Origin of the sequence: Acetobacter orleanensis (genome assembly GCF_001581005.1) — a bacterium.
Taxonomy (GTDB): domain Bacteria; phylum Pseudomonadota; class Alphaproteobacteria; order Acetobacterales; family Acetobacteraceae; genus Acetobacter; species Acetobacter orleanensis.
This window is the reverse complement of record NZ_LHZV01000061.1, coordinates 1-115343: the sequence shown is the minus strand read 5'-3', so window position 1 is coordinate 115343 and position 115343 is coordinate 1. Positions and strand designations below refer to the sequence as shown.

The 115343-nt window shown below is 56.0% G+C and carries 109 protein-coding genes, 2 tRNA genes and 1 riboswitch; of the genes, 78 read left to right on the top strand and 33 right to left on the bottom strand.

The features are described 5' to 3' along the window. Positions 1-141: 141 nt before the first annotated feature. From AD949_RS07810 to AD949_RS07780, 7 genes are all read left to right on the top strand, one after another. On the top strand, positions 142-1053 hold the full coding sequence (locus tag AD949_RS07810; RefSeq protein WP_048836158.1) for a glucosamine inositolphosphorylceramide transferase family protein: 912 nt from the start codon (positions 142-144) through the stop codon (positions 1051-1053). After that, entirely contained in the window at positions 1044-2171 is a 1128-nt protein-coding gene (locus tag AD949_RS07805; protein WP_048836157.1) for a glycosyltransferase, read from the top strand. The genes AD949_RS07810 and AD949_RS07805 overlap by 10 nt, the downstream gene beginning before the upstream one ends. A 47-nt stretch (positions 2172-2218) precedes the next feature. Further along, on the top strand, positions 2219-3280 hold the full coding sequence (locus AD949_RS07800; RefSeq protein WP_048836197.1) for a glycosyltransferase family 4 protein: 1062 nt from the start codon (positions 2219-2221) through the stop codon (positions 3278-3280). 225 nt (positions 3281-3505) lie between these two features. After that, positions 3506-3886 (top strand): hypothetical protein, encoded by a 381-nt coding sequence (locus AD949_RS07795; RefSeq protein WP_048836156.1) that lies wholly within the window; start codon positions 3506-3508, stop codon positions 3884-3886. A gap of 20 nt (positions 3887-3906) precedes the next feature. After that, a riboswitch (cobalamin riboswitch) is annotated at positions 3907-4125 on the top strand. Between the two features lie 165 nt (positions 4126-4290). Next, positions 4291-5127 (top strand): ABC transporter substrate-binding protein, encoded by an 837-nt coding sequence (locus AD949_RS07790; RefSeq protein WP_061504649.1) that lies wholly within the window; start codon positions 4291-4293, stop codon positions 5125-5127. Next, positions 5124-6131 (top strand): FecCD family ABC transporter permease, encoded by a 1008-nt coding sequence (locus AD949_RS07785; protein WP_048836155.1) that lies wholly within the window; start codon positions 5124-5126, stop codon positions 6129-6131. Before AD949_RS07790 ends, AD949_RS07785 begins: the two co-directional genes overlap by 4 nt. Continuing rightward, positions 6128-6889 carry an ABC transporter ATP-binding protein gene (locus AD949_RS07780; RefSeq protein ID WP_048836154.1) on the top strand — a complete coding sequence of 254 codons (762 nt, stop codon included), beginning with the start codon at positions 6128-6130 and terminating at the stop codon, positions 6887-6889. The genes AD949_RS07785 and AD949_RS07780 overlap by 4 nt, the downstream gene beginning before the upstream one ends. Positions 6890-6898: 9 nt before the next feature. Here the strand turns inward: AD949_RS07780 and AD949_RS07775 are convergent, their stop codons facing one another. From AD949_RS07775 to AD949_RS07765, 3 genes are all read right to left on the bottom strand, one after another. Further along, positions 6899-7300 (bottom strand): response regulator, encoded by a 402-nt coding sequence (locus AD949_RS07775; protein WP_048836153.1) that lies wholly within the window; start codon positions 7298-7300, stop codon positions 6899-6901. Positions 7301-7522: 222 nt separating this feature from the next. Next, on the bottom strand, positions 7523-9811 hold the full coding sequence (locus tag AD949_RS07770; RefSeq protein WP_156475923.1) for a TonB-dependent receptor: 2289 nt from the start codon (positions 9809-9811) through the stop codon (positions 7523-7525). Positions 9812-9907: 96 nt separating this feature from the next. Further along, the gene (locus tag AD949_RS07765) at positions 9908-11263 is read right to left on the bottom strand and encodes an Nramp family divalent metal transporter (RefSeq protein WP_048836152.1); all 1356 of its coding nucleotides are present in this window, start codon (positions 11261-11263) and stop codon (positions 9908-9910) included. Positions 11264-11427: 164 nt separating this feature from the next. Here AD949_RS07765 and mntR point away from each other — a divergent pair, with 164 nt between their 5' ends. The 4 genes from mntR (at position 11428) to AD949_RS07745 (ending at position 16789) form a co-directional block, all read left to right on the top strand. Further along, on the top strand, positions 11428-11907 hold the full coding sequence (gene mntR / locus AD949_RS07760) for a manganese-binding transcriptional regulator MntR (protein WP_048836151.1): 480 nt from the start codon (positions 11428-11430) through the stop codon (positions 11905-11907). Positions 11908-12045: 138 nt separating this feature from the next. Then, positions 12046-13524, top strand: coding sequence for an IMP dehydrogenase (gene guaB / locus AD949_RS07755; protein WP_048836195.1), 1479 nt, complete (start codon positions 12046-12048; stop codon positions 13522-13524). A gap of 9 nt (positions 13525-13533) precedes the next feature. After that, a complete protein-coding gene (locus AD949_RS07750) occupies positions 13534-14850 on the top strand; it encodes an RsmB/NOP family class I SAM-dependent RNA methyltransferase (RefSeq protein ID WP_048836150.1) in 1317 nt (438 codons plus the stop codon). Between the two features lie 112 nt (positions 14851-14962). Further along, on the top strand, positions 14963-16789 hold the full coding sequence (locus AD949_RS07745) for a cation:proton antiporter (RefSeq protein WP_048836149.1): 1827 nt from the start codon (positions 14963-14965) through the stop codon (positions 16787-16789). Between the two features lie 18 nt (positions 16790-16807). Here AD949_RS07745 and AD949_RS07740 read toward each other — a convergent pair whose 3' ends face one another. Then, positions 16808-17323 (bottom strand): L,D-transpeptidase family protein, encoded by a 516-nt coding sequence (locus tag AD949_RS07740; protein ID WP_096430221.1) that lies wholly within the window; start codon positions 17321-17323, stop codon positions 16808-16810. A gap of 149 nt (positions 17324-17472) precedes the next feature. Here AD949_RS07740 and AD949_RS07735 point away from each other — a divergent pair, with 149 nt between their 5' ends. Then, entirely contained in the window at positions 17473-18192 is a 720-nt protein-coding gene (locus tag AD949_RS07735) for a response regulator transcription factor (protein WP_048836148.1), read from the top strand. 88 nt (positions 18193-18280) lie between these two features. On the opposite strand, the gene AD949_RS07730 is transcribed toward AD949_RS07735, so the two are convergent. From AD949_RS07730 to AD949_RS07715, 4 genes are all read right to left on the bottom strand, one after another. Next, the gene (locus tag AD949_RS07730; protein ID WP_048836147.1) at positions 18281-18889 is read right to left on the bottom strand and encodes a glutathione S-transferase N-terminal domain-containing protein; all 609 of its coding nucleotides are present in this window, start codon (positions 18887-18889) and stop codon (positions 18281-18283) included. A gap of 265 nt (positions 18890-19154) precedes the next feature. Next, positions 19155-19229 (bottom strand) — tRNA-Val (locus AD949_RS07725). A 56-nt stretch (positions 19230-19285) separates the two neighbouring features. Continuing rightward, positions 19286-21109 (bottom strand): ABC-F family ATP-binding cassette domain-containing protein, encoded by a 1824-nt coding sequence (locus tag AD949_RS07720; RefSeq protein WP_048836146.1) that lies wholly within the window; start codon positions 21107-21109, stop codon positions 19286-19288. Between the two features lie 44 nt (positions 21110-21153). Then, positions 21154-21915 (bottom strand): response regulator, encoded by a 762-nt coding sequence (locus AD949_RS07715; RefSeq protein WP_048836145.1) that lies wholly within the window; start codon positions 21913-21915, stop codon positions 21154-21156. A 149-nt stretch (positions 21916-22064) separates the two neighbouring features. Here AD949_RS07715 and AD949_RS07710 point away from each other — a divergent pair, with 149 nt between their 5' ends. The 12 genes from AD949_RS07710 to glpK all read left to right on the top strand — a co-directional run bounded on the left by AD949_RS07710 (position 22065) and on the right by glpK (position 36080). Further along, positions 22065-22562, top strand: a complete 498-nt coding sequence (locus AD949_RS07710) for a sigma-70 family RNA polymerase sigma factor (RefSeq protein WP_048836193.1) — start codon at positions 22065-22067, stop codon at positions 22560-22562. 95 nt (positions 22563-22657) lie between these two features. Next, positions 22658-23239, top strand: a complete 582-nt coding sequence (locus tag AD949_RS07705; RefSeq protein WP_048836192.1) for a sigma-70 family RNA polymerase sigma factor — start codon at positions 22658-22660, stop codon at positions 23237-23239. A gap of 139 nt (positions 23240-23378) precedes the next feature. Then, a complete protein-coding gene (locus tag AD949_RS14105) occupies positions 23379-23534 on the top strand; it encodes a NepR family anti-sigma factor (protein ID WP_169795429.1) in 156 nt (51 codons plus the stop codon). Then, complete coding sequence (locus AD949_RS07700; RefSeq protein WP_244463385.1) at positions 23512-25311, top strand: sensor histidine kinase; 1800 nt, start codon at positions 23512-23514, stop codon at positions 25309-25311. Before AD949_RS14105 ends, AD949_RS07700 begins: the two co-directional genes overlap by 23 nt. Before the next feature lie 133 nt (positions 25312-25444). Then, positions 25445-27166 (top strand): thiol reductant ABC exporter subunit CydD, encoded by a 1722-nt coding sequence (gene cydD / locus AD949_RS07695; protein WP_048836143.1) that lies wholly within the window; start codon positions 25445-25447, stop codon positions 27164-27166. A 1-nt stretch (position 27167) separates the two neighbouring features. Continuing rightward, positions 27168-28859: a thiol reductant ABC exporter subunit CydC gene (cydC, locus tag AD949_RS07690; protein ID WP_048836142.1), complete on the top strand. Its 1692-nt coding sequence runs from the start codon at positions 27168-27170 to the stop codon at positions 28857-28859. A gap of 119 nt (positions 28860-28978) precedes the next feature. Next, entirely contained in the window at positions 28979-29356 is a 378-nt protein-coding gene (locus AD949_RS07685; protein ID WP_048836141.1) for an OmpA family protein, read from the top strand. A gap of 6 nt (positions 29357-29362) precedes the next feature. Further along, on the top strand, positions 29363-31255 hold the full coding sequence (recQ, locus tag AD949_RS07680) for a DNA helicase RecQ (protein WP_082064750.1): 1893 nt from the start codon (positions 29363-29365) through the stop codon (positions 31253-31255). Position 31256: 1 nt separating this feature from the next. After that, positions 31257-32048, top strand: a complete 792-nt coding sequence (locus tag AD949_RS07675; protein WP_048836140.1) for a DeoR/GlpR family DNA-binding transcription regulator — start codon at positions 31257-31259, stop codon at positions 32046-32048. A gap of 107 nt (positions 32049-32155) precedes the next feature. Continuing rightward, positions 32156-33676: a glycerol-3-phosphate dehydrogenase gene (gene glpD / locus AD949_RS07670; RefSeq protein WP_048836139.1), complete on the top strand. Its 1521-nt coding sequence runs from the start codon at positions 32156-32158 to the stop codon at positions 33674-33676. Between the two features lie 52 nt (positions 33677-33728). Then, on the top strand, positions 33729-34553 hold the full coding sequence (locus tag AD949_RS07665) for an MIP/aquaporin family protein (RefSeq protein WP_048836138.1): 825 nt from the start codon (positions 33729-33731) through the stop codon (positions 34551-34553). Between the two features lie 27 nt (positions 34554-34580). After that, positions 34581-36080, top strand: coding sequence for a glycerol kinase GlpK (glpK, locus tag AD949_RS07660; protein ID WP_048836137.1), 1500 nt, complete (start codon positions 34581-34583; stop codon positions 36078-36080). A gap of 75 nt (positions 36081-36155) precedes the next feature. Here glpK and AD949_RS07655 read toward each other — a convergent pair whose 3' ends face one another. Next, the gene (locus tag AD949_RS07655; protein ID WP_048836136.1) at positions 36156-36653 is read right to left on the bottom strand and encodes a copper chaperone PCu(A)C; all 498 of its coding nucleotides are present in this window, start codon (positions 36651-36653) and stop codon (positions 36156-36158) included. Positions 36654-36805: 152 nt separating this feature from the next. On the opposite strand from AD949_RS07655, the gene nrdR reads away from it, so the two are divergent. Genes nrdR through thiL form a run of 3 tightly spaced genes read left to right on the top strand, consistent with a single transcriptional unit; the run spans position 36806 to position 38838 of the window. Next, positions 36806-37306 (top strand): transcriptional regulator NrdR, encoded by a 501-nt coding sequence (gene nrdR / locus AD949_RS07650; protein WP_048836135.1) that lies wholly within the window; start codon positions 36806-36808, stop codon positions 37304-37306. A gap of 37 nt (positions 37307-37343) precedes the next feature. Next, entirely contained in the window at positions 37344-37880 is a 537-nt protein-coding gene (gene nusB, locus AD949_RS07645) for a transcription antitermination factor NusB (RefSeq protein WP_048836134.1), read from the top strand. After that, on the top strand, positions 37864-38838 hold the full coding sequence (thiL, locus tag AD949_RS07640; protein ID WP_048836133.1) for a thiamine-phosphate kinase: 975 nt from the start codon (positions 37864-37866) through the stop codon (positions 38836-38838). The genes nusB and thiL overlap by 17 nt, the downstream gene beginning before the upstream one ends. Before the next feature lie 89 nt (positions 38839-38927). Here thiL and AD949_RS07635 read toward each other — a convergent pair whose 3' ends face one another. Further along, entirely contained in the window at positions 38928-40073 is a 1146-nt protein-coding gene (locus AD949_RS07635; protein WP_048836132.1) for an N-acetyltransferase, read from the bottom strand. A gap of 75 nt (positions 40074-40148) precedes the next feature. On the opposite strand from AD949_RS07635, the gene AD949_RS07630 reads away from it, so the two are divergent. The 5 genes from AD949_RS07630 (at position 40149) to msrA (ending at position 46540) form a co-directional block, all read left to right on the top strand. Continuing rightward, positions 40149-40955, top strand: coding sequence for an SDR family NAD(P)-dependent oxidoreductase (locus AD949_RS07630; protein ID WP_244463384.1), 807 nt, complete (start codon positions 40149-40151; stop codon positions 40953-40955). A gap of 239 nt (positions 40956-41194) precedes the next feature. Beyond that, a tRNA-Cys gene (locus tag AD949_RS07625) sits at positions 41195-41268 on the top strand. 296 nt (positions 41269-41564) lie between these two features. Then, a complete protein-coding gene (locus tag AD949_RS07620; protein ID WP_048836130.1) occupies positions 41565-42998 on the top strand; it encodes a TolC family outer membrane protein in 1434 nt (477 codons plus the stop codon). Between the two features lie 181 nt (positions 42999-43179). Next, positions 43180-45873, top strand: coding sequence for a valine--tRNA ligase (locus AD949_RS07615; RefSeq protein ID WP_048836129.1), 2694 nt, complete (start codon positions 43180-43182; stop codon positions 45871-45873). Positions 45874-46003: 130 nt separating this feature from the next. After that, positions 46004-46540 carry a peptide-methionine (S)-S-oxide reductase MsrA gene (gene msrA, locus AD949_RS07610; RefSeq protein WP_048836128.1) on the top strand — a complete coding sequence of 179 codons (537 nt, stop codon included), beginning with the start codon at positions 46004-46006 and terminating at the stop codon, positions 46538-46540. A 15-nt stretch (positions 46541-46555) separates the two neighbouring features. On the opposite strand, the gene AD949_RS07605 is transcribed toward msrA, so the two are convergent. From AD949_RS07605 to AD949_RS07585, 5 genes are all read right to left on the bottom strand, one after another. Continuing rightward, positions 46556-47914, bottom strand: coding sequence for an ABC transporter ATP-binding protein (locus tag AD949_RS07605; RefSeq protein ID WP_048836127.1), 1359 nt, complete (start codon positions 47912-47914; stop codon positions 46556-46558). Positions 47915-47928: 14 nt separating this feature from the next. After that, positions 47929-49617, bottom strand: a complete 1689-nt coding sequence (locus AD949_RS07600) for an ABC transporter permease (protein WP_048836190.1) — start codon at positions 49615-49617, stop codon at positions 47929-47931. Positions 49618-49685: 68 nt separating this feature from the next. Next, positions 49686-50165 (bottom strand): dUTP diphosphatase, encoded by a 480-nt coding sequence (dut, locus tag AD949_RS07595; protein WP_048836126.1) that lies wholly within the window; start codon positions 50163-50165, stop codon positions 49686-49688. Between the two features lie 27 nt (positions 50166-50192). After that, complete coding sequence (gene coaBC, locus AD949_RS07590; RefSeq protein WP_048836125.1) at positions 50193-51440, bottom strand: bifunctional phosphopantothenoylcysteine decarboxylase/phosphopantothenate--cysteine ligase CoaBC; 1248 nt, start codon at positions 51438-51440, stop codon at positions 50193-50195. A 6-nt stretch (positions 51441-51446) separates the two neighbouring features. Next, a complete protein-coding gene (locus AD949_RS07585; protein WP_048836124.1) occupies positions 51447-52232 on the bottom strand; it encodes a class I SAM-dependent methyltransferase in 786 nt (261 codons plus the stop codon). 29 nt (positions 52233-52261) lie between these two features. Between AD949_RS07585 and mutM the strand changes: the two genes are divergently transcribed. From mutM to gyrB, 6 genes are all read left to right on the top strand, one after another. Further along, positions 52262-53101 carry a bifunctional DNA-formamidopyrimidine glycosylase/DNA-(apurinic or apyrimidinic site) lyase gene (gene mutM, locus AD949_RS07580; protein WP_048836123.1) on the top strand — a complete coding sequence of 280 codons (840 nt, stop codon included), beginning with the start codon at positions 52262-52264 and terminating at the stop codon, positions 53099-53101. Between the two features lie 132 nt (positions 53102-53233). Then, positions 53234-53503, top strand: a complete 270-nt coding sequence (gene rpsT, locus AD949_RS07575; RefSeq protein ID WP_025826906.1) for a 30S ribosomal protein S20 — start codon at positions 53234-53236, stop codon at positions 53501-53503. A gap of 329 nt (positions 53504-53832) precedes the next feature. Beyond that, the gene (gene dnaA / locus AD949_RS07570) at positions 53833-55269 is read left to right on the top strand and encodes a chromosomal replication initiator protein DnaA (RefSeq protein WP_096430232.1); all 1437 of its coding nucleotides are present in this window, start codon (positions 53833-53835) and stop codon (positions 55267-55269) included. A gap of 140 nt (positions 55270-55409) precedes the next feature. Continuing rightward, on the top strand, positions 55410-56534 hold the full coding sequence (gene dnaN / locus AD949_RS07565) for a DNA polymerase III subunit beta (RefSeq protein ID WP_048836122.1): 1125 nt from the start codon (positions 55410-55412) through the stop codon (positions 56532-56534). A gap of 113 nt (positions 56535-56647) precedes the next feature. Further along, a complete protein-coding gene (recF, locus tag AD949_RS07560; RefSeq protein WP_048836121.1) occupies positions 56648-57757 on the top strand; it encodes a DNA replication/repair protein RecF in 1110 nt (369 codons plus the stop codon). Positions 57758-57866: 109 nt separating this feature from the next. Further along, positions 57867-60308: a DNA topoisomerase (ATP-hydrolyzing) subunit B gene (gene gyrB, locus AD949_RS07555; protein WP_048836120.1), complete on the top strand. Its 2442-nt coding sequence runs from the start codon at positions 57867-57869 to the stop codon at positions 60306-60308. A 358-nt stretch (positions 60309-60666) separates the two neighbouring features. Here gyrB and kdsA read toward each other — a convergent pair whose 3' ends face one another. The 4 genes from kdsA to tpiA all read right to left on the bottom strand — a co-directional run bounded on the left by kdsA (position 60667) and on the right by tpiA (position 64378). After that, a complete protein-coding gene (gene kdsA / locus AD949_RS07550) occupies positions 60667-61506 on the bottom strand; it encodes a 3-deoxy-8-phosphooctulonate synthase (protein WP_048836119.1) in 840 nt (279 codons plus the stop codon). Then, positions 61503-63134, bottom strand: a complete 1632-nt coding sequence (locus tag AD949_RS07545; protein ID WP_048836118.1) for a CTP synthase — start codon at positions 63132-63134, stop codon at positions 61503-61505. Before AD949_RS07545 ends, kdsA begins: the two co-directional genes overlap by 4 nt. A 138-nt stretch (positions 63135-63272) precedes the next feature. Continuing rightward, positions 63273-63611 carry a preprotein translocase subunit SecG gene (secG, locus tag AD949_RS07540; protein ID WP_048836117.1) on the bottom strand — a complete coding sequence of 113 codons (339 nt, stop codon included), beginning with the start codon at positions 63609-63611 and terminating at the stop codon, positions 63273-63275. Between the two features lie 26 nt (positions 63612-63637). Then, positions 63638-64378, bottom strand: a complete 741-nt coding sequence (tpiA, locus tag AD949_RS07535) for a triose-phosphate isomerase (RefSeq protein WP_048836116.1) — start codon at positions 64376-64378, stop codon at positions 63638-63640. Positions 64379-64492: 114 nt separating this feature from the next. Between tpiA and AD949_RS07530 the strand changes: the two genes are divergently transcribed. The 13 genes from AD949_RS07530 (at position 64493) to AD949_RS07470 (ending at position 78504) form a co-directional block, all read left to right on the top strand. Then, positions 64493-66532, top strand: coding sequence for a SurA N-terminal domain-containing protein (locus AD949_RS07530; protein ID WP_244463383.1), 2040 nt, complete (start codon positions 64493-64495; stop codon positions 66530-66532). Further along, positions 66529-68067, top strand: a complete 1539-nt coding sequence (trpE, locus tag AD949_RS07525) for an anthranilate synthase component I (protein ID WP_048836115.1) — start codon at positions 66529-66531, stop codon at positions 68065-68067. The genes AD949_RS07530 and trpE overlap by 4 nt, the downstream gene beginning before the upstream one ends. A gap of 54 nt (positions 68068-68121) precedes the next feature. Continuing rightward, a complete protein-coding gene (locus AD949_RS07520; RefSeq protein ID WP_048836114.1) occupies positions 68122-68718 on the top strand; it encodes an anthranilate synthase component II in 597 nt (198 codons plus the stop codon). Between the two features lies 1 nt (position 68719). Next, complete coding sequence (gene trpD, locus AD949_RS07515; RefSeq protein WP_048836113.1) at positions 68720-69841, top strand: anthranilate phosphoribosyltransferase; 1122 nt, start codon at positions 68720-68722, stop codon at positions 69839-69841. 2 nt (positions 69842-69843) lie between these two features. After that, on the top strand, positions 69844-70710 hold the full coding sequence (gene trpC, locus AD949_RS07510) for an indole-3-glycerol phosphate synthase TrpC (protein ID WP_048836187.1): 867 nt from the start codon (positions 69844-69846) through the stop codon (positions 70708-70710). Between the two features lies 1 nt (position 70711). Further along, a complete protein-coding gene (gene moaC / locus AD949_RS07505) occupies positions 70712-71188 on the top strand; it encodes a cyclic pyranopterin monophosphate synthase MoaC (RefSeq protein ID WP_048836112.1) in 477 nt (158 codons plus the stop codon). A gap of 165 nt (positions 71189-71353) precedes the next feature. Continuing rightward, a complete protein-coding gene (pdhA, locus tag AD949_RS07500) occupies positions 71354-72295 on the top strand; it encodes a pyruvate dehydrogenase (acetyl-transferring) E1 component subunit alpha (protein ID WP_371277348.1) in 942 nt (313 codons plus the stop codon). Positions 72296-72301: 6 nt separating this feature from the next. Beyond that, complete coding sequence (locus AD949_RS07495; protein ID WP_048836110.1) at positions 72302-73687, top strand: pyruvate dehydrogenase complex E1 component subunit beta; 1386 nt, start codon at positions 72302-72304, stop codon at positions 73685-73687. 10 nt (positions 73688-73697) lie between these two features. Beyond that, positions 73698-74957 carry a pyruvate dehydrogenase complex dihydrolipoamide acetyltransferase gene (locus tag AD949_RS07490; protein WP_048836109.1) on the top strand — a complete coding sequence of 420 codons (1260 nt, stop codon included), beginning with the start codon at positions 73698-73700 and terminating at the stop codon, positions 74955-74957. A gap of 23 nt (positions 74958-74980) precedes the next feature. Continuing rightward, positions 74981-76390: a dihydrolipoyl dehydrogenase gene (gene lpdA, locus AD949_RS07485; RefSeq protein WP_048836108.1), complete on the top strand. Its 1410-nt coding sequence runs from the start codon at positions 74981-74983 to the stop codon at positions 76388-76390. Between the two features lie 131 nt (positions 76391-76521). Then, complete coding sequence (gene lipA, locus AD949_RS07480; protein WP_048836186.1) at positions 76522-77496, top strand: lipoyl synthase; 975 nt, start codon at positions 76522-76524, stop codon at positions 77494-77496. Further along, positions 77496-77972 (top strand): type II toxin-antitoxin system RatA family toxin, encoded by a 477-nt coding sequence (locus tag AD949_RS07475; RefSeq protein ID WP_048836107.1) that lies wholly within the window; start codon positions 77496-77498, stop codon positions 77970-77972. Before lipA ends, AD949_RS07475 begins: the two co-directional genes overlap by 1 nt. A 142-nt stretch (positions 77973-78114) precedes the next feature. Continuing rightward, positions 78115-78504: a hypothetical protein gene (locus tag AD949_RS07470; protein WP_048836106.1), complete on the top strand. Its 390-nt coding sequence runs from the start codon at positions 78115-78117 to the stop codon at positions 78502-78504. Positions 78505-78603: 99 nt separating this feature from the next. On the opposite strand, the gene AD949_RS07465 is transcribed toward AD949_RS07470, so the two are convergent. The 4 genes from AD949_RS07465 to AD949_RS07450 all read right to left on the bottom strand — a co-directional run bounded on the left by AD949_RS07465 (position 78604) and on the right by AD949_RS07450 (position 82271). Next, complete coding sequence (locus AD949_RS07465) at positions 78604-79119, bottom strand: CinA family protein (RefSeq protein ID WP_082064746.1); 516 nt, start codon at positions 79117-79119, stop codon at positions 78604-78606. A 5-nt stretch (positions 79120-79124) separates the two neighbouring features. Next, positions 79125-79613 carry a phosphatidylglycerophosphatase A family protein gene (locus AD949_RS07460; RefSeq protein WP_048836105.1) on the bottom strand — a complete coding sequence of 163 codons (489 nt, stop codon included), beginning with the start codon at positions 79611-79613 and terminating at the stop codon, positions 79125-79127. Positions 79614-79615: 2 nt separating this feature from the next. Next, the gene (locus tag AD949_RS07455; protein ID WP_048836104.1) at positions 79616-81583 is read right to left on the bottom strand and encodes a lytic transglycosylase domain-containing protein; all 1968 of its coding nucleotides are present in this window, start codon (positions 81581-81583) and stop codon (positions 79616-79618) included. A 70-nt stretch (positions 81584-81653) separates the two neighbouring features. Further along, positions 81654-82271, bottom strand: coding sequence for a YjbE family putative metal transport protein (locus tag AD949_RS07450; RefSeq protein WP_048836103.1), 618 nt, complete (start codon positions 82269-82271; stop codon positions 81654-81656). A gap of 158 nt (positions 82272-82429) precedes the next feature. Here AD949_RS07450 and purB point away from each other — a divergent pair, with 158 nt between their 5' ends. From purB to AD949_RS07405, 9 genes are all read left to right on the top strand, one after another. Continuing rightward, the gene (gene purB / locus AD949_RS07445) at positions 82430-83779 is read left to right on the top strand and encodes an adenylosuccinate lyase (RefSeq protein ID WP_048836102.1); all 1350 of its coding nucleotides are present in this window, start codon (positions 82430-82432) and stop codon (positions 83777-83779) included. A gap of 133 nt (positions 83780-83912) precedes the next feature. Further along, positions 83913-84680, top strand: coding sequence for a phosphoribosylaminoimidazolesuccinocarboxamide synthase (purC, locus tag AD949_RS07440; protein ID WP_048836184.1), 768 nt, complete (start codon positions 83913-83915; stop codon positions 84678-84680). 28 nt (positions 84681-84708) lie between these two features. Beyond that, positions 84709-84951 (top strand): phosphoribosylformylglycinamidine synthase subunit PurS, encoded by a 243-nt coding sequence (gene purS / locus AD949_RS07435; RefSeq protein WP_048836101.1) that lies wholly within the window; start codon positions 84709-84711, stop codon positions 84949-84951. After that, on the top strand, positions 84948-85331 hold the full coding sequence (locus AD949_RS07430; RefSeq protein WP_048836100.1) for a Rap1a/Tai family immunity protein: 384 nt from the start codon (positions 84948-84950) through the stop codon (positions 85329-85331). The genes purS and AD949_RS07430 overlap by 4 nt, the downstream gene beginning before the upstream one ends. Next, entirely contained in the window at positions 85328-86029 is a 702-nt protein-coding gene (gene purQ / locus AD949_RS07425; RefSeq protein ID WP_048836099.1) for a phosphoribosylformylglycinamidine synthase subunit PurQ, read from the top strand. The genes AD949_RS07430 and purQ overlap by 4 nt, the downstream gene beginning before the upstream one ends. Next, on the top strand, positions 86026-88224 hold the full coding sequence (gene purL, locus AD949_RS07420) for a phosphoribosylformylglycinamidine synthase subunit PurL (protein ID WP_048836098.1): 2199 nt from the start codon (positions 86026-86028) through the stop codon (positions 88222-88224). The genes purQ and purL overlap by 4 nt, the downstream gene beginning before the upstream one ends. A gap of 24 nt (positions 88225-88248) precedes the next feature. After that, complete coding sequence (locus AD949_RS07415; RefSeq protein WP_048836097.1) at positions 88249-88479, top strand: BolA/IbaG family iron-sulfur metabolism protein; 231 nt, start codon at positions 88249-88251, stop codon at positions 88477-88479. Between the two features lie 40 nt (positions 88480-88519). After that, a complete protein-coding gene (grxD, locus tag AD949_RS07410) occupies positions 88520-88858 on the top strand; it encodes a Grx4 family monothiol glutaredoxin (RefSeq protein WP_048836096.1) in 339 nt (112 codons plus the stop codon). 72 nt (positions 88859-88930) lie between these two features. Further along, positions 88931-89233 (top strand): hypothetical protein, encoded by a 303-nt coding sequence (locus AD949_RS07405; RefSeq protein ID WP_048836095.1) that lies wholly within the window; start codon positions 88931-88933, stop codon positions 89231-89233. A gap of 60 nt (positions 89234-89293) precedes the next feature. Here the strand turns inward: AD949_RS07405 and AD949_RS13800 are convergent, their stop codons facing one another. Further along, a complete protein-coding gene (locus AD949_RS13800; RefSeq protein WP_048836094.1) occupies positions 89294-89710 on the bottom strand; it encodes a YraN family protein in 417 nt (138 codons plus the stop codon). Between the two features lie 32 nt (positions 89711-89742). Here AD949_RS13800 and cls point away from each other — a divergent pair, with 32 nt between their 5' ends. Then, positions 89743-91170, top strand: a complete 1428-nt coding sequence (gene cls, locus AD949_RS07395; RefSeq protein ID WP_096430235.1) for a cardiolipin synthase — start codon at positions 89743-89745, stop codon at positions 91168-91170. Here the strand turns inward: cls and AD949_RS07390 are convergent. Both AD949_RS07390 and AD949_RS07385 read right to left on the bottom strand, forming a co-directional pair. Continuing rightward, positions 91165-91869: an endonuclease/exonuclease/phosphatase family protein gene (locus AD949_RS07390; RefSeq protein ID WP_048836093.1), complete on the bottom strand. Its 705-nt coding sequence runs from the start codon at positions 91867-91869 to the stop codon at positions 91165-91167. The genes cls and AD949_RS07390 overlap by 6 nt on opposite strands. Further along, on the bottom strand, positions 91866-92957 hold the full coding sequence (locus tag AD949_RS07385; protein WP_048836092.1) for an AI-2E family transporter: 1092 nt from the start codon (positions 92955-92957) through the stop codon (positions 91866-91868). Before AD949_RS07385 ends, AD949_RS07390 begins: the two co-directional genes overlap by 4 nt. Positions 92958-93165: 208 nt before the next feature. On the opposite strand from AD949_RS07385, the gene AD949_RS07380 reads away from it, so the two are divergent. The 3 genes from AD949_RS07380 (at position 93166) to metC (ending at position 96197) form a co-directional block, all read left to right on the top strand. Then, positions 93166-94047, top strand: coding sequence for a helix-turn-helix domain-containing protein (locus tag AD949_RS07380; RefSeq protein WP_048836091.1), 882 nt, complete (start codon positions 93166-93168; stop codon positions 94045-94047). A gap of 92 nt (positions 94048-94139) precedes the next feature. Continuing rightward, a complete protein-coding gene (locus tag AD949_RS07375) occupies positions 94140-94982 on the top strand; it encodes a sulfurtransferase (RefSeq protein WP_048836090.1) in 843 nt (280 codons plus the stop codon). A gap of 3 nt (positions 94983-94985) precedes the next feature. Next, positions 94986-96197, top strand: coding sequence for a cystathionine beta-lyase (gene metC, locus AD949_RS07370; RefSeq protein ID WP_048836089.1), 1212 nt, complete (start codon positions 94986-94988; stop codon positions 96195-96197). A 15-nt stretch (positions 96198-96212) separates the two neighbouring features. Here metC and AD949_RS07365 read toward each other — a convergent pair whose 3' ends face one another. From AD949_RS07365 to AD949_RS07350, 4 genes are all read right to left on the bottom strand, one after another. Continuing rightward, positions 96213-97712, bottom strand: a complete 1500-nt coding sequence (locus AD949_RS07365; RefSeq protein ID WP_048836088.1) for a YifB family Mg chelatase-like AAA ATPase — start codon at positions 97710-97712, stop codon at positions 96213-96215. Positions 97713-97736: 24 nt separating this feature from the next. After that, the gene (gene serA, locus AD949_RS07360; RefSeq protein WP_048836087.1) at positions 97737-98990 is read right to left on the bottom strand and encodes a phosphoglycerate dehydrogenase; all 1254 of its coding nucleotides are present in this window, start codon (positions 98988-98990) and stop codon (positions 97737-97739) included. Positions 98991-99090: 100 nt separating this feature from the next. Continuing rightward, positions 99091-99885, bottom strand: coding sequence for an inositol monophosphatase family protein (locus tag AD949_RS07355; RefSeq protein WP_048836086.1), 795 nt, complete (start codon positions 99883-99885; stop codon positions 99091-99093). After that, positions 99882-100409, bottom strand: coding sequence for a c-type cytochrome (locus AD949_RS07350; protein WP_048836085.1), 528 nt, complete (start codon positions 100407-100409; stop codon positions 99882-99884). Before AD949_RS07350 ends, AD949_RS07355 begins: the two co-directional genes overlap by 4 nt. Before the next feature lie 148 nt (positions 100410-100557). Here AD949_RS07350 and AD949_RS07345 point away from each other — a divergent pair, with 148 nt between their 5' ends. Genes AD949_RS07345 through smpB form a run of 4 tightly spaced genes read left to right on the top strand, consistent with a single transcriptional unit; the run spans position 100558 to position 103599 of the window. Next, on the top strand, positions 100558-101292 hold the full coding sequence (locus tag AD949_RS07345; RefSeq protein WP_048836084.1) for a 3-deoxy-manno-octulosonate cytidylyltransferase: 735 nt from the start codon (positions 100558-100560) through the stop codon (positions 101290-101292). 8 nt (positions 101293-101300) lie between these two features. Beyond that, a complete protein-coding gene (locus AD949_RS07340; RefSeq protein WP_048836182.1) occupies positions 101301-102197 on the top strand; it encodes a prephenate dehydratase in 897 nt (298 codons plus the stop codon). 10 nt (positions 102198-102207) lie between these two features. Further along, positions 102208-103098 (top strand): 4-hydroxy-tetrahydrodipicolinate synthase, encoded by an 891-nt coding sequence (dapA, locus tag AD949_RS07335; RefSeq protein ID WP_048836083.1) that lies wholly within the window; start codon positions 102208-102210, stop codon positions 103096-103098. A gap of 3 nt (positions 103099-103101) precedes the next feature. Next, a complete protein-coding gene (gene smpB, locus AD949_RS07330; protein WP_048836082.1) occupies positions 103102-103599 on the top strand; it encodes an SsrA-binding protein SmpB in 498 nt (165 codons plus the stop codon). Between the two features lie 102 nt (positions 103600-103701). Here smpB and AD949_RS14630 read toward each other — a convergent pair whose 3' ends face one another. Further along, positions 103702-104430, bottom strand: a complete 729-nt coding sequence (locus AD949_RS14630; RefSeq protein WP_082064745.1) for a cold-shock protein — start codon at positions 104428-104430, stop codon at positions 103702-103704. Between the two features lie 309 nt (positions 104431-104739). On the opposite strand from AD949_RS14630, the gene AD949_RS07320 reads away from it, so the two are divergent. The 10 genes from AD949_RS07320 (at position 104740) to mltG (ending at position 113891) form a co-directional block, all read left to right on the top strand. Beyond that, positions 104740-105801, top strand: coding sequence for a lipid A deacylase LpxR family protein (locus AD949_RS07320; protein ID WP_048836080.1), 1062 nt, complete (start codon positions 104740-104742; stop codon positions 105799-105801). A gap of 210 nt (positions 105802-106011) precedes the next feature. Continuing rightward, positions 106012-106368, top strand: a complete 357-nt coding sequence (locus tag AD949_RS07315) for a hypothetical protein (RefSeq protein WP_048836181.1) — start codon at positions 106012-106014, stop codon at positions 106366-106368. Positions 106369-106610: 242 nt separating this feature from the next. Next, positions 106611-107360: a glycine betaine ABC transporter substrate-binding protein gene (locus tag AD949_RS07310; protein ID WP_048836079.1), complete on the top strand. Its 750-nt coding sequence runs from the start codon at positions 106611-106613 to the stop codon at positions 107358-107360. Positions 107361-107374: 14 nt separating this feature from the next. Further along, on the top strand, positions 107375-108634 hold the full coding sequence (locus AD949_RS07305; RefSeq protein ID WP_174766739.1) for a class I SAM-dependent methyltransferase: 1260 nt from the start codon (positions 107375-107377) through the stop codon (positions 108632-108634). Beyond that, on the top strand, positions 108631-109182 hold the full coding sequence (locus tag AD949_RS07300) for a YdcF family protein (RefSeq protein ID WP_244463380.1): 552 nt from the start codon (positions 108631-108633) through the stop codon (positions 109180-109182). Before AD949_RS07305 ends, AD949_RS07300 begins: the two co-directional genes overlap by 4 nt. 111 nt (positions 109183-109293) lie before the next feature. Further along, on the top strand, positions 109294-110238 hold the full coding sequence (gene fabD / locus AD949_RS07295) for an ACP S-malonyltransferase (RefSeq protein ID WP_048836077.1): 945 nt from the start codon (positions 109294-109296) through the stop codon (positions 110236-110238). Between the two features lie 19 nt (positions 110239-110257). Then, positions 110258-111001 carry a 3-oxoacyl-[acyl-carrier-protein] reductase gene (gene fabG, locus AD949_RS07290; RefSeq protein ID WP_048836076.1) on the top strand — a complete coding sequence of 248 codons (744 nt, stop codon included), beginning with the start codon at positions 110258-110260 and terminating at the stop codon, positions 110999-111001. Positions 111002-111272: 271 nt separating this feature from the next. Beyond that, on the top strand, positions 111273-111512 hold the full coding sequence (locus AD949_RS07285) for an acyl carrier protein (RefSeq protein ID WP_006557907.1): 240 nt from the start codon (positions 111273-111275) through the stop codon (positions 111510-111512). An 85-nt stretch (positions 111513-111597) separates the two neighbouring features. Beyond that, positions 111598-112884 carry a beta-ketoacyl-ACP synthase II gene (gene fabF / locus AD949_RS07280; RefSeq protein ID WP_082064743.1) on the top strand — a complete coding sequence of 429 codons (1287 nt, stop codon included), beginning with the start codon at positions 111598-111600 and terminating at the stop codon, positions 112882-112884. 11 nt (positions 112885-112895) lie between these two features. Then, entirely contained in the window at positions 112896-113891 is a 996-nt protein-coding gene (gene mltG / locus AD949_RS07275) for an endolytic transglycosylase MltG (RefSeq protein ID WP_048836074.1), read from the top strand. Positions 113892-113942: 51 nt separating this feature from the next. Here the strand turns inward: mltG and AD949_RS07270 are convergent, their stop codons facing one another. Next, the gene (locus AD949_RS07270; protein WP_082064741.1) at positions 113943-114800 is read right to left on the bottom strand and encodes a lipid-binding SYLF domain-containing protein; all 858 of its coding nucleotides are present in this window, start codon (positions 114798-114800) and stop codon (positions 113943-113945) included. Positions 114801-114893: 93 nt separating this feature from the next. Beyond that, positions 114894-115343, bottom strand: a 450-nt coding sequence (locus AD949_RS07265) for an inositol monophosphatase family protein (RefSeq protein ID WP_282955670.1), incomplete at its 5' end; no start/stop codon positions are given.

Here is a 115343-nt window from a genome sequence, read left to right as displayed (position 1 = left end):
TCTGAGAGACATGCTTGAGGATACCTCTCCCACATAGGGAGCGTGCTCTTTTCAACGCTGATCTTGATAAAAAGACAGGCTGCCATTATAAATTGTTCGAGAAAAAATCCTTTCAGCCCCTTCAATGTAAAAGGTTTTTAATTGGGCCTACGTAAAGATATATGGCGTGTTGGGATTGCTGATAAGCCTTTGGATGCCATTATTGAAGAGGGGCATGTAAAGGCGGAGACTGTCACATGGCTTCCCGGTATGAAGTCTTTCCAGTTTCTGGCAGACCCCTTTGGGTTCTGGAAAAATGACGTTCTTTACGTTTTTGTTGAGACCTATGACTACCGTACTCGGCACGGTATTATAGAAGTTCTACTGTATGATAAGTTTTTCAAATTTTTAGAGCGTCGTATCGCGCTTTCCGAGCCGTGGCACCTGTCATACCCTTATGTGTTTGAAGCTGAAGGCGAAATCTGGATGCTGCCGGAAGCCTATCACTCAGGCAAATTGACCCTGTATCGTGCAGTGTCCTTCCCCGATGTATGGGAAGCTGCATATGTTCCTGATCTCGGGCCAGATATTGCCGTCGATGCGACCCCGTTCTTTCACGAGGGTTTATGGTGGCTTTTTTATACACCGGCCTGCAAGCCGCCTAAACCCGTGGGCGAGTTGCATCTGGCGTTTGCTCCGGGGTTAAGCGGCCCTTGGACACGCCACCCCAATAACCCGGTGCGTCTGGACTCTGCGAGCACCCGGCCCGGAGGCACCCCACAGCTTATCAATGGGCAGGTTATGCTGCCTGTGCAGGATTGTTCATGGACTTATGGGGGGGCTGTCAGGCCTTTATGGTTTGAAGTGCTGACGCCGGATCGGGTTGTAACGCATGCAGGAGCCAAAATCGGAATTTCCAACGAGTTTACACCGTACACAGAAGGCATGCATACGCTTGCCGCTGTTGGACCTGTGACGCTGTTTGATGTCAAACGGACAGAACTGTCTGCTCATGGACTGTCCATTGAACTCATACGGGAAACCAGAAAAATTTTACGAAAAAAATGCTTATAAACAAAAATACCTTTTCGATTGGTATTGTTATCCATGATTTCGTATTTGGTGGGTCCGAACGTATTGCCATTCGCCTTGCCAACTACTGGGCTCACCAAGGCCATCCGGTTGTTATTTTTGCCGGGGCAGGTGAGGGTGAAATGCGGAATTTGCTGGAGCCGACAGTCAGGCTGGTGATTGCGCCAGACCCTGTTTGTCGTTCCGCATCTTCCATGCGGCATCTAGCTAGACTGGCCGCTCATTATTTTCAGCAAAACCCAGTGAACGCCTGTTTTGTGCCGGGGAATTATCACTGGCCTGTCGCCTACCAACTCGGCAAGCTTCCTGCGAGAATACGTCCGGTTATTCTGACACAGATCAGCTCACCAATTTATAAGCCCGGCCGTTCCGCATGGGCTCAGAAAATATTTAACGCGCGTATGCGCTTCCTGCTGCGCAAATCAGACAAACTTATTGCTCTTGATTGCACAACGGCAGCGGAGGCTAACAGTCTGTTCCGGCGTGCGGTGGCAGAGGTTATTCCTTTGCCAGCACTCTGCTCAACTCTGCCTACACCGAAAATGCCAAAAAAGGCATGCTTGAATATCTTGGCCGCAGGCAGACTGACACACGCCAAGGGGTTTGACCTCCTCATTTCAGCCTTTGCTGCTGTTGCAAAAAAATATCCCGCAGCAACGCTTACTATTTGTGGGGCTGGGCCTGACTATCAGGCTTTGCTTGATCTTGCGGCTCGTAACGGTGTGCAGGATAAAGTTCGGCTGACAGGATATGTGACGGATATCCGGCCTTATTTGGATGATGCGCGCCTGTTTGTGCTGTCTTCTCGTCGGGAGGGATATGGCGCGGTTATTCTGGAAGCCCTTGCCGCTGGTCGGCAGGTTATTACAACGGCCTGCACCCCGGCCGCCCGCGATTTTGTAAGTTGTTCCGAGGCTGTGCATGTTGTGCCGGTTGGCGATTGTTCAGCTCTTGCGCGTGCAATGTGTGGTGTGTTGGGAACACCTGCCCCAGATAGCCAAAGGCTGGCTAATGCTGTCAGACCGTTTTTTATTGATGCCGGAGGACAGGCCTATCTTTTTCTGATGTCAGATTTACTTGAAAAAGCACGGCAGAATTAGAATATTTTAAAATGCGTATGGATGCATTGAATTCAGAGGACGCTGAAATGCGCATAGGGTTTGTGATTCACACAATAGGGTTGATGGGTGGCACCGAGCGCACCTGTTGTGCTGTCATGAACGGGCTTGCGGCTTACGCGGATCTCACGCTGGTAGAAGTCGTTTCCGAAGGCCCCCCTGCCTATTTTCTGGATGAGCGTATTGAGCGGGAGATTTTATCCGCGCAGCATGTTTCTCTTTTATGGTCAGCACCCAGACTGATTGGCGGCCTTTATCGCCTGATAAAAGCAAGACGGCTTGAGGCGCTGGTTGTTGTGGAATCAACACACGCTCTATACGCGGTGGCTGCGGCCAGACTGGCCGGGGTGCGCTGCATTGTGTGGGAACATTTTAACTACAACGTCGATCTGGGAAAAAGGAAACGCCGTTGGGGGCGGGCTGTCGCCGCGAAATGGGCCGATGATATTGTCACGTTGACACATCGGGACCAGAGCATCTGGCAACAGAAAGCACGCCCCAGTGCTCGGGTGCACTGTATTCCCAATATGGCGCCTCCCGTGTCTCAGGAACCCTATGAGACTGCGGCCCGCACGGTGCTGGCGCTGGGGCGGCTCAGCGCGCAAAAGGGGTTTGATCGTCTTTTACAGGCATGGAGGCTTGTCGAAAAAGACCCGCGATCTGCGGGCTGGCACCTGACGATTGTGGGTGACGGCCCGCAAAAAGCCATGCTGGCAGAACAGGCGGCCTCTCTTGAACGCGTCAGCATCCAACCGGCACAGAAAGATGTGGCTGCTCTGTTTGGTCAGGCCGGGTTGATGGCGTCCTCCTCCCGTTTTGAAGGCCTGCCCATGGTCCTGCTGGAAGCGGCTGCGTTTGGTGTGCCGATTGTGGCGTTTGATTGTGAAACTGGTCCGGCTGAGATTATTGTGCCGGGCGAGACCGGTGTTCTTGTGCCGCAGGATGATATTGTCGGTCTGGCGGAAGGAGTTTTAAGCCTGATGGCAGACCCGGAAAAGCGGCAGGCTTTTTCCACCAACGGGAAAGACCGCATGGCGTTTTTCAGCCGGGATCATGTGGTATCTCTCTGGCGCGCTCTGCTGGGAGTATGAGCGAAATAGCACGGCTCTATTCCCGGTTTGGAACACATTTTGGTGAAAGCTCATGTAACGCGACACCGTAGTGGGCTTTCTGGCGTTGTATAAGTAGCCCCTGCAAGGACCCTCATCCGTCTTTATCTGCGAAGAGAGTTGATCTGGTTAAGCAGAACGATCTGGGAAGGCAGGGGCAAAGAACGTAATGGATGCTCTGCTAATCCCCGAGGCAAGGTGGTTCCCATGAAAATTACTGAACAGTTCACATCAGCTGCTACTCAGGTTGGAGACTTCATGACGTTAGCTAGTCAGGATGTTTCTGGCATGCTCTCCGTTCTGAATGATCTGCTTGGGCCCGTCCCGCAGCCGGACGCACCCAGTAAGCTGGAACAGCGCGCAACGGCTGCTGGTATGATTCAGGTTATTCGTAACTGGCAGGCGCAGGACGACGCTCCTCCCGCAACGGAAGCTGAAATCAAGCAGTTTTTTACACCGGAAGAGCTAACTCAGTTTTCCAATGAAACCGGACTTTCTGAACCTGCAACCCTGAGCATGCTGCAAAAACTTCTGCCACGCTGTGTCCGACGTCGTGCGTTGCATGAGCCATTCGCACCGCGTTCTTGACACTGGACGCGATTAGAGGTCTGTGAAGCAAGTGTGATGGGGTCTTTCTACGGGAAGACTGAAAAGGGAACCGTGTGCGAACCTTGTGTTCAAAGCACGGGCTGCCCCCGCAACTGTAAGCGGTGAGTGCCTGCGTTGGGCGCCCTGAAAAGGGCGGGTCACTGGCTGGTAAGCTGGGAAGACAGACGCAGGCATGATGATCCGCAAGCCAGGAAACCTGCCATCCGCAAAGCGTGACTGGATACTGTCAGACGGGGTGATCTGAGAGGTATGTTTGCAGGGCAGGGGCACTCCGCGTGCATCCTGCTGACCTGTAGGGATACGGTCTGGTGACAGAGTGAGTGTGTCACGAGATTAAAGGCCGTTATGTCTCTCGGGTTTCCTATCTTTTTTGAGCGTGCGACATGCTGAAGGCATGGTGTTTTCTACTGGCCTTGTTGCTTAACTATGGACCACATGCGGCTCTGGCCGCGCCGAGAAACCGGATTGTCTCCCTTAATCTCTGCACCGATGAGCTTGTGCTCATGCTGGCAAGGCCAGAAAACATCGTAGGCTTAAGCCCTATGGTGCGTGACTGCCAGAATTCCGTGCTCTGCATGCAGGCCCGCACGGTCCCTACGTTACGTGTTTCTGCCGAATCTGTGGTAGCCCATAGGCCCGATCTTGTGCTGGGTGGCACTTATACGGCCCGCGTTGCCATGCAGGTGGCCAGAACATTAGGACTGCCTGTCGTCACTCTCCGTCCAGCAGATAAGCTTGATGACATTCCCGCACAAATTATGACCGTTGCCGATGCCATTGGAGAGCCTGAGCGTGGCAGACAGCTTGTGGCGGATTTTCGCGCGCGTTTGAAAGCTATCAGTTTCTCAGACCCACATGGCCCCATTGCGGCCATCTACGCCGCCAATGGTTTTGTGACGCAGCCGGGCAGCCTGCCGGATGATGTGCTGCGTCATGCGGGTTTCCAGAACTATGCCGCGCGAAAGAGCGCAGGACATATGGCCCGGCTTCCATTGGAAAACCTGATAGCGCACCCGCCTGATCTGCTTATTCTGGACCGTTCCGGAAAAGGCTACTCCATCGCGCAATCCATGCTGGATAATCCTGTTTTGCAGAATGCTTTTCCTGAAACCCATAAAACGGACATTCCCGCCAGATTATGGTTGTGCGGCCTGCCGCAAACGCTGGATGTCATTGCTCGCCTTAAAACCAGCCGTGCGGCACTGGATAGTTTTCGATGACCAAGCACCAACCGGGCCATGGCCTCTCCTTATGGCTGGCGGCCTGTGTCGTGGCGCTCTTTGTGGCGTCTCTCTGGCATGGGGAAAGTTCTATTGCCGGACTGCAGGCTGTTCAGGATAGTCTTGCAGGGCGTCATACCGCAGGTGCCATTATTCTGGAGCAGTTGCGTCTGCCGCGCGCATTGCTGGGGATTGTGGTTGGCGGTGTGCTCGGTCTTTCTGGCGCAACCTTGCAGGGCTATATGCGCAACCCATTGGCTGACCCCGGGATTTTGGGCGTGTCTGGCGGTGCAGCACTTGGTGCCGTGTGTGTGTTTTATACCGGATTGATGCAGCTTTCTCTGGCGGCCCTTCCTCTTGGCGGGTTGATCGGGGCTTTTGCGGCGGTTGCATTGTTGATGCTGTTGGTCGGGGATGGCGGAGTGCTGGTACTCCTGCTGGCTGGGGCAGCGCTCAGCGGATTTACGGCAGCCCTGACCGCACTGACCTTAAATCTGGTCCCAAGTCCTTATGCCTCTTTTGAAATCATGCACTGGCTCATGGGGTCACTGACGGACAGAGCCTTTACAGATGTTGCCATCTGTCTGCCCGGTGCTGTTTTAGGCATCATTCTGATGCTGACAACAGGGCGCGCGCTGGATGCCCTGACACTGGGGGAAGAAGTTGCGGCCAGCATGGGGTTTATGCTGACAGGCTGGCGCGGTGTGCAGATGCGCGTGGTGCTGGGAACGGCTCTGGCTGTTGGGTCCTGCGTGGCGGTTTCCGGCGCGATTGGCTTTGTCGGGCTGGTGGTGCCGCATCTCCTGCGTGGCCTGACCGGCTATCAGCCTTCACGCCTGCTCTGGCCATCCTTCTGGGGAGGGGCGGCTTTGCTGCTGGTAGCGGATAATATCGTGCGCATGACAGCGTCCGGGCCGGAACTTCAGCTTGGTGTCCTAACGGCTCTGGTCGGCTCTCCTGTCTTTTTTCATCGTGTGCTGAAACTGCGGAAAGACGGCGCATGACTTCTCTACACGCATCGGATGTTTCTTTGTCTCTCAGCGGTCAGCATATCCTGCGGTCCGTTAGCTTATCTGTTCAGAAGGGTACTGTGCTCGGGCTGATCGGCCCGAATGGTGCTGGAAAAAGCACTCTCTTACGCCTTCTGGCCGGTTTGAAAATGCCGGATGCAGGGGAGCTTCGGCTTGGCGATCAAAATCTGTTCGCAGCGCCCGCGCACTGGCGGGCACGTCAGATTGCGTTCATGCCGCAGGAGGTTGTGCGGCCACCGCCCATGACGGTGCGCCATGTGGCGGCTCTAGGCAGGCTGGCGCATGGAGAGAGTGGCGGTGTTGCTTACACTCATCCTAAAGTGACTGAGGCACTCCAAAAAACAGGGCTCTCGGAGAGTGCGGATCGTCCCGCGCATCGCCTGTCCGGCGGGGAACTCGCGCGGCTGGCGCTCTGCCGGATGCTGTGTGTGGATGCTCCGATTTTGCTGGCGGATGAGCCCGTGGCGGCGCTGGACCCGGCCCATGCGCTCATGGTGATGTCTCTATTCCGACAGGCCGCCCGGATGGATGGCAAGACCGTGGTGATTGTGCTGCATGATCTGGCACTTGCAGCCCGTTTTTGTGACAAGCTTGTGCTGATGCAGAACGGTGCGGTCCGTGCTCACGGTGAGCCGGAACAGGTGTTGGCGGAGCCGTTGGTGCGCGATGTGTATCACGTTTCGACACAGCGGATCGGGCGTGTTCCTGTACCGTGGGATCTATGTTCCTGATAGGCGCGGTCAGCCGATCAATTTTTCCATCTCTCGAATGAGGGTGGCAGGTGCATAGGGTTTTCTTACAACGGGGACGTCCTGAAACTCCGTGGGGATCATGGAACGGCGTGCGTGGCCTGTGGCAAACAGGAACGGAATATTGGCCTCATGCAATGCCTGCGCAATATCAGCGGAGGTTTCCTCACCAAGGTTGAAGTCAAGCAAGGCAAGGTCAGGCCGTTTGCTACGGATTGCTTGCATGGCTTCACGCACAGAAGAAACAGTGCGCACCTGTGTAAGGCCATGTTCCGCCAGAGCTTGCTCAACATCCATCGCGATCAGAAACTGATCTTCCACAATCAGGATACTCATGTCCCGAAGTGCGGTATCTTCTGTTTGTAGAGCTTGCGCAGTCATGATCTCCGGCATGGTGCTGTTCTCCTGTGTGATCAACGCAGCATGATGGCTGGGAAGATCAAAACGGATGAAAAGCCCTTCCGTTCGAGACGCTATTATTATTTTCCATGTAGGTCATGCAGAGTAGCCAGAGCCGCATGAATAAATCCAGATTGACAATCGGGCGAAATGGCGTCCCCCGAAGGGGGGAGGACAGTACGAAACTGGTGCCATGAAGTCTGCTAGGCTGATTGATCAGAACTGAAGCACGGTGGTCAGATATCCGGCGCGTCGCTGACCGTATTGCGACATGAAGACGCCTAGGCCACTGCCATTCCGGAGTTGGTAGCGTTCATCAAAAAGGTTTGTCACATCCCCCCGCAGTTTGAGGCCTTTGAGCGGATGAACGTTGCGGAATATGTGCTCATACCCAATATTGATAACATGATAGCTAGGCTGCTTTCCCGTATTGGCAAAACCTGAGCGCAGACCATAGCCATACAGATAGTCCACATAGGCTTTATTTCCTGCCCAGCCATAAGAAATACCGGCACTGGATGTAAACTCGCCTTCATGGTCCAGCTTAATTGCATGATTTTTGATATAGTTCAGTTCATCAGTCGGGAACTGATACTGTGCGGAATTCACATCTTTGGCGGCTGTGTTGACGAAGGAAAAATTCCCGAAAACAGTTAATCCCTTATAATGGTAATTTCCGCCAAATTCCGCGCCATAAACCTTGCCGGTCCGGTAACTGAAGGGGGTTAGAATAACCGCACGCCCGAATTGTCCGAGATCTCCCAGATTTTTGGCCTGTTTGTAAAATCCATCCACCGTGATGGAAAGCCCCTGCGGGAAGCGATGGGACAGGCCGATATCGAAATAATTTGACCGTTCAACTCTGGTCGGGGTGGCGTTAAAATTGTCAGGAGCATTGGTGGAATTGGCAAATTTCAGCAGTGTGGCCTGACCAACATATTGTGCTGTTGGCGGTGCAAAATAGCGCGAATATCCAAAATGAACAGTTGTCGTGGGGTTGATCTCCCACACCAGATTGGCGCGCGGACTGGCCTGTCCCTCATGATCAAAGGACGACTCAAACCGATCATACCGTACGCCATAATTCAGCGTTACGCCCTTTAGCACTTTCCATTCGTCCTGAAGATAGGCTCCGGCCTCAACTGCCCAGTTTCCAGTGTTATCGTTAATGGTAACCGGGTGGATGGAAGTCTGGGCACCGGCCGCGTCAACAGGCAGCACGTCGGTGCGTGTCCATAAACCTTCGGACGTGTACTGGCCCATTACCCCAAAGCGAATGGTGTGCGTCTTGACGGCGTCATACGAGGCATCAAGCTGAAGGCCGCCTGTGGTGAAGTTATTAATTTCCTTCTCCGCTACCCCCTGAAAGACCATATCCCGCACCGGGTCGGGGCTATAATTGATGGCACCATACCGGAAATACGGGGATATCTGATAATTCAGCTTTGCTCCGGTTTTCTGATAAGACAGCACGACATAATAATTCTGTTCGTTCTGGCGGTCATTCAGGTACTGTGACTGAACATCGCCTACTCCGTGGATATCATAGAGTTTGGGCAGTCCTGCCGCATTGGGAATTTCAAAATTGGCGTTTGAAACACTGGTCAGCAGGCTAAGGCGGCTTGTGTCATCAAAACGATAGGAGGCATAGCCAAACGCCTTTCCCTGCTCTGTCACATCATGGGTGGCCCGAAAGGCGGGGGTAGGGTTCTCTATGCCGATAGCGTTCCGGTTGAAGGCTCCAGAGATAAAATATTCCCACTGTCCCTTTGTCCCACCCACCTGAAAAGAGGGGTTGAAAGTATTATAGCTGCCGCCGTACAGAGAAATTTCCCTGTTATTTAGAGACTTACCTGATTTGGCGGTCACATCGACAATGCCTGCTGTCCGAAAGCCGAACTGGGCGGGCAGAGTGCCCGTCATCAGGGTAACGGACTCAATAATACGCGTATCTAGTTCCTGACCAAATCCGTTCAAACCTTCCGGCAACAGGACACCGTTAATCCGGTAGGTCAGGCCGCCATGCTCGCCGCGGACATGCTCCTCCCCAAATGAATCCATCACGACACCGGGCATACGGAGTAGAACCTGATTAAAGCTGGCGTTCTCCCCACCCGGCGTTGTGTTGATCTGTGCCTGCCCCATGCGATAGGCGACAGCCCCCAGATTAGGAGCAATGCGGGCGCGAGCGGAATTAAACGCTGCATGGACTGTAACAGCCTCTCCTTTGCCAGAGGTCGCAGCCACCTGCTGCTGCGGGCGATCTCCTTGAGCTGCTTTGTGCTGTTCAGTTTTGGTGGGTGAGCCGTGCGATGCAGACGTTTCCTGTCTGTTTTTTGGAGCTCTGGTGTGCCCGACATGAATGACCGTGCGCGTTTCTTCCGCATAACTCTGTGTCGCGGGTTCGGCGCACCACAGGGCGAGCGCCGCACAGGGAACTGACTTTACGGCCCGCGATAAAACCGGGCAAAGTTTGCCTTTAGCATCATAAGAAACGCGAGGCATTTTATCATAGCATTTGCTATATTTATGATTAAACTGAAACACTTTGTGCGTCTCTTTCTCAGGCAAAAATCAGATAGGGCGGATAACGTAAGGGGGCTACCCGCACACCGTGTCGTAAAGCAGTTTGAAGTTCAGAATGAGAATAAGGCCCACCACGGCCCATGACAGCAGCGAGACTGGGCGGGAAAGCGCAAATTCCCCCATCTTCTGGCGGTCGGAGACAAACCAGACGAGCGGGATGACCGCAAACGGAAGCTGCATAGACAGCACAATCTGACTGAAAACCAGAAGGTCACCTGTTCCCTTTTCTCCCCAGAGCAGTGTGACCAGAATGACCGGCAGGATCGCCAGTCCACGGGTCAACAACCGTCGTGCCCATGGGGCCATACGGAGGCGCAAGAAGCCTTCCATAATAATCTGCCCGGCCAGTGTGCCGGTTACGGTCGAGTTCGTACCTGCGGCAAGCAGGGCGACCGCAAATAGGGTGGAGGCAATTCCAAGCCCTAGGAGGGGAGAAATCAGCGTGTAAGCCTGCTGGATTTCAGCAACATCCTGATGCCCCGTAGTGTGGAAGGCGGCGGCAGCAACAATCAGGATACCCGCATTTACAAACAGAGCGAGCATCAGGGCAATGGTGCTATCGAGCGTGGACCAGCGGATGGCTTCCCGCCTACCGGCTGAGGTGCGCTCATAAGTGCGTGTCTGCACAAGGGCGGAATGCAGGTAAAGATTGTGCGGCATGACCGTCGCGCCAACAATGCCGATGGCGATATAGAGCATCTGCGGGTTGGTCAGGATAATCGGGGAAGGGAGAAACCCTTTCATAATCGCGGCGAGGGGCGGGGATGCTGCCGCAATCTGGAACGCAAAACATACGGCAATTAGGCCAAGCAGCGCCATAACAAAGGCTTCCAGCCATCGGAACCCCAGACGCATCAGGAGCAGAAGCAAAATGGCATCCAACGCAGAAAGGCAGGCTCCGAGCAACAAAGGTATGCCAAACAGCAACTGGAGGGCTATGGCGGTGCCAATGACTTCCGCAAGGTCACACGCAATAATAGCGATCTCGCAGGCCAGCCAGAGCACGATATTTATGCTGCGCGGAAAATAGGCGCGGCAGGCTTGAGCGAGATCATATCCGGTGGCAATGCCCAGTCGCGCCGCCAGAGATTGCAGCAGAATGGCCATGAGGTTGGACAACATAATGACAGAGAGCAGCGTAAAGCCAAACTGCGCGCCGCCAGCCAAATCCGTCGCCCAGTTGCCCGGGTCCATATACCCTACGGATACCATGTAACCCGGCCCAACAAATGCCAGAAAACGCCGGAACTTTGAGGCCCCTTCCGGCACAGCAATGGACGCGTGGGCCTCGGGCAGACTGAGCCTGCTTTCCTGTGCGGAAAAAATAGACGTCCGATTGGCGTTGCGCGGTGAGGCCGAAGGTGCGGGCATGGGAAGAACGGCTTTCTCAAAAAACGATTTCAGAGATTACAAAGGGATCGTTCAAATATGCAATAGGCTATAAGGTAAAGTCTCTGCGTTTTTAAGGATTGCTATATCAGATTGGGCGGCGAGATGCTTTTGCTGCGGAGGTGAATTCGCTATAGCTGCCCCACATGCTGTTACGCGGAGGCCACCAGTTGAAAGAACGCCAGCCAGTCATGCCTGATGTTGAAAGCCAGAGTGAGGGCTTCCGGCATGCGCGCGAGGCACGACGCAATGTTCTGATTGAAGACTATGTCGAACTGATTGATGATCTGCTGACAGAAGGGCAGGAAGCCCGACAGGTTGATATTGCCGACCGGCTTGGTGTCTCACAACCAACAGTTGCTAAAATGCTGGTGCGGCTGGAAGCCGAAGGGTTTGTCACCCGCAAACCCTATCGCGGCGTGTTTCTCACCGAGGCCGGCATCACTTTGGCGGAAACCGTTCGGGCGCGGCATCAGGTGGTGGAAGAGTTTTTGCTGGCTCTCGGGGTGGATGCCGTCACTGCGCGGCTGGATGCGGAAGGCATGGAGCATTTTGTGAGCGATGCCACGCTGGAAGCATTCCGGCGCGCCCTGAAAAGCGGCACTCTCGGGGCACCGGAAGTTTAAAAACCTGTCAATTTTATGTCTCTTCTCTTGCCTTTGCCCCGGCAAGACCATAAGAGGAAGCGCCAATGGTCGGTGACCTGCGGCGATGCTCTGCTGTCGGGTGCCCCCAATCGCAATCTGGTCAAGGGTTCCCGTTGTATGACTTCTTCCCCCTACAGCCGTGTTACCGAAGCCTTGGCGTTTGATGACGTTCTCGTCGTTCCCGCTGCTTCTGAGGTTGTCCCCAACCAGACGTCCGTTCGCACACGTCTGACACGCTCCATTGAGCTTAATATTCCCCTGATTTCCGCCGCTATGGATACGGTCACGGAAGATCAGATGGCCATTGCCATGGCCCAGCAGGGTGGCCTTGGCGTTATTCACAAAAACCTGACGCCGGAAGAGCAGGCCGAGCATGTGCGCCGCGTCAAGCGTTTCGAATCGGGCATGGTAGTGAACCCGGTTACAGTCGGGCCAGACCAGACGCTTGCTGAAGTGCGCGAGATCATGCAGCGCAACGGCATCAGCGGCCTGCCGGTGGTCGAGCCGGGCACGAACAAGCTGATTGGCATTATCACCAACCGTGATGTGCGCTTTGCGGTTGACCCGAACCAGCGTGTTTCCGAACTGATGACGCATGATGGGCTGGTAACAGTGCGTGATGGCGCTGACCCGGACACTGCCCGCCAGTTGCTGCACAAACACCGCATTGAAAAACTACTGGTGGTGGATGAAGCCGACCGCTGTATCGGGATTATCACCGTCAAGGATATGGACAAGGCCGTGGCCTACCCGCTGGCTATCAAGGACAGTCTTGGCCGCCTGCGCTGCGCTGCCGCCACAGGCGTGGGGGAAGATGGCTTCAACCGCGCGAAGCTTCTGGTGGAAGCCGGGGTGGACGTGTTGGTTGTCGATACCGCGCATGGCCATTCTTCGGGTGTGCTGCGTGCCGTTGAGCGGCTGAAAGCCCTTGATAGCGCCATTCAGATTGTTGCGGGCAACGTCGCAACGCCGGAAGCGGCTCAGGCTCTGATTGCTTCTGGGGCAGATTGCGTAAAGGTCGGCATTGGTCCGGGCTCCATCTGCACCACCCGCATTGTGGCGGGTGTTGGCGTGCCGCAGTTCTCCGCGGTTCTGGAAACGGCCATTGCCTGCCGTGAACTGGATACGCCCTGCATTGCAGATGGTGGCATCCGCACATCTGGGGATATCGTGAAGGCCATTGGGGCCGGAGCAAATGTCGTGATGGTCGGTTCGCTGCTGGCTGGGACGGAAGAAGCCCCGGGTGAAGTGTTCCTGTATCAGGGCCGCTCCTACAAATCCTATCGCGGCATGGGCAGCCTTGGTGCCATGGCCCGTGGGTCGGCTGATCGTTACTTCCAGCAGGAAGTAAGGGATTCTCTTAAGCTGGTGCCGGAAGGGATTGAAGGCCGGGTTGCCTATAAGGGCGCTATGGCGGCTGTTATCCATCAGCTCGTCGGTGGCCTGAAAGCGGGTATGGGCTATACTGGCTCCCGGGAACTTCAGGACCTTCAGCAGAATGCGCAGTTCCGCCGTATTACCGGTGCCGGGCTGCGTGAAAGCCATGTTCATGACGTGTCCATCACGCGTGAAGCCCCTAACTATCGTCGGGACTGAACCTTACCTATGACTCCTTCTGCTCGGCTGGGTGCCTCCATTGATCTTCTGACTGCTATGGAGGCCGCTCCCAGAAAACCGGCTGACGCCGTTGCAAACAGTTTTTTTCGTGAACGGCGTTATATCGGTGGGGGAGACCGTCGGGCAGTTTCCGGCATGGTTTGGGAAATCATGCGGGCATGGCGCAGGCTGGGCTGGTGGCTGACAAAATGCGGCGCGGATATTACACCGCGTGCGCTGGCGGCTACCAATCTTGTTCTGAAAGGGTGGCCAGCGCGTGAAATTGCAGACCTTTTTGCTGAAGGGCGTTTTGCCCCCGGTGCCCTGACCTATGCCGAGCAGGATGTTGTGACAGCGTTGGCCGGTGGCACACTGGATAACGCCGATATGCCGCGCGCGGTCCGGCTGGAGTTGCCGGATTGGCTGCTGCCCCGTCTGGAAGAGACCTTCGGGGAGACGCTGGAAGCGGAACTGTCGGCTCTTTCCGAACCTGCAACGCTCGACCTGCGTGTGAATATTCTGCGCACCAACCGACGGGATGCCCAGAATGCGCTCGGGCGAGAGGGGCTGCATGCAGTCCTGACTCCGCTCTCACCATGGGGGCTGCGGCTGAACGGGCGGCTACCTGTAACATCCACCACGCCTTTTAAAGACGGGCGGATTGAAATTCAGGACGAAGGCAGCCAGCTTGTGGCCGCCATTATGGGTGTTACGCCTGAAATGCGTGTTCTGGATTACTGCGCCGGAGCGGGTGGGAAAACACTGGCTCTAGCCATGATGATGGAAAATAAAGGTCATATTGCTGCTTGTGATGTGTCTGAAGCCCGTCTGGACGGTGCCGTCCGACGCCTGCGCCGTGCCGGGGTCCATAATGTGGAACGGCATTTGCTTCAGGCTGGGGACAAATGGGCAAAGCGGCGCGCAAAATCGTTTGATCGCGTGTTGGTGGACGCCCCATGCAGCGGCACAGGCACATGGCGACGCAACCCAGATGCGCGCCTGCGAATGACAGAGCAGGATCTGGAAGAACTACTGGTTAAGCAGTCCGAAATTCTGGACCGCGCCTCATCCCTCGTAAAGCCGGGCGGACGTATGGTGTATGCCACTTGCTCCATCCTACGGGCCGAAAATGCCAGTCAGGTTGAAGCCTTTTTAGCCCGTCATTCTGATTTTCAGCTTGTGCCGTCAGACAGCACAGCCCTGCCTGACTCATTGCGCGGCACATCCATGTTCTCACTTACGCCGCATCAGAATGAAACGGACGGATTTTTTGCCGCCGTGCTGGAACGTAAGTCCGAAGCAGATCATGAGCCTACAGAACTTTAAGAGTAAATTTGCTCAATAACGCATAAAGTATCTAACTTATTAAGCCTGCGCATAGTTTAGGGTCTTTTCTGCGCGCGTGGGCGTGTCACCGGGTTTAGTAAGATGGATACCCATGAGTAACAGCGTACTGATCTGCCTTTTTTGTGTTCTGGGTGGGAGCATGCTTGCCCAATGGACGGCATGGCGCTTCCGCCTTCCGGCCATTGTCCTGCTGTTCAGCCTTGGTCTGATTTACGGGCCTGTGCTGGAAATCATGCATCCATCTGTCATGATTGGCTCGGCCTTTCACCCGCTGGTGTCACTCGCAGTGGCCCTTATCGTGTTTGAAGGCGGGCTGGTTCTGGACTTCAGGCAGCTTAAGGAAGCCGGAGAAGGGGTGATACGACTTACGCTGGTCGCTCTTCCCATCAACCTGATGCTGGGCAGCATTGCAGCCCACTATATTGGCGGCATGGGGTGGGGACCGGCGTTTCTGTTCGGCTCCATTATTGTTGTAACAGGCCCGACAGTCGTGCTGCCGCTTCTCCGCCACGCCAAACTGCACCCCAAAGTTGCAGCCTTCCTGCGCTGGGAAGCCATTGTGAATGACCCGGTGGGGGCCATTCTGGCAACGCTCGTGCTGGAAGTGCTGCTCATGCGCCCCGGTGAAGGGTCGGGCACATTTTTCGGCTTCATTCTGCCCCACATGCTGGCCAGCGCCGGGTTAACCATCGCTCTGGGGATTGGTGCCGCCATGGGTGTCCGCTGGCTTCTGGTGCGAGACCTGATGCCGGAAGTCCTGAAAAGCTCAATCCTGATTACCATCGCCCTTGTTCTGTTCGCACTTGGTACGCTGACGATGGACGGGGCAGGGCTGATCGCCTCCACAACCTTTGGTATGGCGCTAGTTAACCTGCGCATTCCCGGCATGGCCGAAATCCAGAGAATGAAGGAATCTCTGGTTGTCATGATTGTCTCGGTTCTGTTCGTGCTGTTGACGGCGGACCTTCAGCGCAACGAGCTTTCCAACCTCTCATGGTCCATTGGCGCGCTGACGCTGGCGGTCCTGTTTTTGGTGCGGCCGTTGGGCATTTTTCTTGCCACCATGGGGTCTAGCCTGAGCTGGGCCGAGCGGATTTTTGTGGGTTGGATTGCCCCGCGCGGTATTGTGGCGGCGGCTGTGGCGGGCATTGCGGGGATGCGGTTGCAGGAGGCCGGTTATCCGGGGGCTGGGCTCGTCATGCCCGCAGTCTTTGCCGTCATTGCCTCAACTATGATCCTGCATGGGTTCAGCCTGCGTCCCCTTGGACGGAAGCTGAAACTCACGCTCTCGGACGAACCAGCTCTGGCCATTGTCGGCGCGAATGACTGGTCAACCGGGCTGGCGATTGCTGTTCATCAGGCCGGTGTGCCCGTCGTGCTGGTGGATAATTCCCGTCACGATCTTCGTAGGGCGGAAAGAGCAGGCGTTTCCGTGCTGAGAGCAGAAGTTCTTTCGGAAGAAGGCGCGGAAAGTCTGGAAGAACGGCCCGGAGACTACCTCATCGCGACAACGCCTGATGCCATCTATAATGGATTGGTATGCGCCCATCTTTCCCCACATTTTGGCAGGCAGCGTGTCTATCAGGTCAGCCCCGGCGTTGCACGGCTTGATCTGTATCGTGGGCTGAGCCGGGATGCGCGTGGCAAGGTTATGGGAGAACCTTCATGGAACTTCACGCTTCTGGATACGCTCGTTCGGGAAGGCTGGCAGTTTCAGTGTGTGAACGTGACGCCGGAAAATCAGGACTCCCTCTTGCATGAAAGCAGCAATCTTCTGGCCTTCCTTGTGCTCCAGAAGGGTGTTTCCATGACGATTGTTTCAGCGGAAGATGAGGCGCTTTCTCGACCGGAAGGGGGGCAATGCGTTATCGCTCTTGTCCCACCCGTGCAAGATGAGTTGGAAGAGCGCGCGCCGTAACGTCTGCCCGCTTGATCTTTAACCCGGAGCGTGGACCTGCACAGCATCCGCTCCGGCAGACAGAACGGCCCGTAAATCTGATTCGCTCAGGGCGAGGCAGCCTTCTGTCGGCGTGCGATCCGGCCGCTGGAGATGCATAAAAATAGCGGAGCCTCGGCCCGGAACGATGGGGCTATCGTTATATCCCATCACGACTATGAGATTATAAACATTGTCCTCACGCCATAACTGTTCGTGCCGTGCTGGGTGTGGAAGCTTTATAAATCGATTGTAATCAGAGTTATGCTGGTCATCACACCAGCCATCATTACGGCTAAGGGGCTCAACAGGAAGTATTGTTTGCGGTTTCTCTATCCGATCTGCCCGGTAATACACTTTCCTGAGTGGGAAAATACCAATCGGTGTCGCATGGTCCCCTTCGTGCTTTTGCGCAGTCAGACCATTCCGCCCGATGACGGCACTCATGACTTTGTGTCCGCAATGCAGTTGTGCGTCAGACCCGCTGTATGAGGGAGACAAGAGGTGTATCATCATGGTTAAAGAGTGCCTGTTCGCGGATTTTTTATAAAGGTCGCATTTCACACGCACACTAGAGGTTTGAGCGGAAACGTGACAAGTTTATGAGAAGACGGACAGACGAGACAGCCTGACCGGAAGGCTGATACTAAGGAGATGAAAACCCAATGACGGGTGCACGTCCAATATTGGTTGTTGATGACGACCGGATACTTCGCCAGACCCTTGTCGAGCAATTGCAGCTTGAAGGGGAGTTTACTGTTCAGGAAGCCTCTTCTCTTGCAGAAGCACGGGAAAAACTGAAAGCTCCTGACTGCCGGTTTGATGCACTTTTGCTGGATGTCAGCCTGCCCGACGGTGATGGACGTGATTTCTGCGCCGAATTGCGCAAAGACGGTCTGCGGATGCCCATCATCATGCTGACAGGGTCTGATGATGAAGCAGACATTGTGCGTGGGTTAGATGCCGGTGCGAATGACTACGTCGCCAAACCCTTCCGGATTGCAGAACTGCTGGCCCGCCTGCGTGCCCAGATGCGCCTGTTTGAAAATAGTGAGGATGCGGTCTTCAGCGTTGGGCCATACACCTTCCGCCCCTCAGCCAAGCTGCTTCAGGAACCGCTGAAAAACCGTCGGATCCGTCTGACGGAAAAAGAAACGGCCATTCTGAAGTTTCTGTACCGCGCAGGCACGCGCCCTGTGCCGCGTCAGGTACTGCTGAATGAAGTCTGGGGTTACAATGCTGCGGTAACCACGCATACGCTGGAAACCCACATCTACCGTCTGCGGCAGAAGATAGAGCCCGATCCGGCTAATGCCTCACTGCTGATTACGGAAGGGGGGGGCTACCGCCTCAACCCGGAAGTGGCGGCTGTTCCGGCACATTAAAGTCTTTGCCCTTTAAAACTAAAAATACGGATCAGGCACTCAAACCTGATCCGTATTTTTTTGCCTGACCTGAATATCCTTTCGGTTATCAGATCAACCCTTCGGCCTTCATTGCTTTTTGCGCAGAGGGACGAGCAAAAACCGCCTCGTGCAAAGCGCGCGCTTTCTGATAAGCGGAAAGATCGACTTTAAGTGGGCCAGCCCAGTTCAGGATAACCGCCATCAGTGCGTCAGCCTGCGTGAAACCCGCTGGCAGGAGGTAGCCGTTTGCGCTGCGTGTGAGCTGCTCTTCCACCTGAGAAAGACGCCGGGTAATAAGACCCTGCAATTTCTCACGCGTCACATCTGCAATATTCGGTGCGAAAAGTGCGCCAATGGCGCTGTGTACATCCTCACAGAATCCTAGAGCTTCAAGAAGGCGGAAAAACTCCAGAGTATCTGACGTGGGATGAAACGCGGCATTTTCTGACTGCTGACCAATATAGGTCAGGACCGATACGTTTTGCGTCAGAACAACGCTTGGAGAAATCTCAAGTGCTGGAACGGCGCCGCGCGGATTGATCGTGAGAAAATCTTTATGGTCTGCCGTTTTCTTTTCTTTGAGATCGACACGCATAATTTCATACGGCAGACCCGTTTCGTTCAGCATGATATGTGCTGCAAGCGAACAGGCACCCGGCGCGTAATAGAGCTTCATGGTGATACTCCTCATGGCTACAGTGTTCAAAAGCAGGGCAGTCAGACGGACCGTTGCTGCTTTTGAAAAGCGTTGCATAAACGAGGGAGCGTGAGAAGAAGCGAGTTTGTAGTGAGCAATTCCATAGCGACCACTTAAAAGTGGTACGGATCTGGCACGAATTTCTATGCGCCAAGATGACTTCATAGACATCAAAACGGATCGATATAACTTTTTGGAAACAACCGGAAACCACGTAAAGCCCGCAGAAAACTGCGTTTTATCGTGGTGGGTGCGACAGGGATTGAACCTGTGACCCCCGCCGTGTGAAGGCGATGCTCTACCGCTGAGCTACGCACCCGGTTTGTGGGGATCCTATTAGCTTAGGGGGCAGGGCTTGGCAAGGCATGAAAGGTATTAATTTTCGCCTGCTGTCAGACTTTCACGCTTCATCTCCAACTCCAGCCATTTTTCTTCAGATTCAGTGAGTTTCCCCTCAATCTTCTCAAGATCGGTACTGTATTTCTGGAAGAGTTTAGGGTCTCGGCTATAGAGTCCTGAATCGGCAAGTTTAGCGCGCAGAGCCTCGGCCTCTCGCTCAAGCTTTTCCATTTCCTTGGGCAGGTTATCGAGCGCGAACTGATCTTTGTAGCTCAGCTTTTTGGTGGGTGCGCGGACTGTGCATGGTGTGGCGCTAGATGGTGTCACAGACCTCACCACGGGCTTTTCAGCGGCGATAGTCGCTTCCAGTCCGCCGTTTTTCTGGGCCAGCATATCGCTGTATCCACCCGCGTAGTCAGTCCAAATCCCGTCACCATCCGTTGTCAGAACAGATGACGCCACCCGGTCCAGAAAATCACGATCATGGCTTACCAGCAGGACTGTACCCTCATAACCGGCCAGCATTTCCTGAAGCAGATCAAGAGTTTCCAGATCGAGATCGTTCGTGGGTTCATCCAGCACAAGCAGGTTGGAAGGTTGTGCTAGCGCACAGGCCAACATCAGGCGGCCTCGCTCCCCACCAGAGAGAACGCCAACAGGTGTCCGTGCCTGTTCCGGTTTAAAGAGAAAATCTTTCATGTACCCGATAACATGCCGCTTTTCCGTGCCGACCTGCACCATGTCACCACCGCCGCCTGTGAGCGTATCGGCCAAGGATTTATTGGGGTCCAGCGTCCGACGTTGCTGATCCAACGTCACCATGGAGAGAGACGGCCCAAGCGTTATCGTGCCGCTGTCCGGCTGATCCTGACCAACCAGCATGCGCAAAAGGGTTGTCTTGCCAGCGCCGTTGGCACCTACAATTGCCAGCCTGTCTCCGCGTAGAACGCGTAGGTCCAGATTGCGGACAATACAGCGTTCCCCCCATGATTTGCTGATATTTTCAGCAACAGCCACCAGACGGCTGGATGTTGAAGCACTTTGGGCGGCAAGCGTTACCGTGCCCTGTACGCGCACCGCGTCACGCTTGGCGGCTCGCAACGCCGCCAGTTCACTCACACGGCGTACATTTCGTTTGCGACGGGCCGTAACCCCGTAGCGCATCCAGTCTTCTTCCCGCGCAATCTGTCGGTCCAGTTTGTGAGCGTCACGCTCTTCCTGTTCCAAAACCTCTTCGCGCCACTCTTCAAACCGGCTGAAGCCCTGATCAAGACGGCGGGTCATGCCACGGTCCAGCCAGACAACGGACCGGGAGAGTGTGGAAAGCAGCCGTCGATCATGGCTGATGATAACCATGGCGCAATTCAAGCTGAGAAGTTCGCGCTCCAGCCACTCAATGGTCGGCATGTCCAGATGGTTGGTCGGCTCATCCAGCAACAGGATATCAGGGGCGGAAGCCAGTGCTCCGGCAATCGCGCAGCGTCGGGCCTCTCCGCCGGAGACTGTCGCTGGGTTTTCCTTGCCAGTGAGCCCCAACGCATCAAGCATGGCGGCGGCGCGCCATTCGGACGCTGGGTCCGTAATGTGTGCCAGCACGTAGTCTGCGGTCGTCGCATACCCGGATAAGTCAGGTTCCTGCGGCAGATAGCGCAGACTTGCACCGGGTTGCAGGAACAACGTGCCTGCGTCTGGCTGAATAACGCCAGCCGCTATTTTCAGGAGTGTGGATTTGCCGGAGCCATTGCGGCCGACCAGACAGAGTCTCTCACCCGCTGAAACAGAAAAACCTGCTTTATCAAGCAGAGGATTTCCGCCAAGCGTGAGAGTAATGTCCTGAAGGAGGAGGAGAGGGGGAGCCATTCCCTGTTTCTGTGGCAGAGTGTGCGCGGACGCAAGAGGCTATATTACGTTACAGGTCCGGTTGAGTGGGCCAGCGCCCAATTACTGACAGCCTGATAGGTCGCAACAGCAAGCGTCAGCGGTTCAAACGGCTTGGTAATCACAAAGCTGGGTTCGGAGGTCTCACCCGTTAATAGCCGTTCGGGATAGGCTGTCACGTAGATCACTGGGGCCGCGTGGCTTTTGGTAATTTCAGCTACCGCCCGTATGCCGTCTCCTCCAGCGCCTAGATTGATATCTGCCAGAATGAGGCCGGGCCGCGTTTCCCGTGCAAGGCGGATCGCATCTGCCTGCGTATGCGCGATGCCGATAACCTTGTGACCACACTGCAACACGAGGTCTTCAATATCCATGGCGATAATCGGCTCGTCCTCAATAATCAGGACGGATGTCTGAATACCGGTTTTGAGATAGGAATGGGCCGTCTCAAGATCTTTGGCTGCGTCTTTATCTGAAAGTCCGACAATCTTGGCGGCGACTTCAAGAGAAACTTCTTCAAGCGTTGTCAGTAACAGAAGCTGACGCTGGACGATGGATAGGCCATGCTCAGGCCCGTCATTCTCCGGCTGCGAGGCGAAATGTCTGGAAATTGCCTGATAAAGCCTGCAAAGAGAGGGAAGGTCATCTGACGGGCGGCTTGTGGTTAGCGTCCGTAGACTTTCCGCAACAAGAAGGTCTCCCTCCGACTGGCTCCCTGTCAGCGCGCGGGCATAACGCCTGCCGTAGGGTAACGCCTGAATTAAAGCGCTGCGCAGCGACTCTGGCATGACAAGGCTCCTTAGCGTGGAGTAGGGCTTAGACTAAGCACGACCGTAACAATGATATGTGTCATTGTTTGCAGAAAAGGGGAAGTGTTCTGATTCGAGACCGACAACATTCTGACAATGTTGCCACGACATCGTTCTCTCGGACAGAGCTGTTAACGCTCCTTCCGTCGTTGCGCGCATTTTCCCGCTTTCTATCCCGAGATGCCGCGCTGGCGGATGATCTGGTTCAGGAAACCGTCATGCGCGCACTGAGCAAGGCGGAACAATTTGAGGCGGGAACAAACCTCAAGGCGTGGCTTTTTTGCATTCTGCGAAATTTTTTTCTCGAACAGACGCGGCGGCGCAACCGCGAGCAGGAAGTTTTAAGCGATTACGCTGCAAGCCCTGACCGGGTGACGCACAGCGGCCCTGTGACGCAGGAGCGTGCGGCTATTCGGGAACTGGATCATTTTTTGTGGCGCCTCTCTCCCCTATTGCGCGAAGCGCTGGTCCTGATTGGCGCACAGGAAATGACTTATGAAGATGCCGCTTTGGTCTGCGGCGTTACGGTCGGCACGATGAAAACTCGCGTCTCGCGCGCCCGGGCGCATCTTCAGGCTTTGCTGGAAGGGACAGAGGGCGGTCTGGAGCCATCAGCGGAGCCATAACGCGCTTCCAAAAAAAATTTCAAAAAAAGATGTAACCTTTTTCCGCCGCTATTCATTCACCTAGTAAGACAACGCAAATGGCGGAGAAAAAGATCATGACAAACTCATTCCACGATCAGGTTATCGGCATTCTCCCGAAACTGCGCGTTCAGGCTCTCGCTCTCACGCGCAACCGTGCAGCGGCGGAAGATCTGGTGCAGGACGCCGTTTGCAACGCGCTGGCAGCGCAAAACAGCTTTGCGCCGGGAACGAATTTTGCGGCATGGATGCATCGTATCCTCCGTAACCGCTTTATCTCTGATCTGCGCAAAAAGCGCGACACGACTGATATTGACGATATGCCTGCGTCCTTTTTGGCAATAAACGCGCCGCATGAAGATCGTATTGTCCTGAAAGATCTGGATGCAGCGCTTGCACGCCTGCCAGACGACCAGCGGGAAGCTCTTGTGCTGGGTGTGCTGGAAGGAATGAGCTATCAGGAACTTGCTGATATTGCAGGGTGTGCTGTTGGTACCGCCAAAAGCCGTGTCTTCCGTGCGAGACGACAGCTTGAAGCTTGGATGACAGGGGAAGAGCATGTTGGAGATGAACGACTTAAGACGCAGACCTCCGCACTTCGCCGCAAGCTCAGCCAGAAAAACCGTCAGAATGGCCTAAACACGTCTATAGGTGTTTGACGGAAGGACTCTGTGGGCACTCGCCCACTGAAAAAGCGGAAGAGACGAAGCGGTTTGGGCATGTCAGATGATGAGTTACGCGGACGATGTGACCTTTCCATCAGGCCGGGTGCGGCAGTGGTGCCAGATGGGCAACATCATGGATAAGAAGCCACAAGAAAGACCAGAGACAACGTCTGATCAAGCGTTTGATCTCTGGTTGAAACGCGGGCTGCATCAGCTTTTTGATGACGTGGCGAACGAGCCAATTCCAGAAGAGTTGCTGAGGCTCATTGAAGAAGATCGCGGAGAATAATCCTGATCAGCACGGGAGAGGCGGGCGGCGTTGGTATTCGGCGCGCCATATTTTTCTCTCTCTGCTCTCTGGATGGGGGCATATTTTTGCAACCACCAGCGCACGGATGCGGGTGCTGATCTGCCTTTCCGGGATTCCCGTTCTGGCAGTCAGCACTATTCTGGCCCTCCATAATTATAATGAACTCATGGTTGGCAGTGCCCAGCGTGCTGCCATCGCTATTGCGCGGCTGGACCTCCAGTTCCGTCACGATACCGACCGCTTACGCAGTGCGCTTGAAACCATTGGCGGCATGGGGTTAACCCCCGAGCAAATTGGTCATGCCTTACGTCTAGCTGAGACCATGAGCGGGCAGCGCTATTGTTTTCTGGGCGTTCTGGATAGTGATGGACAGGTTATCCAGACCATAACGCCACCCGGCAGCAGTTGTCACAATATCGGCGCGACTGAACCTGCACCGTCTTTTCAGGGTATTTTGCTGGAAGCCGTGCAGGACGAGGGAAATCCTGAGTCCAAAGGGTCTTTCTTGCGCGTCACAGTTCCTGCCATTTTTCTCTCGATTCCAGAAACGCGTGGCTATCTGGTAGGTATCCTGCAACTTTCCAGAAAAGCCGCCTTTCTGGCTAACAGCGCAGGCTGGCAGGCGTTTTCAGATGAGAGTAACCCGCTACAAGCGTGGCTCATCAACCAAGATGGAACATTGTCCTCTGTCTGTACAGATTGCCGCTGGACGCCACCAGCTGCGGCCGTCGTGCAGCAATTGCAGCAGAAGCTTAATGTCAGTGAAGGTTCAGTGGTTTCGATGCCAACCTCTGAAGGCGGCTATGCTTTAGGGGCGATTGCTGGAGGAGCGGATATTCTGGTGGCGACACAAAGAACGCCGCGTGAGGCTGATGCGCTGCACACGATGGTTCTGGAAATTTCTGTTCTGATGGTTCTTCTGGTGGCGGGACTTGTTGGCGTCACACTGGCCGCAAATATTGTTCTAGTCTGGCCGATACGGCGTCTGACCTATTCTGTACAGAAATGGCAGATGGAGGGCGTGTTTGATGCCCGAATCACCCGGTCCATGCCGCTGGAACTGCAACGGCTTGGACAAGCGTTCACGCGTGCCACACGCCGATTAAGCCGACATGAAGCGCGCCTGAACAAGGCCATGGCGCATCAGGAACTCCTGATGCGTGAAATCCACCATCGGGTAAAAAACAATCTTCAGATTGTCGCGTCCCTACTGAATTTGCAGGCTAGCCGTATCTCACACCCGGAAGTCCGTGCGGAGTTTGCGCTGGCGCGCGATAGGGTTCGCGCGCTCGCAACCCTGCACAGAACGCTTTATGCGGAAGACCGGCTGGATAGCCTGGATATGGCCAATTTTCTGCGGGAATTGTGCGAGCAAACGCTGCATGTCGCGGGAGAGGGGGAAACCGGGCGGATCACGCTCAAGATTGAATCGGACGATTTCCGAATGAACCCGGATCAGGCGGTGCCTCTGGCGCTGATCATGACGGAAATTGTCACCAACTCCATTAAATATGCCTTCCCATATGGACAGCGCGGCACCATTTCTGTTGAACTTCGTCTAGTTGATAACATCGTGACCCTGACAATCGCGGATGACGGAATCGGGTGCAGTTTTGATGACGATACGCCGGGAGAGCGGCACGGAATTGGCCGCAAGCTGATTAGGGGGTTTGCACGGCAACTTAATGCCCAGCTCTTTCGGAGCGGGGATAATGGAACGGTTTATAGATTCATATTTTCGTTGATCAGCGAGTGAAAAATCCGTCATCATGATGCAGCAGAAAAGTCGGGCTGATACGGTCCATCATGGGCGCTATGCTCTGCCCGCAGTAGGGAGTGGCGTCCTTAAGTGTTTGCGTCCTTCGCTGTCCGGTATAAATGCCTAACCTATGAGTGGTGACAAAGTAGCGATACGTGGCTGGACGCGGACGCAGTCGCGTCTGGGGCGCAAGGCAGCGCGGCCAGTTGTAGTTTCCGGGTTGCTGTCCAGCCTCTTGGGCGTTGGGCAGGCTTGGTGCGTGGCAACTGTGCTGGGGCAAGCCCTTGTTGGGCTTGTCGCAGGGGGAGGCGGACACACGCTTGCCTTGCGGCCTGTCTTGATTTTCGCGGGGTTAGCACTCCTTCGTGCCTTAATTATGGCATTGAGCGATACCGCCTCGGCCAAAGCTGGCATTAACGCCCGGCGCAGGCTCCGTGGGGAAGTGCTGGCTTCAATCCTCACTGGCGGTCCAGCTTTGCTGCGCAAGACTCATAGTGGAGAACTGGCCACCATCGCTGTGGACCGGGTAGAAGCACTGGACGGCTTTTTCGCCCGGTGGGTGCCTGCCTCCTCGCTATGGATTGCCGCACCCCTCCTGATTTTGGTGCCCGTTGGTTTCATACAGCCCAAAGCCGCGTTGGTGCTCGGTCTGTGCGGCGCAACGGTGCCGTTTGGTCAGGCTCTGTTTGGTATTGGAGCAGCCGTTGCCTCCCGCAACCAGTTTCTAGCCATGACACGCCTTCAGGCCCGCTTTCTAGATCGCGTCAGGGGCATTGCCACCATCGTGCTGGCAGGCCGTGCGGACGATGAAACGCAGCGGCTCGGTGAGGCTGCTGAAGAACTCCGCAAACGCACGATGAAAATTCTGCGTGTTGCATTTCTCTCTTCTGCATCCATTGATTGCGCGATGGTCGTCGCACTGGTGCTGATTGCCATTATGGATGGAAAGCAGGCCATGGCCCTTCTTTCCGACGGCGCATCTCCGGCACTCGCCTATACGCTGACCAGCGGCCTGTTTGTGCTGCTTGTTATTCCGGAATTTTTCGCACCTCTGCGTTCGCTGGCGCTGGCTTATCAGGACCGCGCTCATGCGCAGGGGGCAGCAACGGCCATTCTGGACCTGCCCGAGGCTCAACCGCGTTCTTCTCCAGAAGGCGCACGCACGGTGAATGCCTCCGGCGTCATGATTTCTCTGGAAGATGTCTGTTTTACGTGGGACCCAGCCCGTGGACAGGCTCTTGACCATGTCAGCTTTACCGTTCCGGCAGGCGAGACACTTATTCTCGCCGGTCCTTCTGGTTCGGGCAAATCAACCATCATGGAACTCCTTCTTGGCTTTATTCAGCCAGACAGCGGGAGTGTGCGCCTCAACGGAGCGCCGCTGGACACCATCGTGCCTGACTCGCTGTCGCGTATGATTTCATGGATCGGTCAGAAGCCAGTCCTGTTTGCGGGCACGTTGAGAGACAATATCCTCTTTGCCCGTCAGGACGCAGATGAAGCAGACCTGATGGCCGCCGTTAAAGCGGCAGCTGTAGACCAGTTTTTGCCGTCTCTACCGGACGGTCTGGAGACACGGATTGGGGAAGGTGGCTTTGGTCTTTCTGGTGGGCAGGCTCAGCGTATTGCCATTGCCCGGGCCTATCTGAAAAACGCCCCCATCCTGCTGCTGGATGAGCCAACAGCACATTTGGACCCGGCAACCGAAAAAAGTGTTTTTGAAAGCCTGCAACGTCTTGCACTGCGTCGGACGGTTGTTCTCGCCACCCATTCCGCTGCCGTGCATATGTTCAATGGTCGGCGGGTGGACCTCCATATGGGGCGCGTTGTGACACGGCAGGGGGCCGCGTGAGATGAAAACGTCACACCAAGAAGACCATACTCGCGCCTTAACTGATTGTCAGGCTGTTCTGCGCATTCTCCGTCTGTGGCAGCGGCAGGCTCCTCGGCTGATTATTGGTGTCATGCTGGCGCTGATTGCCCTGTGCCTCGGGCTGGTGCTGATGCAGGCGTCTGGCCTGCGGTTGGCCAGCAGCGTGCTGGGCGAGGTGGTGATTACCACAGCTCTGCTCCGCTGGCTTGGCATCGGGCGCGTTGTTCTGCGTTATGCAGAGCGCCTGTTCGCGCATGACGCCATGTTCCGTGCGCTGGCTGATCTGCGCGTCTGGTTTTTCCATTCATTGGCAGAGGGAGCCGCTGCCGGGCTCGGCTTTCGTCGGGCTGGGGATATGCTCTCACGCCTTGTGTCCGATATCGGGACGCTAGATGGGCTGTATCTGCGCATTCTGCTGCCTTTTGCCTGTGCCTGCCTGACCTTGCCTGTTCTTGTTGTTCAGCTTGGGCAGCAGAGTGTGCTGCTGGGCACACTTGTGGGCGTGCTGTTTGCCTGCTCGGCGTTTGTAGTGCCCTACCTTATTGCCCGGTCCAGTCGGGCAGAAGGCGAGCGTCTGGCAAAAAATCTGGCTGCCCTGCGTATAGGTGTGCTGGATCTGGTCGGCGGGCTGCGTGAAATCCGCGCCTTTGGGGCAGAAGGGCGTATTCTGGCCCATGTTCAGGCGGATGACGCGGCATTGCTTGCAGGCCAGATGAAACTGGCGCGCCGGGCTGCTTACGCCAACGCCTCTGCGTTCCTATGCGGGCAGGCTGCCATTTTTCTGGTTCTGCTTGCCGCTGCTGGTGCATTTTCTCTCCATCTGTCTGCTCTGGCAGCCGTGGGCACCCTATTTCTGACAGTCGCGGCTTTTGAAAGCGCAGGCGCGCTGACACGGGCAGGTCTTCAGGCCGGTGTGATGGGAGCTGCGGCACGGCGTGTGGTTGAAGTTGCTGGACATGCACCAACTGCCTCACACAATAAGGCGCTGATAGAGGCTCCAGCAGATACGCATATTCATCTGGAAGGCGTGACGTTTCGGTGGGCTCCAGACCGCCCTCTGGTGTTTGACGGTCTCACTCTTGATATTCCGGCGGGCTCACGCGTTGCGATCCTCGGTCCCTCTGGTGTTGGCAAATCAAGCCTTGCGGCTCTCCTGCTCAAGGCCGCCACGCCGGAAGCAGGGACCATCACGCTTGGCGGGAAAGATATTGCCGACATCCGAGCAGAGTCTCTGAGGCAACGCATGGCGTGGCTCTCTCAGGCCACGCATCTGTTTGATGACAGCATCCGCGCCAATCTGCTTCTCGGCCGTCCTGACGCTACGGAAGAGGATTTGTGGAAGGCATTGGAAGACGCTGCTGTTGCTGACGTGGTGCGGACATTGCCCGATGGTCTGGATACGTGGCTGGGTGAGGGGGGGATTAAACTCTCTGGCGGGCAGGGGCGGCGCATCGCGCTGGCGCGAACTCTGCTGACGCAGGCTCCTATCCTGATTCTGGATGAACCAGCGACTGGACTGGATGCCCAGACAGAGCAGGACTTCCTGCGCACGCTTAATACGGTGACAGAAGGCCGCACTGTTATTCTGATTGCGCATCGCCTGACAGGAGTGGAAACATTGGACCGGATATGGCGTCTCTCAGGTGGAGTGGCCGCTGCCGCCGCTGCCTGAAGAGCACAGTGCCCTCCCTCTCTAACGTGACCCGAGAAAAGAGTTGGCTTCCAGAAAATTTTACAGGCAGATTTACAACATTACTTAAAGCTTTTTTATCCTCATTGGAGATCCTCCCCATGCGTCGCCTTCTGCCTCTCCTTGGCCTTTCTGTCCTTGCGGCCTGTGCCTCTCAGCCAGCGCGTAAGTATGTTGTCTTCTTTTCCAACCAGTCCGTGGAACTGACTGACACTGCCCGGCTTGTCATTGCGGAAGCCGCAAAAAAAGCAGAAAAACATCCCGGCAGCATAGTGCAGGTTGAAGGCTACGCCGCAGCCGGGGGTGATCTTTCTGCCGATGCTCTGATCGCTATCCAGCGCGCCAAGCTGGTGGCGCAAACTCTGCATGATGATGGCGTGTCTGGGGACCGTATCCGCCAGACGCCGCGCGCGCCCACAAGTGGTGAAGGCATGACAGTTGGTGCGCGCCGTGTGGAAATCGAACTGGTTAATCCCTGATTTTCCATGAGTGAAGCACAAAGCGACACGAGACTTCCGGCCTGCGCTCCGGGGAGCGAGACCGGTGGGCGTGATCGGTTTGTGAACACCAGCCCGAAAGACGTTCTGCACGCGGTTTTCGGGTTTCCAGATTTTCGGAGCCTGCAAGGGCAGGCGGTTGAGTGCGTCATGCAAGGGCGCGATGCTCTTGTCCTGATGCCAACGGGTGGTGGGAAAAGCATCTGCTATCAGGTGCCTGCCCTGTGCAGACCCGGTATGGGGCTTGTCATTTCCCCGTTGATTGCCCTGATGGATGATCAGGTCGCGGGGTTGCGTCAGGTCGGCATCAATGCAGCGGCTCTTCATTCTGAACTGGAAGGGGATGAAGCCGCAAAAATCCGGGCAGACTTGGCGGCTGGGCGTGTTGACCTGCTCTATGTCTCACCGGAACGCCTGTTATCGCCCGGCACACTGGAACAGCTTAAACGGCAACCCATTTCCGTCATCGCGATAGATGAGGCGCATTGCATCTCGGCGTGGGGGCATGAATTCCGGCCGGAATATCGGGCGCTGGCGTCTCTGCCCAAACATTTTCCGCAGGTCCCGCGTGTCGCGTTGACAGCCACGGCGGATGAGCGGACGCGCGAAGATATTCTCGCAGCACTGGATATGCCGGACGCTGAGGTTCTGGTCTCCAGCTTTCACCGGTCTAACCTCAATATTGCCGCGCTGCCCAAGGCTTCAGAAATGGGACAGCTTACCTCTATTCTGGAACGACACAGAGATGAAGCCTGTATCGTCTATTGTGGCAGCCGCGCGCGTACAGAGCGCATTGCCACCGCATTACGGGATAAAGGCTGGACAGCACTGGCTTTCCACGCGGGACTTTCCCCAATTGAAAAACGCGCGGCCCTGATGCGTTTTCGCTCGGGTGAACCGATTGTCATCGTCGCCACGGTTGCTTTCGGAATGGGGATAGATCGCCCGGACGTGCGGGCCGTTGTCCATCTGGATATGCCCGGCTCTCCAGAAGCCTATTATCAACAGATCGGGCGGGCAGGGCGTGATGGCCTGCCGTCTGAAACCGTACTGCTTTACGGCGGCGAAGACATGGCTCGAGCACGTTACTGGCTGGATCAGTCAAGTGCCCCAGACAGCGAGAAGCGTATTATGCGCAGCCGTTTGGAGGCCATGATCGCGCTGACTGAAACAACAGGGTGTCGTACCCGGGCCTTGCTGCACTGTTTTGGGGAAACGCTGGACGGCGCGTGCGGCCATTGTGATAATTGCCGTTACCCCGTTGTGACATTTGATGGCACGGACGCCGCCAGAAAGTTTCTCTCCACTGTGTATCGCACTGGCCAGAGATTTGGCGCGCTGCATATTATTGCAGTTTTGCGTGGGAAACTGACGGACGCAGTTGAGAGAAATCATCACGATACACTCTCTGTCTGGGGCATTGGTAAGGACAAAAGCGAGCCATTCTGGCGGGGTGTTGGGCGGCAACTTATTGCGCGCGGCGCTTTGCGGAGCGAGGGGCAGTATAGCGGGCTTGCGCTTAACCAAGATGTCGCGCGGCCAATTCTGCGCGGGGAAGAAGCTGTCAGCTTACGGGCCGATGCGACGCAGGAGCTTGAAAAAGCTGCCACCGGACGAACGCGGTCTTCTGAAGCCTTGGCGGATCTCCCAGAAGAAAAGCAGGCCTTGTTCGCCGCTCTGCGGAGTTGGCGGCTGGAGGAAGCGCGGGAGCAGGAAATCCCGCCTTATGTTATTTTTCATGACTCTGCCCTGCGAGACATTGCGATGGAGATGCCCACAACGCTCGCAGAACTTGGCGAGGTAAAGGGCGTTGGTCGTTCCAAGCTGGAACGGTATGGCGAGGCTGTCTTGGCTGTTTTGAGCGCCACACAGAAAGGATAACATGGCTTCCGTTGAGGAAAGACGCGCCCATATCCTGCATTGCGTGCAGCAGCAGGGCTATGTGGCGAACGAGGATCTGGCCAAGGTTCTCCATGTTACCGTGCAGACGGTTCGGCGTGACGTGAACAGTCTTGCCGCCGAGGGACTGCTCGCGCGGCACCATGGGGGAGCCAGTGCGCTCTCTTTTGCGGAAAATATCGCCTATTCAGACCGGCAGATTCTAAATCTCTCGCAAAAAGACGCCATTGGTGAAAAAGCCGCAGCGGCCATCCCCGATGGCGCATCCCTTTTTATCAATATTGGCACGACAACTGAGGCGTTCGCCCGCTCCCTGCGGATGCATCGGGCTCTGAGGGTCATTACCAACAATATCCATGTCGCAACCCTGCTGACTCCCGCACCCGACTGTAGCCTTGTAATTGCCGGTGGCACAGTCAGATTGCGGGACGGCGGCATTGTCGGTCCGGCCGCCGCTGCCATGATTGAACAATATCGCGCTGATTTCGGCGTGATCGGCATCAGCGGTATTGATGAAGACGGAACGCTGCTGGATTTTGATGTTGATGAGATTATGGCGGCACAGGCCATCATCCGGAACTCCCGGACAGTCTTTTTGCTGGCTGACCATACCAAATTCAGGCGTAGGCCCATGGCGCGTGTGGGGCATATTTCCGAAGTCAGCGCATTCTACACAGATCAGCCGCCGCCTGCGGGTATCCGGAGCATTTTAAAAGAGGCGGGAGTTGGTCTCCATATCGCAAACGAACATCCGTTTTCGGAAAAGAAAACCTAAACACGGGGATGAGGTGCGGGTCAGCCACATTAAAGCCATTGTTTTTGGTTTACTTTTTCGGATACGAATAAGGCCCGTGTTCCTTTTTGGTGTAACTGGAAGAAAAAATGTCAGAGTCTGCTCCTTCTCCTGCACAACCTTATGATCTTCTGATTGTCGGTGGCGGTGTTAACGGCGCAGGCATCGCGCGCGATGCCGTGGGGCGTGGCGCGTCTGTTCTGCTTGTCGAGCAGGATGATCTGGCAAGCTACACGTCTTCCGCCAGCACCAAACTGATTCATGGTGGGCTACGCTATCTGGAATATTATGAATTCCGTCTGGTGCGTGAGGCGCTGACAGAGCGTGAGCGGCTGCTGGCCATGGCGCCGCACATTATGTGGCCGATGCGTTTTGTGCTGCCGCACTCAAAGCTTGTGCGTCCGGCATGGATGCTCCGGGCTGGTCTGTTCCTGTATGATCATCTGGCGTCCAACATGACGCTGCCCAAATCCCGTAGCGTTGACTTCCGCACACATTCGTCTGGTCGGCCGCTCAAGCCAGACTATACAAAAGGCTTCGTGTATTCCGATGGTTGGGTGCAGGACAGCCGCCTTGTTGTTCTCAACGCGATTGACGCTGCGGAACGCGGTGCTGAAATCCGCACCCGTACACGCCTGATTAAAGCGGGCCGCGTGAATGGTCTGTGGGAGGCGGTTCTGGAGGATCGCACAACGGGCAAGACCAGCACCATCAAAGCCCGCGCGCTGGTGAATGCTGCTGGGCCATGGGTTGCCAGGCTGCTCTCCGAAACGCTGCGCATCCCTAATTCCAAATCCGTGCGACTGGTCAAGGGCAGCCATATTATTGTCCCGCGCGTGTTTGAAGGGCCGCAGGCTTATATCTTCCAGAATCCTGATAAACGCATTGTGTTCGCCATTCCGTATGAGCAGAACTATACGCTGATCGGCACCACCGATATTCCATGGAAAGAAGCGCCCGGCACCGTTGGCATTGCGCCGGATGAAGTGACGTATCTGTGTGAGAGCGTGAATCGTTATTTCCAGACGCAGGTTCGGGAGAGTGATGTTGTCTGGAGTTATGCGGGCCTGCGACCGCTCTATGATGATGCCTCCGCCAACGCCTCTGCCGTGACCCGTGATTATGTGCTGGACCTTGACACCACGGATGGCGCGCCCCTGCTGTCTATTTTTGGCGGCAAGATTACAACATACCGCAAGCTGGCCGAGCATGCGCTTGAAAAGCTGGCTCCCGTTCTGCCAGCCGTGGCTGGCGCAAGCTGGACGGCAAGTGAAGTTCTGCCGGGCGGTGACATCGGCGCGGGCGGTTTTGACGGTGCGCTGGCGCGCCTGCGTCGCGCTGCGCCGTGGCTTTCAGAGCAGCTTGCGTGGCGCTTGATGCGCAACTACGGAAGCCGGGCTTACGAGATTATCGGCGAGGCGAACTCCATACAGGATATGGGTGAGCTTCTGGGTGGGGATCTGACCACACGCGAAGTCGATTACCTTATTGCTAAAGAATGGGCGCGCGCACCAGAAGATGTCTTGTGGCGCCGCAGCAAACTTGGCCTGCATCTGAAAGAGACTGAAAAGAAGGCTGTTGCCGAATACGTCAAGAAGAAGGTAGCGTAATTTTTTAACTGCCAGCCAACTCTTTCCAAATAAAAAACAAAAAGAGGAAAGTATGACAATTACCCAACGCGCCTTCATTGGCGAACTGATCGCTGAGTGCATCGCGGTCTTTATTATTATTGTTTTTGGGGATTCCGTAGCGGCGATGTATTCGCTCTATGACCCCAGTCCCTACAAGATGGCCTATTGGGGCGTATGTATTGTCTGGGGACTGGGCGTGACGGTTGCCATTTACGTCACAGGCGCCGTCTCCGGCACCCATGCCAACCCCGCAGTCACATTGGCTCTGGCCTGTTACCGGGGTTTTTCTTGGAAAAAGGTGGTCCCTTACTGGGTGGCGCAGGTTGTCGGCGGCTTTCTGGGTGCTGCGATTGTTTACGTGCTCTTCTCCCCCGTCATTGCGCATTATGCTGCCGTTAACCACTTGGATTGGCGGCACGACGGGGCTGCTGCTGGCGTTTTCTTCACCCATCCGGGTGACTTTGTGACCCCGATGCATGCCTTTGTTGACGAGGTGATTCTGACAGCCATGCTGCTGCTCGGGATTTTCGCGATCACATGCGAATATAACACGCAGGCACCTCAGGCCAATTCAAGCGCTCTGATTATCGGCCTTCTGGTCGCAACGATTGGGGCTTCCGCCGGTTATCTGGAAGCGTGGGCCCTCAACCCCGCGCGTGATTTCGGGCCGCGTCTGTTCTGTTACCTCGCCGGGTGGGGTGAAGCAGCGCTTCCTTCTCCCGGAAATTACTGGTGGGTGCCGATTGCCGGGCCGCTTGTGGGCGGTCTTGTGGGAGCCGGATTCTATCAGGGGGTTGTAAAACCCTTCATGCCAGCAATCGTCCGGGCACGGCAGCCTGACATTGCTCAAGATTAAGTGCTCCAGCAATAAGGATACCGTGCGATGAGCAAGCAAGATTACGTATTGGCGATTGATCAGGGCACAACATCTACCCGTAGCATTGTGTTTGATAAAAACGCTCATGAAATTTCAAGCGCTCGTCAGGAGTTCGCCCAGCACTATCCTAAAGCGGGCTGGGTAGAGCATTGCCCGGAAGATATCTGGAACGACGCGAAGGCCACCGCAACCGCCGCGCTGGAAAAAGCAGGTGGCACAAGCCGCATTGCTGGCATTGGTATTACAAACCAGCGCGAAACCATTGTGGTGTGGGACCGCGCAACCGGCAAACCCATCCATCGCGCCATTGTCTGGCAGGATCGCCGCACGGCGTCCGTCTGCCAGAAACTGCGCGAAGAAGGTGCTGAAGCCCTCGTGCGTGAACGCACCGGGCTGCTGCTTGACCCGTATTTTTCCGCCACAAAACTGGCATGGCTGCTGGATAACGTGCCGGAAGCACGGGCTAGAGCCGAAAAGGGCGAACTAGCGTTTGGCACCATTGATTCCTTCCTGCTCTGGCGGCTGACCGGCGGCAAGGTTCATGCAACGGATATTACGAACGCTTCCCGGACACTGCTGTTTGATATCCATAAGCAGAAATGGGATGAGGACCTGCTGCGCCTGTTCCGTGTCCCTGCGGCTCTCCTGCCAGAGGTCAAGGATAACAGCACCATTTTTGGGGAGACCGATCCGTCTCTCTTCGGACGCGCTATCCCGATTGCTGGCATGGCGGGGGATCAGCAGGCGGCCGTGGTTGGTCAGGCGTGTTTTTCTCAGGGAATGGCTAAAGCAACTTATGGGACCGGCTGCTTTGTGCTGCTGAATACTGGCGAAAAGCCCGTTACGTCTAAAAACCGGATGCTGACGACCATTGCCTATCGTATCAACGGCAAAACGTCTTACGCGCTGGAAGGCTCGATCTTCGTCGCTGGTGCGGCCATCAAATGGCTGCGGGATGGATTGCACCTGATCACCCATGCTTCTCAGACGGATGATATGGCGACCCGTATTCCACATAGCCATGGCGTTTATATGGTGCCGGGGTTTGTGGGGCTTGGCGCGCCGCATTGGGACCCGGATGCACGCGGCCTGATCTGCGGTCTGACACTGGATGCAACGGCGGCCCATATCGCCCGCGCGGCGTTGGAGTCTGTTGCGTATCAGACTCTGGATCTGGTGACCGCCATGACGCAGGACGGGGCAGGGACTACTGAAGCGTTGCGCGTTGATGGTGGCATGGCGGCCAATGACTGGTTCTGCCAGTTTCTGGCGGACATGTTGCAGGTCAATGTTGAGCGCCCGCGTAATATTGAAACAACGGCTCTTGGTGCTGGCTTCCTTGCCGGACTATCAACGGGTGTTTGGGACAATGAAAAAACACTGGCCTCTGAATGGGCCCGTGGTGCGCTGTTCAAACCCTCTATGGCAAATGAGCAGAGGAAAACGATGATTGCGGGCTGGCATCAGGCCGTCAAACGGACATTGACGAACCCTAGTTCAGTTTAACCCTCTCAGAGATTGTCTGCTTTCCCGCTTTTGAGAAGACCTCAAAAGCGGGAGAAAAAAAGTGATGCGCTTTCTTCAAGGGGCTGCCTGAGCCGGGTCCAGTTTCACCGTCATATTTTTGGTTGAGCCGCCTAGAAATGTGAAGGTGAAGGACACGTCCTGTCCCGGCTGGACAGAATTATCCATATCAAGACAGCGCAGATGGTAGCCACCATACGGGAACACCAACGTTGTATGCGCGGGCAGAGACAGGTGGGTAAACAGGGTAAGCGTGCCCGACGTGCTTTCCTGATCAGAATGGTGGCCGACTAACGTGCGGCACGCGGGAGACCGAACATCGGTTATGAGGTGCGCATTTGCGCCATCATTCCTGATGGTAAAATAAACACCTGCCATGTGGTTTTCACGTCCGATAACTTGCATACTGGTATCGGTAATGGTGATATCTTTCTGGGCATCATTCTGGCCGGGCAAGGCATTTCCGGGGTCCCGATCTTCCGCCATAGCAGGGGCGGTGAGAGTCAGGGTCGCCAGAACGGCCGTCACATACCCGGTACGAAAACGAATTTTCATCGTAACTCCAGTTTTTTATAGCCCATGGCCGGTATAGACTGGCGGGCCAGACAACTTTATTGCGGCCATTATACCGCACGATCACGCCAGAACGCCAAGCGTGAAAAAATGCTGGTTGCGTTTCTGCCAGAGTGAGAAAGGCTCACGTTACGATGCGTTGCCCTTTTTGTGGGAACCCGGATAGTCAGGTCAAGGACAGTCGCCCTAATGAGGAAGGCTCTGCCATTCGGCGGCGGAGAGCCTGCCTGTCCTGCGGCCAGCGTTTTACAACGGTTGAGCGCGTGCAGTTGCGTGATCTGATTGTCGTGAAAGCCGATGGACGCCGTGCGCCGTTTGAGCGGGAAAAAATTACTCGTTCCATTCGCATTGCGCTGCGTAAGCGCCCGGTGTCGGAAAGCAGAATCGAGCAGATTGTAACAGGCCTTGTGCGGCAGCTTGAAGCCACCGGAGAGACGGAAGTCCCGTCCGCGCGGATTGGCGAACTGGCCATGGACGGCCTGCGCGAGGTTGATACCGTGGGATATGTCCGCTTTGCCAGCGTTTACAGAGATTTCACGGAAGCACGGGATTTTTCAGAAATTCTGACGTCAATGGACTCATCAGAGGCTGATATGCAGGAAAAGACTGGACCTCGTGGCATAAAGAAGCCATGAAACCCCGCTCCCTCATACGGGCAGGCAGGAGATAGGGATGACAGAGCTGCAGGATCACTCAGAACTCAAAGGCGCGCAACGACCACGCACAGCCGCGCGCGTTGCAGCCATTCAGGCTCTTTTTCAGATTGAGCAGAATGAAGACCGCTCGGAGAGCGTTATCCAGCAGTTTCTGGTGCATCGTTTTGGCACCACGCTCGATAATGCGTCTTATGAAGAAGGGTATATCCCCGAGGCCGACACGCAGCTTTTCTGCGCTATTGTCCGGCAGGGTGTCGCCGAACGTGGCGCTATTCTGGAACAACTGACGCGGACCCTGCCCGAAACATGGCCAGTCGCGCGTCTGGACCCTGTTCTTCGCGCCCTGTTTCAGGCGGCTCTCGGTGAAGTCTTTGAAGCCAATGTGCCAGCACCTGTGCTGATTAACGAATATATGGACATCGCACACGGCTTCTTCTCGGGGGATGAGCCCAAGCTGGTTAATGGGGTGCTCGACACCATCATGAAAAGGCTGGCAAACGCCCCGGCAGAAGAGTCCGCAGAAAAAGACGAAAAAGGTGACAGCACTGACTGACCTGCCGCAGGAATTCAGCTTCATCCATCGGCATTTTGCCAAATTGGCAGGCCCGGCTGCTCTGGGCCTGAAGGATGATGCGGCTGTTTTTACGCCTCCGGCAGGCAGAGAACTGGTGATTGCTGCCGATGCCATGGTGGAAAATGTTCATTTTCTGCCGAATGACCCGCCGGAAACCATCGGGCGCAAGCTGCTCCGCTGTAATCTGTCCGATCTAGCCGCCATGGGCGCCACCCCGGAAGGGTGGCTGCTCACACTGGCCCGTCCTCCCGGGCTGGACGATAGCTGGTTTGCGGCCTTCTGTAGCGGCCTGAATGCCGACCAGACGCGTTTTGGCCTGAGCCTGCTGGGAGGGGACACAACCTCCACGCGCGGGCCTCTGGTCCTTTCCCTTACCATCCTTGGCTCAGTACCGTGCGGACAGGCCATCCAGCGCAAAGGCGCACAGGCTGGCGACGGCCTGTGGGTGACGGGAACAATTGGGGACGGGGCGCTCGGCCTGCGGGTGCTGCAAGGGCAGTTGAAGGATCCGTCAGGGTATCTGGCTAGCCGCTACAGGCTCCCACAGCCTCGTGTCGGCCTTCCGCTCTACGGTCTGGCTTCTGCCGCTATGGATGTCTCTGACGGCCTCCTGCAGGACGCTGGGCATCTTGCGCGGGAGAGCGGGCTAGACGTGACTATTACCGCGGCAACAGTGCCTCTTTCCGAAGCGGCCACGGCCTGCGGCCCACATTGGCGTGAGATCTGCCTCACAGGGGGCGATGATTATGAAATCCTGTTCGCCGTGCCCCCTAGCCACGAGGCTGACCTCCAACAGGCAGGAGCACTAGAGACCCCTCATGGCCGGGTGGCGGTAACCCGCATCGGTCAGTTTCATGAAGGGAACGGGGAGGTAAGAGCTCTTGGTCATGACGGTTGCCCACTGTTTTTTGCAAAGGGCGGCTGGAGCCATCTGTGACAGATAGCGCTAACTTTGCTTTCCGTAACAGGAACGCATGTCTTCCTATGCTGAATGCCGCATAGGTTTCAATTTTCAGCTCAGTTCTTTCAGGAAAGCAGCTTTTCAAACATCCGATGGCGTTTATACGGCACCGGCACAATCCGCTCGATCAAGTTCCGGATTGGCATATTAGTTTCCAGAACCCAGCCCAGTTCAATTGTCCGATAAGGCAGATCTCGCCCGCGCTTCATCAGTTCGTCAATCAGTAGTCCGGGGATGATGGCGCTTAGGGCTGTGCCGCTGAGCTTTTTCTTGACCCCCAGCAGGATCACACGGGCAGAATAAAAATCATGCGTCAGCAGGCGCGAGGCCAGCTTTACCCAGCCAAGCGGGGAGGGGGCGCCACCAATATCGCCGTTTAAGTCAAAAACATTCGGGATAACCAGCGCAATCGCGACGGGCTCTTCCTTAAATTCAACCAGAACAAACTGCTCAGGACGTAAAACGGGCTTAAGCGCTTTGAGCAAGGCGTGAATTTCGATTGCCGTGATGGGGACATTGCCCCATGTGCCTTCCCATGCGTCATTGTAGATTGTACGCAGGATGTCGGCATCTTCATCAATACGGTCTTTCCGCAGACCACGAACCGTAATGCCCCCCAGTCTTTCTCTCAAGTTGTTGGGAATTCGGTTAGCTTGCTCAGCGGCCGGACTGGTCTCCATTCTGTAAGACAGCAAGTCTATGGCCTTAGAGAAGCCTGCCTGTTCAATAGCTGGCCCCAGTGTGGCCGGATGCCAGCCTGTGCCGACCATGGGTGGCTCCATCTGACCGTCAATCATGGTGCCCGATTCACCATGAGAATTCAGCGTCCATGGCCCTCTAATCCGTTCAATCCCCTGTGCCTTGAGCCAGTCCGTTGCGGCATCTAGAAGGGGTTTGACGCAATCTGTGTCCAGTGCATCCAGCGCGCCAAAAAAGCCGGTTCGTGGGCCGGGCTGTTCAAGTGTCAACGTATCAATTTGAGCGGATATTCGTCCGATGGGCTTCCCATCGCGCCAAGCCAGAAAGTAACATGCCGTCCCGTGGCTGAAAAAAGGAGACCGGCGCGGATGGAGCATATCTTTCTGCTCCATATCCAGAGGCGGGACATAGCTGGGCTGGTCGTTGTAAAGCAGGCGCGGAAGCTTGATGAACAATGAAAGCTGACGAGCGCCCGAGACGGGGGAAACGACGATCTGGTTCGGGGTGGTCATCGGTACTCCATCAAACTCTGGGCCTGGAAACCGCAAGGTGATGCATCATTCCGACGGAATGGAAAAGGGGGAAGTGTGAACAAGGTCTCAAAGCACAGGCACGAACTCCGGTCTGTTCTGATTACAGGAGCAACCGGAGGTATCGGTATGGAGCTTGCAAAACGGTACGCAAAACCCGGACGTATGCTCATCCTCTGGGGACGAAATAAGGAGCGACTGGATACGATTGCCAGCCTGTGCTGCTCTCGCGGAGCTGAGGTTTCTCCTCGCCAGATTGATCTTTCGGATGGTGAGGCCGCTCTTGCTGCTCTACGGGAGGATGAGGCTCGGCATGGTCTTGATCTGGTGATTCTCGGCGCGGGCTTGTCCGATATCAAATCCCCTGATCAGCAAACAGAAGACCCTGCGGGAGTCCTGAAGCTGGCGCTTGTCAATTATGCAACGCCGGTAACGCTCGCCACGGCCGCCGCACAAAGCATGATCCGCCAAGGATATGGCAAAATTGTTCTGATTGGGTCTGTCGCCGGGTTCTACGAGTTGCCCTTTGCGGCCTCCTACAGCAGTTCCAAAGCCGGTCTGGCCTGTTTCGCGCAGGCTGCCAATCTGGCATGGCGCCCTAAAAACGTTCAACTGACCCTTGTTATTCCGGGTTTTGTAGATACGCCCATGAGTCAGCGGCTTGAAGGACCAAGACCGTTTCTGGTGTCTGCTGGGAGTGCTGCCCGTAAGATTATGCAGGCTATCAGGGTCGGGCAGGCGGAGCTTATCTTCCCTTGGCAGTTCCGCGTTCTGAGAGTGGCTGAGCGCCTGCTACCAGCCTTTCTCCGCAGACATATTCTACAAAGTCTGGACGTAGGGCAGAAAGAGCACGCCCGATCCTGACGTGATTTTTTGCATCCCAATACTCGGAAAGACATATTGGCGTGGTCAGATTTTGCCATAGGACTCAGCAGACAAGGGATGCGAGTTGAGGAATTTCAGGAGCGAAGAAGATTATCTGAAACGCTCCTGATGCTCTCTCTCTCAAGCCAGAAGGGGCTTTGAGAACGTGTGCTGAAAATCCTTCACGCAATGGCTTGACCAGAGCGATATTAAGAGAGATAAGACCGTCACACCACACCGGTCCGGTGGCAGAATGGTGATGTAGCGGACTGCAAATCCGCGTACGTGGGTTCGATTCCCGCCCGGACCTCCAGTTTTCGTTAAACTGGAAAACAGTGGCGTCCTCCGCGTTGTGCTCTTTATTTAAAAATTAATGCTCAACGCAGGATTAAACTCAGAGAGCCACACGATAACCAATCTTGCGACGCTTTGGACGACGCATCAATCTTCTCTTTGTCTTAGTAATTCATGAATACCTTGCCAAAGTAAGAGATAATTCTTTGCGCATACTTTATAGTTTTTTAGCTAATAAAAGATAGAAATATGCTCTTTATCGTGGCATGAAGTGGCAACTATTTATTTGTGCTCTAATTCAGGCAGGAGAAACAAATGCGGCGTATTTACGGGGTTGGGATGGGCATGGCGGCCATGCTTTGCAGTTCCACTGCGTGGGCCCAGAAGTATGATGGAAGTGGGTCCCCGACCTTTATACCCCATACGCTCCAGGAAGCTCTTGCCTCAGCCTATCTGACCAACCCCACACTGCAACAGGCGCGCGCCACATTGCGCGCAACGGATGAGCAGGTTCCAACCGCGCTGGCCGGGTGGCGTCCGACTGTTTCGGGAACTGCTGGGCTAACCTATTATCAGGGCACGAATGACTATCAGGGCAGCGCTGACCAGCCGGGTTATCTGCGTATGTATAATACACCGGGTTATACCGCAGGCGTGACGATTACGCAGCCCCTCTATACGGGTGGCAAAACCACGGCATCCACGCATCAGGCTGTCAATAAAGTCATGGCGGCGCGGGCTAACCTGATTTCGGTCGAGCAGCAGGTCTTCAAGAATGTTGTGAACGCGTATGTTAGTGTGATTGAAGACGAACAGCTTCTTCAGCTTAACATCAATAACGAGCGCGTTTTGCAGCAGCAGTTGCGGGCTACGAATGAACGCTTCAAAGTTGGGGAGATTACCCGGACCGACGTTGCGCAGGCGGAATCTGCCTATGCCTCCTCAAAGGCTACCCGCCAGCAATCCGAAGGTACTCTTCAGACAGCTCAGGCCACATATATGCAGATTGTAGGGATGGCGCCCCCACCCAATCTCGTGCCGCCTCAGCCTCTGGTTCTGCCTGTCAAAAATGAGCAGACGGCCGCAGCCATGGCGGTCAAAAACAATCCTGATGTGATTAATGCGCTCTTTACGGAATCCTCTCAGAAGGACGCCGTATCCGTTGCCATGGCGGCAATTATGCCGAAAGTTTCCGCGACCGCGGCCTATAGTCGGCAGATCAACCAGAGCTTGAATCATCAGATTGATGAAAACAAGTATGCCATGTTGAACTTCAACATTCCCATTTATCAGGGTGGGTCAGAATACGCAGCCGTGAGGCAGGCCAAGCAGCAAGCACAGGCGGCCCACCGTGAAGTGGATATCCAGCGCCGCACGGTTGCGCAGGATGCTGTTTCAAACTGGCAGAAACTTGTCTCATATCAGGCGGCAATTTCCAGCAACCGCGCGGCCATTAAAGCAGGCACCGTCGCTCTTGATGGCGTTGAGCGTCAGGCTATTGTGGGCACAAGTACAACGCTGGAAGTGCTCCAGCAGCAGGAAACCCTGCTTCAGGCGCAGGTGGCACTCGTGCAAAGCCTGAGCAACATGGTTATTGCCTCTTATAACGTAGCCTCCGCCATCGGTCGTCTGACTGCGGCAGATCTACAGCTCAATGTTCCCTTGTATGATGACAAGGCCTATTACAAAGCGGTTAAAGATCGACTTTGGGGCATTAATGACTATGCTGTCGGCCAGCCGGGGCGCTAATAGCTGAGGCAGAATTTTTGGTCAGATAGACCGTTCCTTATTCTGAGTGCCCTGTTTTTCATCCCATGTGGTGAAAAGTAGGAGTGCGAGATATTTCCTGCACGGAGCGCAGGGACTATAACCTTCCGAAGGCGGGGGCATAACATGCCGTCCGCCTTTTTATGTTTTCGGGTTGGATATCATGCTGAACAAGACTTTTGAGCCTGCTGAGACAGAGAAGAAACTTTACGACCTGTGGGAGAGCGAAAAAGCATTTTCGGCTGACCCGCAGAGCGACAGGCCGTCGTTCACCATCATGATCCCCCCGCCAAATGTAACGGGCACCCTGCATATGGGACATGCCCTGACCATGACCTTGCAGGATACGCTAGTGCGCTGGAAGCGGATGCAGGGGTTTGACACCCTGTGGCAACCCGGCACCGATCACGCAGGCATTGCGACACAGATGGTCGTCGAACGGGCTCTGGCAGCGGAAAACACCACACGTCAGGAGATGGGGCGTGACGCCTTTGTCCAGCGCGTCTGGAAATGGAAAGAAGAGTCAGGTGGCGGCATTACTCGCCAGCTCCGTCGTCTGGGGGCGTCTCTGGACTGGCCACGTGAGCGCTTCACCATGGATGAAGGTCTGTCCCGCGCGGTGAAAGAGGTGTTTGTCACCCTTTACAAGGAAGGGCTGATCTACCGTGACCGTCGCCTCGTCAACTGGGATCCGATGTTCCGCTCCGCCATTTCCGATCTGGAAGTGGAAAGCAAGGATGTAGCCGGTAAGCTCTGGTACATTCGTTATCCTGTTGAGGGCAAACCCGGCGAAACCATTACTGTCGCCACGACCCGCCCGGAGACCATGCTGGGTGACGTCGCTGTTGCCGTGCATCCGGAAGATGAACGGTATGCGGCCTTGGTTGGCCAGTCTGTCCGCCTGCCACTTACGGGGCGACTGATCCCTATTGTGGCGGACCTGCATTCAGACCCGGAAAAAGGCACCGGCGCGGTGAAAATCACCCCGGCACATGATTTTAACGACTTTGAGGTCGGTCGTCGTCACAACCTGCCCATGCTTTCCGTTCTGGATGAGCAGGCCTGCGTGATTCTGGATGAAATTGTAGATGAACTGGCCAGCGTTGAAGGGCTGTCTGACCCTGCTTTTGTGAAAAGTCTCGCGGGGCTTTCTCGTGAAGACGCGCGGAAAACTATTGTCGCGGAACTGGAAAGACTGGAGTGGCTTGAAAAAATCGAGCCGCATCGCCATCAGGTTCCCCATGCGGAACGCGGCGGCGCGGTGATTGAACCACGCCTGACCACGCAATGGTATTGCGACGCCGGAAAACTGGCTGGACCGGCGATTGAGGCTGTCACCAGCGGTAAAATTTCCTTCGTACCCAAACAATGGGAAAACACGTTTTTTGCGTGGATGCGGGATATCCAGCCGTGGTGCATTTCCCGCCAGCTCTGGTGGGGGCATCGTATTCCCGCATGGTATGGCCCAGATGGACAGGTGTTTGTGGCGCATGATGACGCAGACGCCCAAAAACAGGCTGACGCCCATTATGGCCGGACTGAAACGCTGACACAGGACGAGGACGTTCTGGATACGTGGTTCTCCTCTGGCCTGTGGCCGTTTTCTACGCTCGGCTGGCCGGATAAAACACCGGAACTGGCGCGCTACTATCCGACCGACGTTCTGGTGACCGGCTTTGACATTATTTTCTTCTGGGTCGCCCGGATGATCATGATGGGCCAGCACTTCATGCATGATGTGCCGTTCCGCGACATTTTCATTCATGGTCTGGTGCGGGATGAGCGCGGCCAGAAAATGTCCAAAAGCAAGGGCAACGGTATTGATCCGCTGGAGCTGATTGATGACTACGGCGCCGATGCGCTGCGCTTTACCATCTGTGCGCTGACAGGCATTGGGCGTGACGTGAAACTGGGCCGGAAGAAGGTCGAGGATTACCGCGCCTTTGTCACTAAAATCTGGAATGCAGCCCGCTTCTGCGAAATGAACGGCGTGAAGGCGCAGGCTGATTTTGACCCACAGAGCGTTACCTCTGCGCTCGGAAAATGGATTATTGCCGAAGCTGCCACGGCGATTCAGGATGTGACAAAAGCGCTTGAAGCCTATCGGTTTGATGACTACGCGCTGAGCTGCTACCGCTTTGTCTGGAACCGTTTTTGTGACTGGTTCCTTGAATTCGCTAAACCTGTTTTTGCATCGGATGACGCCGCAGAAGCGGCTGAAATCCGCGCCGTGGCAGCATATGTCTTGGGCGTCACTCTTCGCCTCTTGCAGCCTGTCATGCCATTTGTGACAGATGAACTCTGGACCGAATTCGGCTTTGGCAAACAGGGAAGCCTGATTTCTGAAGCATGGCCGAAACCGGTTAGTCTCGCGGGGGCTGATGAGGCTCGGGCAGAATGCGACCATATTATCCGCCTGATTTCTGAAATTCGTACCGTCCGGGCGGAAATGAACGTCCCGCCCTCACAAAAAGCACCAGTCTTCCTGCAAGATGCAGCCCCTGAAACCTTGCAGCGCGCGGAACGCTGGCAGGAGGCTATCGGACGTATGGCCCGTGTCTCGCACGTTGCAGCGCAGCAGGGCGATGTCCCGCGTGGCTCGGCGCAGGCTGTTGTGGATGAGGCAACGCTGATTATTCCGCTGGAAGGGCTGATTGATCTTCAGGCGGAGCAGGACCGCCTGAAGAAGGAACTGGCGCGCGCGGATGATGAAATCGCCAAGACAGACAAAAAACTCGGGAACGAAAATTTCGTCTCACGCGCTAAACCTGAAATTGTTCAGGAAATGCGGGAACGTCTCGAAGCCCAACAGGGTGAGAGCATGCGCCTGAAAGCCGCACTGGCGCGTATCGCCTGATTCGGGTGCTTCCTAAGGTCTGCGCCGATCCTGCCTAGGTCAGTTCTTGTCTGGGTCAGTCCTTTCGGGGCTAGTCCTATCTGGGCCGAGGCGCAGACCTTTTGAGGCACGATTTAGGAAGGGAGAGAAAATGTCTCAGTCTATCGTTCTTGGTGGGGGATGCTTCTGGTGCATGGAAGCCGTTTTCAAAGATATGGCCGGTATCCTCTCCATCGCTCCCGGCTATGCTGGCGGGCACTCTGATAACCCCACGTACAAACAGGTCTGCACAGGTCAGACAGGGCATGCGGAAGTCATCCGGTTGGAGTTTGACCCCGACGTGATCGGGTCTGACGATGTGCTGCGTATGTTCTTCACGCTGCATAATCCCACCACTCTCAACCGGCAGGGGGACGATATTGGCACGCAATATCGCTCTGCTATTTTCTATGCTGATGACGCCCAGAAAAATGCAGCACTCCGTGTTAAGGCGGAAATCGAGCAGGCTGGTCTCTGGGATGCACCGATTGTGACAGAAATTGCGCCGCTAGAAACGTTCTGGCCCGCTGAGCCCATGCATTTTGATTATTATGAACGCAACCCGAACACAGGGTACTGTCAGGCTGTTATCGCACCAAAGGTCGCTAAAGCGCGTAAGCTTTATGCTGCACGCTTTAAAAGAGACTGACGCCTGACGGCCTTGTTATTCTGAGACCGCTTCTTCCAGATAGAAGCGGTCTCCTTCTTCATCAAAATCAAACAACTCAGCAAAACGCGCCCACCCCACAACGGTCTGGAGTGTCAGACGCGCGTAGTCGGGTGACATGACCTCTTCCAGAGCGCTCCGGAACCGATCCGCGTTGGTGCTATGAGACGGTCGTTCATCCAGAACTGTGCAGATCATTTTTACCAAAGGCACATGATGGAACAGAGCGTGATTCAGGATGGCTTTGCGCTCCTCAAGATCGCTCAGCACAAAATGCACGCCATCATTGGTCAGCAGAATGTCACCATCTTCCAGTTCCGCAAGGCCAAGGAGTTCCAGAGATTCGCCCAGCGGGAAAAGATCATCCAGTTCTAGTTGTAGTTTTTCAGCAAGCACCGGCAGGTCTGCTCGCCCGTCAAGCGGATGCGCAGCCAGAGCCTCCATCATTCCGATCATCATCGTGATGGACACAAGCGGAAGAGCTATGAACGATGGTGTGGCCTGCACCGCCTGTTTCACACCAACAGCCAGATCGGCCTCGGAAATAATCGGCGCCCGCTGCGTCATCAACGCATAAATATGGTCAACAAACTGGCGAAAGGCCGGGTCTTCCCGGTCTCGTGGGTGCGTAAACGGCACAGTCAGGACATGCGCAATCCGGCCGGGGTTGGAAGAAAAGATCATGATCCGATCACAGATCAGAACGGCCTCTTCAATATTGTGCGTCACCACAAGCATGGCCTGAACAGGCAGCTTTTTTTCTGACCAAAGTTCGACCAGATCGGTCCGCAAATTTTCGGCTGTTAGAACATCCAGCGCGGAAAAAGGCTCGTCCATCAGGAGGAGGTCTGGCTGTACCACTAGCGCACGCGCCAGCCCGACACGTTGCTGCATGCCGCCGGATAGTTCCTTTGGCCAAGCATTTTCGTAACCACCCAGTCCAATCAGATCGATGGCGTTTTGCACCAGCCTGTCGCGCTCCTCGCCGGTAACGCCTTTGGCTTCCAGTCCAAGGGCTACGTTCTCTTCGACAGTCATCCACGGGAAAAGCGCGAAGGACGAAAAGACCATGGAGACGCCGTCAGCCGGGCCTTTCAACTCCTCGCCTTTCCAGACAACTTCTCCCGACGTGGGGGCAAGCAGCCCGGCAAGAAGACGCAGAAGTGTCGATTTTCCTGAGCCGGATCGGCCCAGAAGTCCCACTATTTCTCCGCTCCGTAGAGTCAGGCTGACATCATCCAAAACCAGCAGATCAACCGTGCTGTCTTTGTGATAGGACTGGCTGACGTGCCGTGCCTCCACCAGCACTGAAGCGTGCCCGGCAACAGAGTGAGCGGAGAGGGAAGGGGACGTCATGCTTCGGTCCTGTGTCAGATCAGTTTCAGGCGGCGGTAAGCGTAATCAGAAAGAGGACGCCAGACCAGCCAGTTGAGTGCGAGTATAAAGAGCGTCATGACCGCTAGGCCCAGTGCTGCCGCGCTAAGGTCACCGTCCGTTGTGGCTTGTGCAATGTAAGCGCCAAGCCCCTGCACTTTCAGCGTTTCATGCCCCCATTGCACGGCTTCGGCAGCGATGGCGGCATTCCATGCGCTGCCTGAGGCTGCGAGAACTCCGGTGAGATAAGCGGGCGTAATGCCGGGCAGGATAATTTTCCGCCACCAGAGAAAACCTGTCACCTTAAACGTCTCACCAGCTTCCAGCAGATCAGCCGGAAAAGACGCTGTGCCATTAATAACGTTGAAAACGATATACCATTGCGCGCCCAGCATCAGCAAAGGTGTCAGCCAGACAGCGGGCGTCAGATGGACATAAATAATGGTGGCTACAAAGAGCGGAAAAAGCAGATTGGCGGGGAAGGCCGCACAGGACTGCACAATCATCTGGGCACGCTGGGCACGTGCGGGATTAAGCCCAAGCCAGACACCGAGCGGCACCCAGAGCAGGGACGCAAGGCCGAGCATACTGACAACGCGGAGAAGCGTATAAAACCCCAAGATAACAACATGCAGGATTTGTTCAGCTGTATAAGCGGTCGCACCGTAGCCCCAAACCACCTTTACCGCACCCAGAAAAATCACACCGAGCGCACTGAGCCATAAACCGTCAGAAAGCCGTTTTGATACGAGCGTTTGCGAAGGTGCGGTGCGCCCCGGCCTGTGCCCAAGGGGAAGGGATGCAAGCCTGTGCAGGAAGGATAGAAGGTGATCGACCCCACCGCGCAGAATATGGGTACGCCGCAGCAGACGGAGCATCCACGGCTCTGTCAGGATGGCATCCTGCTCCGTTGTCTCCAGACGGAAACGGGACGCCCAGACGGTGAGGGGACGGAACAGAAGCTGATTATACGCGAGTATGACACCTATCATGGCGAGAATAGCCGCCAGAACCGCACCGATATTTTGCTGACTGAGGGCCATGCCAACGTAAGACCCGATACCGGGCAGCGCAATCCGCGTATGGCCGACGGCTATGGTCTCAGAATAGACCAGCACGAACCAGCCACCGGCCATGGAGATCATGGCGTTTCTTACAAGAGCAGGGATGGCGCACGGCACGTCCAGACGCCAGAACTTTTGCCAGCTTGTTAGGCCAAAGCAGCGGGCAGCCTCTTCAAGCTCGGTCGGAATAGTGCGCAAAGAGTGGTACATGCCGGACGTCATGGTCCATGCCTGTGATGCAAAAACCGTGCTGATAACGGCCAGTTCCGCACCGAAAGATTGCCCCGGAAACAGCCCCAGAAAAAAGGCGACTGTGAAGCCCAGAAAACCGAGAGCGGGAATGGAGTGCAGGATGTCCAGCAGCGGCACTAGAATTTGTGCTGCGCGCCGACTTTTGGCCGCTAGTGTTGCGTAAAGAAAAGAGAAAGCGAGCGATAGGCCGAGGGCTATAAACATCCGTAACGATGTGCGCGCCGCGTAGTCAGGAAGATAGAGAATATCGAGATGAAGAAGGGTCTGAAGGGGGGGGGCAGGCACGGCCAGTGTGTGGTTCACACTATATCCGGCCAGCACGGCCAAACCTGCCAGACAGACTAGCAGACTCACCTTTACCACAGTCATGTGGCGTGGTGGCAGGCGCGTCACAGGACCTTGAAAAGACGGGGAAAAATCCGGGGCCCGGCCTGCCTTCATGGCAGGCCCGTTCCGGTACTGCCAAACCCGCCCGCACCGCGAGCGGTTTCATCCAGACTGTCCTGCTCAACCCACGAGATTCGTTCTACCGGGGCAATCACAGCCTGCGCAATGCGCATGCCATGTTCAACCGTAAACGGCTCGCTGCCCGCGTTGAGAACTATCACCCCGACTTCGCCCCGATAATCCTCATCAATGGTGCCGGGAGAATTTGGAAGAACGATACCGTGCTTTAGCGCGAGACCAGAACGTGGCCGCACCTGCAATTCATATCCCGGAGGCAGGGCAATAGATAAGCCTGTTGGAATAACCGTGCGGCCACCGGGCTGAAGGGTCACTGGTTCCGGCACTGCCGCCAGTAAGTCCATCCCGGCAGCACCCGCGGTCGCGTATGAGGGCAGCGGCAAGTCCTGCCCGTGCGGCAGGCGCTTCACCCGGACTGTCAGACCGGCTTTCCGGGATTCAGATGCGGGCATCAGGCACTCCATAATTCATTGATCTTATCACGCTTTGTGAGCGGTAAGAAACCAATCTGCAAGAGACAGAGCGAGTTTGCGCGCTACCTCATCTTTCCGCAGGCGCGGCCAGTGTTCCACTTTATCCTGCGTGATGAGCGTTACCTCATTCTCCGCGCCGCCCATAATATCTGAACCTTCGCCAACATTATTGGCAACAATCCAGTCACACCCCTTTCTGGCAAGCTTGGCGCGCGCGTGGGCTTCCACGGTTTCTGTCTCGGCAGCAAAACCAATGACAAGGTGAGGACGGAAGGCGGACGGTGCCGAAAGTTTTGCCAGAATGTCAGGGTTAGGAGAGAGTGCGAGCGGCGGCGGCACATCATCCCGGTTTATTTTTTTGATTTTTTGTGACTGCACGGAAGTCGGTCGCCAGTCGGCAACGGCTGCTGTGCAGACTGCGGCATCAAACACCGTCTCATGCGCCGCAGCAAGCGCAAGGTCACGCATCTGGGAGGCAGTTTCACAAAAATAAGTAAGAACCCCGGCTGGTGGCCGTAGGGTTGTCGGTCCGCTGATCAGCGTTACAGCAGCGCCCATATCCGCAAGTGCCTCCGCAAGCGCATAACCCTGCTTACCAGAGGAGCGATTGGCGAGATATCGCACGGGGTCCAGTGGTTCATGCGTCGGGCCTGCTGTCACAAGACAGGTCCTGCCTGCCAGCGGCCCCTGTTTTTGGGCCTGAACCCGGAAAAACGTCAGAACCGCATCGCGCACATCGGCAGGTTCTGCCATGCGGCCCGGACCATATTCGCCGCAGGCCATCTCGCCCTCGACAGGCCCGATAAAAGTCACGCCCCGTCTTACCAGCGTCTGGATATTGGCCTGCGTGGCCGGATGCTCCCACATCCGCACATTCATGCCCGGTGCGACCATCACGGGCGTATCTGTTGCCAGCAGAACGGTGCTGGCCAGATCATCCGCCAGCCCACCGGCCATGCGGGCGAGCAGATTGGCCGACGCCGGACAGACAACAATAAGATCTGCCGAGCGCGACAGCGCGATATGCCCCATTTCCTGTTCCGCGGTGAGCGAAAAGAGGTCTGTATAGACCGGCTGGCCGCTGAGCGCCTGTAACGTCAATGCCGTGACAAACTGGCTGCCTCCTTCCGTCAGCACGCACCGCACCTGTATGCCATCAGACTGCAAAGCGCGGATGAGTTCCGGCGCTTTAAAAGCCGCGATGCTCCCGCTGACAATGAGCAGGACAGAGCGGAGAGGGAGGGCAGCCGTCATGAAGGATCAGAGACGCCAGCCAGAGTGAATGGCCGCAATCCCGCCTGAGAGAGACTGATACCGCACATGAGACAGACCGGCCTCACGGAACATGTCCGCCAGTGTTTCTTGATCGGGGAAGGTACGGATGCTTTCCGCTAGATACTGATAGCTTTCCCGGTCTCCCGCCACCATGCTGCCCATGGTCGGCAAGACCTTGAATGACCATGCGTCATAAATCGGGGCGAGAGCCGCAACCTGCACACGGGAGAATTCAAGGCACATGAATCGCCCGCCCGGACGCAGCACACGGCGGGCTTCCCGAATAACGGCCATTTTATCGGTGCAGTTTCTCAGACCGAACGCAATGGATACGCGGTCAACAGACATGTCTTTCAGCGGAATCGCTTCTGCATCAACCACAGCAAAGGACAGATCAGAGACGAAACCCCGGCTCAGCGCACGGTCCCGCCCGATGGAGAGCATGCTGGCGTTAATGTCGGTCATGATGGTAGGGCCGCCGCCGCCCTGCAACCAGCCAAAGCTGATGTCACCCGTGCCGCCCGCCAGATCCAGCAGGGACAGGCCGGGCTGCGGCCCGAGCTCCGTGACAAAAATACGTTTCCAGATCCGGTGAATCCCCAGAGACATCAGATCATTCATGACGTCATACTTACCCGCAACGCTGTCGAAAACAGCGCGGACGAGGGGTTTCTTCTCTTCCTTCCGGACGGAGCGGAAGCCGAAATCGGTTTCTTCCACCTGCGGCGCAGCGGAAGATGAGGGGGAGAGCGCAAAGCTATTGTCGGTCATGGTGTTACCCTATACCCTACTTTGCACTCATGCCGGAACTCCCTGAAGTCGAAACCGTGATGCGCGGTATGCAGATCGCCCTGCAAGGCCACGCACTCAGCGATGTCATTCTCCGCCGCCCGGATCTGCGATGGCAGATTCCTGCGGATTTTCGGCAATCCGTCGCCGGACAGACCATCATCGGGTTTCGCCGTCGCGGAAAATATATTCTCATCCGGTTGTCTAATAATCTGTCCATCGTGCTGCATCTGGGCATGTCGGGACGCATTGTTCTCGATTCTCCAATCGCCCCGGCCCTGCATGAGCATGTGACATTCCTCACAGAGGACGGACGCCGTTGCGGGTTTGTTGACCCTCGCCGGTTCGGAATGCTCGACCTTGTGCCGACCACCCACGAAGAACGTTATAAGTTTTTCTCCGCCATGGGGCCGGAGCCGCTGGAACCCGCGTTTACGGGGGCCGTGCTCCACGCCGCTCTCAAGGGGCGGAAATCTCCGATCAAGACCACGCTGCTGGACCAGAAGATTGTCTCCGGGCTTGGTAACATCTATGTGTGTGAAGCCTTATACCGAGCAGGCATCCATCCGAAGACCTTGGCTGGCACCCTGAAACCGCAGGAGACGAAGCGGCTCGTTCAGGCCATCAAAGATGTGCTGAATGAGGCCATCGCGGCAGGCGGTTCAAGCCTGAAAGATTATGTCCGGCCAGAAGGCGGTTTAGGGTATTTTCAGCATGCATGGCGAGTTTATGGGCGCAAGGGCCAGCCTTGCCCGGACTGCCCCGGCCCGCCGGACTGTATGGGGGTTGAACAGATAACGCAGGCCGGTCGCTCCACCTTTTTCTGCCCTTTACGGCAGAAAATAAGGTAAAATTACCTCTATAATGAGGGAAGCGGCTTGACTGTGGATACCGCTGTGGATTACAGCACCGCTACTCTTTGCAGCCAACCCGGCATTGTCGGGTGGCTACCATTTCTTTTGTGCTGGATTAAATAGAAACTCATGGCGAATATCGCTTCAGCGCGTAAGCGCATCCGGCAGACCGCAAAGCGGACTGCTCGTAACACAGCCCGCAAATCTCGCATGCGCACGTTCATCAAGAAAGTTGAAACTGCTATTGCTGCTGGCAACCATGAAGAAGCACGTGAAGCTCTGCGTGTTGCTCAGCCGGAACTGCAGCGCGGCGTGATCAAGGGCGTTGTGCATGCAAACACGGTTGCACGCAAAATCTCCCGCCTGTCTGCTCGCGTGAAGTCTCTGGCAACCGCCTGAGACCTTCGGGCTGCATCCGCAGCCTTCTGAAGCATGCGTTCTGTAAAGCCGAATCATCCTAGGGTGATTCGGCTTTATTTTTGCATGCGCTTTGGCATGACAGAAATGAGGGCTGGGGTGCCGAGATTTTCATTGCTCCACCCCCGTGCCTGCTTTAGTTCTGGCAGTTAGCCTCCACTCTCAGGACTGCGTCTTTTTTGCGCACCTGCGCCGTAGTCATGGCGGGAGTGAGGCGGGCTGGAAGGCTGGCTGTCCGGTGGCTGTGCAAACAGTCCCTTTATCGAAAATTATGCGCGGCTGGCCGCGTTTATGACCGCTCGGGAGCGTAGATGACAATCGGAGTGGACGAGGACGAAAGGGCATTCCCCCTAGCTGAAGACAGCAAGGCTCTTGAGGAATCGTGGTTACAGATCTGTTCAAGGCTGAAGGGAGAAGTCGGGGAGGTTGAATACCGTACTTGGCTGACCAAGATCGCGCTGGGGCCTGTGGATGGTGATGAGATTACACTCCTCCTGCCCACCCGCTTTCTGCGTGACTGGGTGCGTAGCCAGTATGGAGACCGCCTGAGCGAGCTTTGGAATCAGGTCCTCCCCGCCATTCGCCGTGTTGAGCTTCAGGTCGCCCGTCCGGGTGATCCGGTCGCGCCTCCGCTTGCCCTTGTCACGGAAGATGCCCCGACCGCCTCTACTCCCGCCATTGACGTGGAAGACGCTCCGCGAAGCGCACCGGAAGTGCGGAGTGACCTCGTCACCACGTTGGATACCCGCTTTACGTTCGATACATTTGTGGTCGGCAAACCGAATGAGTTTGCCTATGCCTGCGCCCGGCGCGTGGCTGAAAAGCCCTCCAGCGTCGGCTTCAATCCGCTGTTTCTGTATGGTGGCGTAGGTCTGGGCAAAACGCATCTGATGCATGCCATCGGCGCGGAACTGGTGCAGAGCGGCAATGTCTCCGTTGCCTATATGTCTGCTGAAAAATTCATGTACCGCTTCATCGCGGCCATCCGGTCTCAATCGACCATGGAATTCAAGGAGCAACTCCGCTCCGTCGATGTCCTGATGATTGATGATCTCCAGTTTCTGATCGGCAAGGACAACACGCAGGAAGAATTCTTCCACACCTTCAACGCGTTGGTTGATGCTGGACGGCAGATTGTGGTGTCGGCTGACAAATCTCCATCCGATCTATCCGGGCTGGAAGACCGTCTACGCACCCGGCTGGGCTGTGGCATGGTGGCGGATATTCACGCCACGACTTTTGAACTGCGCATCTCCATTCTGGAATCCAAGGCCGCAGCCTCCGGCGTGGTTGTACCGGGCAAGGTTCTGGAGTTTCTGGCCCATAAGATCACATCCAACGTGCGCGAACTTGAAGGTGCGCTGAACCGCCTGATTGCGCATGCCAATCTGTTTGGCCGCCCCGTTACGCTGGAAGCCACGCAGGATGTCCTGCACGATATTCTCAAGGCGCATGATCGCCGCGTGACGATTGAAGAAATCCAGAAGCGGGTGGCAGAGCACTGGAATATCCGTCTGACGGATATGTCTTCAGCCCGTCGTGCCAGAGCGGTTGCCCGCCCACGGCAGGTTGCCATGTATCTGGCCAAGCAATTAACCAGCCGGTCTCTGCCAGAAATTGGCCGCAAATTTGGAAACCGCGACCACACGACTGTCATGCACGCCGTCTCTCGCGTGGCGGAACTTATGGAGCGTGACCCCGCTTTTGCAGAAGATGTCGAACTGATGCGCCGGATGCTGGAAAGCTAAACCGGGAATGCCCGCAGTCTCACGCAGGGATACGGGCATTCAGAGATTGACTGCACCGTTACGGCTGTTAGTTTTCAACAGGATAATCCCGGCCCGCCTGAATTCCTGCGTGGGGCCGGTCATGCAGGGAAGAGGCATAGATGAAATTTTCAGCTGAGCGCGCAATACTGCTCAAAGCTTTGGCACACATCCAGAGTGTTGCTGAAAAGCGTAACACCATACCCATCCTTGCGAACGTTCTGATTCAGGCGGCAAACGGTCGGCTGAGCCTTAAAGCGACCGATATGGAAATTGAGGTGGTGGAAGACATTCCGGCCACCATCACGCGTGACGGCGCGACGACGGTCCCGGCTTCGGTTCTGTACGAAATTGTCCGCAAACTGCCTGATAGCGTAGAAGTGGAGCTGGATCAGGCTGACAGTGAAGGCCCACTGCTGCTCCGTGCCGACCGCTACGCCACCCGCCTGAACGTGCTGAGCGTGGATGACTTCCCCTCCATGGGGACGGGTGATCTGCCGTGCCACTTCAAGCTCGGCTCCGCTGTGCTGCGCTCCCTGATTGACCGCACACGCTTTGCGATTTCCACCGAAGAAACCCGTTATTACCTGAACGGCATTTTCTTTCACGCAGCGGATACAGACAGCGGCAAACAACTCCGCGCCGTGGCGACAGACGGCCACCGTCTTGCCCGCGTGGAAGCAGCACTGCCTGCCGGGGCGGAAACCATGCCCGGCGTCATCATTCCGCGCAAAACAGTCGCAGAACTGCGCAAGCTGCTTGATGAAGCGCCGGAAGAGATTGAAGTCGCTCTCTCGGAAACCCGCGTGCAGTTTACGACTGGCTCCGTCATGCTGACTTCCAAGCTGATTGACGGCACGTTCCCGGAATATGACCGCGTTATTCCCCTGAATAACACGCGCATCCTGCGGGTTGGAAAGAAAGACTTTTCCGATGCCGTGGCCCGTGTGGCAGCCATCAGTCAGGAACGCTCCCGTCCGGTCAAAATGGCACTCGAGCCCGGACTGCTAACGCTGTCAGCCAGTAGCCCGGAACAGGGTATGGCGACGGAAGAGCTGGATAAAAGCCGCATTTCCTACGATGCGGAAGCTCTGGAAATCGGCTTTCAGGCACGCTATCTGAACGACATTACCGATCAGGTCGAAAAAGACGTTGAATTCGCGTTCTCAGATAACTCAGCGCCTACCATTGTGCGCGATGTTGATAGTCCATCAGCACTGTATGTGCTGATGCCTATGCGCGTTTAAGGCCGTTTGCCCCTATGCCCTGCGCCGGTTTTTTCGCTGAAACAGGCGTAGGGAAGGGGGCTTGCTCACGTAAGCAATGCTTTCTCTCAGCGACACATCCTCTCGGATAAAATGTGGCGCAGCTTCTTAAACTGACCCTTTCTGATTTTCGGAATTATGAGCGTCTGGTGTGGTCACCGGATGCCTCTCTGGTTGTCATCACCGGAGAGAACGGAAGCGGCAAGACCAATCTGCTTGAATCCTTGTCGCTTTTAACACCGGGCAGGGGGCTACGCGGCGCGCCGCTGGCTCAGTTGGGCCGGAACAGTGCGACAAGCTGGGGAATATCCGCACGTTTTTCTTTGCATGACGACGCACTTGAACTCGGCACCGGCATGGCTGGCACCGGGGAGGCTGCTCGGCGGGTCTATCTGCTGAACGGTCAGCAGGTTCGTAACCGTGACGCGCTGGAGGACACGCTCTCCGCCGTATGGATTACCCCGCAGATGGACCGCCTGTTCAGTGAAGGCGCCTCCGGTCGGCGGCGCTTTCTGGACCGTCTGGTTATGGCTGTCACACCCCACCATGCGCGCGAACTGCTGGCGTATGACCGCGCCATGACACAGCGCAATCGCCTTCTTCAAACCCGATTTTCTGAAGCATCATGGCTCAGTGGACTGGAAGCCTCCATGGCGCGACACGGTGTTGCTGTTGCGGCTGGCCGACGCGAGATGGTGCAGCAACTGTGCCTGTTTGCCCGCTCAAGCCTCGGTGCTTTTCCGGGCGTGGACGTTACCTTGCTGTGTGAAGTTGCTGATCAGCTTCATCATGCCCCAGCACTCACTGTAGAAGACTGGCTGCGTGACCAGCTTGCGGCAAACAGGCAGCAGGACAGGGAGCGCGGACGGGCTACGGCAGGGGTGCATCGGTCTGATTTTAAGCTGTCTGACCTGCAAAGCGGCCTTTCGGCGGCCACAGCCAGCACGGGCCAGCAAAAAACCCTTCTGATGGGCACGGTGCTGGCGCATGCGCGGCTGGTGGAAGATTACCGTGGCACACCGCCTGTCCTGCTGCTGGATGAACCGTTGGTACATCTGGACCACAAGCGGCGGGCCTCACTGCTGGAAATTGTCCGGGATTTTCGTGCATCCGTAATCCTGACCGGAACAGATGAAGCGCCCTTTCAGGATTTGAGAGCGCAGGCGCAATTCGCCACACTAAAACAGGGGGAATTTCTCGCATAAGGCGGGAAACAATCTCACAAAAGAGAGCTTCTAATCTGGTCGGACTGCGCTGGCCGGAGTATAAGAGAAGATCAGGTCCTTTTCTTCTTTCCCGGAGTACCATCACCATATGACCGACCTTTCTCAGCCCACCCCAGTGACCGGAATGGAAGAAGAGTATGACGCCGCGTCAATCTCTGTACTGAAAGGGCTGGATGCTGTTCGTAAGCGGCCGGGGATGTATATCGGTGATACGGATGATGGCTCTGGCCTGCACCATATGGCGTTCGAGATTATTGATAATGCGGTTGATGAAGCGCAGGCCGGTTTTGCAACCCGCTGTGTTCTGATCCTGAATGCCGATGGCAGCGTGACTGTCCGGGATAACGGGCGCGGTATTCCAACCGATATGCATGCGGAAGAAGGCATTAGTGCTGCCGAAGTTGTGCTGACGCGCCTGCATGCTGGCGGCAAGTTCAACCAAAATTCCTATAAGGTCTCCGGCGGCCTGCACGGCGTGGGCGCCGCTGTGGTGAACGCGCTTTCCGAATTTATGGAAGTGCGCATTTGGCGTAACGGGCAGGAGCACGTCATCCGCTTCCGCCATGGGGAGCGGGAAGGGCCGCTGGAAGTTGTTGGGCCGTCTGACGAAGAACGTGGCACACAGGTGACCTTCCTGCCAAGCGGTGCAACCTTTCCCAGAACAGTTTTCGACTTCGCCATTCTTGAACGCCGCCTGCGTGAACTGGCTTTTCTGAATTCCGGGCTGGAAATTGTTCTGCGCGATGCCCGTACGGAAGAACTCCGGGAAGAAGTCTTCTATTACGAGGGGGGGCTGGAAGCGTTTGTGCAGTGGCTGGATCGCGCCCGTGCGCCGATTGTCACGCCCCCCATTACCGGTAGCATGGAAAATCCGGACAACGGCATCAAGGTTGAATTCGCGCTGAGCTGGAATGACAGCTTTCATGAAACAATGCTGTGCTTCACCAACAATATTCCGCAGCGCGACGGGGGTGCTCATCTGGCCGGGTTCCGTCAGGCGTTGACACGTATTGTCGGGAAATATGCGGAAAGCATTGCCAAGAAAGACGCGCAGTCTCTGGTGGGTGAAGATATGCGTGAAGGCCTGACGGCTGTTCTGTCCGTCAAGGTGCCGGACCCGAAATTCTCCTCTCAGACCAAAGACAAGCTGGTCTCTTCTGAAGTGCAGCCCGTGGTGCATGCCGCCGCGGCGGACATGATCGGCCACTGGTTTGAAACGCACCCCAAGGAAGCCAAACTTGTGGTTGGCAAGGTGCTGGACGCGGCCTCCGCGCGAGAGGCCGCCCGTAAAGCCCGCGAACTGACACGCCGGAAAGGTGTGCTGGATATTTCCTCACTGCCGGGCAAGCTGGCTGACTGTCAGGAACGCGATCCCTCCAAAGCTGAAATCTTCATCGTTGAGGGTGATTCCGCAGGTGGGACAGCAAAACAAGGGCGTGACCGCCGTTTTCAGGCTATCCTGCCACTGAAGGGCAAAATCCTCAACGTGGAACGCGCCCGGTTTGACCGGATGCTCGGATCAGCCGAAATTGGCACACTGATTACGGCTCTTGGCACCGGCATTGGTCGCGGAGAGGCTGATCAGGGCGGTTTTACTGTCGATAAACTCCGTTACCATCGCATCGTCATTATGACCGACGCTGACGTGGATGGCTCCCATATCCGGACGCTGCTTCTGACCTTCTTCTTCCGCCAGATGCCGGAACTGATTGAGCGCGGTTACCTCTACATTGCTCAGCCACCGCTTTACCGTGCCAAGCGGGGCAATGAAGAACGCTACTTGAAAGACGATGCCGCCCTTGAGCAGTATCTGCTGGATAAAGCGCTGAATAATGCTGCTTTTGTTTATTCCGATGGCAAGATTGTCGCCGGGGAAGACCTTGAAGCTGATCTCCCCTTTGTCCGGCAGGTCGGGCAGACTGTGTCCCGCCTGTCCAACCGTGTTCCAAGCTGGATTATTGAACAGGCCGCACTGGCTGGCGCTCTGACGTCCGATCTGGAAACGCTCCAGCAGCGTATTCCTGACCTCCAGAAACGTTTGGATGATGCTTCGGCTGAAAATGAACGCGGCTGGAAGGCTGCGGCCAGCAGGGATGGTCTGGAACTGGCTCGCAGTGTGCGTGGTGTGGGTGAGGTTTACCGGATTGATCCCATTATGCTGGCTGGCGGTGATGCGCGCTGGTTAACCAGCCAATTGGATCGTCTGGTTCGTGAGTTTGGTGAAGGCGTAAGCCTACGGCTGGAAAGCACGGAACTGCCGCTTAAGGGCCCGTCTGAACTCTATACCCGACTGCTTGCGCTGGGCCGACGCGGTCTGGCCATCAACCGCTTTAAAGGGCTGGGTGAAATGAACGATGCACAGCTGTGGGAAACCACACTAGATCCGTCCATGCGCACCCTGCTTCAGGTAAGAGTAGGGGATGTTGAAGAGGCTGGACAGGTCTTTACAACCCTGATGGGCGACGTCGTTGAGCCCCGTCGTGATTTTATTGTGGGTAATGCTCTGAAAGTTGCTAATCTGGACGTATAAGGCGGCAAGCTTTTACATTTTAAAAGCGGACCATGGGGAGCATCTTTGCTCCCCATTTTTTTGCACGGTCATACAAAAATATCTTTTTCCCATAAAAAAATACGCAATCCTTACGTCTTACGTCTTACGTCTTACGTCTTACGCCGACACTTCCTTACGACACGGCTGAAAAGCGTTATGAGAGCGAATAAGCCAGCCGGACATTACCTGCGTTATGGTTTTTCAGAATGCTGTGACAATGCGCCATCGCTGGAACAGCCACAGAAAGTCCAATCAAATCCCAAATAAAAAAGAGGGTCAAAAGAGCCAATAATAGCTCTTTTGACCCTCTTTAAGTCGGCCTCTTTGAAAACAGAGGTTACGCTGCGCCTTTGATCAACTGATCAATCCTGCGGAACTGCTTCAGCAGAGCCGGGAGCGATTTGATAGGGAGCATGTTCGGGCCGTCACTCGGGGCGCGGTCAGGGTCTTCATGCGTTTCGATAAACAGAGCAGCAACCCCGATAGCCAATGCGGCACGGGACAGGATAGGCGCGAATTCCCGCTGACCACCAGAAGAACCACCCAGACCGCCGGGCTGCTGGACGGAGTGTGTGGCATCATACACAACCGGATAGCCTGTCTGCGCCATAATCGGCAGACCCCGCATGTCATTTACCAGCGTGTTGTAGCCAAAGCTGGTGCCGCGTTCACACAGCATGATGCGTTTATTGCCTGTGGAGGCAATTTTGGCTGCAACGTGCTGCATGTCCCAAGGCGCTAGGAACTGGCCTTTTTTGACATTGACAACTGCCCCGGTCTCACCAGCCGCCAAAAGCAGGTCTGTCTGGCGGCACAAAAATGCCGGGATTTGCAGAACATCCACAGCTTCCGCCACCGGAGCGCACTGTTCCGCCGCGTGAACATCCGTCAGCACCGGAATGTTCAGGCTATTGCGGATATCCGCCAGAATAGCCAAGCCGTCCTTCATGCCAACGCCACGGGCACTGGAGAGGCTGGTGCGGTTAGCCTTGTCAAACGAGCTTTTGTAAATCAGCCCGACATTGGCTGCTGCACAAATTTCTTTCAGCGCCACAGCCGTTTCCATGGCATGGGCCGCAGATTCAATCTGGCACGGGCCTGCAATCAGCACGAAAGGCTGATCGTTCCCGACATTAAGAGACTGAAGCTGAAAATTATGGGCAGCAGCATACGTCATGCGCGACGAGCCTTTTCAAGAGCCGCACCGACAAACCCAGAAAAGAGCGGGTGCGGCGCGAAGGGTCGGGATTTGAGTTCCGGATGATACTGCACCGCGACAAACCACGGATGATCCGGATACTCGACCACTTCCGGCAGAATACCATCAGGAGACAGGCCGGAGAACTTCAGCCCCGCTTTTTCAAGCTGTTCCTTATAGTGAATATTTACCTCATAACGGTGGCGGTGGCGTTCACGGATGTCCGTTGTGCCGTAAATTTCTGCGGCGCGAGAACCGTCAACCAGCGTTGCCGGATAAGCGCCAAGACGCATGGTGCCACCAAGCTCACCGCCTTCACTTCGGCGCAGTCGCTCATTGCCACGCGCCCACTCCGTCATCAGCCCGACCAGAGGCTCATCGGCCTCTCCAAATTCGGTAGAGGAGGCGTTGGGTAGACCAGCAAGGTTACGCGCGCATTCAATGACCGCCATCTGCATCCCGAAGCAGATACCCATGAACGGAATGCCACGTTCACGCGCATAGCGGACAGCGGCAATCTTACCTTTGGAACCGCGTTCACCAAATCCGCCCGGCACCAGAATACCATGGGCATTGGCGAGACGGTCCAGAGCCTCGGGGGACTCTTCCAGCGCTTCCGCTTCCACCCAGTCCAGTTTTATTTTGGCACGATGAGCGATGCCGCCATGTAGCAGGGCTTCATTCAAGGATTTGTAGCTGTCCAGCAGCGCCGTATATTTTCCAACCACGGCAATGCGGACATCCCCATCCGGGCGGCGGATTGCATCGACAATACGTTCCCAACCAGACAGATCAGGCTCTTCCTCGTGGGGAAGGCCGAAATAGTGCAGAACCTCGGTATCCATACCTTCAGCATGGTAGGCGAGGGGGCAGGAATAAATGGTATCAACGTCCCGCGCCGCAATCACGGCTTCCGGGCGCACGTTACAGAAATTCGCAATCTTGCGGCGTTCAGTATCCGGAATGGCGCGGTCACAGCGGCACAGCAGGATCTGGGGCTGGATACCGACATTCTGCAACTCTTTAACGGAATGCTGGGTCGGCTTGGTCTTCAATTCCCCAGCGGACGGAATCCATGGCAGCAAGGTGAGATGCACCACCATAGTCTGCGCAGGCCCAAGATCATTCCGAAGCTGGCGAATAGCCTCAAGGAAGGGAAGGCTCTCAATGTCACCAACCGTCCCACCAATCTCGACCAGCACGAAATCGACGTCATCCGTGTTTGCAACGACAATATCTTTAATGGCGTCGGTGATGTGCGGGATCACCTGCACTGTCGCACCAAGATAGTCGCCACGGCGTTCCCGCGCGATAACATCTGAATAGATCTTACCAGTAGTGGTGTTGTCCGCCTTGGTGGCATTCACGCCCGTGAAGCGTTCGTAATGACCGAGGTCAAGGTCAGTTTCAGCCCCATCGTCGGTTACAAACACTTCCCCATGCTGATAGGGGCTCATGGTGCCGGGGTCGACATTCAAATACGGGTCAAGCTTACGCAAGCGGACTTTATAGCCGCGCGATTGCAGCAGGGCAGCAAGAGCTGCTGAGGCGATGCCTTTTCCAAGAGAGGACACCACACCGCCGGTGATAAATACGAAACGGGTCATGAGCAGACTTCCTACACGGACAAGGACGGGTGGGTAAAGATAGACACAAAAATTCCTCCGCAGCTTTGTGCAAGCGCAGAGGGACAAAGACACTTGCTCTCTCCATCTCCGTGAAGGAGGGAGAGAGCCAGAACCATGTTATTGTTTGGAAGGAGCGGGTGCGGCCGGCGGCGCAGCAGGCTGCACAGGCGTTGTGACGGCGGCAGGAGCCGGGGGCTGAGCCAGAATATCATGGCCTGCGCCAGAGGAAGACCCTCGGTTAAGCACCGCCAGCACCAGAGACAGCAGCATAAACAGCCCTGCGAGGACTGCGGTGGTGCGCGTCAGCAGGTTGGCCGTACCCCGACCGGACATGAAAGCCCCCATGCCCTGACTGTTGCCAATGCCGAGGCCGCCGCCTTCACTCCGCTGGATCAGCACAGTGCCAATCAGAGCTATGGTCACGCAAATATGCAGAATCAGCAGGGCTGTAGTCATGTCGAGTTCCCGATAAAGTGCGGAAATCAGGCAGCAGAAGCCGCGCCGATAATGGATAAGAATGCCTCTACGTTCAGGCTGGCACCCCCTACAAGAGCACCTGCTACATCTGTAATAGACAGAATGGAAGCCGCATTCTTGGCGTTAACGGAGCCACCATACAGAATCCTGAGCGTTTTGCCAGCCTCGCCAAACTGCCGCACCAGTTCTTCACGCAGGAATTTCATGGTTTCGGCAATTTCGTCTTCTGTGGCAGCGCGTCCGGTGCCAATAGCCCAGATCGGCTCATAGGCCAGAATGCCGGAAAAATTGTCGGGCAAGGAGCCTTTAATCTGCCAGCCCAGCGTATCGAAATGCTCTCCGGCTTCGCGCTGGTCTTCTGTTTCCCCGATGCAGACAATCGGTGTCAGACCAGCTTTGGTAGCCGCAACCGCTTTTTCACGCACGGTCTCGTCCAGTTCACCATGTTCCTGACGGCGCTCGGAATGGCCGAGAATAACATAGGATACGCCAAGGTCCGTCAGCATGGCGGGAGAAATATCACCTGTATGCGCGCCGGATACATCCTTGTGGCAATCCTGCGCACCCAGAGCGATGGGAGAGCCTTTCAGCTTGTCTGCCAGCAGCGCAAGCTGCGTGAAGGGCGGGCAGGTGACAATGTCCGGTCCAGTGGCGGGGAGCCCTGCCAGCAGAGCTTCAACAAGCGCCAGCGAATCCCGGCTGGTGCCGTTCATCTTCCAGTTGCCGACGATAATCTGTCTGGTCATACGCCTCGTCCTTCCGTGCTGCCGGTATCCACATCATACCCGCATCATCATTGCACTACGTGAGCCTCTGGCACAGGCTAAACCATACAGTTGGCCTGTGGGGCAAGATGCTGCATGCCTGTTTCAGGCCTTACCGGTTTGTTACCGCTGGTCAAGAGCGGCTGGTCCGCTTATGGTGCCGCGCCCGGGTTTGCCCGTGGCATGGTGTTCTGTCTCCTACGGATCCTTGGGTTCATGATTTCCTATCTGCGTCGCGTTTTTGTTGAATCCTGGCTTGGGCGTGTCTGCGCCATCGTCATTTTCCTCGCTTTCATTGGCTGGGGGGTGGGAGATGTGCTTGGCTACATGGGCACGGAAACCGATGTGGTCGCCAAGGTTGGCCAACAGCGCATCAGTTCGGTTGACCTCGGGCAGTCCCTACAGGGAGAAATGCCCGCAATCGCCAAACAGATGGGTGTCGCAGACCCCGCGCAGGTGCCACCTGCCATGCGGCAGCAGATTGCCTATCAGGTTCTGCAACGGCTGATCGGGCAAGCGGAATTGCAGGATGCCGCGCGGAAGCTGAACATTTCTGTGCCTGATTCCGCTGTGCGGGATGAAGTGTTCTCTCTGCCCTATTTTAAAGGGACAAACGGCCAGTTTGACCGGAATATTCTGAACGCCCGCCTGCGTGAGCGGCAAATTCCGGAACAGCGCTTCCTTGCGATGATCCGTGATGACCTGACCAGCCGCACTCTTTTGCAGCCCATCGGGCAGGCTGCCAGTGTGTCTGACACCATTGCAAAGCGCCTGTCCGACTTCGGGTTGCAGACGCGCACCGTTGACCTGATCCGTATCCCCTTTGTGGAACAGACCACCCCGGCCACGCCGGACGACGCGACACTCCGCCGCTATTACGCGAATCACCTGTGGGATTTCCAGACAGCGGAACTGCGTCATGCCCGCGTTGTCGTGCTTTCTCCGGCCACAGTGGCCGACACGATCACCATTGACGATAAAGACCTCAAACGCGTCTATGATGAAGAAAGTGACCGCTATCACCTCCCGGAAACACGGGATGTGCAGGTTGTTACCATGCCGGATGAGGCTCAGGCCCGGACCGTTGCGGATATCTGGACAAAAGGCGCTGACTGGTCCGCAGTACAGGCCGCCGCTAAAGGCGGCGCCTCGGTGGAAATGCCGGGCGCACGTCCTTCTACCATTCCGTCTGAAAGCCTGAGCAAGGCTGTTTTTGCAGCCCCCCTTAACCAGATTCAGGGGCCGTTTAAATCAGAAGGCGGTTGGGTTGTGCTGCGGGTTACAAAGGTTACCCCGCCTAAAGACACACCGTATGACGTCGCAAAAAAAGAGATTCTTCAGCAGTATCGTGAGGCAAAAGCACCGTCCGTTGTTGGCGAACGCAGCCGCCAGTTGCAGGATGCTCTTGCCGGAAACGGTCTGGATGCCATCCCGACAGATATTGGCGCTGCGGCAGCCGCAGGCACGCTGGATATCCATGGAAATATGCAGGACGGCACCCCAGCCCCTCTTCCTGCTTCTGGTAAACTGCGTGACGCCATTGTGCAGCAGATTTTCGCACAGACAAAAGGTGCCAAGCCGAACCTGATGGAAGGCCCTGATAATAGCTGGTATGCCGTTGAGGTCGATAATGTAACCCCAGCCGCGCAACTGCCATTCGAGCAAGCCAAAGCGCATGTTCTGGCGGCATGGCAGGCCGAGGCCCGCAAACATGCGGCGGATGAACAGGCAGCCGCTCTCTACACAGCAGCCAAGGAAAAAGGTGGCCTTGCGAATGTTGCTGGTGCCGGAGCGCCGATTGTAAAGGGCATAACCTTCTCACGCTCCACACCGAACAAATCTATCCCAGCGGAACTGATGGATTTCCTGCCGCGTATGAAGGCTGGGCAATCTGTTATGGGTGAAGACGCCGGCGAGTTCCTGATAGCAACCGTTACCGCTGTTTCCACCCCCAACCCCACGGCTGATCTGGCTGCGTATCAGCGCCTGAAAAATGCTCTGACGCAATCTGTCGGAGATGATCTTGTGGCATCCTATGTCGAAGCTCTGAGCAAACGCACGCCGCCGGTTATTATTCAGCGGGCCGTCACAGCGACATTGTCTTCCCTCGGGTATGACGGCAACTCTACCCCATGAGTGTTACGGCACGCATTGCGGCCTCGCCCTCACGCGAGGCCTGTCAGGCGGCATGGAGTGCTGGAAAGCCTTCCATCGTTTTTTCCGTAGAACCTGCGGATCTGCTCACGCCAGTTTCGGCCTACATGCGGCTTGCCGGGTTTGATGGTGGCACCGGCCGCCATACGCTCCTTCTGGAAAGCGTTGAAGGTGGCGTGTCTCGCGGGCGGTATTCCGTGATTGCGCTCAAACCCGATCTGGTCTGGACCTGCCATAACGGGCGCGTCACGTTGGATGAAAATCCTGCACAGCCCGAGACGCAGGTTCGATCGGTAGAGGGTAAGGCTCTCGACTCTCTGCGAACGCTGATCCGCGAGACGCAGCTTGATTTGCCCACAGGCCTTCCTCCCATGATTGCCGGCCTGTTTGGGTATCTGGGGTATGACATGGTGCGGCAGATGGAACATCTGCCAGACGCCCCACCGGATGACCTGAATCTGCCGGAAGCTGTTATGATGCGTCCGGGCCTGTTTGCGGTGTTTGACACGGTGAGCGACGAACTTATTCTGGCGGCTCCTGTCCGCCCGGCGGCAGGAGAAGACGCCAGGGAGGCGTGGGATAAAGCGCATGCACTGCTTGCCAGAGCACGCACCTGTCTGGCTGGAGCGCTCCCTGCCGCACAGGAGACTGCTCTGCCTGCCGCGTTTGAAGCCCCGCACTCCACGTTTTCACGTGACGATTTCTGCGCGGCTGTTGAGAAAATTCAGGACTATATTGCCGCAGGGGATGCCTTTCAGGTTGTTCCCAGCCAGCGTTTTTCAGCACCGTTTACCCTGCCGTCTCTTGCACTGTACCGCGCACTGCGCCGCATCAACCCGGCACCGTTTCTGTTCCATCTGGATCTGGGTAACTTTTCTCTCGTTGGTTCTTCGCCCGAAATTCTGGTGCGTCTGCGGGACGGCACCATGACGGTCAGACCGCTGGCTGGAACGCGTCCGCGTGGAAAAGATGACGCTGAAGATCTCTGGCTAGAGCAAGATTTGCTTGCGGACGAAAAAGAGCGTGCCGAGCATCTCATGCTGATCGACCTTGGACGAAATGACGTTGGCCGCGTCTGCCAGCCCGGCTCTGTCAAAGTGACGGAACGGTTTGTTATCGAGCGTTTCAGCCACGTCATGCACATCTCCTCCAATGTGGAAGGCACAATCCGCCCGAATCTGGACGCGCTGGATGCTCTGGTGGCTGCTTTTCCGGCAGGCACCCTTACCGGAGCCCCGAAAATCCGTGCCATGGAAATCATTGATGAAATCGAGCGCAGTCGCCGGGCAACCTATGCGGGCTGTATCGGATATTTTGGGGCAGGGGGCGATATGGACACCTGCATCGGGCTACGGATGGCTGTTGTGAAAGACGGCATGATGCACGTACAGGCCGGATGTGGTGTTGTTGCCGATAGCGTACCGGAACTGGAATATGAAGAAACACGCCACAAAGCCCGCGCCGTTTTCCGGGCCGCGGAAGAGGCCATTCACTATGCTACACGGGACAAAGGCTGAGTTCTTGCATCTCCGTCATTTGACCTGTGCGCCGCATAAGGTCATCATAAAGTCATGATCCTTCTGATCGATAATTATGACAGCTTTACCTTCAATCTCGTCCACTATCTGGGCGAGTTGGGGGAGGCCTGTGATGTACGGCGTAACGATTCCCTCACGGCGGCAGAGGCAGTGGCGCTCGCTCCGGAAGCGATCGTGCTCTCACCGGGGCCACGGTCCCCGAATGAAGCCGGGATTTGTTGCGACCTGATTGCCGCAGCCGCCGGAAAAATCCCGGTTTTTGGCGTGTGCCTCGGGCATCAGGCCATAGGGCAGGTGTTTGGCGCACAGGTTGTGAGAGCACCAACCCCCATGCACGGCAAAGTCAGCCCCGTCTTTCATAACGACACAGATGTGTTTGCAGGTCTTCCTAATCCGTTCAACGCCACACGGTACCATAGCCTTACACTTGAGCCCTCAAGCATTCCTGACAGTCTGGACGTCACCGCATGGACGGAAGATGGGGTAATTATGGGGGTGTGTCACAAGCAGTATCCGATCTCTGGCGTGCAGTTTCATCCCGAGAGCATTGCATCCGAATACGGGCATGACCTAATGCGGAATTTCGTTAACGACGCCCGCGCGTGGAACAAGAAGAAAACAGCGGCCTGACATGCCGGAGACCTTGCCCTCTCTCTTGGAAAATCCAGACGTTTTTTTTACTTCCATCCTGAATGCTCTGGCACATGGAAAAACGCTGACGAGCGCAGAAGCCGAGGCCGCCTTTGGCATCATCATGGATGGGTCGCTGCCTCCAGAACGGGTTGCCGCTTTTTTGATGGGCATGCGTGTACGCGGTGAAGCGTTTGAAGAAGTTTTAGGGGCTGTTACGGCTTTAAGACGCCGTATGATTCCGGTTTCTCAGATTCCGGCAGGCACCATTGATGTCTGCGGCACAGGCGGGGATAATTACGGCACGCTGAACGTCTCCACAGCCGTCGCCTTTGTGCTGGCTGCCCTCGGGGTTCCTGTGGCCAAACATGGCAACCGGGCTGTCTCCTCCCGGTCTGGTGCATCAGATGTTTTGCTGGCACTTGGTGTGCCTCTGCTGTCAGACCCTGTAGACCTATCTCGTCAGTTAGCCCGACATAAGCTGGTTTTTCTGGCGGCTCCCCACCATCATCCAGCCATGCGTCACGCCGCTCCTATCCGGAAAACGCTGGGCATTCGCACTCTGTTCAATCTGCTGGGACCTATGGTGAACCCTGCGGGTGTCAAGCATCAACTTGTTGGTGTTTTTGCGCCAGAATGGCTGCACATGGTTGTGGATGTGCTGCATGGGCTCGGTTCAGACCGTGTCTGGGCCGTCTGCGGCCTGCCTGACGGAGAAACGCAGGGCATTGATGAACTCACGCTGGCTGGCCCCACCCGCGTCGTTGCTCTTGAAAACGGCGCAACGCACAGCTTTGTTGTGCAGGCTGATATGGCAGGGCTGCCCTATGCGCCCGTTGCTGCCATTCAGGGCGGCGATGCACATCACAATGCTCAGGTGCTGGAAGCGTTGCTCCATGGCGCGCATGGGGCGTATCGTGATACCGTTCTGCTTAACGCGGCCTGTGCGCTTCATGTCGCCGGTCAGCGTTCCATTCTGACGGGTTTGCAGATAGACCCTCAGGCTTTCAAAGAGTGCGTGGCCGATGTCAGCCGCGTGTTGGACAACGGTGCCGCACTGGCGGTGCTCAATGGTTTGCGTGCATCATCTTCTGGCACGCATGCTCAAGACATAACAGGATGATTATGAACGAAATACCCAATTCGTCCGCTGCCGGAAATTCTGACGCAGAGGCTTGCATTAACGCAGACCATCTGCCGGATGTGCTCGCGCGAATCTGCGCGCGGACAAGAGTTGAGGTTGAGCACCGTTCAACCCTTGTGCCTTTGAAAGAGATGATGGCCAAAGCGCAGGATTCTAAAGAACCGCCGCGTGGGTTTGGGCGTGCGCTGAAAGAAAAGGCTGCGGACAGAGCCATTGGGCTGATTGCCGAAATCAAAAAGGCCTCTCCATCCGCCGGTATTCTGCGCGAAGACTACGATCCCGCGAAAATTGCGGTTGGCTATGAGCAAGCCGGTGCGGCCTGCCTGTCGGTTTTAACCGAAAGCTCCTGCTTTCATGGTCAGAATGATGATCTTGAGACAGCCCGTGCGGCCTGCTCTCTGCCCGTACTGCGCAAGGATTTCATCGTCGACCCATGGCAGGTTTATGAAAGCCGGGTTCTGGGGGCGGATTGCATTCTCATCATCATGTGCATTTTGAGTGATGAAGAAGCTCTGGCTCTGGTGGACCATGCCAAGGGTCTGGATATGGACGTTCTGGTGGAAGTGCATGACGAAGAGGAACTCAACCGGGCGTTGGCGCTTGATACGTTCCTGATCGGTATTAACAACCGTAATCTCAAGACGTTACAAACCGATATTGAGACAACCAATCGCCTTGCGCCTCTCGTCCCGCCCGATCGGATTATCGTATCCGAAAGCGGCATCAAAACGCATGGAGACATCATGTCTCTGGCGGAAATTGGCGTGACAGGTTTTCTGGTTGGAGAATCTCTGCTGCGCGAGCCGGATCCGGGTAAGGCTGCCCGTGCGCTGCTGGGATTTGCCTGACGTGTCTGAAAAGGCACTCACTCATCTTGATGCCGCCGGAAACGCCCACATGGTGGATATTTCCGAAAAAACCAACACACACCGTAAAGCCGTTGCGACGGGCTGCATTCTGATGCAGCCAGAAACCCTGAGCATGATTGTTTCAGGCACCATGCCAAAAGGGGATGTACTGGCGACCGCCCGCATTGCCGGCATCATGGCAGCTAAGAAAACAGCGGATATTATTCCGCTCTGTCATCCTCTGGCACTCAGCCGCGTGTCAGTTGATCTGCTTCCTGCTGATAACAAAATCGAGATCACAGCTTTTGTTACAACAAAAGGCGCAACCGGTGTTGAAATGGAAGCGTTAACTGCCGTAAGTACGGCAGCCCTGACTTTGTATGACATGTGCAAGGCGGTCGATCGCGGCATGAGGATTGACGGGATTAGGCTCCTGCATAAAAGCGGGGGCAGATCAGGCGATTATAACGCGGAATAAGTGAGAAAAGCATACGGACTGCTTCAGCTTTATAAAACTCTGTCCCGTAGATAACTGAGTGCGCAGTATAACATTGAAAATCATAAGGAAGAGCCGATGACGGCGGGCCAAAAAAACGTAGCACGCGTGGGAGGCAACGGGCCCTCCTTAACCCGTGAGCAATTTATGGAAGCTTTCCATGAGATGCTGTTGATACGTCGGTTTGAAGAAAAAGCCGGACAACTGTACGGGATGGGTCTGATTGGTGGCTTCTGCCATCTTTATATCGGACAGGAAGCCGTCGTCGTTGGCATTCAAATGACGCTGAAGGACGGTGACAAGCTTATCACCTCCTATCGTGACCATGGGCAGATGCTGGCCGCCGGAATGACACCGCGTGGCGTCATGGCTGAACTCACCGGCCGCGCTACGGGCTATTCCCGCGGCAAGGGCGGCTCCATGCACATGTTCTCCCGCGAGAAAAACTTTTACGGCGGACATGGAATTGTCGGGGCGCAGGTCGCACTGGGTATCGGCCTTGCTTTTGCCAACAAATATCGTGGCACGGATGAAGTCTCTGTCGCCTATTTTGGTGATGGGGCGGTCAATCAGGGGCAGGTCTACGAAAGTTTCAACCTCGCGGCACTGCATAAACTTCCGTGCCTGTTTGTGATTGAAAACAATCTCTACGGCATGGGTACAAGCGTGGAGCGCGCCTCCGCGTCTCACGAACTCTGGCGGAATGGCGAACCGTGGGGCATTCCGGGCAGACGTGTGGATGGCATGGATGTTGCCGCTGTGCATGAAGCCGCAGCCGAAGCCGTCGCGCATTGCCGGGCAGGAAAGGGACCTTACCTGCTGGAAATGATGACCTACCGTTATCGCGGGCATTCAATGTCTGACCCGGCCAAATACCGTAAGCGTGAAGAAGTGGAAGAGGTGCGTAAAACGCGCGATCCCATTGAACATGTGCGGCATATTCTGCTGGACGCCGGGGTGAGTGAAGACAGCCTGCGCAAGATTGAAGATGACATCAAAGCGACAGTTAACGACGCAGCCGAATTCGCGCAGAGCAGCCCAGAGCCTGATCCTGCCGAACTCTATACAAACGTGCTGCTAGAGGCGTAACGGATTATGGCAACAGATATTTTAATGCCCGCACTTTCCCCAACCATGACGGAAGGGGCTCTCGCGCGCTGGGTAAAAGCTGAAGGTGACACGATTTCAATTGGCGATGTGATTGCCGAGATTGAAACCGATAAAGCAACCATGGAAATCGAAGCCGTGGAAAGCGGCATTCTCGGCCGCATTCTGGTTCAGGAAGGCACACAGGATATCGCCGTTAATTCGCCGATTGCCATTCTGGTTGCAGAAGGGGAAGCCGTTCCAAACGCCGCCTCCACTCAGGTCTCAGCGACCGATAAGACTGACTCTGCCCTCAAAACACAGGCAGTAAAAGCACCAGCAGAACAGATGTCGTCCGCAGTTGCCGCGCCAGTCAGCACGGCGCTGAGTGCCCCGGCAACGGAAAAGGACTGGGGGCCGACGGCTGAAATCACCGTTCGTGAAGCTCTGCATGATGCCATGCAGGCTGAATTACGCCGTGACCCGGATGTTTTTCTGATTGGTGAAGAAGTCGCGGAATATCAGGGCGCTTACAAGATTTCTCAGGGTTTGCTGGCTGAGTTTGGTGATAAGCGCGTTATCGATATGCCGATCACCGAACACGGTTTTACCGGCATGGCCGTTGGCGCAGCTCTGACTGGCCTTAAGCCGATTGTGGAGTTCATGACTATGAACTTCTCAATGCAAGCCATTGATCATATTATTAATTCTGCGGCCAAGACGCTTTATATGTCTGGTGGCCAGATGGGGTGCCCTATTGTTTTCCGTGGCCCGAATGGTGCTGCGGCACGCGTCGGTGCACAGCATTCCCAGTGCTATGGCAGTTGGTATGCTCATGTTCCGGGCCTGAAAGTCGTCGCTCCGTGGTCCTCGGCCGACGCCAAAGGGCTGCTTCGTGCGGCCATCAGAGATCCCAACCCGGTCATCGTGCTTGAAAATGAAATTCTTTACGGGCGCAAATTCCCTTGCCCAGTTGATGAGGATTTCATTCTGCCAATCGGCAAGGCAAAGGTGGAGCGGGAAGGGCGGGACGTTACCATTGTGACGTTCTCCATCATGGTGACAACTGCTCTGGAAGCTGCGGAAGCACTGGCTCAGCAGGGCATTGAAGCGGAAGTCATCAATCTGCGCAGTCTGCGTCCGCTGGATACGGCGACTATTGTGGAAAGCGTGAAGAAAACCAGCCGTCTGGTGACACTGGAAGAAGGCTGGCCGTTTGCTGGTATCGGCGCGGAAGTTGCCATGCAGGTGATTGAGCATGCGTTTGACTGGCTCGACGCCCCGCCTGTGCGTGTAACAGGCGAGGATGTTCCAATGCCCTTCGCCGCCAATCTGGAAAAACTGGCCCTGCCGCAGCCCGAGCACGTCATTGAAGCCGTGCGTCGCCTGATCTGAGGACAAAGAGATGGCTATTGAAGTTCTGATGCCGGCCCTTTCGCCGACAATGACGGAAGGCGCGCTGGCCCGCTGGATTAAAGCGGAAGGCGATAAGGTTGCGATTGGCGATGTCATTGCCGAAATCGAAACCGATAAAGCCACCATGGAAGTGGAAGCCGTTGAAGACGGCATTCTAGGCCGCATTCTTGTGCCGGAAGGTACGCAGGGCGTTGCGGTGAACTCCCCCATCGCAATTCTGGTGGCAGAAGGTGAGGCTGTGCCGGAAGCCGGAGCGGTCAAGCCGCAAGCGGCGACTGCACCCGCAGCTAGTCCAGCGGCTGCGACGCCTCAAGGTTCTGCTCCGGTTGCAGCGCCTGCTCCGGTTGCCTCTACGGCTAAACCTGCGGCCACGGGCAAGCGTATCCTTGCCTCTCCTCTGGCCAAGCGCATTGCCAGCCAGAAGGGGCTTGATCTTACCCACATTCAAGGCACCGGGCCGAGCGGCCGTATTGTGCGCCGTGATGTGGACAAGGCTACGAGCCAGAGCATGGTTACTGCGGCAAGCACCGCACCGGTTGCCGCATCAGGTCCCACAAGCCGCTCTATTCCTCATTCCAGCATGCGGAAGGTCATTGCGCGCCGCCTGACGGAAGCGAAAAGCACCATTCCGCATTTCTACGTTTCTGTGGATGTGGAACTGGATGCTCTGCTGGCGTTGCGTTCTCAGCTTAATGCAGCCTCTCCCGAAGAGGGGCCAGATGCGTTCAAGCTGTCCGTTAATGACATGCTGGTTAAAGCCTCAGCCATTGCGCTCAAGCGGGTTCCTAACGTCAATGCCTCCTTTACGGAGCAGGCGATGGTTCTGCATGACAATGTGGATATTTCCATCGCTGTCTCGATCCCGGACGGGCTGATTACGCCCATCCTCACACGGGTGGATCAGAAGAGCCTGAAGCAGATCAGTCAGGAAACGAAATATCTGGTCAAGCGGGCCCGCGCAGGCAAACTGAAACCGGAAGAGTTTCAGGGCGGAACATTCTCCATTTCCAATATGGGGATGTTCGGCGTGCGTGACTTCTCCGCCATCATCAACCCGCCACAAGCTGCCATTCTGGCCATTGCCGCAGCAAAAAAACAGGCTGTGGTGAAGGGGAACGAACTGGCGATTGCGACAGTCATGACGGTTACACTCTCCGTTGACCACCGCGTTGTGGATGGCGCGGTTGCGGCGGAATGGCTCTCAGCCTTCCGGTCTGTGGTCGAATCTCCTCTGACACTTGTTCTTTAATCGCGGGCTTGCGGGAAACGACCATGAGCGCAACGAATTTTGATATTATTATCGTAGGTGGCGGTCCCGGCGGGTATGTTGCAGCGCTGCGCGCTGCCCAACTCGGCCTGTCTGCTGCGGTGGTGGAGGCCAAGCATCTTGGCGGCATCTGCCTCAATTGGGGCTGTATCCCCACCAAGGCGCTGCTGCGTGCCTCTGAGATTAACCATCTACTGCATGACCTCGGCCCTTACGGGTTCAGCGCAGAAAAAGTCAGCTTCGACTTTTCAAAGATTGTCGCCCGTTCCAGAGCCGTTTCCAAACAGCTTTCCGGGGGTGTGGCGCATCTGCTGAAAAAAGCAAAAGTGCCGGTTTTTGAAGGCTACGGGAAACTGGACGGCGTTGACGGAGCAAAACGCAAGGTTCTGGTCACGCCGGAAAAAGGTGCAGCGGTTACGCTGACGGCAAAACACGTCATCCTCGCAACTGGCGCACGCGCCCGTACGCTGCCGGGGCTGGAACCAGACGGCAAGTTGGTCTGGTCTTACCGCGAGGCTCTGGTGCCCGAGGCACTCCCGCGCCGCCTGCTGGTGATTGGCTCCGGCGCTATCGGCAGCGAGTTTGCGTCCTTCTACCGGAATATGGGCTCAGAGGTCACGCTGGTGGAAGTCGCTCCCCGTATTCTGCCGGTGGAAGATGAAGAGATCAGCGCGCTGGCCCGCAAGGCTTTTGAAAAGCAGGGTATACGCGTGCTCACAAGCGCTAAAATTGGCGCTCTGCGTAAATCCGCAAGCGACGTCACTGTCCCTGTTGAAGTGAATGGCAAGACAGAAGAATTCACTGTTGATCGTGTGATCTCAGCCGTTGGTATTGTCGGTAACGTTGAAAATATCGGCCTAGAAGGCACAAAGGTCAAAACTGACCGCACCCATGTGGTGACCGATGCCCTTTGCCGCACGGGTGAGCCCGGCGTGTATGCCATTGGCGATCTTGCCGGTGCTCCTTGGCTTGCGCACAAAGCCAGCCACGAGGCTGTTATGTGTGTAGAAGCCATTGCAGGAAAGCATGTTCATCCCATTGATAGTACAAAAATTCCGGGATGCACGTATTGCCGTCCACAAATCGCGTCTGTTGGCTACACGGAAGCGCGGGCCAAAGAGGCTGGCTATAAAGTCCGCGTAGGCAAATTCCCGCTCATGGCCAACGGCAAGGCACTTGCCATGGGTGAACCTGAGGGTCTGGTAAAGACTGTTTTTGATGCGCAGACCGGCGAGTTGCTTGGTGCCCACATGATCGGCGCTGAAGTGACAGAAATGATTCAGGGTTACGTGATTGCCCGCACCGGAGAACTGACGGAAGCGGAACTGGCAGAGACCATCTTCCCGCATCCGACCATTTCTGAGTCCATGCATGAGGCCGTTCTCGCAGCTTATGACGGCGCGCTGCACTTCTAGTCTGCTTCACCAGACCGCTGCTCGCGGGGGTGTGATGCTATGAAGCGCACCAATAGGGACGTTCTTACCTTGACGCAGGGGTAAGAGCGTTCCAGTTCTTTTTAACCCGGAGTGTGGGAGCGGGCGATACCATGTCTACACGCGTCTTGATTGATCATCGGAAAGGCGGAGCCGCCAAAAGCCGCCACCCGGAAAAGGCACACCGGCCTGACAATCCGATTGCCCGCAAACCCGAATGGATCCGCGTTAAAGCGCCGACGCACCCCGTGTATCACGAAACGCGTAAGCTAATGCGGGATAACCGTCTGGTCACGGTGTGTGAAGAAGCAGCCTGCCCGAATATTGGCGAATGCTGGTCCCAGCGGCACGCCACCATGATGATCATGGGGGAAATTTGCACGCGCGCCTGTTCCTTCTGCAACGTCACCACAGGCTTGCCGTATGCTCTGGATGCGGATGAACCGGCCCGCGTAGCAGAAGCTGTGGCCAAGCTGGGCCTGCGGCACGTTGTGATTACGTCTGTTGACCGTGATGATCTTGAAGATGGGGGAGCGCGTCATTTTGCGCGCGTCATCACATCAATCCGGGACGTTTCGCCCGAGACAACCATTGAAATTTTAACGCCTGATTTTTTACGCAAAAACAATGCGTTAGAAATTATTGTTGAAGCGCGTCCTGATGTATTCAATCACAATCTGGAAACTGTGCCGCGCCTTTATCCCAACATTCGTCCGGGCGCGCGTTATTACCAGTCCATGCGCCTGCTGGACCGCGTCAAGCAACTGGATGCCTCCATTTTTACCAAATCCGGCCTGATGCTGGGACTAGGTGAGGAGAAAATGGAAATCGCTCAGGTCATGGATGATCTGCGCATTGCGGATGTAGATTTTATTACAATGGGCCAGTATTTGCAGCCTACGGTGAAGCACGCAGCAGTTGCGCGTTTTGTCACCCCCACTGAGTTTGAGGAGTATGGCGCCATGGCCCGCGTCAAAGGTTTCCTTCAGGTCAGTTCCAGCCCGCTGACCCGTTCATCCTACCATGCTGATTCTGATTTTGCTGAACTCCGGCAGACACGCAACGCGCGTCTTGCAGGAGCGCACTGATGCCTAAACACGCAGAAAAGCGTGTTCTCGCGTATCGGGCCGACCAGATTTTTGATCTTGTTGCGGATGTCGGGCATTACCCGGAATTTCTTCCATGGTGTGTTGCCGCCCGTGTCCGGACGCGCACCGCGACTGAACTGGTGGCTGATCTGACAGTAGGGTTCGGGCCATTCCGTGAAAGTTTTACGTCCCGTGTCACGCTCAATTGCCCGGACAGTATTACTGTGCAATATGAGCGTGGTCCGTTCCGCTACCTCAAAAATCTCTGGAAATTCACCCCCGCCGAAAACGGCTGCGTTGTAGAGTTTTTTGTCGATTTTGAGTTTCGCTCCCGCATCCTTCAGGCCGCTATCGGCGTTGTATTTGGTGAAGCCGTACGCCTGATGGTTTCTGCCTTTCTCCGCCGGGCACGCGAGGTTTACGGGCCGCCGGAAACCGCCGCATCTTTGCCAAAAGAACATCCGGTTGCACAGTAAGACACAGAGACGCAGTTCAGGTTGCGCTTACTAAAACACGTTGGGTTATTGTTACGGGGCACAATTTTCTATAGATTACAAATCTGTTGGAAAGTTGCTTTTTGTAAAAGTGACTCATCGTTCTAGAGAAGGACTGACACTTATGAAAAAACTTTTTGCTGCAACTGCGCTTATTACTGCCGCACTGGCTGCTAGCCCGGTTTTTGCTGCCACGCACCACCATGCCCACAACCATGAAGCACACTGCTCTGGCGCAAAATGTGCTGCTAAAGCCGCAAAAGGTGAGTCCAAGACGGATGACCTGAACAATCAGAGCCTGTCTGCCGCACAGCGCGCCAATGCTCCGGCGTTTGCTGCTGGCCCGAATGCTCAGGTTATGGTTCCTGCTCCGGGCACGACTGTCGGCGTTCCGGCTGCTGGCACGGGTGTTACAGTACCAGCCGTTCCCGCAGCACCGGCTATGCCGAGCATGACGGCTCCTGCCGCTCCGAGCGTTACAGTACCGGCTAACGCTCCTGCTGCTGGTCAGTAAAAAGCGATAACACACTGAAATTTCAGCTTTGTCTGGATTGAAGATGTGACTTTAGAGGCGTCAGGGGCTACCTTCTGACGCCTTTTTAGTGTTTGCACCTTAAGCTAGACGCCGTGCTACAAGAGCAAGAGCGTAACGCGCTGCCTGTGAACGCACGTCTGTGCGATCTCCTTGGAAAATCTGGTAGTCTGAGCGCAGTGCGCCACCTCGCACAGCCGTTCCAAACCAGACCAGTCCCACAGGCTTTTCTTCGGACCCACCGCCGGGACCAGCAATGCCAGAAATAGAGACAGAATGCGTGGCGTTCTGCGCGATGCTGAGAGCGCCTGCGGCCATCTCTTGAACTGTCTCGGAACTGACCGCCCCAAATTGCTGTAATGTTTCTACTCGCACACCCAGAACGGAGTGCTTCATGCTATTGGAATACGTCACAAGGCCGCCTTCCGTTACATCAGAAGAGCCTGCGTGATGGGTCAACAAAGCGGCGACCAGCCCGCCTGTACAACTTTCCGCTGTCACAAGTTTTGCGCCCGCACGTCTGAGCGCGTCCAGCACACTTTCAGACTGTTGCAGCAGTTCAGCCGAAAGAGCGTCTGACAGAAAAGAAAGAGGCATTGCGTTCAGCTTTTGGAAAAGGAGAAGCGGCGTGTAACCAGACGCCCAGCCTTGATGCAGGCTGCGGCCATGACGCCTGCAACCAGATCATCCCCCATAATGCCTGTCGCGCCATGCTTGCGATCCAAGTAGCCAACCGGGCCGGGCTTTTTGATATCAAACAGACGGAAAAGACCGAACGCCAGAACTGAAAGCCCCAGACTTTTACGCACTGAGGCGGGGTCTTCCGGATTTTCTGGCAGACAGGCCAGCAGACTGACCCACATGCCTGCGACCTCATCAATCACGATCCAGCTATGGTCCTCTCCCTCGCCAGCGCGGTCGGATGCCCACCAGCCGAGAAGGGAGGCGGCACCAATGGCACCGACCAACGCTTTAGGATGCTTCAGAAGCGGGAGCCCCAGCAGTAAGGCTGCCAGAGACCCGACTGTTCCCGGCGCACGTGGTGCGAGACCGCATCCACCAAAGGTCGCGACAAAACGGGAGAGTTTCATGTTTATTTCCCCATGGTCGCATAAATGGTCATGTTTTCCCACACGCGCTGGACGTAGTTTCGTGTTTCTGAAAACGGGATGCTTTCCACCCAGTCAATCATTTCATCCTGCGAGGCACCGCTGCGCCCCGGATCCCCCGAGGCAGCCAGCCAGCGCGAGAGTCGCCCCGGCCCACCGTTATAAGCAGCAGCCATGTACGGTACGACATTGCCAAATTTATCCTGCAAGTAGGACAGGTAAGCTGACCCGAGCGCCAGATTGTTCTCAGGGTCATGCAGTCCGGATGCGGTCGCGGCCGAAGCCGGAACACCCGCGCGCCGGACCATATCTCCCGCAGTGGAGGGTTTGAGTTGCATCAGACCAATGGCGTTGGATGAGCTAATGGCATCAGGATTAAAATTGCTCTCCTGACGTGCCAGCCCGAGCACCAGACCGGATGGAAGCCCTGTAGCAGGCGGCGTGTAAGGTGCAGGCCAGCCGGCATGCAAGAGGAACAGTCCGTCACGCCCAACCTGCCGAGAGACCGCTACGCACACATCTGGCAGGGTCAGCCGCGTTGCCAGATCACACAATGCCAGTCGATCGGAGACAGACACCAGTTGTTGGCTAAGAAGTGTCAAAAAATCCCGCGCATGGGGTTTATCACCCCATGACGCAAGAAGCTGCGCTGCCTGAACGAGGTCACTCCCGGCAAGACGATTGGCGGATGCCGCAGGATCGCGCTGCGCAGAAAGTGCTTTTGTAATGGACGTGGGGATATGGTCTGGCGCGAGCAGCGTCGTTTCATTCCCAGATAGCTTTGCAGCGGCCATCTGGCCGTAAAATGTGCCGGGATACCCTGCGGCTTTCTGCCAGTCAGCCGTAGCGGACGCCGTATCCTGCGCGGCCTGACGGGCTCGCCCAAGCCAGTAAAACCCACGACTTTTGGTTATCAGCGCCGGGGAGTCGGCCAATGGCCTGAAAAACACTTCAGCCTGTGTCGCATTGTGTAGTTTTTGCAGCGCAATCCAGCCACTCAGGAACTGGGCGTCCAGCCGGTTGGTGCCGCTCAGCGTGGCATCATTCGCCATAAACAAAGCATCTTCAGCCTGTCCGGCCTGAAGCAAATCCCGCGCCAGTGCGTCACGCTCACGCCAGAAAGCGGGATTGCGCGCATTCGCTTCCGCCTGCGTACCAGACGTTTTCCAAAGCGCCACGGCATCCGCATCGCGCTGCTGGGTGCGCAACCAGTGAAGATGATCGAGAATAAGGTAAGGGTCTGGGGCATCGGAGCCGGGGAGGGCGGCTGCCTGTGCTTCTGCTCCGCCATCATTCGTGCGGAATGCAAGCCGGGCTAAAGCCAGTTTCTGCCGGGAGCCACTGAGATAGGGAATGGTCTGCTTGGCCGCCGCAAGCAATCCGGCTTTTTCTTCTCGGTTAAACCGGAGCCATGAGCCTTCCTGCGTCATGGCCTGCGGGAAGGCTCCCGATAAGGCGGCTGAAGCGGCAGCGGAATCGTTGCCATTCATCCACGCCTGCCGTGCGTCGGCGGCAAGATGGTTGGAAAGCCCTGAATTTGTCGTTCCGACTTGCGCGGCACACTGGGCCAGAGCAGGGCCGTAGGTCAGTGTCTGAGCGCAGAGCCGCCCAAGCACCGCAGGATCAGTCTCCTTTGCCAGCGCCTGCTGCATGCGGGCCTGCAAAAGCCCCCAACGCGGCCAGACAGGGCGTGTTTTCAGAAAATCCGCGTAATCCTGTGCGCTGGCATGCGGGGAGCCAACCAGACTGAGCCACACGGCAAGCCGCTCCGAGACAGAGCCTGACGACGCACCCCGTCGGGCCGGAAAGACATCCGCAGTCTGAGCCGTTTCTGGAGCAGACGGAGCGGTTGCAGGCCGTGTATCAGACGGCGCTGAACACGCGCTTAAAAGCAGAAAAGCCAGCGGTAGAACCGCTTGCTGACGCGCCCGGGGGAAAAGAAAAACTGACATTGCTGAAAGATCAGCGATCCTGCCTGCGCTGGCAAGCCTGATCTATCCGGCAGACAAGAAACCGGCCCCCTCAGCGGGGCGTCAGGAGGTGCGTCCAGACCTCCCCGCCGCCTTTAACAATCAGTTCAATAGCAACCGCCAGAACAATCAGCAGCCCAACCCATGCAATCCATTTATACCGGTCCAGCAGACGGGCGATGAAGGAGGCTGCAACGCCCATCAGCAAAACAGAAAGCACCAGTCCAGAGATCAACACCCATGGGTGGTCAGCCGCTGCTCCAGCAACCGCCAGCACGTTATCCAGACTCATGGAAAGGTCAGCTAACAGAATACGAAAAACGGCCTTCCCAAAGCTGCCGGGCGGGGCGGTTTCCTCACCGTCCTCATTGTGTCCCGCGCGCAATTCGCAGTACATGCGCCAGCACACCCAGCACAGCAGCAGGCCACCGGCTAACGTCAGCCCGATAATCTGTAAAAGCTGCACAGCAACCAGAGCCATCAGAATGCGGATGACTGCTGCCAGCAGGACCCCGGCCAGAATGGCCTTCCGGCGTTCATTGACAGGAAGAGACCGCACGACCAACCCGATAACAACGGCGTTGTCCCCGGCCAGCGTGACATCAATCATCACCACCTGAAGAAAGGCAAAGACAGCCTTCAGGGTGAAAGCATCCAGAAAACCGTGCACGAAAACTCCGATTCGAGAAGCTGAGACGGGAAAATCAAGCGCCTGAACAGTCTGAAATACGCTCGACTGTCAAAGTTTTTCGTTTCACGGGCAGACGTGGCGCTGGGAATCGGGTAGAGAAGCCCGCATCATTCCGCTCTCAGGAGGAACACCGCGTTATGGTGCCGCGCTATACTCGCCCTGTCATGGCCGCTATCTGGTCGCCAGAAAATCGCTACCGCATCTGGTTTGAGATTGAAGCACTGGCCTGTGAAGCCATGGCCGAATACGGCGCTGTGCCAAAAGAAGCCGCGAAAGTGGTGCGCGAGAAAGGCGATGCCGCAATGGCCGCGTTCTCCGATGCTGATCTGGTCCGCATTGACGAAATCGAGGCGGAAACCCGCCACGATGTTATTGCCTTCCTGACGTGGCTTGCTGAAAAAGTTGGGCCGGAAAGCCGCTTTGTGCATCTGGGCATGACGTCTTCCGACATTCTGGACACGTGTCTGGCGGTGCAACTGGTGCAGGCGACGGACCTGCTGCTGAAAGATCTGGACGATGTTCTGGATGCCCTGCGCACCCGTGCGTTTGAACACAAACACACGCTGACCATTGGCCGCAGCCACGGCATCCATGCCGAGCCGACATCTTTCGGTCTGAAGCTTGCTGGGCATTATGCCGAGTTCCTGCGCAACAAGGCCCGTCTTGAAACAGCGCGGGCGGAAATCGCCACCTGCGCCATTTCCGGCGCTGTCGGCACCTTTGCGCATCTCGACCCGCGGGTTGAGTCCTACGTGGCCGAACGTCTGGGCTTGATGCCTGAGCCTGTGTCCACGCAGGTCATCCCGCGTGACCGCCATGCCGCCTATTTCTGCGCACTGGGCGTGATTGCCAGTGGGATTGAACGTCTGGCCATTGAAGTCCGCCACCTTCAGCGTTCTGAAGTGCGGGAAGCCGAGGAATTCTTCCATAAAGGCCAGAAGGGTTCCTCCGCCATGCCGCATAAGCGGAACCCGGTGCTGACTGAAAACCTGACGGGCCTTGCCCGCCTTGTGCGGTCCGCCGTTATCCCGGCGCTTGAAAACGTGGCGCTGTGGCATGAACGCGATATCAGCCATTCTTCCGTTGAACGGAATATCTGCCCGGATGCCACCATCGGTCTGGACTTCGCTTTGGCGCGCCTTGCCGGGATGATGAGCAAGCTGATGATCTACCCGGACCGCATGGCAGCCAATATTGAAAGCCTTGGCGGCGTTGTCCATTCCGGCGAGGTCCTGCTGGCTCTGGCCCGCGCCGGCCTTTCCCGTGAAGACGCCTATCGTATTGTGCAGCGCAACGCGATGGAAACATGGACAAAGCTCGGCACACCGGAAGGCCGCACCTTCCGTGAAAATCTGGCACTTGACCCGGAAATTTCCGGCCGCGTTTCGGCCGAAACGCTGGATGCCGCCATGGATAGCCGCCAGCATTTGAAGGCGCTGGATGGCTTGTATCAGAAAGTCTTTGGGGAACCCGGCCCGGCTCTGTGAGCGGGGCTCTCCCTATATCCTCCATGCCCGAAGCCTGCTATGACGCGTCTGAAGAAGGGAAGGCTGGCAACAGTCTTCCCCCGGACCTGTTGCAGGGATCGGTTTTAAACGTTCAAGACAGGTAAGGATGACCATGGCCCGTCGCCGCCAGCTTTACGAAGGTAAAGCCAAAATCCTTTTTGAAGGTCCGGAACCCGGCACCCTTGTGCAGTATTTTAAAGATGACGCCACGGCCGGAAACGGTGCCAAAAGCGGCGTTATTACCGGCAAGGGTGTGCTGAACAACCGCATCAGTGAACATCTGATGCTGCGCTTGCAGGAAATCGGCATTCCCACGCACTTCATCCGCCGCATCAACATGCGCGAGCAACTGGTGAAGGAAGTCGAGATTATTCCGCTTGAAGTTGTTGTCCGTAATATTGCGGCGGGCAGCATTGCCAAGCGTTTCGGGATTGAGGAAGGCACACGCCTCCCGCGGTCCATTGTTGAGTTTTACTACAAAAATGACGAGCTGAATGATCCTATGGTCTCTGAAGACCACATTATTGCTTTTGGCTGGGCCTGCCCGCACGACCTTGAGGACATGACGTCCATGGCCATGCGGGTCAATGATTTCCTATGTGGCCTGTTCAGCGGGATCGGCATTCAGCTTGTCGACTTCAAACTTGAATTTGGTCGCTTGTGGGAAGGGGACGACATGCGGATTGTGCTGGCGGATGAAATTTCGCCGGATAACTGCCGCCTGTGGGACAACCAGACCAACGAGAAGCTCGATAAGGACCGTTTCCGCCGTGATCTGGGCAATGTCCGGGAAGCCTATCAGGAAGTTGCCCGCAGACTGGGCATCCTGCCTGAGGCAGGCAATGGCGGAGATATGAAGGGTCCGGAGACCATGCAGTGACTATGCCGACAGCAATGGGAGCTTTATCATGAAAGTACGTGTAACCGTCATGCTTAAGGAAGGTGTGCTTGACCCGCAGGGGAAAGCCATCGGCCACGCATTGCATACGCTAGGTTTTCCGGGTGTGCAGGACGTCCGGGTTGGCAAGATTATTGATCTGGATGTTGAGGGCACGGATCGTGCCGCCGTCCAGAAGCAGGCTGAAGACATGGGCCGCGATCTTCTGGCCAATCTGGTCATTGAAGACTTTACGGTTGAGGTGCTTGGATGAAACGCCTTGTCCTGATTGCCCCGCTGATTGCTTTGGGCGGCGCTCTGCTTGCACCGGATCTGGCGCAAGCGCAGCGTATTTCTCCTATGCAGACCGGCAATTTTGCCCGCATCTGTAGCCGTCCGGCAGGCGCTACAGCCTGTGATGCCTACATCACCGGGCTGGCAGACGCTATGGCACTCTCCAAGATCAATGACCGGAATGAAGGTGACCCGTCAGCACCGACTGGTTTCTGCGTCCCGACGTCAGAAAACGGTGCCGCCATGCGCGGAAAAGTGCTGACATGGCTCAAAGCGCATTCAGACGCCCTGTCCAAGCCGGTTGGCGAAAGCGTCTTCAAGGCTTTGCACGACTCTTACCCCTGTAGCGCCGCAAAATGAAAGCAGCGATTGTTGTTTTTCCGGGCACGAACCGCGAGCGCGATATGGCGATCGCTCTGCGTCGTGTTACCGGACATGAACCCCGCATGGTCTGGCACCGCGAGACAGACCTGACGGGGATTGATCTCGTTGTTCTGGCAGGTGGCTTCAGCTACGGGGATTACCTGCGCTGTGGCGCCATGGCGGCCCATTCTCCCATTATGACAGAAATCCGCAGTTTCGCGCATAAGGGTGGTCATATTCTGGGGGTCTGTAACGGCTTTCAGATTCTGACGGAAACCGGCCTGCTGCCGGGTGCCCTGTTGCGGAACGCTAATCTGCGTTTCCTGTCTCAGGACTGCCACCTGCGTGTGGAACGGGCGGACACGCCCTTCACCCACAAATGGAAAAAAGGCGACGTGTTCCGCACACCGATGGCCCATGGGGACGGCAACTACACAGCCGACCAGAGCACGCTGGACCGTCTGGAAGGCGAGGGGCTTGTGGCCTTCCGTTACGCCACGGCGCAAGGTGTTGTGCAGGCGGATGATAGTGCCAGCAACCTCAATGGCAGTGTGAACAGCATTGCGGGAATTCTGAGCGAAAATAGCCGTATTTGCGGCATGATGCCTCACCCGGAAGATCTGGTTGACCCGCTGATGGGCGGCGTGGACGGTCTGCCGCTGTTTGAAGGTCTTGTGGAGGCTCTTGTCCGGTGAAAAAGACCGTTGATGACTCTCTGGCCCGGGAATTCGGGCTGACGTCTGAAGAATATGCGCGCGTTGTGACCATCATGGGCCGCATGCCTAGCCTGACAGAGCTTGGCGTGTTTTCGGTCATGTGGTCCGAGCACTGTTCTTATAAATCCTCCCGCAAATGGCTGCGCACGCTTCCGACCAAAGCCCCTTGGGTTATTCATGGTCCGGGTGAAAATGCCGGTGTGGTGGATATCGGACTGGGTTATGCCGCCATTTTCAAGATGGAAAGCCATAACCACCCGTCCTTTATCGAACCCTATCAGGGGGCTGCCACCGGCGTTGGCGGTATTCTGCGTGACGTGTTCACCATGGGCGCGCGCCCCATTGCCAACCTGAACGCCCTGCGTTTTGGCAACCCCGAAACGCCCCGGACACGCCAGATTATTGATGGTGTTGTGCGTGGCATTGGCGGTTATGGTAACTGCGTTGGTGTGCCGACAGTTGGTGGGGAAATAAATTTCCACCCGGCTTATGATGGCAACCCGCTCGTTAACGCCATGACGGTTGGCCTTGCGCGTAAAGACCGCATTTTCCTCTCTGCCGCGGCAGGCGTTGGCAACCCGGTTGTGTATGTCGGCTCCCGCACGGGGCGTGATGGCATTCACGGTGCTACCATGTCTTCCGCCGAGTTTGACGAAAACGCCATGGCGAAGCGCCCAACCGTTCAGGTTGGCGACCCGTTCATTGAAAAGCTGCTGATTGAAGCCTGTCTGGAACTGATGGCGACAGATGCCATTGTCGCTATTCAGGACATGGGTGCTGCTGGTCTGACCTCTTCCGCCGTGGAAATGGCCGGGAAGGGTGGCGTAGGGATCGAGCTTGATCTGGATGCCGTGCCGCAGCGCGAACCGGGCATGACAGCCTATGAGATGATGCTGTCCGAAAGTCAGGAACGCATGCTCATGGTCCTCAAACCGGACCGCACCGAAGTGGCGCGCAAGATCTTCGAGAAATGGGAACTGGATTTCGCCATTATCGGGCATCTGACGGAAACCGGCCATATTGTAGTGAAGCACAAAGGGCAGGTGGAAGCCGATATTCCGCTGGACCCGCTGGCGGATCAGGCTCCGATCTATGATCGTCCGGCAACAACGCCGGTTGTGCCGGAACCGCTTGGCCCGGTGCATGCGCCGCTTTCTCTGGACGCGACCCTGATCAAGCTTATTGGCTCGCCCGATCTCGCCTCCCGCGCATGGGTGTGGAACCAGTATGACAGCACGGTTGGCGGCCAGACTGTCCGTCGTCCGGGCGCTGCTGACGCTGCGATTGTCAAGATTGAAGACACTTCGCTCGCACTGGCTATCACAACGGACTGTACGCCACGCTACTGCCATGCAGACCCAAAAACTGGCGGCGCGCAGGCCGTGGCGGAAGCATGGCGGAACATTACCGCCACTGGCGCACGCCCGCTGGCTGTGACGGACAACCTGAATTTCGGCAACCCGGAAAAGCCCGAAATCATGGGGCAGTTTATTGCCGCCATTGAAGGCATGGGGGATGCCTGCCGCGCGCTGGATTTCCCGGTCGTGAGTGGCAACGTCTCGTTGTATAACGAGACAAGGCAGCCGGACGGCTCCGCCATGGCCATTCTGCCAACCCCCGCCATTGGTGCGCTGGGTGTGCTGAATGATGTGGAGAAAGCCGTTGGCCTTGGCATGCAGGACGGGAAAGCCGTGGTTCTGGTGGGTGAAACTCACGGGGAACTGGGGCAGTCTATCTGGCTGCGTGAAATCCTAGGACGTGAAGATGGGCCACCGCCGCCTGTTGATCTGGTAGCTGAAAAACGCAATGGCGATTTTGTCCGGCAGGAAATTCTGAACGGCACGGTTTCCGCCTGCCATGATCTTTCTGACGGCGGCCTGATGGTTGCCGTGGCAGAAATGGTGATGGCAAGTGGCGTGGGCTGTGAACTGGAAAGCCCGGATAGCGGTATCCGCCCCGAAGCCTTCTGGTTTGGTGAAGATCAGGCCCGCTATCTGGTGTGCGTGGATAATGCTGCGGATTTCTGTGCTCGCGCGGAAAAAGCTGGCGTTCCGGCTCGCCTGATTGGTCAGTCTGGCGGAAATGATTTGATTTTGCCCAGTGGCGTCACAATATCTGCTGCACGGCTTGTTGTAGCCCATGAGGCCTTTTTTCCGGCCTTGATGACCCGCTGAGTAACTGAAAGGGATCTGTAAGCCATGGCGATGTCCGCCACTGAACTTGAGACGTATCTTCGTCAGGCTTTCCCCGATGCCCAGATCAAAATTGATGATCTGGCCGGGGATGGTGATCATTATTCCTGCTCTATCGTGAGTGAAGCCTTCAAAGGCCTCAACCGCGTCCGGCAGCATCAGCTTGTCTATCAGGCGCTACAGGGGCACATGGGCGGCAAGCTTCATGCTCTTGCGTTGCAGACATCAGCACCCTGAACAGCCTATTTTTCCGCTCTTTTAGCAAGGATCCAGAGTAATGTCGGAAACTGTCAAACAGCAGATCCAGAACGAAATTGATACCAATCCCGTCATGCTGTTCATGAAGGGTGATGCCGACTTCCCGCAGTGCGGCTTTTCAGCGCGCGTTGTGCAGATTCTTGAGCATGTTGGTGCGCCGTTCAAGACTGTAAACGTTCTGGCCGATGCCAGCATTCGTCAAGGCATTAAGGATTTCTCAAACTGGCCAACCATTCCCCAGCTTTACGTTAAAGGGGAGTTTATTGGCGGGTGCGACATCGTGACTGAAATGTACCAGTCCGGTGAACTACAGACGCTACTGAAAGAAAAAAATATTCCTCTTAAAGCTGCATCCTGATTTTTTAAGTTGTCAGACGATCAGAGTGCTGTGTAGTCTGACAACAGACAAACAGAGGTGGGATATTTTTTAATGATGCGTTTTCCGTTTATGCGCTGTGCCTTCGCTTTTGTTGGTTTGAGCGCAGGTACTCTGGCAGTTCATTCCTCAGCGCACGCGGAACGCGTTATTTCTGATCTGGAAGCCAGTAAGCTGACATTTGCGTCTCTTACTGCCGCTCCGCCGCCGGTTGTGCATGTTCACCGTGTCAGTCATGTCATGCACGTCGCGCATCAGACGCATGGCATGTCCTCTCACAGCATGGTGCATCTGGTATCCTACCATGCCGCAAGACATACCGTGGCTCATGCGGCGACGCATCGCCATCGCACCTGAGCCATCAGGCCTCTAAACGTCTTGTAAAAAGCGCGGCTCGCCTCAGGCACCGCGCTTTTTCTACATCTGACGAATAACGTCTTTGACCCAGAGTAAAGCGTTCTGATCATCCACCGCTATCAAATCAAAGCGTAGTTCTTCATAAGACCAATGCGGATAGAGGGCCAGCAGGCACTCAGCTGCCCGATAAAGGCGCTTTTGCTGGACAAGCGTCAAACATTCCGCAGCACCCCGCAGGGTTTGGCGCTTTTTTACTTCTACAAAGCAAATCAAGCCGCCTTTGCGCATCACAATATCAATTTCACCACGTCGGGTTCGGGCCCTTTTTAATAGAATAGTCCAGCCGACCTTTATACAAGCAGAACAGACAACCTCTTCCGCACACAGACCGTCCTGATAAGCTTTTGCGCCACGCGCCTGCCGATCTAGCCTTTGCGGAGTCTGTTCTGGCGTTATGGGCTGAGGTCTGACTATCACGCTCTATTTTCCTTCAGGATGCATCTTGCCCCATGACGTTTGACATTATGCCGCATTTTTCTCTGGTGACAGTTACGGTCATTCGTTTTGTGCTGGTGACAAGCGTTGCGTTGCATATTCTGCTGACCAAAAGAAATACCTCATCGGCCATTGGGTGGATTGGCGTTTGTATTCTTATGCCTGTTCTTGGCACCGTTCTCTATCTCATGTTCGGGATAAACCGGGTCCGGCGGTTAGCCAAAAAATTGGTAAGCGGCCAATTTTCGCGCAGGTTTGAAGACCCACATAGTTCATCATGGAACAGGGAGCTGGACGGGCAGTTTGCGCCGCTGGCTATTATGGTCGGCAAACTCACCAGCCGCCCGCTGGTTGGCGGCAACAGGATCGTCCCGCTGCATGATGGTGATGGTGCGTATCCCTCCATGCTGGAAGCAATTGAAAATGCGGAACAAAGCATTTTGCTGTGTTCCTATATTTTCAGGAATGACCATATTGGGGGTGTTTTTATTGAAAAGCTCATCGCAGCACAAAAGCGTGGTGTGCAGGTGCGTGTTCTGGTGGACGGAATTGGCAGTGGATATTTTCTGTCCGCCGTTTACCGCCGCCTAAGCAGGGCAGGGGTGCCGTGTGCGCGCTTTATGCACTCCATGCTGCCTTGGCGGATGCCCTTCATCAATCTGCGGAACCATCGGAAAATTCTGGTGGTGGATGGACGGATTGGCTTCATGGGCGGATTGAACATCGCGGATGAAAATCTGGTCTCCAGAAAACCGCCCAATCCTGTGTCAGACACCCATTTCCGTCTGGAAGGGCCAATTGTCAAACAGTTGGCAGAAGCCATGGCATGGGACTGGCATTTTGTGACGCAGGAAATGCTGGAAGGCGATATCTACTTCAAAGAGCATACCTGTAGCGGAGACTCTGTCGCTCGGATTGTAACAGCCGGACCTGATACCGACCTCGAAAAAATTGAATATACCATGCTTCAGGCTGTCACGCTGGCCCGACGGCAGGTGAGGGTTATGACCCCCTATTTCCTGCCGGGGTCGCGGGTTATGTCAGAATTAGCACTCGCTGCTCTGCGGGGAGTGCAGGTGGATGTGGTTATTCCACTCCATAGTAATCATCCGCCACTAGACTGGGCCTGTGCCGCCAATATTTCTCCATTACTGGATGCAGGCGTACGCGTGTGGCGAGTCAAACCGCCCTTCAACCATTCCAAGCTTATGGTCGTGGACCGGGCATGGTCTTTTGTCGGGAGCTCCAACCTCGATATTCGCAGTTTGCGGCTGAATTTCGAGATCAATATGGAAACTTATGATGTCGGGATGGCTGAAATGCTGGATGATTTCATCTGCCATCATAGAAACCGCCGCCTCACGCATCATGATCTGGATAAGCGAAACAAGTTAGTCCAGATCCGCGATGCCGCGGCCCGTCTCTTTATGCCTTATCTATGAGGCAACAGACGCCAGAACTTTGATGTCTGGCCGCAATCGCACTGAAATGGGCCGGTGATCTGAGGCAAAAACCGGAAGGACTTTGGCATTCAGGCAGGTCATTCCCTCGACCAAACAACGGTCAATACGGATAGGGACGAGATCTACCATGCGGTGCGTCGGCGCTTTTGGCCCCACATCGGAAAAACCGGGAACAAGCGTGGGGCCAACAAGGTTGAAGTCCCCTAAAATAGCACATGGAGCGGGAAGGAGTGTCGCAATACGCCGCAACTGCCGCCGGTTGAGCACCTGCCCATGTGATAAATGCACATTTGCCAGAGAAAACGGACCGTAATCAATAATTTGAGCATGCCTTTTGACAACCGCACCGGAAGGAATGGTACAGGCGCGAGGCTCACGAGCAAAAGGGGTGCGGCTCCAGCAGGCTGGACCATGAATACGGCCGGGCAGGGGAGCGCGGGAATAATAGCCTCCCATAATATCGGGCAGCACATCTATTTCTTCTGTGGCTTCCTGCATCAGAAGAATATCGGGCTTTTCTTCTTCAATCAGCGCGACAACATCATGCACGGTGGCTCCGGTTCTACGCAGCAGATTCCAGCTGATAATTTTTGTGCTGTCCTGCTCCCCGGTCACAAGTGGCCTGATCTGTTTTTTGTGACGACGCCCATCCATGAGACGGAGAAAATGACGCCTCATGAAGGCAGTCTCCTTTGATCATCAGACGAAGAATGAGAAGATACTTCCTGATCGGCAAACTCAACAGTCAATGTAAAACCGACCGCCAGCAGAATTGGTCCGAGAAAAATCCCCAAACCACCAAATGCCATAACGCCACCAATGACACCCAACACTGTTAAAAGATAAGGCAGCTTGCTTCCTCGGGCAATAAACAGCGGTCGGATAATATGGTCAGCGCCAGAGATTAGCACGATACCATAAAGAGCCAGCAAAACGCCTCTGACAACATGATGGTCAACCAGCAGCCAGAGTGAAGCTGGAACCCAGACCAACGGCGCACCTATGGGCAAAACAGCGAGAAAAGCCGCCAGCACACCAAACATGACGGGTTCTGAGAGTCCTGTCAGCCAGAAGCCAACGCCTGTCAGAATGCCCTGAATAATCGCAGTGCCCAGAATACCGTAAACAGTGCCGCGCACGGTCCCGCCAATAATGTGCAGATGTCTGCTAGCATGCGGCCCGGCAATACGCGTCATGACAGCTTTAAGCGTATCCCCCAGAGAGGAGCCGCTGAGCCAGAAAAAAAAGGCTATAAACAGCGCCATCACCAGATGAAGCGCCCCGTTGGCAACCTGTATAAGGAGCACCAGCAGAGACTGAATAATATCCCCCGCATATGGCCTCAGGCTGGCTCCTAAATGGTCAAAATCATGGCTCCAATGTTGCCACTGGTTGACAAGGTCCTGCCCGACCATGGGGAGCGTGATCAGCCAGCCCGGTGGTGGTGGGATCTGATGGGAAAAACTAAAAAATTCATTCAGCCGGGAAGCCCAGCGCGGGCTGGCTGCGATGGTCGTGGAGGCCAGAAAAGCGAGAGGAATGACGAATCCAACAGCACACAGGAACGTCATGATCAGACTGGCGGCGAGAGCACTCATCCGGCGACGGAAATACTGGAAAACGGGCCATGTCGCGTATGTCAGTACACCAGCCCACAAAATAGCTGAAGAAAACGGGGCGAGAACGATAACACACCCATAAGCAATGCCACCAAGTAGCAGAGCCAGCATGATTCGTTCCGTTGTCAAAGTCAGCCCATCCATCATAAGCACAGTAAACCACGGATTTTACGGTTTGTCTGGTGCTGTAAAGACTTTTCCGCATTGCAAAATATACTATCCCAGCACCGGGTATTAGGGCTGTATCCAAGTGTCACATTGACGAGACTTTACAATACGTTAATTAACGTATTATTAACGTAGCTATTAGATAAAGATTTTTATCCATAACATGTTGATTCATAAGGTGAGATAAATGGCTGCCGTCACAATGCATCTTGGTGAAATTGGTCAGCAGTTAAGAGCTTTCCGCCTTGAATCCGGAATGCGGGCGGACGAGATTGCATTGCGGCTCGGCGTCTCCCGCGCGGCGTTATACCGTTATGAAAAAGGGGAAGTCATCAAGCTGGATACTGTCCAGAAACTTGCCGAACTCCTGAATATCTCACCCCTGACGCTTCTAGGGATTGGGATTGAATATTATAATTGCCCTAACAAATTTTTTCAGAAAATGGCCGCGATTGAAAGCGATATAGAACAGATTCTTCAAGTCTCAGACCCGGTCTGCTACCAAGTAACATCACCGGCTTATGATGCCATTCTGCTTGAAGCCCAAACCGACCAACTCCAAAAAAATGGGCAAGACATCACGACAACGCCTGTTGTTCTGGCACAGTCCAAGCGGCGCGCACTCTATAGTCAGAGAAATCCGTCTATTATTTCCATGCTTCATGAAAGCCGGGTTATTGATTTCCTGACGCATGGTGTCGGGGCAGGCGTCCCAATGTCGCAACCTTTGCGGCATAAGGCCCGGCAGGTTGCGGTGCAGGAAATCCGCAATATCATCACCTTGATTGATGCTGCCCCCATGGGGCTTCAATTTAGCGTTATTCCAGACACTATAACCGTGACGTCGTGCATTTTCATGCGCCACAGTGAGCAGATGGCTGTCGCTATCAATCCGTTCCGGTGTGACTGTTCTCCCAACACTACGACTGGCGTGGCGCTTATTACGTCCTCACTGGAAGCCGTGACAACACACCAGCATATGCTTGAACGCTTGTGGCAAACATCCCTTAAAGGTGCTGATGCAATAGGGCGCCTTAAAACGCTTGTGGAACGTCATGGCGCGGCCTGAAAATCCAAGATTTTGAAATTCTAACCGATACCTTTCCAGACAGACTTGCTTTACCCTGCTCAACCACTTGTCGTTGTTCCGGAATTAAAGCCATGTCTCCCCTGATTTCAGTCAAAACTCTTGCTTCCTTGCAGGAAAACCCCCTGCTGCGCATTCTGGATGCAACAGCACTTTTACCCGGAGAAACCAGCAACCCGGACGACGCTTTTCAGAAAGCCCATATCCCCGGCAGCCTTCGGTTTAATATCGATTATTTTTCCGACCCAGAAAGCACGCAGCCTCACACGGCTCCCTCAGCCGCGCGCTTCGGTCGACTTTTTGGGGATCTTGGTATTACCCGCGCAACGCACGTTATCTTTTATGATCAGGGCAATATCGCCTCCGCCTGCCGGGGGTGGTGGTTGGCCAGACTGTTTGGGCATGAACAGGTTTCTGTGCTGGATGGCGGCCTTCCTGCATGGTTGCGTGATAATCAACCCGTCGAGCAAGGCACCCCTGAGAAACCCGCTTCACGCCCCTATACCTGCCACACTCATTTTTCCCGCCTGAAAGGGCTGGGCGATATGCTTGATACTGTTGTGCAAGGACTAAACCCCATTCTGGATGCACGCTCGGCTGCACGGTTTTATGGGCAGGTTCCTGAACCACGGCCGGGACTGGCATCGGGACACATGCCGGGGGCTATCAATCTCCCCTACAAAAATCTGCTTGCAGAAAACGGTGAATTTCTCCCTGCTGACCGCGCTCGGAACGTGTTTCTGGAAGCCGGCCTGCCAGCCGATAAACCCGCCATTACAACGTGCGGGTCGGGCATGACAGCGGCCGTGTTAAGCGTTGGCCTCGCGCTGGCAGGTTTTGACGAAGGCGCATTGTATGACGGATCATGGGCGGAATGGGGTGCAACGCCAGATGCACCGGTGACAAAAGGAGTGTGACGTATGCCGTCTGATATCACTGTGACACAAGGCTGGGATAAACTCTCCTCGACACTGACACGTCTGGCCAGACCGGAAGCCGCCCCGGAAGGCGCACCCGTGAACATGCCCATGACCCGCGGCTCAACTGTGTTGTTTCCATCGCTCAGCGACATGCGTAGGCAGGGTCAGAAACATTTTGACCATGCCTATATTTACGGCGCTATGGGCACGCCCGTGCAGCACGAGTTGGAAAAAGCGATTGCCGTTATTGAAGGCGGCACAGACTGTCAGGTTGTCTCCTCGGGCCTTGCTGCCTGCACCACGCCGCTGCTCGCCTTTCTAAACGCCGGGGAGCACTGCCTGATTCCCGATTCTGTTTATAGCCCCACCCGGCGGTTTGCAGACAAGGTGCTCAAACGCTTTGGCGTAGAAACAACTTATTATCCGCCCTGTGCCTCCGCCGAGGAACTCACCGGTCTGATCCAGCCGAACACGCGCGTCCTGTTTGCCGAAAGTCCCGGTAGCCATACGTTTGAAGTGCAGGATATTCCCATGCTATCGCGCATCGCCCACGCGCATGGGGCCAGATTGATGATGGATAACACGTGGGGTTTTGGCATTTTTGCGCCGTTCACCCATGGTGTTGATGTCTCCATTCAGGCACTCACCAAATACCCTTCAGGCCATTCCGATGTGATTGCCGGCGCGGTGACGGTTGCAAAAACGGAAGACTGGCATCTGCTACGAGAGACCGCCATTCAGCTTGGCCAACTCGCCGGGCCGGACGATTGTTGGCTCACTCTGCGCGGTCTGCACACCATGGGTGTCCGGCTGTCTCATCAGGCACAATCAGCCATGCGCGTAGCTCAGTGGTTGAAGACGAGACCTGAAGTCGCACGGGTCCTGCATCCTGCTCTGCCTGACTGTCCCGGTCACGAAATATGGAAACGCGATTTTACCGGGGCAGGAAGCCTTTTTGGCTTCGTTCTGAGAAACACGTTCACCCAGAACGCTATGGAAGCCATGGTTGATTCGTTCAGGTTTTTTGGAATCGGAGCCTCATGGGGCGGGTACGAAAGCCTTGTGCTGCCAACAAGCAAGAGCATTATCCGCAACTTCCCCGCAGACGACACTGAAGGCCCATCCATGCGCCTGCAAATCGGTCTGGAATCAACTGAGGATCTAATTGGTGATCTGGAGCAGGGATTTAGCGTGCTGAAAGCCCATTGCTAAGGCCCATACGCCTCTTTAATTCTGAGCGGAGCGAAGGCGGAAGGTTGCCGCTTCGGCTACGTGGGCGGTCTGAATTTCGCTTTCACCAGCCAGATCGGCAATGGTCCGGGCAACACGGACCATGCGGGTGTAGCCACGGGCTGAAAAGTGGAAACGAGCCGCTACTTTCTGCGCGAGAGTTTGTGCTGCCTCGGTTATGGGCATCTGCTCCAGCGTGGCTTGCGCGTTTTTTAGACCGTCCTGCCGAGCATACTGACGCGCACGTGCCGCCTGCACGCGTTCCGCCACTGGCGCGCTTGCTTCACCAGATGGGCCAGAAAGATAGTCCAGCGGCACAAAGGGCTGCATGGCGACGTGAATATCAATGCGGTCTAGCAGCGGGCCAGACAGGCGGCCCATATACTCCTCCCCGCAGCGCGGAGCTTTGCGGCATTCCTTGCTGGCATCCCCCAGATACCCACACCGGCACGGATTCATGGCGGCAATAAGCTGGAAGCGGGCAGGGTAGGACACATGCAAGGCGGCGCGTGCGATACTTACACGACCTGTTTCCAGAGGTTGCCGAAGAGCTTCCAGTGCTGAGCGGGAAAACTCGGGCAATTCGTCCAGAAACAGAACGCCATGGTCAGCCAGACTGATTTCACCCGGACGCGCCTTGTTCCCACCGCCAACAAGCGCAGGCAATGTTGCGGAATGATGCGGGTCTCTAAACGGCGGACGTCTGATAGGGCGTCCATTTTTTAACAGCCCGGCGGCGCTGTAAATACGGGAAACGTCCAGACTTTCCCGCTGTGTCAGATCCGGCAACAGGCCCGGCAGACGGGCGGCAAGCATGGATTTTCCCGCACCCGGTGGGCCAGAGAGCAGAATGGAATGGCCGCCCGCTGCACCAATTTCCAATGCCCGCCGACCTGTTTCCATACCTTTGATGTCCGCAAGGTCTGGAACAGGTTCGGGAGTCGGGTCAGCCGTCTGTTCTGAAAAAACAGGCGGTGTCAGAATCTGAAGACCGGTGAAATGATTAATTAAGGCAAGAAGTGTAGGGGCACCGAGGATCGCGATATCCCCGCCACACAAGGCCTCTTCCGCCTGCATTGCTGGGCAGATAAGCCCTAGAGACATCGCCGAGGCCTCGATGGACGCAGACAGCACACCCGCAACAGGGTTCAGTCTGCCATCAAGCGACAATTCACCGAGGGCCGCAAACCGCGACACCTCTTCGTAGGGTAGAACTTCCATGGCGCACAGCAGAGCCAGCGCGATGGGAAGATCAAAATGTGATCCTTCTTTTGGGATATCCGCTGGCACAAGGTTGATGACAATCCGCTTGGCAGGGAGCGCCATGCCCATGGAAGTCAGGGAAGCCCTTACACGCTCACGGGCTTCCGCCACAGCCTTATCAGGCAGACCGACAATCAGAAAAGCTGGAAGGCCGGATGAGATCTGAACTTCCACCCAGACAGGCCGCGCTTCAATCCCGGCGAAGGCAAAGCTACGGATGCGGGAATTGATCATTCCCACTCCCGAACCCTCATAAAATCAGTGACCCTGATAGATCAGGCGCGCACGAATTGTGCCTTCAATGTCACGCAGCGCATGCAGGATGGTATCATCCGTATCCTTGTTGCCGCCTGTATCGGCTTCCACCACAACATATCCAATTTCACCATCCGTCTGTAAAAACTGGGCGGTGACATTGCAGGTCTGTTTGAGAAAAACTTCATTCAAACGCATCATCATACCGGGCACATTATGGTGCACATGCATGAAGCGCGTGCCGCGTGGGCTTTGGGGAAGCTGCACACCGGGGAAATTGACGGCCCCAAAAGTCGACCCCACATCGGAATATTCAACCAGCTTACGGGCCACTTCCACACCAATCCGTTCCTGCGCTTCCGCCGTGGAGCCACCGATATGCGGCGTGAGGATAACGTTATCCAGCTCCATCAGCGGCGTTGCGAGCCGGTCATTCGGACCTTTGGGTTCCTTGGGGAACACATCAACCGCAGCGCCCAGAAGGTGCTTGTCTTTCAGTGCCTCAGCCAGAGCCTCCAGATCCACCACATTCCCACGGGCGTTGTTGATCAGGAACGATCCCTTTTTCATGGCGCGGATCTGCTCCGCCCCCATCATATTCCGGGTGGCGGGAATTTGCGGCACATGCAGGCTGACCACGTCACTTTGGCTCAGCAGATCTTCCAGCGTATCTACTGGCATGGCATTACCGTGGCCGAGTTTGTCCACCACGTCATAATAAATCACGCGCATACCGAAGGCTTCCGCGAGAACAGAAAGCTGGGAGCCGATGGAGCCGTAGCCAACAATCCCGAGAGTCTTGCCACGCACTTCCCAGCTATTGGCGGCGGATTTGTTCCATAGCCCCTGATGGCAGCCAATGGAGCCCGGAAAAATGCGGCGCATGAGCATGACAATCTCGCCCATGACCAATTCCGCCACAGAGCGCGTGTTGCTGTAAGGCGCGTTGAACACCGGCACTCCATTCAGCCGGGCCGCTTCCAGATCCACCTGATTGGTACCAATGCAGAAACAGCCGATGGCAATCAGGCGATCAGCGACTTCAAGGACCTCTTTGGTCAACTGGGTGCGGGAGCGAATACCCACAACGTGGACACCTTCCAGAGCTTTTTTCAGGGCGTCGCCTTCCAGCGCGCCCTTGTGGCGCACCACGTTCTCGTACCCGCTGGCTTTCAGCAGTGCGACGGCACTGTCATGCACGCCTTCCAGCAGTAGAATGCGGATTTTATCCTTGGGGAGGGACAGTTGTGTGCTCATGGGAAGATGACCATACCAGTTGCGCCGAAGGGCAGGCCTATCGCAAAATGCGGGAAATTCATAGGTCTGCCGCCGTAAAACGTTAAAAGGACTGCGTCTGTCAGTTCTGCTCGGCAAGAACCTTCACAGCATCCGCATGCAGAGTGGGGTCCCCGGCGGCGAGCACCGTCCTATCCCCATCCGCTCGCAGGGGGCTGCCGTCCCATGCCGTAATTTTCCCACCGGCCCCTTCAATAACCGGCACCAGAGCCGCCCAGTCCCACGGATTCATGTCACATTCTGCAATCAGATCAATCTGACCGAGCGCCAGCAGGCCGTACGCGTAGCAATCCCCACCCCACGTCATGCGTTTGGCACGGGCTTTCAGGGTTTTCCATCCGTCATGCGGCGCACTTTCCAGTATTTCGGGCGACGTGCAGGACAGTTCCGCATCCGCCAGACGCAGGCAGCGTCGTGTAACTGGAGAGCCCCCGAGAGGAGACGCAAACCGTGTCGGCTGACCAGCCACGCCAATCCAGCGTTCTTGTAGAACAGGCTGATCAATAACCCCGATGACAGGCACCCCATCCCGTAAAAGCGCAATCAACGTACCAAACATCGGGCGGCCTGTTACAAACGCCCGTGTGCCGTCCACGGGGTCCAGCAGCCAGCGATACCGGGCTGCCTCATTCTCAAGGCCAAACTCCTCTCCAAACACGCCATGGTCTGGCAGGCGTTCGGCTAGAATGGCCCGCATCACGCGCTCGGCTGTGCGGTCCGCAATGGTCACAGGGCTTTCGTCTGCCTTGTCTGAAACGCTGAGACCTCGCCGGAACCACGGCTGCACAACACAGCGTGCGGCATCCGCCATCATGCTGGCAACATCCAGAAAGGGGGTAAGGTCCTCAGTTGTCATGGTGTTACTCCGGGAGAGGCAGGCGGGGCGGGCACGTCACTTTCGCCCAATGTGCGCAGATAGGCGATAATATCCGCCCGCTGCGCGGCATCGGGCAGACCAACAAGAGACATCCGCGTGCCGGGTGCAAAGCGGGCAGGGGCGGTTAGCCAGTCTGACAAAGCCTGATCCGACCAAATGTGCCCATGCTGGGCTTTAAGCGCCTGAGAATAGGAATAGCCAGATAACCCCGCGATAGGACGCCCGACCACACCAGACAGATTAGGCCCAACGCCATCAGAGGCGCCGTCATTAACCGCATGACAATTTGTGCAGACCTGATGCACCAGCGCATCGCCTCTTTGCGCGTCTGCATGCGCCATGAAAGGTGCTATCGGCTTGTTGTCCAATGCGGGGAGCGAAAACGCGGGCTTTGCCGGGGCAGTGTGCGGCACGACGGCTGAGCTTGTCGCGTAGCAGACCCAAACGCAAACCCCGGAAAGCAGAAAGGCTGCCCCCAACCGATTAAGAAACATGCTGTCCATACGAGAAGCCGGGACCTCCGGTTGCGTTTGGCTCACGCCTTTTCTAGACTGTACGCCGCCCCAGCAATAAAGGGCGCCGCGCCGGGTTCGGCAGCGTTTTCACACTGTTTCCAAGGCTATATTCTGTGCCGTATTCCAGAGCAAGCTGATGATCTCTCCGCTCGTCATCATCCCCGCCCGGCTTGCCTCAACACGCCTGCCCGGTAAACCACTGGCCGATATTGCCGGGCGCGCCATGATTTTGCGTGTGCTGGATGCAGCCCTTGCTGCGGATGTCGGGCCAGTTGCCGTTGCGGCGGCTGATCAGGAAATCTGTGATGTCGTCACCCAAGCTGGTGGCCGCGCTGTCCTGACAGACCCCAAGCTGCCATCCGGTTCAGACAGAGTCTGGCAGGCCGCGCAGGAACTGGACCCCGAGGGTCAACATGATGTGCTGATCAACTTGCAAGGGGATCTGCCAACCTTTTCCCCGGACGATCTACGGGCCGTCATGCGTGTCATGCCAGACCCGGCTTTTGACATTGGCACACTGGTCGCACCTGTTTTGTCGCAGGATGAAAAAGAGGCCGCATCAGTCGTCAAGGTTGCCTGCCATTTTGAGGCTGATACGCTCTGCGCGCCGGCCCTGTACTTCTCCCGCAACCCGATTCCGTGGGGACAGGGGACATTTTGGCACCATGTTGGGGTTTATGGCTGGCGGCGGGGTGCATTGGCGCGTTTTGTCTCCCTACCAGAATCCGGCCTTGAACGGCGCGAGCAACTAGAGCAACTTCGCGCTTTGGAAGCCGGAATGCGCATTGGCTGCGCGCGTATCAACGCAGCCCCGTTTGGTGTGGATACCCCGGCCGATCTTGAGCGAGCCCGGCAGCATTTCAAGGCATGACGCACGCAATGACTGATAAGATCATCGCCTTTCAGGGCACACTGGGAGCCTATTCTGATCTTGCCTGCCGGACCGTTAAACCCGGCTGGCGCACGCTCCCCTGCAAGACATTCGCCGGGGCTATAGAGGCTGTTCATACAGGCCGCGCGGACCTCGCCATGCTGGCCTGTGAGAATAGTCTTGCTGGGCGTGTCCCAGATATTCACACCCTTCTGCCAGCCTCAGGCCTGCATATTGTGGGAGAATATTTCCAGCGTATTGAACATTGCCTGCTGGGTGTCCCGGGGGCCACGCTGGATGATATCAAGCGGGTTCACACCCACCCTGTCGCCATGGGGCAGATCTGCAATCTTCTGCGTGACCGCGGCCTGACGCCTGTTACGGAGTTTGATACCGCCGGTGCGGCTGAACTCGTGGCGTTGTGGGGAAGGAAGGAGGAGGCCGCTGTGGCCTCTGAACTCGCGGCCCAACTAAACGGGCTGGAAATTCTGCTAAAAAACGTGGAAGATGCAAAGCATAACACCACACGCTTCTATATTGCTTCCCGCACGGCAGACCGGCCAGCCGCTGGCACACCGCATGTCATGACGACGCTGATTTTCAACGTCAAAAATATTCCCGGCGCGCTCTATAAAGTGCTGGGAGGCTTTGCCACCAACGGCCTGAACATGACACGGCTGGAAAGTTATATGACGGGCGGAAGTTTTGCCGCGACACGCTTTCTGATGGATGTTGAAGGCCATCCGGAAGAAGACCGGCTAGGCAAAGCTTTGTCAGAACTTGAATTTTTTGCCGAGAACGCCGAAATTCTGGGCGTATATACGCAGTCGCCTTTCCGGCGGCACATGACCGGCTCTCCGCTTGAAGAGCAGACTTCAGGCTATGCAGACGCCATTTCGGGATAAACGACGGCTTATGTCACATACACGCTTTACAGGCTCCATCACCGCACTGATTACCCCCATGAACCGGGATGGAAGTCTGGATTTCACATCCTTTGAACGTCTGCTGGACTGGCAGATTGAGGAAGGAACGTCTGCGCTGTGCGCTATGGGAACAACGGGTGAAAGCCCGACCCTGTCGCATCAGGAACATCATGCGGTTATTGAACGCGCCATCAAGGTCTCTGCTGGTCGGGTGCCGGTTATTGCCGGGGCAGGGTCCAACAGCACAGCCGAAGCGGTCGATCTGGCGCGTCACGCAGAAAAAGCTGGAGCGTCTGCGGTTCTGGTGGTTACGCCTTATTATAACAAGCCAACGCAGGAAGGGCTTTACCGGCACTTCATGGCGGTTGCCGATGCCATTTCTATCCCGGTCATGCTCTATAATATCCCCGGTCGGTCTGTTGTTGAAATCAGTGTGGAAACAACGGCGCGTCTGGCACGGCATGCCAATATCATCGGCGTGAAAGATGCTACCGCCAATCTTCTACGCCCGCTTCAGGTACGCCGCGCCGTCAGCAAGCCCTTTAATCAGCTCTCGGGGGAAGATGGTACGGCCGTTTCCTTCCTCGCTGCGGGCGGGGACGGCTGCATCAGCGTGACATCCAACGTCGCACCGGCTCTGTGCGCCCGGATTCAGGCAGACTGGCAGGCTGGCCGTGTGGCGGATGCCATTGCGGGGCAGGATAAGCTGTTACCTCTGCATGATGCCCTGTTCTGCGAAAGTAATCCCGCTCCGGTTAAATACGCGGCCAGCCTGCTGGGGCTTGCAGGAGAAACGTGCCGTCTGCCTTTAGCACCTCTGACAGACTCGTCACGTCAGCACGTTAAAGCCGCTCTGGTTGATGCCGGGCTGCTGAACTGAGCCATGGCAAAAAAACCAGCAAAGCCCACCATGATTTCTCATGGAATCGCGGCGCAAAACCGTAAGGCACGTTTTAACTACACCATTACCGAAACAATCGAGGCTGGCCTTGTCCTCAAAGGGGCAGAAGTCAAAAGCCTCCGCATGGGCCGCGCCACGATTGCTGAAGCTTTTGCCGCGGAACGGAATGGAGAACTCTGGCTGCTTAACAGCTACATTCCAGAATATCAGGGCGGCGTTCTGTCTCGTTTTGATACGCGTGCTCCGCGCAAGCTCCTCCTGCACAGTAAGCAGATCGAGAAGTTTCTTGGCGCTGTGGCCCGAGAAGGTGCCACTCTGGTGCCGCTCGATATTCACTTCAATGCGCGCGGCTGCGCGAAAGTCACGCTGGGTCTGGGTGAAGGCAAAAAGAGCGTGGACAAGCGCCACGCGATTGCGGACCGTGACTGGCAGAGAGACAAAGCCAGACTGCTTCGCAATAAAGGGCGCGGGGACTACTAACCCGTGCTCTTTATGAGAGCGTGTCGCATGTTTTCAAATATTCAGTCATAAAAAAACCCCGCACTAGGCGGGGTTTTCTCGTTTTATACGGATGTATAAAACTTAGTCTGCATCGATTGCAGCGGCTTCTGGACCTTTCTGGCCCTGAACAACCCTTACATTCGTGACCTGACCTTCGTTGAGGCTAGCCAGACCAGAGCGCTCCAGAGCAGAGGCGTGAACAAAAATGTCTTTGCCACCGCCATCAGGCGTGATGAAGCCGAAGCCTTTGGTCGCGTTGTACCACTTCACGGTCCCACGGACTTCTTCTGCAGAAGAAAGGTCCGGAGCCGGACGCGGAGCGCGACCACCACCAAAGCCGCCACCAGCGCGCGGTGCGCCGCCGAAGCCACCACCAGACGGAGCGCGCGGGCGTTCCGGCTGAGCCGTGCTTTCGTCAACGGAAATGACTTCCGCTACCTGACGACCCTTCGGGCCCTGACCGATACGCACGGACAGAGTGGCACCGGGGCTCACGCCATCATGACCAGCCTGAGACAGAGCGTTGGCATGCAGGAAAACATCGCCAGACCCATCAGACAGTTCAACAAAGCCGAAGCCTTTTTCGCTGTTGAACCATTTGACAGTCGCTCCGATTTCCGGACCGGAAGCGATAACCTGCGGGCCACCACCGCCACCACCTGCGGGTCTACGCGGAGCATATCCGCCACGGTCACCGCCACCGCCACCAAAAGCGGGACGTTCGCCATAGGAAGGCGTTGACATAAAATCATCGTCAAATCCGCCGCGGCGCGGAGAACGAGAGCTGCGGTCGGTCCTGTTACTTCTCAACGGTCTTGATCCTGGAGCATGGAGAAGGCATTTGCTTCTCCAGATATTGAAAATACGGCAGAGTGGTCTGCAACCACATCCAAGTATGACTTACCATACCGGCCGTGGCGTATCTATAGAAAAGCATGAAATCAGCAGGGGTTTCACCACTTTTCCTGAGAGTAACATTTTTGTGACTCCCGCACCTGAATAAGGCACAAAACACAGCATGGCGCAGAGCGAATAGCTGGAAAGTAGGGTTTCTTGTTGCTGCGCAATCAACTAAAGACTTTAAAACTGACTCTGCATTGGCAGAACGAGAGGAAACCTATGTCCGCCATCATGAAATTACCCCATGTGAGGTATATTGCTGCCGCAACCCTTATGCTGGCTGGCAGTGCTGTTGTCTCTCGCTCCGCTGCGCATGCAACGCCCCTGCAAGATAAGCAGGGCACATGGACTCTACAGGGGGAAAACGATGCCGTTTCCACCCTGAAAGGCACGTCCGACCAGTATTACACTAGCGGCCTGCGGCTGAACTGGACATCCGGCACGGATACGCTGCCCACCCCCATTGCCGCCATCAACAAAGCCATCTGGGGAAACGGCGTGCAGCGGATCAGCATGGGACTCCAGCAACTGATTTTTACGCCGCGCGATACACAGGCCGCCAATCCGTGGGGAGCGGGCCAGCCCCATAATAGCCTGCTGCGTGACCGGCCTTATTCAAGTCTTTTGCTCGGCACCATCAATCTGATCACAGATACTGACACCACACGCAGCGTGTTTGGTATTCAGGTGGGCGTTATGGGTCCGGCAGGTCTGGGGCGCCAGCTTCAAAATGGTTTCCATGGCGCGATCGGCGATACAAAAAATCTGGGCTGGAAGCATCAGCTACAAAACCAGCCTATTTTTCAGGTGCAGGGTGGGCGCACATGGCGTTTGCCGCTGGTTAATCTCGGCCCGATTGAATTTGACAACCTGCCCTCAGCCTCTGCCGCAATCGGTGACTATCAGATTTACGGCAAACTCGGGGATATGTTCCGCTTTGGGCAAGGGCTTAGTAGTGATTTCGGCCTGCCGACCATTCAGAGTTCAGTCACCGACGGCGGAGACGCCTATAAGGCGACACGCCCGGTTGCATGGTACTTCTTTGGCGGCGTGACGGGGCAGGCTGTGGCGTATGATGCCTCTCTTGAAGGCAACACCATGCGCAGCAATTCCCTGCATGTGAATAAGAAGTGGGATGTGGGTGAAATCCACGCCGGTCTGGCCGTCATGTTCTACGGTGTGCGTGTTTCCTACAGTCAGGTTTGGCAGACTCAGCAATTTGACGGTGCGAAGTCCGGTCTGTTCAACTACGGCTCGCTTATGGTTTCTGCAAAATTCTGATCAGAAACGCTCACAAGAAAATCATTTGCCTAACAAATAGGCATTAAAATTTTGTCACATTTCGTTTTTTGTGGTTTTTGCGCAACTTTATGAAGTTTCTGCCTCATTCTGAGGCGCAAACCCACGTTTTGTCTTGGCGTTACGGAAATCGCCATTTTACATTTGAACTCAGCAAATATCCTCTGGTGTTCGATGGAAATGGAAAATCTGATGCCGCGCAAGAATGATGCCCCATTTGTCAGCAATGTTATCCCATTTCAGATGGAAATTTTGTCGCATCACCGGGAATATCTCTCCCGTTGGGTTCACGCAGGCCAACCCATGGGCGTGTGTGATGCCGATATTTTTTCCGCCGAACAGCGGCAGGCAGGCGTCTCTTCCGGTTACGCGCTGATCTGGGTGCGGGAAACGGCGGACCCGGCCTATAAAATTTACTCTCGTGGCAATAGCTGGGTGGTGATGGACGCCATTCGGGAAAACGTGCTCGGGCAGTTCCGTTCCTTTGCGGACGCCCTGCACATGGTGCGGCCCGTTCTGCCCCTCCCAGAGAAAATTGTGGCTGCCTGACTGACCGGACCTCTTTCCTTCACAGCCCTTTCTCCTCAAGCATGATCTTTTCTGGAACAGTCTGACGCCCATGCGTCAGACTGTTTTTTATTGGCGTTTCTGTTTATTTGACGTCTTGTTGAACGACATGCTGCGCATACGCAGAAGAGCAGTAAAACGATTTCAGGGATTGCGCATCCGGCCGTCTCCTGCTGCAAGGTCTCATCAGCAAGACCTCCAGTCCTGACTTTAAGGAAGATGATATGACGACGATAACTCTCGCCCACCCAGACTCAACAGTTCATGAGGCGACAGCGGCGGCTATCATCCGAGTTCTGGAAGCGAATGATGTCGAGCCGGACATTGTCATCGGCCCGAAATCCGCTCTCGCTGAAATGCTCAAAAATGGCGAGATTGATCTCTACGTCTCAGCATGGCTGCCGGACGATGATTCAGACCTGCTGGCACCGGGAGTAACACCCCTCGGCAAACTGTTTCAGCCCAGCGCATGCTGCTGTATTTCACGCGAAGATGGGCCAGTTGTCTCATTGAGTGACGTCGTGCAGGCCGGTCCGGAACTTTCTCGCACCATTATCACACCTACCTCTCTGCAAAAGCATGTTGAGCAGATGCTTGCTGATTATAGCCTTGCAGCCGCAGGCTTCACTCTTAAAGTTCTGCCTGATGAGGAGGCTTTAGCCTCACTCACGACGGCGCTGAATAGCGGAGACTGCGTTCTCATGCCGCTTGTTCAGCCCTGCTTCCTGTTCCATCAGGGCGGCTTTCGTATTTTGTCTGACCCCAAAGGGAGCATGGGCAAAGAGCAGGAAGCTAGCATGCTGATGCGCCCCGGCCTGACAGACGATATGGATCCGGACCTTCAGGATGAACTGGATGAACTGATGCTGAGCACCAAGGTCATCAGCGCCATGGATTTCGCCATGCGCACGGAAGGGATGACGGCGGATGAGGCTGCCGAATCATGGCAACGCGGCAAGCTGCTGCCGCGCTAAAGGAGTGCTTGCGCGTGACAGAACATACCAGCAGCGATACGCGGGATACTGAACTGGCTGCGCAGTATGAAGCGTATCCCTACCCGGAGCGAAACCCGCAGGATGAAGCACGACGGCTGCTGATTGGCAGCCCCAGCCATCTGCGCGAAATTGACTACTGGGTGTTCGGCGCAAAGCGTCCACGCAGCCAGCCGCTTCGCGCCTTGATTGCTGGATGCGGCACAGGCGACGGCGCAATCATGCTTGCCACACAGATGGCACGCGCAGGCCGACCGGGGGAAGTTGTCTGCGTTGACCGTTCCCGCCACGCTCTCTCCATCGCGCAGGCTCGCGCCACCATGCGCGGCCTGACGACTATACGCTTCGTAGAAGGCTCCCTGACTGATCTGGGAGCACTTGACCTCGGCCTGTTTGATTACATTGATTGCTGTGGTGTTCTGCACCATCTGCCCGACCCCGATGCAGCACTGGCCGGGCTGGTGGCAGCCCTCGCACCGGGCGGGGGCATGGGGGTGATGGTCTATGCGCCTTATGGTCGCACCGGCGTCTATATGATGCAGGACGCGCTGGAACAGCTCGCCCCATTTGATGAAAAACCGGCGACCCGTCTGGACATCGCCAAACGTGTCATGCGCCATCTGCCTGCTACGGCATGGCTGCGGCAAAACGGCAATTTTGGGGACCATCTGAGCGGTGGAGACGCCGGTTTGTATGATCTGCTCCTCAACCCCAGAGACCGTGCTTATACTGTTGGGGCGTTTCTGGACTTGCTGGATAGGGCAGGGCTGGAAAGCACGTGCCTGATGGAACCAGCACGGTATGATCCCGCACTTTTCCTGCCCGACCCAAAGTTACGGGCACGCATCACCCAGCTTCCCGCACGGGAACAAGCCACGATTGCAGAGTCTCTGGCGGGCAATATGGCAACCCATGTGGCCTATGTCGTCCGCAAAGGGACCAGCGTTACGCCTGCGGATGCCTGCTCTTTTGATGCCGTGCCTGTCATGCGGGAAATTCCCGGCATTGAACTCGCCAAGCAGATGCGGCCTGACCATACGCTGCCTTTTGCTTTCGGAACGCTAGTTGTGCCGGTTCCGTTGCCCCCGCAGGCGAGGGGGCTTCTGCCGCTTATCGACGGTGAGCGCACAGTGGGCGAACTGGCCGCAATCCTCGCGACACGCGGCGTACCGGAAAATAAATTCCATGCGGTCTGGCAGGAAACCTTTTACACGCTGGAACGCCTGAACCGCGTCCTGCTCCAGCCCCCGGCATGACGCTGCGGCCTGACACGCCCGCAAGTGGTTGGGCTGGGCTGGACGCCATACCGATCATCATTTTTGGCGCAGCACTTCGGGCTGATGGTGCGCCCTCTCCCGCTTTGCAGCATCGGGTGCAAGCCGCCTTAAGATTTGGTGCAAATCAGGCCCAGCCGCTTTATCTCGTAACGGGCGGCGTGCCGCGTAAGGGGGTGACAGAAGCCGCCGTGATGCGCGGGTTACTGCTGGATAACGGTGTTCCCGCCGAGACCATCCTTGCCGACCACGCCGCAACGGATACGTTTGATTCCGTGGTAAACTGCACAAAAATTCTTGAGCAGCAGGGGTTGGGCGACCGTCGGGTCGCACTGGCAACCAGCCGCTACCATCTCCCGCGCTGCCTGCTTCTCATGCACCTTGCTGGGTGGCATGTACACGCCGTGCCCTTTCCATTTCCTGTTACGGGCCGTGAAAACCGACTGCGAACAGGCCTGCGAGTGGGGCATGAAATTGTTGCCAGCGTATGGGATGCCCTGCTGGTCATTCGCTGGCGTATTGTGCGCTGAGCACGGGCAGCGTATCTTTTCACTTTCTCCTTTCAAACAGCACTCCATGAACTGCGTTTGATCTGATTTCAGCCTGTCAGGCTTGAAGAACCTCTTGAAACAGTAGGTATTATGGCTGTTTACGCTTTTATTTTTCCGGGGCAGGGTAGCCAGTCCGTCGGTATGGGGGCTGACCTTGCCGCTGCCTTTCCTTCAGCACGCGCTGTGTTTGAAGAAGTGGATGACGCACTGGGCGAAAAGCTCTCCAAGACCATTTTTGAAGGGCCGATGGAGGCTCTGACCAGCACGGACAATACGCAACCCGCTTTGATGGCTGTTTCCATGGCGGTGCTGCGTGTTCTGGAAGAGCAGGGCGGATTGGATCTGGCCGGAAAAGCAACCCTGCTGGCCGGGCACTCTCTTGGGGAATATGCCGCACTGGCGGCTGGCCGGGCGTTTGGCGTTGCGGATGCCGCACGTTTGCTCCGCACCCGCGGGCTGGCCATGCAGAAAGCCGTGCCGGCAGGTGAGGGCGGAATGGCCGCTCTTATTGGCGCGACACTCGCTCAGGCGCAGGAAATCTGTGAAAACGCCGCGCAGGACGGCGTTCTGGAAATCGCGAATGATAATGGCGGCGGGCAGATTGTTATTTCCGGCACCATGGCCGCTATCGACAACGCCATTGCGCTCGCCAAGGACATGAAAATCAAGCGGGCCGTCAAACTGCCTGTGTCTGCTCCATTCCATTGCTCTCTGATGCGTCCGGCAGAAGATGTCATGGCCGAAGCCCTTGCAAAAGCGGACATCGCCACCCCCATCGTGCCCGTTATCGCCAATGTGACCGCCGATAAGGTGACTGACCCGGATGCGATTCGTCAGGCTTTGACAAAGCAGGTGACAGGCCGTGTCCGCTGGCGCGAAAGCGTGGAAGCCATGACCGGCATGGGCGTGGATACATTCGTGGAAATTGGCGCGGGTAAAGTTCTCTCAGGCCTTGTGCGCCGTATTGACCCGGAAGTTGCCACCAGTTCTGTCGGCACGGTCTCTGACATAGAAACCTTCCTGAAATCCTTTTAAAACAACGGAATAAAAGATTATGTTCAGGCTTGATGGAAAAATCGCTCTGGTGACGGGCGCCTCCGGCGGCATCGGCCGCGCGATTGCCGCGACGTTACACGCACAGGGCGCTACCGTCGTTCTGTCCGGCACGCGGGAAGCCGTGCTGCAGGAGCAGGTTGCGGAACTGGGTGGTGAGCGGGCGTTTTATGTCACGGCCAACCTGTCCGAACCGGCGGAGGCTGACGCGCTGGTTGGCAAGGCGGAAGAGGTTGCAGGTGCACCTCTGGATATTCTGGTCAATAACGCTGGGCTCACGCGGGACACGCTCGCCCTGCGCATGAAAGATCAGGACTGGGATCAGGTTCTGAATGTGGATCTGTCCTCCCCCTTTCGCCTGTGCCGTGCTGTTCTGAAAGGCATGCTGCGCCGCCGGGCCGGTCGCATTGTGAATATCGCCTCTGTGGTTGGCACAACCGGCAACGCCGGGCAGGCCAATTACGCCGCTGCAAAAGCGGGCATGGTGGGGATGAGCAAATCCCTCGCACAGGAAGCGGGCTCCCGTGGCGTGACCGTCAATGTCGTGGCACCGGGCTTTATTGTTACCCCCATGACGGATGTTCTGCCGGATGCTCAGAAAGAGAAGCTGACCAGCGCCATTCCGCTGGGCCGCCTTGGCAAACCGGAAGATGTTGCCTCTGCCGTGCTCTATCTGTGTTCCGAAGAGGCCGGGTGGGTTACAGGCTCCACGCTGCATGTTAATGGCGGCATGGCTATGGTATAAACACGCTGCGGAGGCTATTGCTTCAACAGATCGTGCAAATTGTTTTTGGATGTGGCAGACAGGCTCCGTAAATGGTCTGGATGCAGGTGTCCGGAACACAGTAGACCGGTTCATGTTGGCGTGAGCCGGAAAAACGTGCTAAGCGCCCGCAACCCTGTTGTGTGAGGGAAGAATGAGCAACCCGCTCACCCACACAACAACAGGCAAACTGGCAGACTTAAGCGCCTAGATAACTTGCCCAATTGACAGGGCCCATAGGAAGCAGAGACAGATGAGCGAAATCGCTGACAAGGTTAAGAAAATTGTGGTCGAGCATCTCGGCGTCGAAGAAAGCAAGGTCACGCCGGAAGCGTCCTTCATCGACGATCTGGGCGCAGACAGCCTTGATACCGTTGAACTCGTGATGGCTTTTGAAGAAGCTTTCAATGTCGAGATTCCGGAAGACGCTGCTGAAAAGATCGCCACGGTTAAAGACGCGATTGACTACATCGAAAAGCAGAAAGCCGCCTGATTTAGGCCGCTTTTTTTTTGCAGACTAACGGAAGGTCCCTCATTCCTTGAGGGGCCATACAGATTCAAGCGGGGAGCGGGCTGGTTTGTTGCAGTCGGCCGGAGCAAATTCGGGCCGGAGACGCGTTGTCGTCACTGGCATGGGCATGGTGGGGCCTCTGGGCCTCGGTGTCGAAAACGTATGGTCACGTCTGATCGCAGGGGAAAGCGGGATTGGTCGAATCACGCATTTTGACCCTAGCGATCTGCCTGCGCAGGTTGCCGGACAGGTGCCGGAAGGACCAACTTCAGAAGGAAAGCTGACGCTTTCTGACTGGGTGTCGGTCAAAGACCAGCGCAAGATGGACCGTTTCATTCATATGGGACTGGTCGCAGCGACAGAAGCTGTGGAGGATTCCGGCTGGAAACCTCAGACTGAAGAAGATAAATGCGCCACAGGTGTGATGATTGGCTCAGGCATTGGTGGTCTACAGACCATCTATGATGCCTCCATCACGGTGCATGAGGGGCGCGCCAAGCGTCTTTCTCCCTTCTTTATTCCATCGGCTCTCATCAACCTTGTCTCCGGGCATGTGTCCATCAAATACGGGTTTCAGGGGCCAAACCACTCTGTGGTGACAGCCTGCGCAACCGGTGTGCATGCTATTGGTGATGCCGCGCGGCTCATCATGTTTGGCGATGCGGACGTGATGGTCGCAGGTGGGGCGGAAGCAACCGTCTGCCCTCTGGGGATTGCCGGATTCTGCTCAGCCAGAGCGCTTTCAACGGGGTTCAATGAAACACCACAGAAAGCCTCCCGCCCGTGGGATAAAGACCGCGACGGTTTTGTAATGGGTGAAGGCGCTGGTGTGGTTGTGCTGGAAGAGTACGAACACGCTAAAGCGCGGGGTGCCAAAATCTACGCGGAAATCGTAGGCTACGGCATGTCGGGTGATGCCTATCACATTACGGCACCGGCAGAAGGGCACTACGGGGCTTTCCGCGCCATGCGCTCGGCTCTGAAAAGTGCCGGGGTCACGCCCGCAGATATTGGCTACGTCAACGCTCATGGCACCTCCACAATGGCGGATGACCTTGAGCTTGAAGCTGTCGAGCGTCTGTTTGGCGATGATGCCCGTAATCTGGCCATGTCCTCCACCAAGTCTTCCACCGGGCATCTGCTTGGTGCGGCTGGGGCGATTGAAGCCATTTTCTGCATGCTTGCTATCCGTGACAACGTGGCGCCTCCCACGCTTAACCTTGATAACCCATCACGCGAGAGCGTGATTGACCGGGTCGCGCATACAGCGCAGCAGAGGCAGATTAATGTTGCTCTGTCCAACAGCTTCGGCTTTGGCGGCACAAATGCCAGTCTGGTTGTGCGCGGCGTCTGATAAAGGACGATATGCGCAGGTTATTATCGGTCCTGTTCCTTCTGCTCCTTCTGGGGGCAGGAGGCACGGTCCTTAAGGCTTGGCTCGATTTTAAAAATCCGGGGCCATTAGTAACCCAGACTGATGTTGTCATTCCTCATGGCGACTATCTCAGCACGATCCGTACATTGCAGCAGGCCGGAGTTCTGCATTCCGGGTTCTGGACAGAAAAACTCTGTCTGGCCGCAGTGTTGCTAACCCGTAAAGACGGACAGCTTCACGCCGCGGAACTACATTTTCCTGCGTTTGTTTCAATGCAAGATGCCCTGCATATTGTGCGGCATGGTCGCCCAGTGCTGCATAAGCTGACGATTCCGGAAGGCCTGACGGCGCATCAGATTCAAGCGCTGCTCCAGTCGGCACCCTTTCTGGAAGGCGATGCACCTTTGCCTCCCGAAGGCTCCGTCATGCCAGAAACTTACGGCTACCTACGTAATACCGACCGAAAAGCTTTGCTGGACCGAACGCAGACAGCCATGACGAAAGCAGTCCTGACTGTCTGGAATAAACGCGCACCTATATCGGAAATTCCTGATGAGCAGACATTTGTGACTCTGGCCTCTCTGGTGGAAAAGGAAACCGCTCTTCCCGCCGAGCGTCCGCTTGTCGCGCGTGTTTTTATCAATCGGCTACAACAGGGCATGAAACTGCAAACGGACCCAACGGTCATTTACGCTCTGACCAATGGCGCGCCGCCTCTGGGTAGAAGCCTGACCCATACGGATCTTCAGGTCAGCAGCCCTTATAATACTTATATGGTAACAGGGCTGCCGCCGGGGCCGATTTGCTCTCCGGGTCTATCCTCTCTGGAGGCTGTGGCGCACCCCGCAGACGGGCCTATGCTGTATTTTGTTGCAAACGGGCAGGGCGGTCATAGCTTTGCGACCAGCCTGACAGAGCATAATAAAAATGTGCAGGTTTTTCGGCAGAAAAAACAGGCCGAACATGCCCAAACGCCGCAGCATTAAGGGCATGGAGCCGTAAGAAAGCCAGCAGGGACCTTCTGCCCCAACCGGATTTTATCGGGATTTTATCGGGGCAAGAGTTTCATGTTTGACGCTGCCCATGCTGCCAGAGCCCGGCGTTGTCACAGCGTCACTCCCGATCGTATCAGCACCGGTTGCCGCACCACGCTGCGCCGCACCGGTTTTTGCGGATGACGCAGCCGTTGCCGGGGCCATTTTTCCGTACCGGGTGAGCACACTCCGCAGCGGGTCCGCTCCGGGGTTGTTTACCCGCATGGACACCACAATATCTTCCGGCCCGACGCTTTGGTGATAGTAAGCCCGGTTGGCATCGCTGTTAACCGTCAGTTTTGTGCCGCCTAGAGCCGCGCCAGCAAAAAGCCCCTGCGATTTCTGCGCCACAAGAATATCGGTGTTGCTTGCGCCGGCATTGCCGCGTTCAACATTGCTGCTCAGGGTCGCGAACGAGACCCCCGCATTGGCACCAAACTGAAACTGGCTGTCCAGTAACGCCTGCAAACCGCGATCTGTCATGACAAAAAACATGGCCTGCGAGTTCTGTACGCCTATCTGAATGCCGAAGGAGGCCGTGCTGAGCGTGTAGAAAGCCGGGTCAGACCATGAACCACGTGCATCACGCGCCAGCAGCAGGCACCCGCCTCCAGCTCCGCCGAACGCAATGGACATGCGGAAAATGGAAGGACAGACCATAACAGCGCGGGATTTGCCGAGATTGATGGCGACGTTGCTCTGTGGCGTCGCACCCACAAAAATATCCTGCACCGTCAGCGCAGCCTTATCCACGAGCGTCTGCCCGCTATCCGCCGCATGAGCCCGCACAGGCGCGCAAATCACAGCGGTTGCCATCCCCAGAGCAAGAGAAAAGGAGGAAAAACGGTAAACTGACCGCATTCTGGTAGTCTCCAATATGGGCCTCAATTACTGGCCAAGTCTTAAGTCTCTTTTGTGGCGGCAGAATGGCCCGAAGGCCAGAGCTCACCGCTTTTAATCCAGAGAAATTCCTACGGCAGAGGACAATGCCCGCGCAATATGCGGATTTGCCGCTAGAATTGTCGCAGGGCCTGTCAGCCCACCCTCCCGCAGAAATGGTGAGACACAGGCCCCTGCCTCCGCCAGAAGAGGCAGAGCGGCTGCGACATCCCACAGATTAATGACAATTTCGATATATCCGTCCAGCCGCCCGCATGCGACGTCCGCCAGCGCCAACGCGCCGGAGCCACCAGACCGCGGCATGGCCCCGAGGTCCATAATAGCATCAATTTTTTCCATGAAGATTGGTTTGGGAACCCGGTTGCTCCAGCCCATTTCAATCATGGCACTCGCCGGGTCCGTGACCGGGGAGGCCTGAATCCGTTTACCATTGAGAAACGCGCCCTGACCCCGCAGAGCCGTGTACACTTCCCCCAGCGCAGGGGCTTCAATTACTCCCGCCAC

Excerpts from the sequence above, each read along its gene's own strand:
- AD949_RS07805 (WP_048836157.1), top strand. The coding sequence starts at position 1,044 with ATGCTTATAAACAAAAATACCTTTTCGATTGGTATTGTTATCCATGAT.
- AD949_RS07800 (WP_048836197.1), top strand. The coding sequence starts at position 2,219 with ATGCGCATAGGGTTTGTGATTCACACAATAGGGTTGATGGGTGGCACC.
- AD949_RS07795 (WP_048836156.1), top strand. The coding sequence starts at position 3,506 with ATGAAAATTACTGAACAGTTCACATCAGCTGCTACTCAGGTTGGAGAC.
- AD949_RS07790 (WP_061504649.1), top strand. The coding sequence starts at position 4,291 with ATGCTGAAGGCATGGTGTTTTCTACTGGCCTTGTTGCTTAACTATGGA.
- AD949_RS07785 (WP_048836155.1), top strand. The coding sequence starts at position 5,124 with ATGACCAAGCACCAACCGGGCCATGGCCTCTCCTTATGGCTGGCGGCC.
- AD949_RS07780 (WP_048836154.1), top strand. The coding sequence starts at position 6,128 with ATGACTTCTCTACACGCATCGGATGTTTCTTTGTCTCTCAGCGGTCAG.
- AD949_RS07775 (WP_048836153.1), bottom strand. The coding sequence starts at position 7,300 with ATGCCGGAGATCATGACTGCGCAAGCTCTACAAACAGAAGATACCGCA.
- AD949_RS07770 (WP_156475923.1), bottom strand. The coding sequence starts at position 9,811 with ATGCCTCGCGTTTCTTATGATGCTAAAGGCAAACTTTGCCCGGTTTTA.
- AD949_RS07765 (WP_048836152.1), bottom strand. The coding sequence starts at position 11,263 with ATGCCCGCACCTTCGGCCTCACCGCGCAACGCCAATCGGACGTCTATT.
- mntR (WP_048836151.1), top strand. The coding sequence starts at position 11,428 with ATGCTGTTACGCGGAGGCCACCAGTTGAAAGAACGCCAGCCAGTCATG.
- guaB (WP_048836195.1), top strand. The coding sequence starts at position 12,046 with ATGACTTCTTCCCCCTACAGCCGTGTTACCGAAGCCTTGGCGTTTGAT.
- AD949_RS07750 (WP_048836150.1), top strand. The coding sequence starts at position 13,534 with ATGACTCCTTCTGCTCGGCTGGGTGCCTCCATTGATCTTCTGACTGCT.
- AD949_RS07745 (WP_048836149.1), top strand. The coding sequence starts at position 14,963 with ATGAGTAACAGCGTACTGATCTGCCTTTTTTGTGTTCTGGGTGGGAGC.
- AD949_RS07740 (WP_096430221.1), bottom strand. The coding sequence starts at position 17,323 with ATGATGATACACCTCTTGTCTCCCTCATACAGCGGGTCTGACGCACAA.
- AD949_RS07735 (WP_048836148.1), top strand. The coding sequence starts at position 17,473 with ATGACGGGTGCACGTCCAATATTGGTTGTTGATGACGACCGGATACTT.
- AD949_RS07730 (WP_048836147.1), bottom strand. The coding sequence starts at position 18,889 with ATGAAGCTCTATTACGCGCCGGGTGCCTGTTCGCTTGCAGCACATATC.
- AD949_RS07720 (WP_048836146.1), bottom strand. The coding sequence starts at position 21,109 with ATGGCTCCCCCTCTCCTCCTCCTTCAGGACATTACTCTCACGCTTGGC.
- AD949_RS07715 (WP_048836145.1), bottom strand. The coding sequence starts at position 21,915 with ATGCCAGAGTCGCTGCGCAGCGCTTTAATTCAGGCGTTACCCTACGGC.
- AD949_RS07705 (WP_048836192.1), top strand. The coding sequence starts at position 22,658 with ATGACAAACTCATTCCACGATCAGGTTATCGGCATTCTCCCGAAACTG.
- AD949_RS14105 (WP_169795429.1), top strand. The coding sequence starts at position 23,379 with ATGGATAAGAAGCCACAAGAAAGACCAGAGACAACGTCTGATCAAGCG.
- cydD (WP_048836143.1), top strand. The coding sequence starts at position 25,445 with ATGAGTGGTGACAAAGTAGCGATACGTGGCTGGACGCGGACGCAGTCG.
- cydC (WP_048836142.1), top strand. The coding sequence starts at position 27,168 with ATGAAAACGTCACACCAAGAAGACCATACTCGCGCCTTAACTGATTGT.
- AD949_RS07685 (WP_048836141.1), top strand. The coding sequence starts at position 28,979 with ATGCGTCGCCTTCTGCCTCTCCTTGGCCTTTCTGTCCTTGCGGCCTGT.
- recQ (WP_082064750.1), top strand. The coding sequence starts at position 29,363 with ATGAGTGAAGCACAAAGCGACACGAGACTTCCGGCCTGCGCTCCGGGG.
- AD949_RS07675 (WP_048836140.1), top strand. The coding sequence starts at position 31,257 with ATGGCTTCCGTTGAGGAAAGACGCGCCCATATCCTGCATTGCGTGCAG.
- glpD (WP_048836139.1), top strand. The coding sequence starts at position 32,156 with ATGTCAGAGTCTGCTCCTTCTCCTGCACAACCTTATGATCTTCTGATT.
- AD949_RS07665 (WP_048836138.1), top strand. The coding sequence starts at position 33,729 with ATGACAATTACCCAACGCGCCTTCATTGGCGAACTGATCGCTGAGTGC.
- glpK (WP_048836137.1), top strand. The coding sequence starts at position 34,581 with ATGAGCAAGCAAGATTACGTATTGGCGATTGATCAGGGCACAACATCT.
- AD949_RS07655 (WP_048836136.1), bottom strand. The coding sequence starts at position 36,653 with ATGAAAATTCGTTTTCGTACCGGGTATGTGACGGCCGTTCTGGCGACC.
- nrdR (WP_048836135.1), top strand. The coding sequence starts at position 36,806 with ATGCGTTGCCCTTTTTGTGGGAACCCGGATAGTCAGGTCAAGGACAGT.
- nusB (WP_048836134.1), top strand. The coding sequence starts at position 37,344 with ATGACAGAGCTGCAGGATCACTCAGAACTCAAAGGCGCGCAACGACCA.
- AD949_RS07635 (WP_048836132.1), bottom strand. The coding sequence starts at position 40,073 with ATGACCACCCCGAACCAGATCGTCGTTTCCCCCGTCTCGGGCGCTCGT.
- AD949_RS07620 (WP_048836130.1), top strand. The coding sequence starts at position 41,565 with ATGCGGCGTATTTACGGGGTTGGGATGGGCATGGCGGCCATGCTTTGC.
- AD949_RS07615 (WP_048836129.1), top strand. The coding sequence starts at position 43,180 with ATGCTGAACAAGACTTTTGAGCCTGCTGAGACAGAGAAGAAACTTTAC.
- msrA (WP_048836128.1), top strand. The coding sequence starts at position 46,004 with ATGTCTCAGTCTATCGTTCTTGGTGGGGGATGCTTCTGGTGCATGGAA.
- AD949_RS07605 (WP_048836127.1), bottom strand. The coding sequence starts at position 47,914 with ATGACGTCCCCTTCCCTCTCCGCTCACTCTGTTGCCGGGCACGCTTCA.
- AD949_RS07600 (WP_048836190.1), bottom strand. The coding sequence starts at position 49,617 with ATGACTGTGGTAAAGGTGAGTCTGCTAGTCTGTCTGGCAGGTTTGGCC.
- dut (WP_048836126.1), bottom strand. The coding sequence starts at position 50,165 with ATGCCCGCATCTGAATCCCGGAAAGCCGGTCTGACAGTCCGGGTGAAG.
- coaBC (WP_048836125.1), bottom strand. The coding sequence starts at position 51,440 with ATGACGGCTGCCCTCCCTCTCCGCTCTGTCCTGCTCATTGTCAGCGGG.
- AD949_RS07585 (WP_048836124.1), bottom strand. The coding sequence starts at position 52,232 with ATGACCGACAATAGCTTTGCGCTCTCCCCCTCATCTTCCGCTGCGCCG.
- mutM (WP_048836123.1), top strand. The coding sequence starts at position 52,262 with ATGCCGGAACTCCCTGAAGTCGAAACCGTGATGCGCGGTATGCAGATC.
- rpsT (WP_025826906.1), top strand. The coding sequence starts at position 53,234 with ATGGCGAATATCGCTTCAGCGCGTAAGCGCATCCGGCAGACCGCAAAG.
- dnaA (WP_096430232.1), top strand. The coding sequence starts at position 53,833 with ATGACAATCGGAGTGGACGAGGACGAAAGGGCATTCCCCCTAGCTGAA.
- dnaN (WP_048836122.1), top strand. The coding sequence starts at position 55,410 with ATGAAATTTTCAGCTGAGCGCGCAATACTGCTCAAAGCTTTGGCACAC.
- gyrB (WP_048836120.1), top strand. The coding sequence starts at position 57,867 with ATGACCGACCTTTCTCAGCCCACCCCAGTGACCGGAATGGAAGAAGAG.
- kdsA (WP_048836119.1), bottom strand. The coding sequence starts at position 61,506 with ATGACGTATGCTGCTGCCCATAATTTTCAGCTTCAGTCTCTTAATGTC.
- AD949_RS07545 (WP_048836118.1), bottom strand. The coding sequence starts at position 63,134 with ATGACCCGTTTCGTATTTATCACCGGCGGTGTGGTGTCCTCTCTTGGA.
- secG (WP_048836117.1), bottom strand. The coding sequence starts at position 63,611 with ATGACTACAGCCCTGCTGATTCTGCATATTTGCGTGACCATAGCTCTG.
- tpiA (WP_048836116.1), bottom strand. The coding sequence starts at position 64,378 with ATGACCAGACAGATTATCGTCGGCAACTGGAAGATGAACGGCACCAGC.
- AD949_RS07530 (WP_244463383.1), top strand. The coding sequence starts at position 64,493 with ATGCCTGTTTCAGGCCTTACCGGTTTGTTACCGCTGGTCAAGAGCGGC.
- trpE (WP_048836115.1), top strand. The coding sequence starts at position 66,529 with ATGAGTGTTACGGCACGCATTGCGGCCTCGCCCTCACGCGAGGCCTGT.
- AD949_RS07520 (WP_048836114.1), top strand. The coding sequence starts at position 68,122 with ATGATCCTTCTGATCGATAATTATGACAGCTTTACCTTCAATCTCGTC.
- trpD (WP_048836113.1), top strand. The coding sequence starts at position 68,720 with ATGCCGGAGACCTTGCCCTCTCTCTTGGAAAATCCAGACGTTTTTTTT.
- trpC (WP_048836187.1), top strand. The coding sequence starts at position 69,844 with ATGAACGAAATACCCAATTCGTCCGCTGCCGGAAATTCTGACGCAGAG.
- pdhA (WP_371277348.1), top strand. The coding sequence starts at position 71,354 with ATGGAAGCTTTCCATGAGATGCTGTTGATACGTCGGTTTGAAGAAAAA.
- AD949_RS07495 (WP_048836110.1), top strand. The coding sequence starts at position 72,302 with ATGGCAACAGATATTTTAATGCCCGCACTTTCCCCAACCATGACGGAA.
- AD949_RS07490 (WP_048836109.1), top strand. The coding sequence starts at position 73,698 with ATGGCTATTGAAGTTCTGATGCCGGCCCTTTCGCCGACAATGACGGAA.
- lpdA (WP_048836108.1), top strand. The coding sequence starts at position 74,981 with ATGAGCGCAACGAATTTTGATATTATTATCGTAGGTGGCGGTCCCGGC.
- lipA (WP_048836186.1), top strand. The coding sequence starts at position 76,522 with ATGTCTACACGCGTCTTGATTGATCATCGGAAAGGCGGAGCCGCCAAA.
- AD949_RS07475 (WP_048836107.1), top strand. The coding sequence starts at position 77,496 with ATGCCTAAACACGCAGAAAAGCGTGTTCTCGCGTATCGGGCCGACCAG.
- AD949_RS07470 (WP_048836106.1), top strand. The coding sequence starts at position 78,115 with ATGAAAAAACTTTTTGCTGCAACTGCGCTTATTACTGCCGCACTGGCT.
- AD949_RS07465 (WP_082064746.1), bottom strand. The coding sequence starts at position 79,119 with ATGCCTCTTTCTTTTCTGTCAGACGCTCTTTCGGCTGAACTGCTGCAA.
- AD949_RS07460 (WP_048836105.1), bottom strand. The coding sequence starts at position 79,613 with ATGAAACTCTCCCGTTTTGTCGCGACCTTTGGTGGATGCGGTCTCGCA.
- AD949_RS07455 (WP_048836104.1), bottom strand. The coding sequence starts at position 81,583 with ATGTCAGTTTTTCTTTTCCCCCGGGCGCGTCAGCAAGCGGTTCTACCG.
- purB (WP_048836102.1), top strand. The coding sequence starts at position 82,430 with ATGGTGCCGCGCTATACTCGCCCTGTCATGGCCGCTATCTGGTCGCCA.
- purC (WP_048836184.1), top strand. The coding sequence starts at position 83,913 with ATGGCCCGTCGCCGCCAGCTTTACGAAGGTAAAGCCAAAATCCTTTTT.
- purS (WP_048836101.1), top strand. The coding sequence starts at position 84,709 with ATGAAAGTACGTGTAACCGTCATGCTTAAGGAAGGTGTGCTTGACCCG.
- AD949_RS07430 (WP_048836100.1), top strand. The coding sequence starts at position 84,948 with ATGAAACGCCTTGTCCTGATTGCCCCGCTGATTGCTTTGGGCGGCGCT.
- purQ (WP_048836099.1), top strand. The coding sequence starts at position 85,328 with ATGAAAGCAGCGATTGTTGTTTTTCCGGGCACGAACCGCGAGCGCGAT.
- AD949_RS07415 (WP_048836097.1), top strand. The coding sequence starts at position 88,249 with ATGGCGATGTCCGCCACTGAACTTGAGACGTATCTTCGTCAGGCTTTC.
- grxD (WP_048836096.1), top strand. The coding sequence starts at position 88,520 with ATGTCGGAAACTGTCAAACAGCAGATCCAGAACGAAATTGATACCAAT.
- AD949_RS07405 (WP_048836095.1), top strand. The coding sequence starts at position 88,931 with ATGATGCGTTTTCCGTTTATGCGCTGTGCCTTCGCTTTTGTTGGTTTG.
- cls (WP_096430235.1), top strand. The coding sequence starts at position 89,743 with ATGACGTTTGACATTATGCCGCATTTTTCTCTGGTGACAGTTACGGTC.
- AD949_RS07390 (WP_048836093.1), bottom strand. The coding sequence starts at position 91,869 with ATGAGGCGTCATTTTCTCCGTCTCATGGATGGGCGTCGTCACAAAAAA.
- AD949_RS07385 (WP_048836092.1), bottom strand. The coding sequence starts at position 92,957 with ATGATGGATGGGCTGACTTTGACAACGGAACGAATCATGCTGGCTCTG.
- AD949_RS07380 (WP_048836091.1), top strand. The coding sequence starts at position 93,166 with ATGGCTGCCGTCACAATGCATCTTGGTGAAATTGGTCAGCAGTTAAGA.
- AD949_RS07375 (WP_048836090.1), top strand. The coding sequence starts at position 94,140 with ATGTCTCCCCTGATTTCAGTCAAAACTCTTGCTTCCTTGCAGGAAAAC.
- metC (WP_048836089.1), top strand. The coding sequence starts at position 94,986 with ATGCCGTCTGATATCACTGTGACACAAGGCTGGGATAAACTCTCCTCG.
- AD949_RS07365 (WP_048836088.1), bottom strand. The coding sequence starts at position 97,712 with ATGATCAATTCCCGCATCCGTAGCTTTGCCTTCGCCGGGATTGAAGCG.
- serA (WP_048836087.1), bottom strand. The coding sequence starts at position 98,990 with ATGAGCACACAACTGTCCCTCCCCAAGGATAAAATCCGCATTCTACTG.
- AD949_RS07355 (WP_048836086.1), bottom strand. The coding sequence starts at position 99,885 with ATGACAACTGAGGACCTTACCCCCTTTCTGGATGTTGCCAGCATGATG.
- AD949_RS07350 (WP_048836085.1), bottom strand. The coding sequence starts at position 100,409 with ATGGACAGCATGTTTCTTAATCGGTTGGGGGCAGCCTTTCTGCTTTCC.
- AD949_RS07345 (WP_048836084.1), top strand. The coding sequence starts at position 100,558 with ATGATCTCTCCGCTCGTCATCATCCCCGCCCGGCTTGCCTCAACACGC.
- AD949_RS07340 (WP_048836182.1), top strand. The coding sequence starts at position 101,301 with ATGACTGATAAGATCATCGCCTTTCAGGGCACACTGGGAGCCTATTCT.
- dapA (WP_048836083.1), top strand. The coding sequence starts at position 102,208 with ATGTCACATACACGCTTTACAGGCTCCATCACCGCACTGATTACCCCC.
- smpB (WP_048836082.1), top strand. The coding sequence starts at position 103,102 with ATGGCAAAAAAACCAGCAAAGCCCACCATGATTTCTCATGGAATCGCG.
- AD949_RS07320 (WP_048836080.1), top strand. The coding sequence starts at position 104,740 with ATGTCCGCCATCATGAAATTACCCCATGTGAGGTATATTGCTGCCGCA.
- AD949_RS07315 (WP_048836181.1), top strand. The coding sequence starts at position 106,012 with ATGCCGCGCAAGAATGATGCCCCATTTGTCAGCAATGTTATCCCATTT.
- AD949_RS07310 (WP_048836079.1), top strand. The coding sequence starts at position 106,611 with ATGACGACGATAACTCTCGCCCACCCAGACTCAACAGTTCATGAGGCG.
- AD949_RS07300 (WP_244463380.1), top strand. The coding sequence starts at position 108,631 with ATGACGCTGCGGCCTGACACGCCCGCAAGTGGTTGGGCTGGGCTGGAC.
- fabD (WP_048836077.1), top strand. The coding sequence starts at position 109,294 with ATGGCTGTTTACGCTTTTATTTTTCCGGGGCAGGGTAGCCAGTCCGTC.
- fabG (WP_048836076.1), top strand. The coding sequence starts at position 110,258 with ATGTTCAGGCTTGATGGAAAAATCGCTCTGGTGACGGGCGCCTCCGGC.
- AD949_RS07285 (WP_006557907.1), top strand. The coding sequence starts at position 111,273 with ATGAGCGAAATCGCTGACAAGGTTAAGAAAATTGTGGTCGAGCATCTC.
- mltG (WP_048836074.1), top strand. The coding sequence starts at position 112,896 with ATGCGCAGGTTATTATCGGTCCTGTTCCTTCTGCTCCTTCTGGGGGCA.
- AD949_RS07270 (WP_082064741.1), bottom strand. The coding sequence starts at position 114,800 with ATGCGGTCAGTTTACCGTTTTTCCTCCTTTTCTCTTGCTCTGGGGATG.